This window comes from Methylomonas sp. AM2-LC (genome assembly GCF_039904985.1).
Lineage (GTDB): Bacteria > Pseudomonadota > Gammaproteobacteria > Methylococcales > Methylomonadaceae > Methylomonas.
In genome coordinates, this window is record NZ_CP157006.1 from 1 (window position 1) to 115,343 (window position 115,343).

A 115,343-nucleotide genomic window follows, 5' to 3' on the forward strand; every position below is an offset into this window, starting at 1 on the left:
ATGATTAATACAAAATGGTACGTAACTCAATTAGGTTTTTTTTTAATTCTTATAATTAACGCGATTAGTTGCACAGAGATTCCAAAAAAAGACGTAATAAAATCTTTGACGATAGATGAGTGTGTCCATCAAAAAAAAATTGAATCTGCTTCTGCGATACAAAAAAGTGAAATCGAGTTGAGAATTGACTGTGACAAAGAACTCGCTGTTAATTCTGATTATCAGCGATCAAGGTCAGGTCAATTTAAGAAGATTGAAACAATTACTTATGATGTTGATCAAGAATATTATGATCAGTCAACATGGGATCAACTTATTGAAAAATTAAGACAAAAGTACTATCCCTCATTAGGTACACCAACACAAGAAATCGCAAAATCTATTGAATTGAGACGTATCCAAGAAGGTGTTGAAGATAAATCAGCTGATAGGTTGTATACGCCCAAAATACTACCTGCTAGCCCTTATCTGATGTCGTACGTGGAATTAAAAAAAGCAGAGGAGGTAGTGTGGATGATGTATTGGGAAAAACCTAAAGATTCTGATGAAAGAGGAAGTATTATGGTTATAAAAAACATAATTGAGAGCGAAATATTTAAAAAGGAAGCTAGAAGAAGATAAAAAATAGGTACCGTTCAAGGGGTCCTGGGTGAGTAGACCTGCCAAGTCGCCTCAGCAGGCCCCCTATGCGCAGCGAAAGGAAGCATCATTTGCATTATACCAATTAATGCATTAAAAATTGTTGACAGGCATCTTTTTTGGCGCTATCTTTGTGCAGCAAAACAAAAGACGCAAAAAAAATGAGCATAAAACACATCGTTTCTTTGATGGCCGGACATCCATTTCGCGGGAGTATTGAAAACACTCCAGATGGCGAAGTGGCTGTTGTGCAAATGAAAGATGTTGATCCGGAAGGCGGCCTTAATGTCACCAATCTCTATCGAGTTCATTTAACAGGCCGCAAAAAGCCGGATTATTTGAAGTGCGGCGATATTTTATTTATTGGTCGTGGCTACCGGATTTTTGCCGTTTTGGTTGATCAAGACTTGGAAAGTACCGTTGCCGGTTCTCACTTCTTTATTTTGCGGATAAAACCCAATGGACAGCTTGTAAGACCAGATTATTTGACCTGGTATATCAACCATAAATTAGCACAACGCTATTTTTCTCAGCATATCGCTGGTACAGCATTGCCTCACGTCAATCGTACGGTGTTAGAAAATCTACCAGTTGTTGTGCCTCCCATAGATGTACAAGAAGGCATCGTTAAAACGCACCGTTGCAGGCTCAAGGAAAAAGCCTTGCTAGAACAACTTATCGAAAAGAAAAAACAGTTTTTAGACCAGTTACTAGATCAAACATTGGAACAGTACCAAGAGGACGACGCATGAGCACCAAAATCAACCAGGACGAAATCAACAGCATACTCTGGAAGGCTTGCGACACCTTTAGGGGGGTGGTGGATGCGTCAGAATATAAAAACTATATTTTGGTAATGCTCTTCGTCAAATATATCTCCGATGTTTGGCAGGAACACTATGAAAGTCTCAAGGATAAATTCGGCGATGATGAAGAGATGATCTTGCGCCGGATGCAGCGCGAACGCTTCGTGTTGCCCAAGGGTTGTAGCTTCTCTGACCTTTACAGTCAACGTAACGAAGCCAATATTGGCGAAATCATTAACATTGCCCTTGAGCATGTTGAAGAAAACAATAAGCAAAAGCTCTCCGGCGTATTCCGGAATATTGATTTCAATTCCGAGGCCAACCTTGGCCAAACCAAAGACCGCAACGCCCGCTTAAAACATCTGCTAGAAGATTTTCACGATACACGACTGGATTTACGTCCTTCGCGCGTTGGCAATCTGGATGTCATCGGTAATGCCTATGAATACCTGATTGCTAAATTCGCCGCTGGTGCGGGCAAGAAAGCCGGCGAATTCTATACGCCTGCCGAGGTGTCCGAATTGATTGCAGAGTTGGTTAATCCGCAAGCCGGTGAACGGATTGCCGATCCCGCCTGTGGCTCTGGTTCTTTATTGATTAAATGCGGTAATCAGCTTTTGAAAAATGGCGTCAAAGACTTTGCTCTGTATGGTCAGGAGATCACTGGCGCAACATGGGCATTGGCGAAAATGAACATGTTCCTGCATGGCATGGACAATGCCCGTATTGAATGGGGCGATACCATTCGCAGCCCTAAACTCATTGAAGACGATACCACCATGAAGTTTGAAGTAGTGGTCGCCAATCCTCCGTTTTCGCTGGATAAATGGGGCCATGACGAAGCGGGTAACGATCCTTACAAACGGTTCCATCGTGGCTTGCCACCGCAATCCAAAGGGGATTACGCGTTTATCTCGCACATGATAGAAACCACGACACAAGACTCCGGTCGTGTCGGCGTGGTGGTGCCGCATGGTGTGTTATTCAGAAGTTCCAGTGAAGGCAAAATCCGCCAGCAACTGATTGAAGAAAACCTGTTGGATGCGGTGATAGGCTTACCAGCCAACCTGTTCTATGGTACCGGCATCCCGGCGGCGGTATTGGTGTTCAAACGCAACAAGGCTGATAACAACGTCTTGTTCATTGATGCCAGTCGTGAGTATCAAAATGACAAAAACCAGAACCGCTTGCGGCAAGAGGACATCGACAAGATTGTTGCCACCTATCAAGCTAGAGAAACCGTTGATAAATATGCTTATCTCGCCAGCTTTGATGAAATCAAGGAAAACGACTTTAACCTGAATATTCCGCGTTATGTGGATACTTTTGAGGAAGAATCCGAGATTGATATTGAGGCGGCGCAGGCTGAAATCAGCCAGTTGGAAACCGAATTGGAAAACGTGAAGTTGGAGATGGCGGGGTATTTGAAGGAGTTGGGATATGTTGCCTAGTGGATGGGAAAAGCAAGCGATAGGCAAACTCTGCCAATCAATTGTACCTGGTCGCAATAAACCGAAGTCTTTTGACGGACACATTCCGTGGATAACAACACCTGAGATTCAGGGGCGATATATCCCATCAGAAGTGCAGAAAAATTATGTGAGCTTAGATGCAATCAAAGAATCTGGAGCCAAAATAGTTCCAGTAGGTAGCGTCATTATTTCTGCTGTCGGTGAATTGGGTCTCACTGCAATTGCAAAGGAAGAAATTGTTCTAAATCAACAATTACACGCTTTTGTCTGTCCAGATTATATTTGCAATGAATATCTTGCTTATTGGCTAAGCACCCAAAAAGCTTATATGGATAGTGTTGCGTCAAAAACGACAATCCCATATATGAACAAAGCAAATTGCGAAAGCATACCAGTTGCTTATCCACCTTTACCCGAACAACAAAAAATCGCCCAAATCCTCTCCACTTGGGACAAAGCCATTCAAAAATTGGAAGCCCTGATTGCCTCCAAGCAAAAGCGCAAAAAAGCCCTGATGCAGCAGCTTTTGACGGGGAATAAGCGGTTTGCTGGGTTTGAGGGGGAGTGGCGACCAACATTTCTTGGAAAGGTTGCCGACATCGTTATGGGATCGTCACCAAAATCAGAGGCCTACAATGAAATCGGTGAAGGGTTACCGTTACTTCAGGGTAATACCGATATAAAAAATCGGCTATCAGCTCCTCGAATTTATACAACTGAAATTACGAAAGAATGTAGCCCAGGAGATATTTTGTTGAGTGTGCGGGCTCCAGTTGGTGCGATTGCTCTTTCATTGCACACTGCATGCATAGGACGAGGAATAGCTGGATTAAAAGCGAAACATGGGTTTTGTCAGGGTTTTCTCTACCAATGGTTGATATTCTTTGAGCCAAAATGGGATCGATTATCTCAAGGTAGTACGTTTGAATCAGTAAATAGTGCTGATATTAAAAATCTCCACGTATTTCTTCCCGTAGATATAAAAGAACAACACAAAATTGCATCCGTCTTCACAACTGCCGACACCGAAATCCAAACCCACCAAAAACAACTTTTCGCTCTTAAAGAACAAAAAAAAGGCCTGATGCAACAGCTTTTGACTGGAAAAATAAGAGTTAAATTAGATAAGGAGAGCTAATTTGTCAGTCTCAGACATGTTCAAAGATTTTTTAGACAATCTAAAAATTGATAATTCAGAGCAGATCAGTCTTAGGTATGGAGAAATCACGGCTTGTCTAAATAAAAAATTCAGAGATACCGAATCCAAAACTGCCAATAGCTTACAGGTAGGCTCTTATGGCCGATGGACTGGTATTAAGAATATCTCTGACTTGGATATGCTTTACATCATGCCAGCCAGCAAATGGAATGACTACAAGAATGTTGGGCAATCTAAATTATTGACGGAAACCAAAGATGCTATTAAAGCCCGCTATCCAAGCACAACAGTTTATGTAGATCGGCTTGTTGTAAGAGTTTTGTATGCCAATTTTCATGTTGAAGTCCAGCCTGTTTTTAATTATGAAAACGACAGCTTTATATACCCAGATACCTATAACGGAGGTAGCTGGAAGGTAACTAAACCTCGATACGAAATTAAAGCCATGTCGGAGTTTGTAATCCAGAAAAACAAAAATCTTCGGCGACTTTGCAAAATGGCTAGGGCTTGGAAAAACAAGCACGGTGTTGGCATGGGCGGCTTATTGATTGATACATTAGCCTACAACTTTCTGAAATCAACTAATGGTTATGATGATAAAAGCTTTTCTAGTTACGATTTTTTGAGCCGAGATTTTTTCAAGTATCTATCAGATCAGCCCAATCAAGATTATTACGCAGCATTAGGAAGTGGCCAAAGAGTTAAAGTTAAACAGAAATTTCAGAAAAAAGCCAAGAAAGCGTACGACCTATGTTTGAAAGCCATTGAGGCTGAAAAAACTGATAGTGTTAATGATAAATGGAAAAAGGTATACGGACGACCATTCCCTGCCAGACTAGCCGAAACAAAAGATTCGTCCGCCAAAGCCGCACAAACATGGGAAAATACCGAACAATTTATCGAAGATAAATACCCAATTGACATTCGATATGGACTAAAAATTGATTGTGAGGTCTCTCAAAATGGATTTCGTGAGCATTTTTTAACAGAAATGTTAGCAAAAAGAATACCGCTATTAGCCAAGAAAAAGCTGTTATTTACCATAAGCGAAATCAATGTACCAGAGCCTTATTCAATTGAGTGGAAAGTGCTTAACCGGGGCGAAGAAGCTAAAAAGAGAAATTGTATTCGGGGGCAAATAGTAGCTGATGACGGGCAGAATAAAAGAAAGGAATCAACCACCTTTAAAGGAGATCACATTGTAGAGTGTTTTGTTATTAAGGATGGCATAGTCGTCGCTAAAGATAGAATTGATGTTCCAATCAGATGGGAGTAGACCTTGGAAAAAAATGATCTTCTAAAACATATTGCCGAAACTGGTTATAACGTCGGTTTTGGGGCGAAGCTACATTTTGCTACTTATGACATCGTAGACAAAGCACCTGGCCTTATTGGCTTTATATCTACGGCAGTTGGTATTTTTTCCTTGTTTGTAAACGCTTTGACAAACAACTATTTATCGGCAACTTTTATTGTTATTGGTATCTCTGGGCTCTATATATCATTTTATGATGCCGCAAAAATGGAATATGAATCCGCAGGGAAGGAAATTACTAAAATATTTAACAATCTAAAGCGTCTATATTACAGGACGAAGTCGGCTCAACCCGATGAATTAAGGGGTATAGAAGCTGAATTGTGTGCTATGGAAGATAACTACTATCAGTTAGCTATTAGCAAACAGATCCTATTTAGCGACTGGTATGCCCACTATAAATTCTTTTGGCAACACCAAATCGATTGGATTGATGAACAAAGGAAATTTAGTTTTTTTAGGGATAAAGTGCCTTTGTCCTTATATTTTTTCCTATTGGTATTGATATTATTGCCAGTTGTATTTTGCACTGATTTTATCGATAAAATATGCTGGTTATGCTTGAAAAATTAGTGAGTCTTGGAGATATTATTTAGTGGCGTACGATAAACCATGGAAAAGCTATGAAAATCAACTGGATCAATTGATTCAGCGTGGCATGATCGTTACCGATAGAGCCAAGGCGTTACATTATCTGGAACGCATAGGTTATTACCGATTGAGTGGGTATTGGTATCCATTTAGAGAACGCAGTGGTATTTATTGCCCTTTAGCGGCGACAAATGGAAAAAAATTTAAGCTCGGTAGTACCAATCGTTTAGTGCTGGATGATTTTAAAACGGGGGCCAGTTTTCAGAATGCGGTCGAGCTCTACGTATTCGATAAAAAATTGCGATTGTTGGTATTGGATGCTCTGGAGCGTATCGAAATTGGTATGCGCGTTGATATTTCCCACTCACTTGGTAAAAAAGACCCCTTTGCTTACCTCAAGCCGGAATTGTTGTTTGAAGACTTTTCGGCGAAGCTCGATGAAAAAACAGGCCTAAGCGATCATCACCAGTGGTTGAGCAAGCAATCCACCTTGGTTTCCCGCTCAAAAGAAGAATTCATTAAGCACAACAAAGCCAAATATGGGTTTCCTTTGCCTATTTGGGTTATCTGTGAAATTTGGGACTTTGGAACACTATCCACGTTATTTGCAGGCATGAAAGAAGCTGACCAAGATGCGATTGCAAGTAAATATGGTGTTAGTAACGGTCGAATCTTTGCATCCTGGCTACGCAGCTTGAATTACTTGCGCAATGTCTGTGCCCATCATAGCCGTCTCTGGAATCGTAATATTATTGATCAGCCTAAACTACCAAAAGTCGGCGAAGTGTCTTGGGTTGATCCCTTTCAGGGTGAAGCACATTTGCTGGCACGGCCATTTTTACTGCTGTGTATTGCCAAGCATCTGCTGACAATTATCAATCCTAGTTCAAGTTGGGGGCAACGATTAACAGCATTGTTATTGGAGTTTCCAGACTTACAGCATGTAGGTCTTAATCTTAACGGGATGGGAGCTGTAGATGGCTGGGAGCAATGGGCGTGGTAATCAAGAACACAAAATTGTCAGGCAATAAAAAACCCCTAAGCAGCTCAACTACCGAAGTAGCTAAACCGAAAGGGGCCGTGTTGCAGGCAATTGTAGTCAAATACGAACAGTTGTCAACTTTAATTAGTGCAAAACGACTGTTGAAATTCGCAAGATCAAGACATTCGGGGATTAAAACAACAATAACGCCGAATTACAACATCTAATAGCTATAAAGGAAAGCAACAATGGCTGTACATGATTATTTGGAAGACTTGTCATCGCTACTACCTGCTGTTGTATTGCTGCAAAAGTTAGGCTTTAACTATCTAACATCTTCAGAACAATTGGTATTACGTAGTGGTAGGACTTCCAAATGCGTTTTGGAAAGTGTGCTTGCCGAGCAACTGCAAAAATTCAATAGCATTACCTTCAAAGGCAAGCAGTACCCGTTCAGCGACGGCAATATCCAAAAAGCGGTGCAGGCCCTGGCCGGTATTCCGTTCGACAGCTTGATGAATACCAGCGAGCAGGTTTACGACCTGCTGACCCTGGGCAAAAGCCTAGAACAAACCATCGACGGCTACACTAAAAGCTTTTCTCTGCACTACATCGACTGGCAGCATCCGGAAAACAACGTGTACCACATCTGTGACGAGTTCGTACTGGAACGTCGTAACAGCAAACTCACCCGCCGGCCAGATATTGTGCTATTCGTCAATGGCATCCCGTTGGCAGTGATCGAATGCAAGCGGCCTGATTTAAAGGACGCGGCAGAAGAAGGCATCAGTCAGCATTTGCGTAATCAGCGAAGTGATGAAATTCCTGAGTTGTTTACGTTTAGCCAAGTGTTGCTTTCAGTCTGCCAAAACAAGGCTCTGTACGGCACAACCGGTACACCGGCTAAGTTTTGGGCACTTTGGAAGGAAGACGACAAAGGCACCCAAGAGGAATGTCTGCATAATCTGGTTAACACCCCAGCTAGCACTGAGTTTAAAGCTAAGTTGTTCGCTGAACGGACGGAACAACAGCAGGATTACATGGAAAAACTCTGGCAATCGGGCGAGCGATTGCCATCGCCCCAGGATAAGGCTATACATAGTCTGCTGCGACCGGAGCGATTGCTAGAACTAATTTACCAATTCATCGTATTTGATAACAAAGAAAAGAAAATTGGCCGCTATCAGCAATACTTTGCGGTTAAAGCGACCTTGGATCGAGTGACCCATAGTCGTGGAGATAGTCAACGGCCAGGCGGTGTGATTTGGCATACGACTGGCTCGGGTAAATCGTTAACCATGGTAATGTTGGCTAAGGCATTGGTACTGGAACCGAGCATACACAATCAGAAAATTGTCTTGGTCACCGACCGGGTGGACCTGGATGACCAGATTTACAAAACCTTCCATGCCTGTGGTAAGCCGGTAGTACAAGCCAAAACCGGCGAGCACTTGCTGGAACTGATCGCTCACGACAAAGCCACAATTATCACTACCATTATCGATAAGTTCGAATCAGCCAGCCGGAAGCGAAAAATTCGGGACGAAAGCAGTAATATCTTTGTGTTGGTCGACGAATCGCACCGTTCGCAATACGGCGTGTCCCACGCCAAAATGCAGAACGTGTTTCCTAATGCTTGCTATATCGGCTTTACCGGTACACCCTTACTCAAAAAGGAAAAGACCACAGCCAAAAAATTCGGCGGGTTTATTCATAAATACACCATGAATCAGGCGGTTGCTGATGGTGCTGTAACGCCATTGCTTTATGAAGGCCGCATGAGTGAGTTACACGGTGACCAGGCGCAGATCGATAAATGGTTCGAACGCATCACCAAGGACCTGACCCCACAACAAAAGGCCGACCTAAAAAATAAATTTCGCCGCGAAGATGAGTTGAGCAAATCGGATCAGCGCATTGCCGAAATTGCCTACGATATCGGCCAGCACTTCAAACACAACTTCAAAGATACCGGCAAAAAGGGCCAACTGGCCGTTTCCAGTAAGGCCATGGCGTTGCGATATAAAAAATATTTTGATGAATTCGGCGACGTAAGCACGGAATTGGTGATTTCTGCACCTGATACCCGTGAAGGCAATACCAGCGTGGATGAGAATACACTGGAAGAAGTACAAGCCTTCTGGAAAACCATGATGGCCAAGTACGGAAACGATCAAAAATACCAAGACAGTATTATCAATGCTTTCAAACATTCCGATGACCCTGAAATCTTAATCGTCGTCGATAAGTTACTGACCGGCTTCGATGCACCCAGAAATACGGTGCTTTATTTGGACAAACGGCTTAAAGAACACAACATCCTACAAGCCATCGCCCGTGTAAACCGGCTATTTGAAGGCAAGGATTATGGCTTGATTATTGATTATCGAGGAATTTTTGGCGAACTGAACGACGCCATAGACACTTATGCTGCCTTGGAAAATGAAGGCTTCGACAAGGAAGACATCGAAGGCTCATTAACCGATGTGAGCGAAGAAATCCGCCTCTTGCCGCAACGCGATACCAATACGTGGGAAGTGTTCAAGGAAGTCGGCAACCAAAAAGACTTGGAAGCGATGCAGCGGCATCTGGAACCAGAAGATCGGCGGCAACGCTTTTATGAAACACTTTCTCTATTTGCCAAAACACTACAATTGGCTTTGGCCAATGCTAAGTTTCAGGATGAAACGCCGGAGGTTAAGGTTAACCGTTATAAAAACGATTTGAAATACTTCCTCAACCTACGCACTGCTGTGAAGCAACGTTATGGTGAAGCAGTGGATTATTCATCCTATGAAATACAAATCCGCAATATGGTGAATAAGTATATTGGTGCCGCTGCTGTAACCCAACTCATAGCCCCAGTGAATGTTTTCGCCATTGACGAATTCGAGAAGGAAATCGAAGCCATTGAAGGCGATGCCGGCAAAGCCGACGCCATTGCCTCGCGGATGAAAAAGACTATCACCGAAAAAATGGAAGAAGATCCGGCACTTTACAAACGGCTTTCGCAGCTGATTGACGAAGCTATTGCTGAGCACCGGGCCAAACGCCTATCGGATATGGAATATCTGAAAAAAATCCGCAAAGCACTGGATGAATTACGTGGCAAAAGAGGGTCTGAACTTCCGGACAAACTTAGAACGCGCGATGACGCAAAAGCATATTATGGCGCACTATTGGAGCCGATGACTCGGTACGATTTACAAGGTCATCCGCTAGATGAGTTTGTTGCAGATATGGCTATACGAATCGAGGATATTGTCAATAGTCATAAAATCCGCGACTGGACACGCAGTCGGGACGTGAAAAATCACATGATCAACGACATTGAGGATTACTTTTACAGTCTTAAAGGACGCTATGAGCTGGAAATTGATTTCGGCATCATTGAAGCCATGATCAATCAACTGATGGCCATCGCCGAACGCAGGGACTCGTAGCCGATGCAATCGAACGATTCACCTTCATTACAGCATTCGATTTTATATGGAGAGACGGAAATTAGCTTTTCGTTAAATTTTGCTGATCGTAAGACACTGGCTATTCATGTGTATCCAGACGGCAAAGTGGGGGTCGATGCTCCGATGTTGGCAGACATCGATAAGGTTTACGGTAAGGTCAAAAAACGGGCAGCATGGATACTCAAACAACAGCGGCAATTTGAACACTATCCGGCTCCACTGTCTGAAAGACGCTATGTTTCCGGCGAAACGCACCGCTATTTAGGTCGGCAGTACCGATTAAAAATTATTGAGGGCTCGGATGAAATCGTCAAATTGACACGCGGTAAGCTTCAGGTTGAAACCCGCTATCCGCAAGATTACTTACGTGTGCAACGGCTTTTACAAGCCTGGTACCGTTCAAAAGCGCTAATGGTATTTACTGAGCGCTATATTCAATGTGTCCAACATATCGAGCGTTTGGGCATTGTTCACGACAAAGGCTTCCATCTTCGATTTATGTCTAAACGCTGGGGAAGTTGCACCGGCAAGGGCATTATCACCCTGAATCCAGAATTAATTGCGGCACCCAAAGACTGTATTGATTACGTCATTACTCATGAGTTGTGCCATTTGAAAGAGCATAATCATGGATCGGCATTTTACCGTCTGCTGTCGGCAGTGATGAAAGATTGGGAGTTACGTAGGAAGCGATTAAATGAAATAGTGGAAGTGAGGTTTGTTTAGATAATGAATTTTGTTGACTTAAATCGTCAATTTTCTCCTTTGGATATTGACCGAAACCAAGACCAAGAACCAGATTTTGATTGGCTAGCATACTCGGATCGCAAATTAGATTGGGGCGAAATACTCAAGCATCGCCGCGTGGTACTACTTGCAGAAGCTTTAAGTGGGAAAACCCAAGAGCTACAAAATCGCGCCAAAGTGCTGAGTGAAGCCGGGTATCCAGCCTTCTTTGTCAGAATTGAAGATTTGGCTGATGATGGTTTTGAAGCTGCTCTCGATGCCGTTTCAATTCAGTCCTTTCAATGCTGGAAAACTGATCCAAGAGCAGATGCCTGGTTTTTTCTTGATTCTGTGGACGAAGCCCGCCTCAATGGTAAGCGCTTCGAAAATGCATTACGAAAGTTCGAAAATGAACTTGGTTTAAATCATCTCGTGTCAAGGTAAGGATTCGTGCGATTTTGGGCAATAGCAACCATGATAATGCGCGTAAAACCAGTTATACTTGGTTTCCGTATAACACAACATAGCGACACCGTTTTTCGTACATTATTGAGGCCGATTTTAGTGACAAAAGTGGTATTTTATTAAACCCATCGGAAAACAGTTGTTTTCCGACAGGCTAAATATGATAATTTTGCATAATAGATGCTAAAACACATGATTTTAGCCACTATTGCCCAAAATCGCGCGAATCCTTACGGTCACCCATACCACGCGGCCCGATAAACAGAAAGTGATGTTTGGGTTTCTTGTTAATCGTTTTGCGCAAAATCTCGATAACATCCTGGAATAGCGACTCCCGACCCACAGTGATACTGCGTCTATGCTCTGGACCTGTGATACCGGCGCGATACAGACCTAATTGCGAACTGGGACGCGAATCACGCATAGTATTTTCTCCACCAATCTTTGAGTAAACCGCTGGCAAAGTCGTATTGGTCTGGCGATGCCTCTACCACGTAAAAATCGTTTTCGAGATCGCGTAGCAACTGATTGAACAGACGTTTTCGCTCATGATCGGCTGGCGAAATACCTAGCGATTGAATAATACGTTCAAACTCTTGTAGCAATGTCGAACGCTCCAGATCAACTGGGCTTAGGCTTAGTTTGGCCAATAGCGCATAGGCGGCTGTGCGTTTGGGTTCGTCGTAATATTGATGGATGCGCGAGTAGTAATGTTGCAGTTTATCGCGTGCTGCGCTGCTAACGATCAAATCGCCAAATGCGATTTTGACATCGTTCAAAACCAGTGGCCGAGATTCCCGTTTACTGGTGCGATAAAGATCCTGGGTGATCATTTGCAAAAATAATGGCACTGGACGACCAATTCGTTGTGCCACTTCCCTGGGTATACCCTCATCCATGTCCACATTACGCTCTGCTAACATGCTCAACACAAACTCCTCGACCTGAGACGAGGTTAAGACAGGGAGACGTTCTTCGTGCAAAGCGTTGATCAAGTCGAGGGAATCCATTGCATCCAGGGTGCTGGAAAGATTGACTGAGCCACCCAGCAGCCAACGCACAGAATCATGCTTTGGACGCGGATTCAGGCAATGACCACGAAACCAGGCTAAAAACGGACGCACCAAATCCGGATGGTTACGCTTCATGTTCAGGATCATATCCGGAAATTCGTCTACTATGAATAGCAACGGTGTTTTCGATTGCCTAACCACGGCGAAGAAATCATCATCCCCCAAGGCCTTCCATTCATCGTGCAAATTGGGAATTTGCTGACGCAGTGCCACTTTGAATCCGGCAATCTCGACTTTTTCCACTTGACCAAGTAGCTTTCCAATACATTCAGAACCGGTTTGAAATATGTTGCGAAACAACTGCGGGTGCTTTGCTTCGAAAGCATCCAAAAGTGTCAATAGAAATTCGGCGGGATGATCAATATCTTGCACAAATATTGAAATTGCAGAATACCCGGCCTGTGGATATGCAGCCAAATGATCCATAACGCTGGTTTTGCCGGTTCGACGTGGTGCCGTCAACAAAACGTGTTCGGTTCGTAAAGTTTCCCATAACAGATCTATGAAATCATCCCGAAACCAGAGATCCTCTGGCTCCAGTGGCGATTCTGTATAAAAATCGGACATAAATTATTCCTAGACAATTTTGTTGTATAACTATGTTGTTAATTAATTATATACATAACAAAATTGTTGTACAACAAAAAACATTCTAAGCGGATTGGGTTGGTACAACCCTTAAGCCAATAGCTAAGTGTGGCATAAGATGATAGTTTCGACTGTTGGGTTAGCGCTATTGAGATAACCCAACAATCGTGCGTAATTGATTAATGCAATTTTTGCAAAGTCTGCAAAAACTGCGCGGCATCCTGATAACCCACTACCCGACTACTGGTTTTTTCCTGCCCATCCGCTGCAAAAAAGATAATGCCCGGCGGACCAATTAATCCAAAGTGTTTTAATAAGGCTTTATCGTTTTGATTGTTTTCGGTAACGTCGGCACGTAAAAATACAGACTGCGCTAAGTTTTTTTGCACTTCGGCATTTTTAAACGTATAGGCTTCCATTTCCTTGCAGAAAACACACCAATCCGCGTAAAAATCCAGCATGGGGCAGTTACCACATAGCTGTAAAAACCGCCATCTTGGTTAAACTTAACCAAAAGCATCTAAAATGCAGTCTCTCATAAGTCGAAAAATATCCTATTGATAGTGATTTTAGGTATTTTGTGGCTTAGTGATAAAATACTAGTTAAAATCTTAGAAAGTCTTAATCTATTGATTATACATAATTAATACACCGATCAGGAGAAGATGAGACTTTTTACAGCTATGTGGTAACTACCCCAAGTTAGGGCTATTGTCGATACGATTGTTGAACGCCAGGAACAAGCGCTAGAGGAACAGCAGCAGCAAGCCCAAAAGGAGCAACTTTCAGAAAAATTGATGCAACGGCAAGAAAATCGACGGGGTATCAGAGTCTAGTTTTTTCATGTCATTGCCGCTTAAAAGCGGCACTCTGCAACGCCTTGCTTATTTAGAAGGCGTTTTTTTGGCATAGTTGTATTGGATCACGTTTGAAACCGGTCAGACTGACTCACCATAAAATCACAGATGCAATATAATAAAGGTACTCATCTACACCACAGGCGGGTTAATGTGGTACGTTGTGAGCAAAAATGCTGCCGTCGTCAACCTCAAAGCGGCCTTTGTAGCCAGAGGCTTTAATGGCATTGTAGGCGCGGTCTAGGCTGGTGTAGTCCTTGTTTTTCTTGTCTCGGCTAGAATTGGTCACGCAATGCCCAAAGGCGTAGACGGATGGCTTACCGTAGGCGGCGATTGTCCAAACCATTTTGCCGGATGAGTCAGCATTGCCGTAAAACCGGATAAGTTCTACATCTTCGGCTTGGATAAGGTTCTTAAGTTCGTCGATTGTCATGATAGCTCCCCTTTGAAGGTGAGCTTATTATATAACAAGGTTGAAACTTTGTTATTGCATAGTGTGTCATATGTAATAACATATTTATGATTTTGCATCGGCTTGGCAGGCTTAAATGAAACACTCGCGGCAGTCTGTCCGGATACTGATTTTCGCGAATAGCGGCTATCGGCCACTATGGATAGATATTCATAGTGGCCGCTATGCATAGAAGATAACTATGTGTAGTAACAATAAGCTTCTGTATGCAAATCCTTAATTTTTTTGACTATTTTTAAAAGTGTAGTCTTTTAGCTTGACATAGTTTTACCGTAGTTCTGAAGTGGAAACTCACTCACTTCAGGAGGTTCAAATGAACTCTGACCACCACACAAGCAATTGGCTATTTGAGAGCCAATTGGCACCTTTCGTAGATGCTTTCATGCTGCATATGTTTGATTGCCGCTATGCACCAAACACGATTAATAATTACCTTGCTGGACTGGCCCACTTTGCGCACTGGATAACCCTATGCAATATTGATGTTAAAAGCATCGATGAAAAGCTAATACACCAATTTCTTAACGATCACCTGCCTCGGTGTAACTGTAAAAAACCTGTATACCACCACCGACAAGATTTGCATGCAGCACTTGGTCATCTTCTTGTTCAGCTGCGCGCCAATGCCGTCATCGCCGATCCAGCAATAGGGCTAACGCCGGTGGATGAGGAGTTGCGCCGATTCGATGAGTATATGAACCGTGTCCGAGGACTCGCACCCATAACGCGTAAACAATCTATTGCTGTCATTCGCCGCCTGCTTTTTGGGCAGTTTGCCGATCAAGCCATTGTGGTCAGCACTTTCAGGCCCGACGATATACGCAAGTTTGTCGCCTGTCAGGGCGAGTTTTGCAAAGTTCCCGCCAGTATAAAAGGCACTATCTCGGCATTACGCGGCTATTTTCGTTACCGTACCACCCTGGGTGATAGGGTGCATCATTTAATTGGTGTCACCAGCTATCCAGCCAATTGGCAACAGGCTTCTTTACCGAAAACATTGAACACTAATGAAATTGAACGTTTATTGGCCGCCCTTGACTATGGCGGCGCAGCTTCACGCAGAACGGCAGCCATCGTGCATTGTGCGCTGGATCTTGGCTTGCGAAGCTGCGAGGTGGCCCAACTTGGGCTTGATGACATTGACTGGTCGGCTGCGACTATCACGCTGCGACACACCAAAGGCCGTCGCGACGATGTCATGCCGTTACCCGCTGCAACCGGCCAAGCCATTGCCGATTATTTGAAGTTCGAGCGGCCACAAACCACCAACCGGGCGGTGTTTGTGCGCAACGTTGCACCACGCGACCAGCCTGTCGGCCCTGATCTCATCCAAAAATCGATACGGCAGGCTTATGCCCATGCCGGATTGCCCTACACGCGTTCACATCTTCTGCGGCACACTATGGCCAGCCGACTATTGGCGGGCGGCAGTTCGATTAAAGAGGTGGCCGATGTCTTGCGGCACCGCTCACTGAATACCACCCTAGTTTACGCTAAACTCGACAGCAAAAATCTTGCAGCGGTGGCCTTGCCTTGGCCAGGGAGTGTGTCATGAATGCATACATCACCCTGCAAACACATGCCGAAAATTACCTGGGTGAGCGTCGTCGGCTGGGTTTTGGCTTGCGCAGTTCGGGCTATTCGGTGATGAGTTTTGCCCGCTACGCCGACTCCCTTAATAGCCAAGAACCCTTGACCGTTGAGATCATGGCCGATTGGGCACGGCAAGACCAGGGCAAGAGTGATAAACCATCCACTTGGGCGCGACGACTGAAAAAGTTACGTCCGTTTTGCTGTTACCTACAACAATTTGAACCCCGTACCGAGGTGCCAGACGATAGTATCTTTGGTCGAATTGGCCAGCGCTTGGCACCGCACATTTATAGCGAGCAGGAAATTATCGATTTGTTGGCAGCAGCCCGTAATCTGGGTTCATTCATTCCAGGGTTGCGTGGTGCCACCTACGAAACGCTGTTCGGCTTAATAGCATCCAGTGGGCTTCGTGTTTCTGAAGCGGTGCATCTGCTAGATACGGATGTCGATCTAAAATCAGGTATGCTGACCATACGGCAAACCAAATTTGCCAAGTCACGCCATGTTCCGCTCCATCCAAGTACTGTAGAGGCACTGAAACACTATCGGTCACAGCGAAATTTGTCTATTGAAGTGGTGAATGATACGCCATTTTTCGTCGGCACACGGGGTCGGCATCTCGGGCATAGCCTGGATCTTCGGCAAGTTCATCGTGTCTTCATCAATTTACGTGACCAATTAGGTTGGCTCAATCGCGGTGCGCACAACGGCCCACGAATCCATGATTTGAGGCACACCTTTGTCGTACGCCGCGTGCTGCTTTGGCAGTCACAAGGTTTGGATGTCGACCAGCATATGTTGGCCTTGTCCACGTATCTGGGCCATACCAATGTGACCAACACATATTGGTATCTGACCGGCATCCCCCAGCTCATGGCGGTGGCGGCAGAAAAGTTTGAAAGCTTCACGCAAATGCCGGAGGTGTACCATGACTGAAATAACAGCGCCTCGGCCGGTTTCATTTGCTGCTTTAGTCCAGCAATTTTTTACGGAATATCTGGTGACCCAGCGCGCATTAAGTCCTCGCACGATTGCTTCCTACCGGGATGCCATGCTGTTGTTCCTGGACTTTGCACGTCATCGCCTGGGTAAAATGCCGACTTAAACGACATCGTACCGGAGTTGATACTGGCGTTTCTGGATCACTTGGAACAAGAACGACAAAATTCGGTGCGCAGCCGCAACCTGAGACTGACGGCGTTGCGTGCGTTTCTTAAGTTTGCAGCACGGCGTGACGTAACATCTTTCTTTGTCATTGAACAAGCGTTGGGCGTACCCATGAAGCGTTTTGAGCGTCCAGTGTTGGGCTTCTTGAACCGTGATGAAATGTTGGCGGTGATTGGGCAGCCCGGGGATACTTGGACTTCGCAACGTGACCATCTATTATTCGCCATGCTTTATAACACAGGCGCTCGTGTCTCAGAAATCATTGGTGTTAAGGTGGGCGATGTGGTGTTGGGTGAATCCGCATGCGTACATTTACGTGGCAAGGGTCGCAAACAGCGATCAACACCTTTATGGAAAAGCACAGTTCAGGAAATCGGACTCTGGTTACGACGTAACCCAACACTGGGAACAGACACCGCGTTGTTGCCCAATCGGGATGGTAATACGATGACACGGTGTAATGTCACGCAACGCCTAAACATTGCGGTAGCTCGTGCAGCTAAGGTGTATAGCAGCCTCTCCAAACGAAAAATATCGCCGCATATCATAAGGCATACGACCGCCATGCATCTGTTACAGTCGGGTGTTGCTTTCAGTGTAATCGCTTTGTGGTTGGGTCATGAAAGCACAACCACCACACATCGATATGTTGAGGCCGATTTGGCGATGAAGGAAAAGGCTCTTGCCAGGCTCCAAGAGCCAGACACCATCCTTTGTCGTTACCATCCGGCTGATGATGAATTGATGCAGTTCCTTAAAGAACTATAACTATGTATAGCGCACTACCAGGCTTTACTGGTAGTGCGTGGGTTTCTGAGCAAAATAAAACGCTACTATACATAGTTGTCATCTATGCATAGCGGCCATAAAGAGACAGTCAAAAATTTAAACGAACGACAGGACTGATTTATATAGCTGCCATTCATTGAAAATGAATTAATAGGCATGAACTTCTGAATCAAGATCCACTGGATAGCCAGATTTAGAATGTTCTGGCTATCCAACTGTAGAATTATGCTGTAGCGATTTGCATTGCAGATTGTTTACGACGAACGACCCAGCCTACTAATGGCAAGCCTAATAACATCATTGCCCATTCTCCAGCTTCTGGAACTGCGGAGGTAATATTTGTTGCAGATAAATTAATTTGACTACCATTAAAACCAGCAATTAATATACCTTGTGATGTGGTGCTGCTAAAATCGCTAAGAGTAATGTATCCATATGCATTTTCACCAATTCCAATGAATTTACCATTTGAGTAGATAGGGGTATCAGAATAAAAAGCATACTGTGGGCCTAAATATATATTATTTTGTCCACCTATATAAAATACACCCGCGCCACTTGAATTAGTTGTAAGAAGATTGTAAGCAGACATATCTTGACCATAAGTTGCATAATTGGTAGTAAGCTGAAATGTACCACCGCTTGCTAATGTACTTACAGAAATACTTTTAATATCAGTAAAACTATATGACTGGGACATATTGGTTGTGTTGCCATTATTGACTGTAATATCAATAATTGCGCTGGTACCAAACTCAGGGATGAATACTGGTTCATAGCCGGATACAGCGTAGTTAACGTCAATTTGGTATGTAAAATCGTTAGCTTGAACCGCCATACTTGAAGACAAAAGTAGACAGGAAGAAAAAAATTTTAAAGCAGAAGTAATAAAGTGCTTATTTTTGCTAAAATCCAGAAATGAACTGGCTATACTCGAGTTGAGTTGAGTTGAGTTGAGTTGAGTGCATTATGTTTCCTTGAATTGGTTATTACAATAAATTTTCACCTAATTTAACCGATCAAAGAGGCAATCCAGCAATCCTCGCAACAAGAACCCTAAGACTTTCCGCTTCTACCATTTGATAGAATTGGCCTTTACTCTTTGTTAAATATTTTTTAACTATGCTGAAGCAATTTGCATAGCCGTTTGTTTACGACGAACAACCCAGCCTAATAATGGCAAACCTAATAACATCATTGCCCATTCGCCAGCTTCGGGAACTGCTGTGACAGTCCAACTATTGTTTGGTAATGAATTACCTATACCATCAGACACAGATTTACCACCTACAAAAGTAGCTGCCACAAAATTAGTGGGATTGTTAGAAATACAACCACCGTGATTTGAGGATATACAAAAAGTAATAGGGGTGGTTTCACTTAAAAAATAATTAGTGCCAACACTTGTTCTTGGGGACGTCGTGTCCACAAAATAGAAATTATTTTGTAAACCGTTGAATGAAGCTACAGCACCTGTAAAGTAGGGGCCAAAATTAAAGCCATCATAACTCCAAGCAAAAGCACTCAGACTGCCATTACCATTAAAAGTAACACCATCCAAGGAAACACTTATATCTGTCAGATTTGTAATTAAGTTTCCGTTAGGATTACCCATGAAAGAACCTGTAACAACATCACCTGAATTGAATTTGTAACTGAAATCGTACAATGTATCTGCTTTAGCTTGAATAGTAGGAGCAATTGTCAGAAGTCCACCCAATAAAGCAGAAGTAATAAACTGTTTATTTTTACTAAAATTCAGAAATGAACTGGCTATACTTGAGTTGAGTTGAGTTGAGTTGAGTTGAGTGCATTATGTTTCCTTGAATTGGTTATTACAATAAATTTTCACCTAATTTAACCGATCAAAGAGGCAATCCAGCAATCCTCGCAACAAGAACCCTAAGACTTTCCGCTTCCACCATTTGGTAGAATTGGCCTTTACTCTTGTTGATGTTTTAACACATAAAACTGGTATTTTCAATTGTACCTAACATATTTTTCTATTCTCCTCACCACTATAATCTATAAGTAGCCTCAAACCCAGAAAAGCGATCGAATTCAACAAGAAAAAATCAAGTCTATCGTTTTTCTATATCATATTTAAAAAAACAGTTGTAACTAATTGAAATATATAAACATTATTGATAGGTCCTATAATAGCTCAGTAGGATTGTAAGTACATGGACATCCCTCCAATCCCTTTCCCTCGATCGCCAGATTGCAGAGCCTAATAAAATCTATCCAAAAAATTTCATACTCCTTAATTGTTAATGCTTAACTGACCGACAGCTTTGTATACATCAAGAGACATTTAAAAATTAGGCCGAATGGCAGCTTGGGGTCGATTGTGACAGTTCGCCACTTCCAGAAGCCGTTACAACTACCGGCGTAATCGTCTCGGAACGCCTTACAGCATCGGCGGTTTTATTTTGCCCGATAACACGGCTATTGCCAGTTCCACTTCATCCATTGCCAGGATTTGATCAATCGTTTCATGTTTGATGCTGTTCGCGATCTGTAGAATTTCTTCGTTGACTGCCTTTAATGTTGCCGATTGTTTAATCAGACGATTAACTTCCTTGGTTTGTGCAGCGCTTAGTCGATCCTGTTGCCATCGGGAAAACTGTTCCAGGAAATACCTTTGGTCGTCCAATTGCTTGTCATATAGATCAAAAACCCGATTCAGGGTGGCATCGTCCAATACATAAGGTTTGGCTATTGCCTGACGTAGGTTGTCCAACTGAACCATGGATTCCTCCAGCATGCCGTCCACCATAAAGGTGAAGGTAGGCAACATACTAATGGGGTGCCACTGAATTTGTTGATCCTCCGGCGCCTGGTCCTGTGTAGTTTCATCACCCGTTTTACAGTGACGTGCCAATAATTCATCCAGTTCCTCATCAAATTCATTGGCCGTCTTTAGCTGAATGGGCTCACGGTTCGGCCATATTTTCAATACTCTGGTTTTGGTATCGAAGCCTGGTGTTCCCAGTGGTTCGCCGATGACCCAAGTCGGCACATTGATTTCACTATATTGGTGGACCATGGTTTGAGCGCAAACTTCAAGTACGTTTTCATCGGCACTATCGTCGGCAAAGATCAATTGCGCCGCCCACTCCCCGCAGTGATCGCAGGGAATGAGGCTACTTTCAAAGAGGTCTTCGGGTGGTGAGTACTTGGGTGTGTCGGGTTGGGCGACAGGATTCAGTTCTAGCCGATGCTGGGAGAGGTCAAGATAATCGGTGTTATCGCGGCAAACCCAATTGAGCATTTGCCCTGACGGGTTTGGATTTCGCTCGAACATGGCTACCGTTTTCCTGTATTGGGCGTCGGTGGTCTTTGCATTTTGAATGAGCGGCAGGTTGCTTTTCAGCTCGATTAAATCATCCTGCCCCAATTCCGACCGGAAAGCGGTGACGCTCCCTTTGGGATCGACTGCGAAAATAAAGTAATTCCCGGTTTCGAGCATTTTATTTAAGACAGTCTGCACGACCGGGTTGTTCGGGTTCACCAGTAGATTGAATGTGGCGTAATGGTAGAAGTGGAAGCCAAAGTGAACCACGACGCAGTCGGCATTACCGTACAACGAATGCCCGAAACTAAAACCGGTGCGGGTGTACTCCTCAGGAATAACCATTTCGGGCCGAAGTGCCAAAACGCCGAAGGTTTGTTTCCGTTCCTCAACGAGGCCCAACGCACAGCAGGGTGCTTCGGCGGTCAGAAAATCATCGATAAACTGACTATTGACGGTAAGTCGTGGAAGTAGGGGATAGACGTTGCTCATGTGACATCACTTGGTTAGGCAGGGGTGGCTTGAGGATGATAAATCATACCCGGATATAGCGTGATCACTAAATCCGGTATACGGTGTGATGCTTGCTTGAAGGATGGTGTTGAAACTGCGATCATCAACGCCACAATTCCATAGTGTGCAATGATCGCTTGTGTGTTGATTAGATCTTAGACGCCGACGTTTTCGCCGGCTAGTTTTTTTACATCCCATCTTTTGAGGAAACCATGCATAAATCCGAACTCATTGACGCTATTGCCAGCCATGCGAATCTCAGTAAAGCCGATGCCGGGCGGGGCTTGGATGGCATCCTCAGTGCCATTCAAAATACCTTGAAAAACGGCGATTCGGTATCGTTAGTGGGGTTTGGCACTTTCGAAGTCAAGGACCGTGCTGAGCGTCAGGGCCGCAATCCGCAAACCGGCGCTGAACTGACAATTGCTGCGGCAAAACTACCAGGCTTTAAAGCCGGAAAGGCTTTAAAAGACGCCGTTAACGGTTAAATTCTCTTGAGAGATAGAGGGCGTTGAGTGGCTCGAAGTCCTCGTGAAACTGCGCTATGATTCGGCGATTAACTCACTGTCGAACATTCGACATTTCAGATGACAAAATCGGAACTGATCGGGGCGCTGGCCGCCAAGCAAGCGCACCTGCTGCAAAAAGACGTAGAGCTCGCTGTCAACACTATCATTGATGTTTTGACTACCGCTGTCGCCACTGGCGATAGAATTGAAATTCGCGGATTTGGTGGTTTTTCAACGATTCCCCGCAAAGCCCGTATCGGTAGGAATCCAAAGACTGGGGAGCCTGTCAGTCTACCTAGTCGGCACACTGTTCACTTTAAACCGGGACTGGATTTGCGCAACCGGGTCAATGCTTCGAAACAGGCGTTCCCCACCATTAAAGACCTGTAACCCCGTCCTGGGTGCCTGATACCCATCCCCGGCACAGCGTTTGACTGCGGCGGCGTCCTGTCCATCCCAGCTGCTCGACGCTCAGTCTCGGGTCTCGCCGCGATGGAACATCACTACGGCGCAATCCCTACAGACTGCCAAAGAAATTCATAGGAAACCGGAGGGCGGTGTTGCGCTTTGGCTTGCTGAGCTTCGCCATGTTCGTAGGTGTGCAGCAAGAATTTGACTTGCTCCAGTCCTTCCGGCGTTCTGATGGCCTCGCGCGGCGTTTGATCGTTCAATATCGGTATTGGCTTGTCAGCCCAGTCAGCGTAAAGCTGCCTAATTCTCTTCTCTATGAGCTCGGTTATTATCTCGGGTGGCAGTGGTATCGGTTCCGATCTTTCCTGGGTGTCATTAGGCTGCATATTAGCCAGTATGCCTTTGGGGGCGGCTAGTTCCCGGCTGATAAAGGCCACAGCAGTGCCTGAAACCGCTTCGAACCAAGGTTTGCCTTCGTCCGCATACTGTTGAGTATGATAGGACACTTTGATTCGATCCGGGCGTTTGCCTGGATTAATACTGAGACTTCGCCGTGTCAGCCCATCTTCGCCTACAAACATGCGGCTCCAACCCGCATCACGATTGCCTTCGATATCCGCTTCACCGGACAACGCCTGGTCCAATGCGTCCCAATCCAGAACCCGGTAATGATCGGTCACGAACAGGAGCGATTCACCCGTTACACGATCAACCACTGGCGGCATTTCAAAGGCCCTGACAAATAACTGGAGCCAGTGATACGGAATGACGGCACTGGTGATTTCCTTGGCGAGAGGAGAATCCGGCTCGACGCCCTCTAATTCGTCTTTGAGTTCTTCCAGCAAATCCCAGCTTCGCTGGCGGGGGAAAGAGTAGGCGGCGCCGGACAGTTCAAAATGAGCGTCAATAGGCACGATGCGTGCCGCGATCAGGTCGTAGCGGTTGGCTTGTTGTGAGCCCGATTTTTCCTGGACGAGGACGGGCGGACGTTCGGGCAGCATAACATCCCGTAAGGTCATGCATTTGCCGGGCACCACCTCCACAATTTCGTAAAGTCTGAGGGGCAGGGCCGTTAAACGCTCAATCCATTGCCGCTGTTCAGCAGATAATAGCGGACCACCTTTTCCAAGTAACAATGCCGCAACACGACAGTCCTGGTCATTGAGAGTCACCATGCCATCCGCCAACAGCCATTCCATGGCGTTGATCATAATGCCGGCATACGAGTCCTCGGGCAGGTCCTGAAGCCCTGCATATTCAGCGTCGTCGAGCCCACCAAAAAAACCTTCATCGAGCGCGGCATGGGCCGGCTGCTCATACTTCGTGAAGAGCCACTGTATGGCTTTCGGGACGGCTTCAGAACGATCATTCGTAATCTGGGCGTCTGCGGTCTTCAAGCAGCACTGCTTATATTTTTTACCGCTGCCACAGGGGCAGGGATCGTTTCGGCCCAGTTTTTTCATATCAGGGTGACTTTAAACCAACACAGAATTATTTCAGAGACGTTTTGCAGCATCATAATGGATGCAAGGCCCGGTCGACCATGGGTTTTCGCAAAGTCGGGGCAGTTACCACATAGCTGTAAAAACCGCCATCTTGGTTAAACTTAACCAAAAGCATCTAAAATGCAGTCTCTCATAAGTCGAAAAATATCCTATTGATAGTGATTTTAGGTATTTTGTGGCTTAGTGATAAAATACTAGTTAAAATCTTAGAAAGTCTTAATCTATTGATTATACATAATTAATACACCGATCAGGAGAAGATGAGACTTTTTACAGCTATCAAGCGAGTCGCTATTTTTGCGAAAGCTTGTTTAGGGGCATCCCAGCCCCAACAAGCGGCAAAAACTACGCGACCATTTAATGCCTCCGGCGGCCCCGATTCGCCCTCGTCGCCTGCTCTTGCGCCTAAACGGCTTAAGAGCTAGGCTCCAAATGGCTTGACGGCGTTTCGCGATGCCTTGCAGGTTTTCTTCGCTTCGCTGCGATAACCCGCCCGGCGCTACGCCTATCGGGGACTAAAAATCTTCACTTCGCTTGCGCTCCGTTTCCACGATTTTCAGCGGTGGTAACTACCCCAGTTTAGGCTTACACCCTCAAGATTGGGTGCTTAAGTCGTGATTGATCCACGCGTTCCCGCATATCCAATCCAGGCTTGAAATGGATGACATGTCGGGTTGGAATACTGACGGACTCACCAGTTTTGGGGTTACGGCCTATACGTGCTTCGCGTGGTATGGTTGAAAAAGTTCCAAAACCACGAATTTCAACATGAATTCCAGCGGCGAGAGCACCAGTTAATGACTGGATAATAGAATTGACTGCTTCATCCGCATCATTATGAGACAAGTGCAGTTGCTTGTTAGCAAGCGCTGCAATCAGTTGGGATTTTGTCATCTGTAATTCTGGCCAAAAATGATATTTTATAATGGCGTGACGTTTTCTGCTTGTGGACCTTTTGTGCTAGTAACCACTTGCATAGTCACTCGCTGACCTTCTTTCAAGGTTTTTCGACCACTACCCTGGATGGTGCTAAAATGTACAAATACATCCTTCCCACCATTTTGCTCAATGAAGCCAAAGCCTTTATCATCGTTGAACCACTTAACCGTTCCTTCTATTAGTGCTGCCATAACTGTCTCTAAGTTCTAGGTTGTAAAAGTTTGCTGATTGGATTTTGGCAGTTATTAACTGCGAGAACTTATGGTTATTATATTCCATTGTGAATCAATATTGTAGGGCATAGCTCTATTGGCTAACATCAAAAACGAAATTTTCAGGCAATTTGGCGTGCCTGAGTATAAATTCTCGGTCAATACACTAAACAGCAAAGACAATCGGTTTTCTTAAACGATTTTTGACCCTATTTTGTGATAAGAAAATCCGATTTGGAACTCCCCTGATCAATCATTTCCTGCATCCATTTCGGAATAAGTCCGCGTCCTGTCCACATCTGTAAAGGGTTGTTAGGATTTTGATATTTTGCGACTACTTTAGTCAATTTTTTGTCAGAATTTCGTTCTGTAATTTCAACATAAACATTAATTGATAGTGCTAATTCTCTAATTTTGGCAATAATAGAGTTTTTTTTCTCATGTCGTTTTATCTCTAATGTAGCTTGGGCCTTTTCGATAATTTCTAGAAGTTCCGGTATTGTTTTGTTATCGATATTATTCATAGACTTATTGGAAAATGTGAACTAGTTTTTAAATTGTGGGCGGATTCAAAAGTGAAGTGCAACACCTCGCAATTAATGAATCAGGGTTGAGTGTTGCGAGCTGTTTATAAGCAGTTCTCTGTATACAGCTAGAGGGCATCGTACTCCGAGCCCCTTTCTGGGTCTAGCGTTAATTTGATCGGCAATGGCATCGAGTTGTTCCTGAGTATAACCGCACATATTTTGGAAAATCGTCTGAAAATCTCACGAATAAATAACAGCAATCACTAAAGTTTTTCGAATGGGGCTTTTTTTTGGCACCTTTCGCCCAAACAGAAATTTAAATTACACAATAGAATGGCAACAAAGAGCAAGATCGGATTTAGATGCGATCTTGAATTCAATAATCATTATTTTATGAAAGCATGCATGTAGAAATCGGTAGAGACGATTACCAGTTGAACAAAAACAAAAGAGATGTTCCTGTTATCTTGGATTACACATCATTGGTAAATGCCCACATGCTTGTTCTTGGAAAATCAGGCACGGGGAAAACAACATTTCTTAAAAGTTTGATAAATAAATTTTTGTCTCGGCCTAACGCACCAAGAATTCACATCATGGATGTGCATGGAGATATAGAGATAAACGGATGCTCTTCTGTAAAATTTTCTGAATCAACTGAGTACGGGTTAAACCCATTTGTCGTGTCGTCTGATGAACATTTTGGAGGAGTGCGAAAAAGGATTCAAGATTTTATAGCGGTAGTTAATGGGACAAATAAATTGGGTCCGCGTCAGATAGCAGTTATGCGGAACATTCTTACAGATTTATACGCGGCCAATGGATTCTTTGCAGACAACCCTAAATCATGGCTACTAAATGACGGCTTCGAAAGAAAAAGGGCAAAAAAATACCCCAATATGGACGATGCTTGCAGATTTTCTTTTGGGAAGCTTAAACAATTAATGGTTGGTGGAGACTCAAAATCGTTTGTAAAGTTAGAAGAGTTAAATAAAACCACCTCAAGAATATACCGTAATACAAAAAATTTACATAAACGTGGCCAGCAAGATGAAAAGCTACTAAAGGAATCCCTGGAATTACGAACGGAAGCTATATCGCTGTATAAGTCATATATTGAAAACTTAGAAACGGGTAAAGAACTATCTGATTTTATTAAATATGAATCTAAGGACTTGCTCAAGTCTGTATTTGATCGATTTGAAAACCTTAAAGAGATAGGTATTTTTAAATGCAAAACACCTCCTTTTGATGGAACGACTCCTGTCTGGCGATATGATCTATGCGCACTTAGAGAAGATGAAAAACGGATGTTTGTCGAATTTCGATTACAAGAAATTTTTGCAAGCGCAATGGAGCGTGGTCACATAGGTGGTGGCGCCATTAGAGAAATTATTGTTATCGATGAAGCCCATTTATTTTTCAGGGACGATGAGAACAACATTATTAATACGATAGCAAAGGAAGGGCGTAAATTTGGATTAGGCTTAATTTGTGCCAGTCAATCACCAACGCATTTTTCAGATGATTTTTTTTCGAATGTTGCATCGAAAGTGGTTTTAGGTGTCGATCAAATGTATTGGGATAATTTAGTAAAAAAAATGAGGCTAGATTTAAAGCTTTTACAGTTTCTTAAGCCATTTAATGTCCTTGCGTTACAAACAAGCGTTAAAGAAGAAATTTCAGCAAGATTTACACTTGTTAAAATCGAAAACAGCAGGTCAAATATATTATGAGTCCGAAGGCATACAGTATTATAGATAATTCTTTTTCAAGCTACGATGACGCAACAGAATTTGCAGTTGTTTTGTCTCGTGAAACTAAAAATATATACCAGGTAATGCCAGACGGAATGTTTGGATTTACTGCCTCTAAAACTATAACTAATACTGGAAACAAAATTACTCATGCTAATGAAAGACATGATGAACTTTTAATATCAGGCGAATATAAACAATCATTTCTTGGATTTATTGAAAACTATCTCGAAATTATGGTTGGTGTCTTCATGATATTAAAGCCAGTCAGTACGATATATTTAGCTTTTAGACTAGTAGCAATACAAGATTTTCCTGAGTGGATTAACAGAGCAGGTTTAATTGGATTTACGAAAGCTCTTGGCGTGTTTTGGTTTGCGTATGGTTTGAGATTCATATATTCGTACTTTTCAAACAGGATATATTTTGAGGATGACGGTGTCATTTTAAGAAAAGGATTGATTGCGTTAAGCCAGGTTCAAATAAGATATTTGGATATAAAAACAGTTCAAGTGTCGCAAAGCATAACTGAACGTATGTTAGGTATAGGAACTCTTCGAATGGATTCAGCGGGTCGTAACGGGATGGATGATATTAAATTTAAAAACATAAGAAATCCTATATATATACGTCGCCTTATCCAAAAGAAAATTGATTCAGTAAATAAAAACAATTTTAGAGATTCGATACGAGATCATATCTGATGAAATTTTTAGATCTACAAAGCCTATTTCCTTTTCTTGAAAGAAAAAGAAAAGGTGGTATCCAAATAACACCTGTATTTAATGATGGTAATAATGAAGGGATTAAATCTATAAATAAAAGTGGGTATCTTGGCAGGCTTCCGGCTTTTCCAGAAGGTATAAAAGGGGATGATTCTTCTAATCTGATTAAAAGTAGCGCTGAAATGATTCACGTTATTAAGCATGCTAGGGGATTTAATGGAGAAAGTAATCGAGAAAAATTTGAAACACTGGTTATGAGTCCGATCATTCATCTGGCGAATATGGTTCATTATTTACCGGCATCCGAAAAAGAACACTTTGTTGAAATAGGTGGCTTATTTAAGATGTCGTTAGAAATGGGTTTGATTTCAATAAGAACCGCAGAATCTCGAATACTCACACGATCTGACATGGAGGTTCGGCGTGAAAATGCATTTCTTTGGGTTCATGCGTGTTTTCTTAACGGCCTTTTTAATGAGGCAGTTAAAACACTATCGAGGATAGATATTCACGACACAAAAAAAGATCAAGCCTTATGGACACCAGGAAAGCTACCACTTAGTGAGTGGATTGTAAAAAATGAAGTCAGTGAATATCAAATAAAATGGAATAAGGATGTTGATAGGCCATTTATGCATCGTTATGCTGTTATGGCAATTGATGATCATCAAATGAGAATACTAAATCATGGTGAGAGATCAATACTGCAAACTCTACTGATGTCTTTACACGAAGAATGTCAACGGGAATACGAAAATGAAGATGAATCGGGGCGTTTTGGTGCTAACCCTCTTACCAAAATTAATTCAAAAATCAAAATAAAGGTAATTGAGAGGGATATAAATACGCGCGGTGATAATTACGGTCTCCCAGTGGCAGGTATGCATTTAGAGCCATGGATCATCGATGCGATGAAAGAGTTGTTAAAAAAACTAGTTTGGAAAACAAACGAAGAAAATGGGCGTGTATGGCATGGACCTGATGGAATTTTTATAATTTGGCCACAAGGTGGCGACGATCTAAAAAAGCAACTAAAGGACAGTGAATGTCCATATGTGCCGCAAAACATGGAAGGCTTAGCTGACTTACTATTAAATGCAGAAATCATTAGTCCAAACAGAGAGAATGGTTCAATGTTTGAAATTGAAATACCTGTGTTCGGGAGTCAAGAAAAAGAATTGCGCGATGCTATAAAAATGGCTAGGTTTGAGACATTGTACGGAAAGATTGATGAAAAAGATCTTTTGGTGACGAGTTATCCATTGATAGTAAGATCAGGAGTTTTCGATGATTCGCCTGCGGATCAGGTAAATAAATCCGAAAAAATACAAAATACATTAATAGACGCTGGTAATCAGCAGCAAGATAATACGTACGAAGAATATCAACATAATGAAGATATATCACTTGATGGATTAATGGGACGTATTGTTGAAAATGTAGATTCTACACCTAAATCTATCCTGATTAACACTAATAAAGAAACTGAAATTAAAGCTATAATTTCTGAAAGCACTGATTTAGTTAATTCAAAGGATATCGGTAATCAGAGAGTGAGCTACGACGATGAAATATTTAAAGAAGCAGACAACTTATATACTACATATCCAGACGATTATGAAGATATAGTTGAGTCATGTAATGGTAATAATCAAATAAATAAACACATTAACCAAGAAAGTATAAGAAAATTCACGACGGAATCATATACCGAGATAAATGAAATACAAGTAAAAGAAAATTCAAATAATAATGTTGTTGAGTTAATAACTGAAGTCGATAATACTTATCATAATGATGAAAATTTTATTGAACCAAAAACTATAATTTTATTTGATAATGTTACTGGGGAAATTTTCAGCGAATATCATAACGAAACCAATGTCACGGAATTAAATGAAATACCTGAAAATGCTATTAACGTAAACACAGATATTTGTGGCTTATTTGGGGGAGTAAGCGAAAAGTCAAAAGGCAGGAAGGTTGTTAATAATTTAAAAATTACCCCGCATGTCAATTCGAATAATTCAGAGGATCGTGCGAGATTAATTGTTAAACGATTACAAAAAATAACTGATGGAAGCTGGATATATTTGGGAAACAACCGAACAAAGGTTTTTACAGAGGTATTCAAACGTTATAAGTTAGAGTTAAATGATTGTGTCAAAGCACTTAGATCTGCCGATCTATTGGAGATGATAAACGGATTGGATACAGCTTTTGAGGATAACGGACGACCAGATTCAAGATATATTATTTTGAAAATAGATATTAAAAACTACAAATAGAGCCAAAAATGTCATCAAATGGTTACGATCATTATGTAAGAAAACCTTACGAATTGTACATTGCAATAGGATGGCTAGTAGCTTGTCTATCAGTATTGGCTGGGTATTTTGTATTACCCGGTGGTCAAATCATGATCATGCCAATTCTGATTTATTTATATCTTAGTGCACGGTCGGGACTTAAAAGCATAAAGCTAATCGGCAGAGGACCAAATCCTGGCAAAAAAAAGATGATGGCATTTATGCCCATTGATATATTAATGGAAAAAATTAATCAAAAAAACATGTGGTTTGGGTGGGGGTTTGACTGGCAACCAAAACATACACAGAGAGCCGTTGATTACATGCAATCAGGCAATATAGTAACCGACAAAGAGTTACCTGGTAGTCCATGGATACATGGACTTAATCAAGGAAAAGAAGAAGATATAGAAATACCACTCAAGTCATTGGAGGGGCATACAATTTTTTTTGGGACTACAGGTTCTGGGAAAACAAGAGCTTTTGAAGTTATGGTTACAGAAGCTATACATCGCGGCGATACTGTAATCATGATTGATCCAAAAGGAGATAAGGAACTCCGTGATCGAATGGAATTGGAATGTAATCGGTCAGGTAGATCAGATAGCTTTCTCTATTTTCACCCTGCATTCCCTAATGAAAGTATTAGGTTAGACACTATGCGAAATTTTACGAGAACAACGGAGATTGCTTCAAGAATTGCAGCTCTTTTGCCATCTCAGAGTGGTGGTTCAGATACTTTTACAGCGTTTGCATTTAGAGCTCTAAATTTAGTGGCTCAGGGTTTGATTGAGACCAATAAAAAGCCTAACTTACGATCTCTTAGATATTACATTGAAGGTGGTTCAGAATCATTGCTTGTTAACGCCATAAAAACACATGCCGGAAGAGTAGATAGTGGATGGGAAATAAGCTGTGAAAAATACATAGAAAAAGCCAAAAACGGAAAAGGAAGAAAGATGGAGTCCATAACAAATCCTGAATGGCTTGGCGTAATAGAGTGGTATCGTTCCGAATTAAGTAATACATCTAAAGGTAATGAAGGTATTGATGGTTTGATTTCGCTTATAGAACACAACAGACTTCATTTTTCCAAAATGATAGCATCACTTATACCTGTTTTGAATATGCTTACATCCGGTGAGTTAGGGGAGCTTTTGTCACCTGAAGATGAGAATGATAAAAGACAAATTTACGATACGGGAAAAATTGTTGAGGGGAAATATGTCTTTTATGTAGGGCTCGATTCGTTATCAGACTCAATTGTATCTTCGGCTATAGGCTCAATTTTGTTATCTGATCTTGCATCTGTTGCCGGCCATATTTACAACAGTGGGAAACGCAATGGACGTATATCCATGTTTGTCGACGAAGCAGCTGAGGTGGTTAACGCACCTTTTATTCAAATTTTAAACAAAGGGCGTGGTGCAGGGTTTCAAGTTGTTATGGCGACACAAACACTTCCAGATATCGTTGCTAGACTTGGAGATGAGGCAAAAGCAAGACAGGTTATAGGTAACTGTAATAACCTGATTTCGTTAAGAATTAAAGACGGTGAAACCCAAAAGTTTGTTTGTGAAACATTTGGTAAAACGTATATTCATACTATTCAACAAAGTATATCAAGCGCTGTAAATACTTCGGAGAACATCGTAAATTATGCAGGTAACAGAGGACAATCTTTGACCTATGCAGAGCATGACTTGTTTCCTCAGCATTTACTAGGACAGTTACCAAATTTTCACTATATCGCATCAATTGCAGGCGGAAGAATAATAAAGGGCAGATTGCCAATAATTGATAATTAGGTTTAAAAACTTAAAAGAGATTGTTCGAGAAAAACTATAAAAAGGGGGGCTCAGTAGTTTTATTTTCTGGGAAAAACCAACCTTATATGTTTAATTCTAAAATTATAAAAACGAACCAGAATATAACTGGTCATAAAATGCAAAGGGGAAATAAAATTGAAATCAACCCTGAAGATAGTAAATTGGAGAGCGAGCAAGGCCGTCGATAAACGGAGCTATCCCAGTGGGAATTCCCACGTCTCGCGAAAACTGAATGGCACAAGAAGAAGTAATTTTTAAAGTTAAAAACCCCAACGAGAAAGATTGCCTTGAGACGCCATCTATAGAATTAAAAAAGGCATGTAAGGCGGCTGGTATATATTCTCAGGCACAAGAGCTTTTTGCAAGATGGCCAAACCTTAGAGAGTCCAGTCAAAGACTGACCTCGCTTTTAACAAAACACTGGCCCGATCCTTTATCAAAAGAAAAGAGTTTGTTGGTTGAGTGTCTTGCAAAAGGTTTTAATTCGGCAAAAAAATTTGAAGATGATGATGGAATGGAAGAACAGATTATATTTATTAGAGCTATTGTCTCAGAGCTTGAAAAATGCATGAAGACTACTTTAATGATTGAAAATGGTGGATATTGGGTAAAACATGAGACATGCGCCCACGATTATCTGGATGGAGTAATAAAGAGAGCGAATATTGAAGTATTAATGTGGATTAGAAATCCCCAGGAAGATGTAGTGACTGATGGAATTAAGCTGATTTATGCATCGCGCGTATTTACAACGAATGAACTAAAGCTCGCAGGGTATTTATAAATGGGTAAACATTTTTTAATATGGATAATGGTCTTAATATTCACACCTTTATCCATTGCTTTCTTTATGAAACCACCAACAATATTGAAGTATATAAAAAATGACTATGCATCAGCGACTACTATGTTAGGAGGTCAAGATGAAATAAATAGTGACCTTAATATTTTTTATTCAGAAAACCTATCTCTAGTTGCCAATTTTGTTAACGAATTTGAAGATAGAAAGGGGGATGCGCATTCATTTAGGGAAAAAGGTGGTGCAAGCGAATTGATGGCAGACATATCTAGTAACTGGTCTTCGTCTGTAAGGCTTCAGCTCTACAGTATGGCTCTACGTCTGTCGATTATAAAGCGTTGGGGTGTTTGGTTGATAATTCCATTTATGATTGGATGCGTGGTAGGTGCGTTAGAGCGGAAGTTGAAAACAGAAACTTTTGGTGGGCCTGTGCCACCAATATATAATACATCATCGCACATGTTGTTAGCATTGACATCAATAACTATACTATGGGTGATCTGCCCAATACCTATACCCGTATCTGTATTCCCTACAATGGGGGTCTTATTTAGTGTATTTGTCGGTTTAGCGGTAGCCAATTACCCAAACTATTAAAGCGAGTGCGGGACTCTTACTGTAAAGATATTAGACCTTCCTGATGGTACGTTTAAAGAACTCGGCAAAGTCTTCGGGCCATGTTGGGGTTATTTAACTGTTGTGACATAGCAATGCTATAAACTAAAAGATTGAAATCAAGTGAAGGTAATAGTTGGCAAGGAGCCTGTTATCGAGATTTGCCGGAATAACTGTGCAAGTCGATGATTTAGCGGCTTTGAATCCAATAGCCAGCCATGAACTCACTTCTTAATTTTAGGTAATTCCGTCATGATATAAGACATATTAGGAAACGGTGTATCCAATGACGTTACTCGACACCTAGCGGTCTGTGGCAATACCGAAAGTTCTCCGACTGGTTTTGCCTGGTTAACTGACACTGATCTTCAGCAACATCAAAAATTATATAGTGAAGTGGCTAATTGTTTCTATTGATGAAGAGCCGTAACCAGAACGATTTAACATTATGAATTCTGGAATACCCGCACGTAAATAAGCAATTAGATATTGTACTTTTGTAAAATTTGTGAACTGCTTCATAAAATAGTATGATTCTGTCAAACTTTATTGTCTCTAAAATTAGCCACTTGCATTTCTACAGTTGTTATGAGGCATTCAGGTCTGCAACTTTGAATTTAACCTTTAACTGTCGTACTTCGGAGTACAGAAGTAAGGCCAAACCTTAGACCTGAGACGAACTATGAATAAACTAACTCGCATTGTTAGATTTACCCTCTGTGCTAGCGCAATTTCTCTTTCAACGTCAGCCCAAGCAACCGATCTGGTTTTTACCGCAGATACTTCATCAATTAAAGGCGAGACAGGCACCTTTTATTTGGATTTTATCAGTGGCGGCAATTCAACCAGTAACTTCGCTACGATTTCGTCTTTCAGCACAGATGGTACGCTAGGCGTAATTACACCATTGGGCGAAGTCAGTGGAAGCCTTCCGTCAACAGTCGATTTCGGAACTGACACAACTCTATTTAATGAATATGCGCAAAACATCACTTTTGGAAATCAAATTTCCTTTCACCTGAATTTGACGGAAAACGCCCCAGACCCATTAGGCACACCCGATTCGTTTTCGGCATTTGTTGCTTATAGCGGCAGTAATTTCACGCAAACCACTGATCCAACCGGCAGTAATGCCTTATTCCTGTTCAATATAGATGGTACTGCAAGTGGCAACTTGAATGTTTATACCCTAAGTAATGGTAACAGTCCTTGGCAAGTATCTAACATTTCAGCAGTACCTGAACTCTCCGAAGCATGGTTGTTGATGTTTGGATTGATGGGATTGGGATTAAAGGCAAAAAGACAGCAACGCGTTTAAACACCCTAGCAGAATCGTATTAGATAATTCGTGAATTCAATGTTCACTAATCCCCAATTGATCAAAAAAATGGAGCAAAGAGATGAAGGGTACTGTGATAGTGTTTTTGATAGGTTTATTGAGTTGGTCAGGACTGAGTTTAGCCACCACTGGAGTAACAACGATTCCAGCAGATGTTACCGGACAGATTGAAGTCATAAAATCGGGTTTGGTTTACAACCGTACAACTAAAACTTTCAATTCCCTCTTAACCTTAACCAATAGCTCGAAAACCCCGATTTACGGCTCGATATCCATCGCCGTAAACATTAGCGATCCCACAAAAATTACCTTGGCTAATTCAGCCGGAATTTCAAGCAATGGTGGTAGTTATCCTGTCATCAAGGTAGCCCTACCAAAAGGAATATTGCCACCTGGTTCTTCAGTGGATAATGTTTTGCTGGAATTCTCCAATCCTACTCAGGAAAAGTTTACATTTACTTTGGAAGTTTTTGCGGCTATTGATCCATCAACTCAGGGTTCGGCGACAATTAACAATATTTCTCCCAATGCTGCGCCGTCCGGCGCCATTATTACTTTAAACGGCACCGGTTTTACCAGCACTTCCCAAATCTCGTTTGGGAGCATAAAAATAGCCAGCTTCGACTTTATATCCTCCCAACAAATCAGTTTTATGGTGCCTGTCAGCACTAATAATTCAGGTCAATTGATTCCGCTGACACAAGGTATCTATCCAGTTCAGGTGGACAACAGTATTACTTACAACTTTTCGGTTACTGCATTGCCGAACAACCCAAATCCGGCAGGGGCAACAATCAACACATTTGTAACGGGTATCCAGCAGTCATACACCAATATGCTGCCGCAATTTCAAACATCCATTGCCAAAGCCAGTAGCTTGTATACCGATCCTAATTCACAGCAAATATTCACACAAATCAGTAATTTTATCAGTTCAACATCCACTTTAGTCAGTAATGATTTATCCAATGCGATAGCTGAATTAGATTCGGTGTCACTCGACACTTTGGAAAGGGTTTTATTGTTGAATCAACTGGACGTGCAAGCAGCGCAACTGGCATCCAATACAAAAAATTGGAATTTAAACAGCTTAGCCGCTAAGCATAATAAGAATACTTTGCCTGATGATTTAAATGCCTCTTTAAATCTTACCAAAAAATTAATGCAAATTTTGACCAGTGCAATTGTGGGAAAATCTGCCCAGGCAGCCACAACGCCCTCATATCCCCCGATTACAGCAGCAAACATTAATCAGTGGTTTTCCGATAGACAAGGTGTTGCTGTTATTTCTCAATGGGTGGATAAGGTTGATACAGTTGCAAACGGTTGTTTTATATCCTTAGTTCCTGGCGTATTAACGGGGCCAGGGGAGATTATAATTGCATCAGTTTGTGCTGATTTAAAATCCTTTTCAACTGCAATGAGTTTGGGTTTAACATTTGCCTATGCGGAATTTGGACAAATAGCAGATTTCACCATCAAATCGACGGGACCGACTGGCGGTCGAAAATGTACGTTGCCGATTACCGGTTCTTCTGGACAGTGTCTTGCCTATTATTATGAATATGTTGGTCTTAATGTATCTAACGTAGATGTCCCTTTTAATAATTTTAACACCCCACAAGTTTTGATAACCCATAAAATAAATTTGCTGGCTTCCGCCTCTAAGGCGGCAGGATTCCTAAAAGGTGTGGGGCAAAAACTTCAATCCATCCCCCCAGACACATTATCTAAACTATCAAACAATCTCAAGCAGTTGATAAGCCGATCAATTTCTAGCAGTAATACTTTAAACAATTATATTAATAATTTAGCTAATTTTGGTAACGGATCGCTCTATCCAGATGAACAGCCTGTAACAGTTGGCTTTGACATGCTTAATTTTGTTCCTGAATGTCAAGCGACATATAGCATATTTGGTATTAATTTTCCTCTCACGAAAAATTATTCTAACTTCTTTACGATTGACACAAGCTTATCTCCAGGTCTAGCCCAGATTGAAGTACCGTACAATCTTTCATCCAAAAATAATAATCCGTTACAATTAGTCTGCAGCATTAAGCTTAATTCGAATTATACCCTCGCGGCTGAAAACTCATTAAAAATTGAAGCGGATTATACTGTCACAAAATACATAAAAACGGTTTTAACCAAAAGTGGAACTGGCGACGGATTGGTGACCAGTGCCGTTAACCCAAATTCAGGCAACACTAATAATTCAGATATAAATTGCGCCACTGGTTGTGCCAGTGGAAACGCAAAATATCTTTATGATCCCAGTTCATCGCAAACCGTGGTTTTAACCGCCACCCCAAACAGCTCATCGACTTTCACAGGATGGTCAGTCCAAGATTTAACAGGCCAAGCATTTAATTGTCAAGAAGGCACAAATAGTCAAACTACCTGTACTTTGAATTTAGTGGGTAATCCGATCAATATAACGGCGCAATTTAACAACAACAGTTGCCAAATTGGTAGTCCAGGTCCAGCAGGCGGCATCATCTTTTATGTCAATCCTGGCTCAACAGATTCATCCTGTCACGGTTTAGAAGCCGCACCAGAGGATCAAACCCCATCTACTTGGGGTTGCTGGGGTTGGGACGCCTCTCAAATAAATACCGCACCCTGGTACGGATTTACATGGACTACCATAGGCAGCACCGGTACCGCAATCGGCACAGGCGCGGCAAACACCGCCGCCATTATTGCCGCCTGTGGCACCGGTGGCGGCGCAGGTAACGGCAACCCATATTATGAAGGCACGGCAACCAATGCCGCGGCAACCGCTTCTGCATATACCTTAAATGGCTATTCTGACTGGTATCTTCCGTCACAGGATGAATTGAATCAACTGTATTTAAATCAAGGCGTTGTGGGTGGTTTTGCTAACGACTTCTATTGGAGCTCTTCGGAGAGCGGCAGCTACTACGCGTGGAACCAGCACTTCACCAATGGCTACCAGTACACCCCCATCACTAAGCTCAATCCGCTTGGCGTGCGTGCGGTTCGGGCTTTTTAACTTTAACCCTTTAACTACCGCTGTTTGGCCAGGAAGGTACTCGGTAGCGAGCGGTGGTCAAATAGCACCTGGAAGCCTAATGTGTCTATTTGTCGCTCGCTGGCTCGTTATCGAGATTCTCACTGGAGAAATGTCTGTGGGATTTTAAAGACTAATTTTTACAAACAGGGCAAGCATGAAATGGTTCAGAAACTATATAAATTTTAGAGCTTTTGCAATATTGACACTTTACTAAAAAAAGTGATTTCTCGATATTAAAAGTGGCAATTTGCCAGGCTTCGGAGATATTTATTTTCGTAATTGTAGAAGAATTAGATTGGTTAAATATCGAGACAAATTTTTTATATCGATCATAAGCGTTGATAACATTTTTGGAAAATCCGTCATCAGGAAAATTTTTAAATTCTAGACGAAAGAAGAATAGAAACATAGTTGCTTCTTTTAGTTTTTTTGAGCTTTTTAAAATAAACGACGGGGATGTTCTTAATGGTCCTCGTTGAACATCTCCGCCGTGTGTGTTTTCATAAACCCAATCAATCATCGATTTTGGTAATGTCGATGTTTTTTTAATTATGGATTGCCTGGCTTTTCTTTTGATGAGTTCCATTGTAATGATGTGATCATCAACACATTCAGAACCTGTCTTGGGGGATTTCTTTACTTTATTAAGACTGTTCATAGAGCCCCTGCATATCAATATGTGCAGATAGATTTAAAAATACGTCTATTTCAGAAGAATTCAATGCGGATATTCTAGATAAGTATTCGTCTGTAAATGTCGGTTTAAAACAAATAATTCCCGCTGAAGAAATACGTTTAATGGTATCTATATCCATTAACTGATAAGTCGATAACATTTCATCACTTATACCAAACATAGCTAGAGCCATTATTGGATCGCGACGGGAAACCTCTCGGCATTTGATTAAATGTTCGAAGGTTATGTCAGAAATGTCACCGCAATTGGGTGATGCTAAATTTTTACGTCTTTCAAAATAAGAATCAATGTTTTGCATACCAAACCGATACTCATTATCAAGCTCATCTGTAAGATTTATAAATTTTAATCGTTGAGAAATAACATTCCCGCCAAACTCAGCAATAAGAGGCAGGACTATATCCTGAAACCATTCGTATTTAACTTTAGTACCGGCAAGATCTACTAAGCAGTCAGAATCATAATTAATCAAATGAGAAACAATGGCAGAAAGTATGGAATTTGTAGGACTGTGGCCTGTTTGTTTTTTTAGAAACTTATGAACTTCTATCACTTTGAGTTCCCTATAAATAAGCCCCACAAAAAGTTATGTAGATTATCCTGTTTTGGACGGCTTAGTTGCTAGATTATTCCAGCGGAATCGTCCTTTTGCGTCCTGACGACTGTCACAAACAGGGCAAAAACGAAACATGGGTGGGTATCCATGCAACGTAACATAAAACCTATCACATTTTGCACAAGATACAGACACAATTTCACCGGATCGAATTAGGGTAGTTATCAGGTAAGCACGATTAATGTTTAAGTGCGGTTTAGAACCTGTCAGATTATAACCAGTAATATTTTTGTACATATTGTACGCAGACAAGTAAGCAAGAGGGCGAAAAGCTTTGAAACTTGAAGAATTAAAATCATCTTCATGCCCTTTATAACTGTCAATTATGGTTTTATATATGCGGAAATAAGCAGAGGCATGCAGGCAATTAGTTGGAGATTTAATTATCCAGTCATTATCGGTCGGGAGTTGACCTGCAATTGGGCTCTTACCTGTCAATTGCTTGATTAACTGGATACAGGATGATTTAGATATTCCACAGGTAGCTCGAACAATAGTTGATCGCGCGTCATCGCGTATTAAAAATATGCTTATTTTTACACGTAATGCAATTCCAACAATATCATTTTCCTTAGGAGTTAAACGGAGATGAGCTTCTGTTTTTGATGGATCGATTTTCTTAGGTGATAAACGGAGGTGAGCTTCTGTTGATGTCATGTTAACCCCTTTTTAGCAAGCCTCTAATGAAGCCAGTAATCCGGACGGAAAATCCGAAACCTTTTCTATTAGATCTATTTTTATAAGGGATCGACCAGATTCGGATGCAAAGATAATTTCTTCTACCGACATCGATGAAATCTTTTTTAACTGTTCAGAGTTTAATCCGAAAATGTAAGCTGATTCCATCGGAAAATGTGAAATAGTTTCCCTGGCGAACATTAAAAATTTCAAATTGAGAGTTTTTAAATCATTTGCAACTCTGTCGCTGGTACATTCGTTCATTTTAAAGTTTCCATGTTGTAAATTGTTTGCTATTGAGTCTGCTGGGTTACATGTAATTCAGATTTCCCTCCTAACGTTGATTTTAAAGTTTTAATTTTGCAGACTTTTTCTATGATCAATATTCTATCTATTATTAAAAATTCACAAAGTCGGGTTTAGGCTTTATAGAGGCGTAAACCTGCGCACACCTTGATCTATCTAGCGTTAAGATTTCTTAAAAAATTACATTTTTTTTGTACAAAAAATAGACGGTAATTTTCTTTATTAGTTATCAACAACCTACAGCATTAGCTTGTCCTGAAAAAAATAATTTATTTTTAACGAAATTTTTGTGTTTTTTACAAAAAAAATTGAATTAGGCTTTTTTTTGGCACCTTTCGATGTGATGTATTTCTGTGTTGGTGACTTAACATAGAAGAAAATTTGTGGGGAAAAAAATGCGATATTTCTTATTACCGAATCTCCTGTCCTTTATAGGTGTATGTGTAATTTGGTGGTTTTATGGTTGGAATGGAGCGATTAAGACTGTTTTATTGATTTTGATAGAAGGAATCTTAAGCGTAGACAATAGTGTGGTGAACGTTACCACTCTCAAGACAATGCCACCAAAATATCAACGAGCCTTTATGACCTGGGGCTGGCTTATTGCAGTGGTTGGAATGCGATTTATATTCCCAGTGGGAATTGTTTCTGCAACCACTGAAATGAATTTTGTTGAAACTATTCAGTTAGCATTTAACCATGGTGAAGAATATAAGGATCACGTAGAAGGAGCGAAAACGGTTATTTCATCGTTTGGAGCCATATTTATGATACTCATCGGTATTAAGTTTTTGTTGGCAGACAAAGAAGTGTACTGGTTCGAGGCGATTGAAAAAAAGTTTCAAGGCGGTGGTGGTATTGAGGCAGTTGAGGTGTTAGTTGCATCAATTATTTCTTTTGTCGTATGGGTTGGTTTAGATGGGCAATCTGCCAGGGATACGCAAATAGGATGCGAAACGGGAATATTGGTGTTTTTAATAGTAACTAACTGTATCGGATCACTTGTTAATGCTTTTTGTAAAAAAGCAGGGCTTTTAGCGGCCAGCGGATTATCTGGTTTCATATATCTTGAATTTCAAGATGCTTCGTTTTCGTTTGATGGAACGATTGGCGCTTTCGCAGTAACGCCATTAATAACAATTATGCTGGTAGGTTTAGGTTGTGGTGCAGGTTACGTTAGGGCAATGACTCTTTATTTATTAAAGGAGGGTGTCATTGATCAGTATCGATATCTTGAGCACGGAGCTCATTACGCAGTGTTGTCTTTGGGAATTATGATGTTAATTGGCATTAAATTTCCAGTTCATGAAGTAGTAACCTCGGGAGTTGGGCTTGGAATAATTGCTCTATCCGTTTACTCATCTATTCGATTTAACAGAAAAAAAGCTTTATAGCGGGAGAAAAGTAGTGGCAATTATCATAAAAAAAGGCGGAAGTACCTCACTTGATGTTCTCGGTGAAAACCTGAGGAACTTAAGTTTAGTATTAAGTTGGACCGAAAGAAAGTCCTCGGATGAAGAATTTGATTTGGATTTGTCAGTGATTATGGCCGGTGCAGGTACCAATGAGTATCCAGAAGGCAAGTCTTTCGAGGATCGAGATGTAATTTATTACAATGGATTTAATAGATCTATATGTAATTCCATTCATCATCACGGTGACGAAAAAAAGGGGGGTGAAGAGCGGATTGATATTAATCTAGAAACCATTCCAGACAGGTACATCAAGCTGGTTGCCGTGGCGACAATTTATGAGGCGGAAGAGCGGAAGCAGAATTTTGGACAGGTTTTAAATGGGTGTATTCGTTTAATTAATCGTGATAATAACAAAGAAATACAGTTCGACCTAAGTGAGGACTCAAACACTGCAACAAAAAACACACTTGTTTTTTCTGAGATATACAAATATCAAGATCAATGGAAATACAAATCAGTTGGCAGAGGCATTAACGGAGGTCTGAAAGAATTTGTTACGTGTTTTGGATTGAAATCAAGATAAGAAAAAGAATAGGTTTCCTGAAATTAGGAATAGGGCCTTATAAAAACGAGTAGATCAAAAATGTCCTTTCGGGGCGAAATTTAAATAAGGTAGCAATTAAATTGGAGACGCAAAATCGGCCGTGCAGCGGGGCTACACCGACATTGTTACTTTTAACAATGTTTTTGCATTAATAAATGAAAGAAATTTTAAAAGCGACAGCACTTTTCGCATTTTGCACGGGAGGCGGAGTAATTGGTGGTTACTGGGGCGGGGGGATGACACCTGTTCAGGGGCAAATTGCAATTATTGATGTCCAAGCAATTGTTAAGTCGTCTATGGATAAAAACCCAAAGCAATCTGAAGAAGATACTAAGGCATTAACAGAAAAAATCAAAGATATGACCGAATCCCTGGTTGCAGAAGGGATGGTTGTTTTGGATTCAACGGCAGTATTGAGCGCTCCGGAGGAAGCATATGTCACTCTCGATCAAGATCAGGAATAAAAATTTTACGCCTGAAATATTTTTGCAAGAAGCAAAGATATTTTGGCCTAAATTAAGGCTCCATTTTAGGCTGAACTGGCTTGTATGGATTTTAATAGCGTCTTTATATTTTGTTGTTCACTTAAATTACCGATTGGTATTCAACGAAACACCAAGCTTGCCATACACGTTATTTTTGGTTCGATACGGCGAAAATGTGAAAACTGGTCAAGTTATTGCCTTCAATTGGCACGGCGGAAAACAATATCCTGACGGGATTATGTTTGCCAAACGATTGGTTGCAAGTCAGGGTGAAGTTGTTGTTCGGCATGGTCGAGATTTCAGTATTGGCGACCTCACTCTTGTGGGTAAAGAACATGGTATTTATACCAGAGATCTCTATCCAAATAATCAGTTGCAGGAAGGGTCTAATGTTATTCCGATAGGCAAGTACTTTGTAGCCGGCGATCATGAATACAGTCTTGATTCACGTTACAGTTTGCTTGGTTTAGTTGATGAAAAGGACGTGGTGGGTCGTGCGTATCCAATTTGGTAAAGTAATAATTAGTGGGTTAATGCTTCAGGCCGTCCTTTCAGTGTCTTTTGCCAGTGATGACGATTTCTTCTTAAAGCAATTGCGCCAAAAAAATATCGAAACACAAAAACAACTGGAGCAGACAAAACAGATTCCTGATTGGATAAAAGCCAAACCGATGAAAGTCGATAGCAGTTTTGAAAAAGTTCTGAATAAGGACAAGCATGACATGCTGGTTAGTGCCGGTCTTGAAGAAGGAGGAAACCCAGAGCAGAAAAAAGAACGAATAGTAGGACGATGGATTTTTATATCGTTGGGTATGCCTGCGGAAGAGGTTCGTCAGGCTGCAATAAGTGCGTCTGATGACAAGGCTATGTTGGTCCTTCGAGGAGTTGAGCCTGGAAGTAGCGCTGATAAAACAGGACTTAAATTACTGAGCATGATAAATGATGTGAAGCCAACACCTGTTGCAGTAATTGATCCGACGCTTTTCTCAAAGTTCAAAATTCATTCAGTACCAACAATGGTAGAGAATAACAAAAAAAATGAAATCAGGATAGCAAGAGGCTTGCCAGGATTTAAGTGGATGGATCATCAAGAACCCGGTGACTTGGGTGTTAAAGGTCAAGTATTCGGAATTCTTGAGGAGGATATGATTTTAGAGCTCAAAAATCGAATGGCAAAATATGATTGGGAAAAAGAGAAAGCACGAGCAATTCAAGATATCTGGAAAAACCAAGATATGTTTGATCTTCCGGTTGCGAGCAAAGATTCAAAAAGGATGGTCAATCTAACAATTAAGTCGACACAAGACATTGTTGGTGCAAACGGTGAGCTTTTATTAAAAAAGGGATCATTAATTAATCCTCAGACGATTATGCCGATGAAACATGTGTATATCGTATTTGATGCAACCGATAAAAATCAGATCGAAATCGCGAGAAAATTTGGCGAAGAAAAACAAAGAAACAACAAACCTGTCGTCTATATGTTCTCAAAGCTAAACAAAGAGGATGGCTGGAAAAGTTACAACGAGGTTGGTGACGCTTTAAGCGCACCTGTATTTAAACTAAGCAAAACCATTATCGATCGATTTCAGATTCAATCCCTGCCTTGTATTATTGAAGGAGAGGGGGATCATTTGCTCGTGACAGAAATCGATGTCGTAACTAAAAAGACTAACTAATTTCATTACATGAACAAGTCAATTTCATCGAAAATATTTAAATTGTTTATATTGTTTTTCGTAAGTATTAATTCTTATGCTGATACAACAACAAGTACAAACAATATAACCCCATCGAATTTGCTATGTCCAAACGCTGATATTTGGGGGGAGTCCATGATTACTAGTGTTTGTTGGACTTGTTTGTTCCCTGTCAGATTATTTGGAACGTTAACTCTATTCGGTGATTCCATGGATGTCCCTGATGGTGCAGCTGATGAAGTTGTATGTTCCTGCGAAGGCAAAGGTCTGTTACCCGATATAGGTATCACGGCGGGGGCATGGTTACCAGCAAAACTGATTGAGGTCGTTAGAAAGCCCTATTGCTCACCAGCCCTTGGTGGTATTAGTTTTAATAACAGTGTACGTTTATGGGGTGGACACAAGGAAACTCATGGAACGGGTAAAGATAAAACATACTACAACTATCATTATTGGGCATTTCCTCTTTATGTAATGATGGATCTTTTAGTGCAAACAAACTGTGAGCCAGACGGAATGCGAACTATGGATATGATGTATATGTCGGAAGTCGATCCAACATGGAATTACGATGAACTCGCATTTTTTATTAATCCAGAAGCTATTGTATTTGCGAATCCACTGGCGATGGCATCTTGCGTAGTGGATTGTGCTCAATCAGCAATCAAAAAACCTAATACGTCTTTGTGGTGGTGTGCGGGTTGCTGGGGAAATTTATACCCATTTACGGGAAATATTGCATCCGATTCATCGGCACCACGTGATACAAGTCTTTTGTCAGCAAGAGCCCTGGCTGGTTTGCATAGGAAAGGATTGGCCAAGAAAACATATGGTAACGATGCTCTTTGTCGTGGAGTTATTGCGCCAATGATTCCAAAGCAGCAATACAAGTTTAGTATGTTATTTCCCGTAGCAGAGGCAAACTCAACTATTGAAAAATTTAACGTTACCAATACGAATGGAACCCCAGTTCTAAATGCGGACGGGACTCAAAAAACGGAAACAACGTATACCCCGGCAACAAACTGCTGTCATTACATAGGCGTGTCACCGTTTCTTTGGGGTGAGTGGCGAACAATACCTGGTTCAGGTGAAGATTATGTGTATATGCTTTGGCGATACACAGATTGCTGTTTGGGTGCCCACAATTAACGTATGGACCTTGGCTGAATTGGGTTGGTTTAAGTCTTGGTGTTGTCGCACTATTGTTGTTGGATACCGTCGCTAATTATTTCTACGCGAGACAGTTATTTTTGTTAGTGGTTATTGTTGAAAGCGTGTTTTCAACACGTTTTTAAGCACGCACTTTTTTAAATATTAGCTAGGTAAAGCATTTATATTCCAAATATCTTATGAAGAAAATTATTTCAGGCATTGTTGCTTTCTGTTTGCTTCACAATTCAATTGCGGCGTTCTATATTAGTGCGAGATGGCTGCCTTTAATGTCGATGACGCCTATTTCGGCCATAGCTGACGTAATTACTAGCAATGCTGCTGAAGGACAATCAACTGCAGCAACGCTTTTGAAGTCTTACCAACAGCCTACCGCTAATACCACAACAGGAACAATAACCCTAAAAAACGGGCAAGCTTCAGGTCAAACACTGCAACAAAATCAATTATTCCAAAATATAAAACCTGGGGCCATGAATAGTGCTTTGAATGCATACGGAAGTAGCTCGGCACAAGGAACTGTTGTTAATAACACGTTATCATCTGTTCAAAGCGGAAGCGACCCAACAAGTTTGGGATATCAAACAATTGCACAGTCTTTCACTCCTACACCCGATATGAGCGGTGATGCAATTTGGAAACAATCGGATAGCGTTTTATCACAAAAATCACCATTGATTAACGACCTATTCAACGGATGCTCTCAGCAAAACACATATACATCCACTAATTGCACTACGCATGTGCCTAAATACCAAACTTGTTTAACAACATTACCAGGTCAAAATTGTACAGTTAGCAGATCTGATACATTCGCCCCTGTAATAACAATGAAAAACGGAAATGGAAGCGTTTCCAATTGCGGAGTAGGCTGTACAAGGCTGTGGATCGGATATGGAGGTACGCTTGGTAACCAGTGTGGAGGTTGCTGTCAATACAATTATAATTTTGCGGCAACTTTTAATGTCTTACGGCCCGGCGCAATAACGTCTGCAGTAATTACAAATGCATCGTATGACGATTTTATACAAGTCTTTGTTAACGGACAACATGTTTATACGGGATCGGATGGTTGGAATACAACTTGTGATACAGGGAGGGGTCACAACGATTCTCCAAACAAAGATATAACCAAGTATTTCACAAATACAGCACCGGGTGGAACGATTACTATTGATCTGAATGCATTGGTTGGAAACTTGGGTAACGGAAACATGTGGATCAATGTTTATGCGGCGCCAGACATAACTGATACTTTAGTTGATTACCCTCCTGGATGCCGTGCAAGATTGAATGCATCTTGGCCACCTCCTGGTAATGCGCCGGGAATGCTAAGCACAGGAAATGCAACAAATGACGTAGCATCTACGAGTTGGTGGACTTGTAATAATGCAGTTAAGAACTATACCGTAGGGCCATATTCTGGACCTGGTTTGTATCCATACATGCAGCCTCTATTACCTGGCGCACCAAATCCTCCACCGGTATGCTTAAATGCTTCAATGAATCAGCAGTCGGTAATCAATGGGCCTTGTTATACGGATTACCAGGGTTATCAACAATGCCCAAAGTACAGTAGTTCACAATTACAAGCAGGAGGGACAACATGTAGTTCATTAGGAAACAATCCATCGTGTAAGTGGATAAGCAACAAATGCATCAGTGATGCTAATGGAAATCCATTAATCGATGCAACTACAGGTACATGTCTACAATTTGTAGAAACCTACGATTGTGGTGATGACGTAGCAACTGCATGTAATACCACCAATAGTCAAACAACAATTTGCGATAGTAAGATTAGATGCATTGGCGGGGAATGCGTTGATCCCGCTACAGAAGCAAATAATGGATTTGTACAAGCAGCTACTGCACTACAAATACTTAATCAAGCCCAGCGTTTACATCAGAACTGTACATCAGCATCCAGCTGTATCTTGTTTAACGGACAAGCGTATGAGTGCCAAATGGCAAATTTGTCGGTATTGGGTAGCGTTGATTGTTGCAATATGCCCATCCAAGGTAGTTGGATTAATTATTTACAGATGGCAAGTTACGCATGGGAACTAACTGATACATCTGTTGATTTATATGCAATGTCGGAATACGGAAAAAATGCAGTAGACATGCTGGGTGCGTGGAAAACAGCAACCTACGGATCAACATTTGACACCACATTAACAAGTGCTCAAAACGCGTTTTCTGAAATGACTCAGCCATTCACGTCAATGATGGATAGTGTGACATCCTCAATTGGACTGGATTCAACTACATCAGCTGTAGAAAGCACCGTTTCTTCAGCAATAACAGGACTTGAACAATCTGCAATGCAAGGTGTTGCTGATTGGGTCGGAAATACATTTGGCGCACAAGCTGCTCAGGCTTTATTCTCCTACTCAACATCACCAACAACAGACGCCACCGGAAAAGTGTTAACAGAGGGGACTGTTAGTGGAATATCTGAAACGTTGGCTAGTATCATTGATGTTGTGGGAATAATTTATGCGATATACCAAATTGCTCAGCTTGTTGTGCAGTTAATATTTGCATGTACTAAAGATGAACTACAGCTCAACATGCTTAGGAATCAAAAAATGTGTACTAGCGAAGGAGAAATTGGAACTTACTGTTCCGATCAAACAATATTCGGATGTATCGCTGTAAAAGAAGCTTTTTGCTGCTATTCAAGTCCATTTGCTCGTATATTTGAAGAGCAAGCAAGACCGCAACTTGGTTTGAACTTTGGAACACCAAAAGCTCCTATTTGCAGTGGATTATCTGTTCAGCAAATTAGTCAATTAGATTTCAGTAAAATGGATTTCAGCGAGTGGATCGGAATGATTTCTCAAGCCAATTTGCTGGCATTAAACAAGGCTCAAGCTAGCGGCTTGTATAACATGAATGCACTAACTAGTAGTAATTTACCCAGTACAACTGGGCCTAATGCTCAAACATCGTTGCAAAATCAAACGTCTGGGACTAATGTTGACGTAATTCGACAGTATTTGTTAAATAATTTGCAATAATAAAGGATCGTGTATATTTAGTCAGAATGATTACAGAACTAAATATGCACAGGTTTTACCAATTGATGATTGGTCATTGATAAGGGAATGGGAAGAATTGGGCTTCCTGGTGCAGTTAAAATACGGTGATTTAATACAAAAGCAGCGCTTAAAAAAATTCTTAATAAGAATCTAAAAAAGGGTATGAGTTTTTTAATGACGATTCAGAAAAGAATCCTAATTTTCGGTTGATTAAATAAAATGAAAGCAATTAAAAAAACAGCATTTTTAATTATATTATTGACACTATCCACGGGTTGTTCTTCTGGGATGATGATAAAGTACTATGCTCAAAACAAATTCAATCCAACCGGAAAGATTAAAGACAAAGGTAATTCTGGGGTATACATAAATAATGGTGCCGAATATGCGGTTGTCGCTTCAAATGCAGCGTCACCTCCGCCTTTGAGCGGAGTAGGCTTTGGATTATCGGCGATTAAAATTCTTAGGAATCTTCCTCCCCCGCCAGATATTGGCGTAGATACAAATCTACTAATTCTAAATATGCCAGCATCACTTGCAAAAGACAAAGATGATGCCCAGATATTGGCTGGCAGTATGGTAGAAAGTGCCATTCAAAAATCGCTTCCCGAAGGATATGAGTCAAGGATCGAAGAATACGAAGATAAATTTCCGCTGGTATTTAGTTCATATAGACCGAGATGGTTTAGAGTTAATGGTAATAAATGCGAAAATTGGTCATGCCAAATTGTTGTTCCAATTCCAACTAAGAATGCATTGCAGTGGTCAGGAAAGATAAAAAAAGGTCAACAGGATACTGGTGAAGAAGTGTATTTGTATGACGATCCTCTGCTTGAAAATCGAATTGGCTTTGTAAAGATTGAAAAGGAATATACGGAAAACGATCGAAAAATCGTTATAGGTTCAACAGTAAAGGATTTTGATTACGGTGACTTTTACAAAAAAGTATCTAATAATCTTCCTGATTGGATATTAATCTACATAAGCGAAAAAAATAACGATCGATTTTACTTGAAAAGTGGTTTGAAATTAGAAAAAAAAATTTAGGTTTAAATTATGCATTCAGAATCTATTGAAACTAATCTAGATTAATAGTAAGTGATCTTGGTTTTATCTGATCATTGGTTATCTATTGGATGGTTTAAACCAAAATCCCTAACGGATACTTAGGCATTAAAACCAAGTAACAATAAGTTGACCAATGGTCAATCGAAAGTAAATATAAAAATTTATTTTTTAAGTATTCTTAAATTGACCTTCTTCGCTATCACTGATAGCGAAGGCTTTTCCAATCAGGCACTTCACATGGGAATAATTTACACTTTTAGACAGTCTACAAACTTATTAATCAGTGCCGTGACACTTACTTTTCTTTTTGCATCTGGGTGCGCAACAACGCATATTGGAAGGGTTGACACTAATCTTCAAACGATTTCGCCAGGAATGATTGTATCACCAGTGCCTATTGGGTTAGGTTATTACGCTGAGGTAGAAAAATTGGGCGGGAAATGGCATATCGTTGGCGATTTATCCAAAAAAATAATCTATCGATCATCAGCTGATCATGAGGTCTTGTTTGTTAGCCGAAGTTTAAAAAGTGTTGCCCCAGTGTTTCAAGAAAAAGACATGATTAACGAATTGACGATATGCACGCCCTTTATACAGGATGAAAAAAAATATAGATACGGCTTGTGTAATAGCAAATTCTCTACCGTTTTACCAGCAATCAGTACTGCTAGGACGTTCGCATCTTGCCTGTTAACTCTTTGTTTTGGCTACAACACAACGGTATTTCTCGATCATGACAAAGTTATAGAAGCCGCGCTCGAATCAGGGTTGATAGTTGACGTACTCTCTCTTCAATGAAAGCGAGTGCCGGATACCGACCGTAAAGATTTTTAAGCCATCCTTGGATGAAAAATTTCTAGACTGGTAATGTTTGACGCCTGCGACACCCTGTCAATCAGCATCATTTGAAGATGTCACTTCTCGTTCTCGTATTAATCTAGGTGCTATTCGGAGGCCGTGCAGGGTTCAAAATAAACCAGCACGACACATGTGAGTTTCCATGGATAGTGAATCGGCAAAAGCAAAATTACCATTGAAAAATAGAAAGACCTTTAATGGTGAAAAAATAATCTCATCTCAATTGCTTTGTATGAAAATCAGCCAAATCAACTTAAGCTCATGTTAATAGTGAACTTTCTCCTACAAAAGTAGACATTTACACTTACTTATCCACAAATTCTGTGGATAAGTTAAAGCAAAATATTTCAAATTAGGCTTTTTTTTGGCACCTTTCAGTGTGATGTATTTCCATGTTAGTAACTTAATATGTGGATATGAAAAAACTAATTCTTTTGTTTTTATTTTTGTCACCTACAAGAGCATTTTGCGATCAGCAATTAAAAAATAGCTTATGGGGTATTGCCGCAGATAGGGCAGGTATCAATGTTGCCACTCTCTACAGTATGGCGGTTCAAGAAAGTGGCATGCGATGGGAAGATGGTACGTATAGACCTTGGCCATGGACGCTTAATATTAATGATGGAAAAAATATAGTCAAAAAAGGCCCAAGACGATATCAAACCCGAGAAGAAATGATCATAGCTCTAAACCAATTTACAACGAACGGGGTACGTAATATCGATATCGGGTTAATGCAGGTAAATTTAATTTGGCACGGTGACAAGGTTAGAAATGCGATAGATCTTGTTGATCCTGCCACAAATATTGCTGTAGCTGCTGAGTATATTAAAGGAATGAAACAAAAGGATGTATCTCGTAAAGTGTCTGATTACCACTCGCCTACGAATCGTGAAAGGGGTATGAGGTATGTAAATAAGGTTAAGCGTTTTGAGGATTATTTTAGTGAATAATAAAAAAATACTTTTTTTGATGGCATTGTCGATTTTGGTCAATGGATGCTCACTTTTTGATACTAAGAAGGATGAAGAAAATCCATGTTTAGTAATTATAAAAGTTTACTTGCCGCCAGTTGTATCTGATCTTGATTATAAAAAGGTTAAAGGGAATAAAGATCAAGTTATTGTTCCCAGTGAGTTTCAACATGTATTGTCGATAAAAGGCTCTACTGATGACACTTCAAACAATATCAATCCACAGATCAATATTGGATCATCGACTAACTTGAGTGTTAATTTAAAAGATAAAGACACAGAAGTAATTTATTTTGATTTCAATAAATCTTCTATGAATCCAGCAGAGCAAATAAAAATAAACGCTCTTATTGATCGTATAGGATCAAAAAATCTCATCCATGTTGATGTTGAAGGCTATACGGACTCCGTTGGAACTAATCGATATAACCAAAAACTTTCCGTATTACGTGCAGAAACGGTAAAAAAATACTTAATTAGTATTGGTGTTGAAGGAAGCAATATCACAGCACGAGGCTTTGGTGAAAACGATCCCGTTGAGCTGAATGATTCGCCTGAAAATCGAAGCAAAAACAGACGTTCAGTCATAACACCATTTCTAAAATATTAAGGAAGTAATTTATGAGAAAAATCCCTAATTATCTAGACGATCAGCAACAAATACTATTCTGGGAGTTTGATGAATTTATTCTGCTTTCTCTGGCATTCGGTATTGGGATTATGTTGCATTATCTTGGCACCTTCATAGTAATAGGTTTGCTGGCCGGTCGTTTTTATCGGCGAATGAAAGATCGTCGTGCCAATGGTTTTTTAATTCATGCGCTGTATTGGATAACTGGAATGCGCTCAGTTGAAAAATACCCAACATCAAGACCACTCCCCTTTATTAAGCGTTTTTTCTAGCAGGAGGATTTAATGGATTTCAAAAAGTACGCAACAACCTGGATGGGTATACACGCCTCTAACCAGTTTATGAAAACCATCATTATGTTTTTGCTGATTAGCAATTTATTAATGATGATTGGCTTATTAAAAAAAGATGCCACGACAATTCTGATCCCACCTGATTTATCGGAAAGGGCTGAAATTACGAGAAACCAAGCCTCATCTGGATATAAAAAGGCGTGGGCTGTGTATGTTGCCGAAATGATCGGAAACGTATCTCCGGAAAATGCAGATTTTGTGCGTGAAACGTTTTCGGAAATGCTGTCGGGTGAAATAAGGAATTCAGTGATGGAGCAAATTGCTGAAGAACTTGAAGGATTGAAGCAGGAAGGCGTTAACTCGGTATTCGAAATAAAAAGCATTGCTTATGAACCCGAAACTGACAAAGTATTTGTAACGGGGCAGAATCGAATGAGCGGCCCCGGCGGCACCTCTGAATACACACCACAAACCTTTGAGTTTGTTATTGAAGTCAAAGGGTACGCACCCATCATTAAGCGCATGTCTACTTACAGTGAATCTCCAAGAACTCAAGATAAGATTACCAGAGAAGAAGAGCAGCAAAAAGCTATAGACGATGCCGCTAAAAAAGACGGTACAACTAACTGATTATTTTATCTTTGACAGGTAACGACAAAAATGAAGAAACTTAAAATCGAAATATTAGGAGCAACATTAATGATTGTTGCTGGATTTGCTCAAGCGCAGAGCGTTACGCCAATATTGCCATTTATTAGCGAGAACGGAAATCCATTGATTCCTCAAGTACCGCAAAAATCAAATTCACCCGCCATCCAGTTGCCAAATGATCTAAATCAACCGGATATTACTCATGAAGAAAACCAATTTCCATCTAACCAGCAGGGGGCTGCGGCGTTTGAAACAGAAAATCAAAATCCAGCTCAATATCAGCAACATTCTATGTCCTTGCAGCAACCAACACAATCGTCATTCCAAGATGTAGAGATTAATGATGTACAAGGAAGATCTAGCGTTGCACGAAATATTTCTTCTGAAAAAAAAACATCCCAAAAACGTCCAAACGTACTGAATGCACCTGTTGCCGAAAAACAAATCTCTGAAAATGATATTAAGGATAAAAAAACAAGTAACGCAATTGTTATTAAAGCAAAGCCCGGTATCACAGAAAGTGTGATTATTGCCAGATACAAATTAAATCGCATTAGCACTCCCTATTCTGATCCAAAAGTTTTAACTGTTGATGCGATTGAAACCAAGATCGATGGTAGCGATTTGTATATAGCAACTGAATCAGAGGTGCCTGTCAGTTTGTTTATTACCAGCGAATCAGGAAGTGGTGAAGCAATATCGCTACAGCTTTCTCCTAAAGATAGCGTTTCTCCAGTAGAAATAAAAATTGAAAGCGGATCTAGACGCGAAAGGCCTGGTGTTGATAGTGATTCAGCTGGTTCTAGATGGAACAAATCATCGACACCCTATGTTCACGATATAAAGACAGTCATGCAGTCTATGGCAAAACAACAAATTCCTCAAGGATATGCTCTTGAAGAGGTTACAGAAGAATTGGTTGCCATACCTTTTTGCCATGACCCCGAGCTAACATTTAGAACTGGACAGGTGCTAGGAGGGCATGATTCAAAAGTGATTGTGCTAATCGCTCAAAATAACACATCAAGAACCATTCAGTTCGAAGAGTACAACTGTGCGAATGAAAGCACGCTGGCAGTTTCGGCATGGCCAAGAGTGCTGTTGAACCCAGGCGAAAAAACGGAAGTGTACATTCTTACTCGCCTGTATGACGGTATGAAGCAAGAAGAAACTAGACCGGCATTAATTCAATAAGGGGACCCTATGCTTGACTTTGATAAAAACAAATCCATTAAGGGTGCAGCATTTCAATGGTATGAAATGCTTGAACCCTCTAAAAAGAAGATGTACACGTTAATAGGTATAGCCTGCGGGATACTAATTGTTTCCTATCTATTTATATACGCATCTGAAAGTAATAACGGCCCTAAAAAGTTTACGCCAAAAAGAAAAGTTGAGTATTCAATTTTTAATGGCAAAAACCCTAGAAATCTATCCGTTGAGGCAATGTCTGGACAGCTAAAAAGATTATCCAATGATTTTTCAGACATGAAGAGAGTGTTTCAGCACCAGGAAGAAGAAAATAAAGCTGTGACTGAATTAGTTAAAGCACAATCTGAAGCGATGAATAAACGAACCGAAAGCCTATCTAAGCTATCAGTTGAATTGCAAGGTCAAATTAACGATGCAAAAGAATCGTTCAAAAACTCTGTTGTACTACCTGAAGTGCCTATAGATGGCGGAAATAGACAGGGAGCAAAAGATGTTACGTTGACAAAAAACCCCCTAAAAAACGACGTTACGTTACAAGGGTCTAAAATTGGTGAGCAGTCACCTACTCTTGTTCAAAATAGCGCAAGTTCCGACCAACAAACAGGTCCCAGAATCCGTGTTGTAACAAGTGGAGGAGAAGAGGGAAAAAAGGGACAGGGCGGTAATCAACCGGCTGACCCAAAAAAAACAGGCGAGAAAAGAATTGTCGAATTTGTAAATGTTAAAAGTTCTTCTTCAAAAGGTGGGGCTCCAGATATGTTTTTGCCTGCGGGCAGTATCTTAAGTGGCACATTGATTACAGGTTTGGATGCACCAACATCTAATCAAGCGAGAAAAGATCCTTTTCCAGCATTATTAAGAATTAAGAACGAAGCTATTTTACCAAATCATTACCGAATGGATATCAGGGAATGTTTCTTAATTGCCAGCGGCTATGGGGATTTAAGTTCAGAACGAGCTTATATGAGGGCAGAACGTATTTCGTGCATTAAAAACGATGGTGTTGTAATTGAAACCAGTATGGATGCGTATTCTGTTGGCGAAGACGGTAAAGCAGGTATTCGCGGTAGATTAATATCCAAAAATGGGCAAATTATCGGTAATGCGCTTTTGTCTGGATTTGTAGCTGGTATTACACATGCATTTGCACCTCAGCAAGTTACAGCGGTAAATACCAACTCAACATCAGGTGGACAGCAACCCTTTCTTTATCCTTCACCTGGCATGTTGGCTGGACAGGGTGCCATGGGTGGTATTCAGGGCGCTTCACAACAAATTGCTGGTTACTATCTAGCGATGGCCAGAAACATATTTCCAATTATTGAAGTTGATGCCGGACGAAAAATTGATTTCATTATGGTTCGAGGCTTGTCATTAAATCCAAAACCGAAACAGTCTGAAAATGGACATCAACAATCTGGACAGCAACAGCAATCAGGTACATACAGGATGGCAATGCCTGGGGGTAGCATAACTGGTGACACAATGCAAATGCCAACTAGTAATCTAAATGCAATCGGACCGATTGGGAATGGGGGTGTGAACAGTTATAGCTCTATGTTTGGAGGCTCTAGTGGTTCTTATGGTTACAACGGTGGTGGCACTAACTACAGTGGCGGTGGCGGTTATTTTTCAAACAATAATAGTCTTGGCGGCAATATGGATGGTAACCAGTAATATTAAATCGCAGGTATTCATTTAATCAGTAAATGAAAAACAACATTCATTTACTGAGCAATTTCAATCAAACATAGCTATATAGTGGAAACGAGAATATTTATGATAAAAATTCGTTTAATAATTTTAATGCTGATCGCGGCTGGTAACTGCGTGGCTGGTAACACCCAAACTGCAGGACCAACAGTTTTTCCTGATAAAAAATACGCGAGCAGTCCTTCAAGTTGGTCAGGAACAGATGAGATGACTGCTGATGTCAAAAGGGAAATGGCGAGTGTTGAAGAAGTAAAAAAACTACCTGTAGGTGGACTTTCAATGCTGAGGGCAGGTGACAAAATATTCATGATTACAGATAACGGACATTTTGTAATTGCCGGCAACTTTAAAATGGTTGATATGTGGCAAGGAAAAGTAATTGGCACCATGGAAGATCTTAAAGGAATTGACAAGATTGATCTTCGAAAAATTGGGTTAAGCCCTGATGAAATGGGTGCTTTCACCCTTGGCTCTGGAAAGAAAGAGGTCACTATTTTTGTTGATCCTCAGTGTGGATATTGCAACGGCCTACTGAAGCAGATTAAAGAAATTAAGGACGGATACACATTTAAAATCGTATTAGTACCCGTTCTTGGATCAGAATCCGCCGATATCAGTAAAAAGTTATTATGTGAAAAAGACAAAAATAAAGCACTTGATATTTTGATTTCAAAAGATTTCTCAAAACTCCCAGCTTTGGCCGCAAAAGGTGGAAAGGATGTGTGTGATCTAAAACCGCTTCAGAAATCAGTTGTAGCTACAAAGTTACTTGACATAAAAGGCGTTCCGTTCTCATTTTTGCCTTCTAAAAACACATTTAGGGGTGGTGCAGAATCATTTAAAACCGTATTAGAAAAGGATCTAGAGGATGAAGTTCATGGTCGTTAAGTCATTATTAATTCTCTTTTTAACAATTACTATATCTGGTTGTTCATGGATGGGGATTGGTGCTTCTGAATTTAGCTGTCCAGGGGGAGTTGATGGTGTTCGATGTTTATCTGCGAGACAGGTTTATCAAGCAACGGAATCGTCAGATTACGTTAAAATGAACGCCGATCCTGATAATAGTGATTCTAAAAAGTCTAATCCATCAATAGTTAGTGGTCAGCAATTACAAAGCAATAGTCAAGTAGCTGTTCCTACTATTGAGCAACCTATTCCCATTAGAACACAGGCAAAAGTAATGCGGATTTGGGTTGCGCCATGGGAAGATGATGTAGGCGACTTACATGCAGATGGTTTCATGTATACTGAAATTGAAAGTAGACGATGGAACTTAGGTGACAGGTTTAAATCCCCGTCCGCTGCATTATCGCCACTCTCAGAAAGAACACCATCTGAGCAAGTATATAGCGAAACATCTTCGCGAAATAGATAATTAAATGCAAAAGGAAAGATACGCGAGTATTTAATTATAGTGTGTCTAGATAGACTTTATAAAATCCCCATTGTTGGCAACGACAATGGGGATTTTTAATTTTAAAGACAAGGCAATTCATCTTTCACCATCTAACCACAGTAAACTTTGAAGTCAAATTTTTTCACCTTCCAAATGAAAGGTGGCCTAAAAGTGCATCAATTCGCTTCTGCGAGTAAAAGGCACTCCGAAAACCGATTCTTTCTAGATTAACAAAAGCGATTGATTTCTTCAGAATAGATTTGTCCTTTTTGGACAACAAACAACATTAAATCAAGCAAATCCTTTTGGAGTATTCAATATGAAAGTTAACAAAAAAGCTGTTATTGCCGCATCTCTACTGTCTCTGGCACTGGCAACAGATGCTATGGCCGGAACCGACACGACTTTTTCAAGCATCTATACCAAACTGACACTCTGGACTCAAGGCACTTTAGGTCAAGTAATTTCTTTAGCGGCTTTCTTGGTCGGTTTAGGCGCTGGTGTTGTCAATCAATCTATCATAGCAGTGGTAATCGGCATTTCAATAGCGTTAGCTTTGAATTATGCGCCTACTATTATCGGCGGCATCGTTACCGGTTTGGCTTAATATTGCCAACATCCCGCTACTCACCTAGTGGGATGCAAAAGAGAAGCCGCGCCTTAGTGCGCGGTTTTTTTTTGTTAAAAATCGGTTTAAGCGCGCGGTACATGAGCGCTTTCATATGTGATATAGCCTCATCTTCCTTTCAGATAGATCCTGGCCAAACTGTATATATTTTTCAAACTAGGCTTTTTTTTGGCACCTTTCGGTGTGACGTATTTTTTAATAACACAATAGAATTGGATTATCAAAAATAAAATTAAAGGGGCTGTCCATTGTCAACAAACGGCGCAAGTATTTATGAAAAACAACTTAATCGGCATACGCTGAAGCAGCTAATACCAGTCGTTACATACGATCCTGATAACCATCTATTTTTGATGGAAGATGGTTACATAGGCTTTGCGTTTGTGTCAAAACCAATACCGGGTAGCGACGAGTCAACAAGTCAGCGTTTGAATGTATTGTTTTCACTTGATTACCCAAAAGATACGTTTATCCAAATAATGCTATCTGCATCTCAGGATATCGATAACATTCTTTATCGAATTCAAAAGATGAGAAGAACGAATGATGAAGCGTTAAAAGAATCTTTAAAAGCTCGTATTAATCTACTGACACAATGTACAAACAAATCAGTAAGTTTACAGGCACAGTCGTATGTGCGTGAATTCAAAGTGATATTCAGTGTAAAAATTCCACTTGAAAAACCAGGCCACCCACCTACTATTCATGAGATCAATGCTGCACGAGACATACGTTTATCTTTTGAGCAAACGATCAAGTCGGCTGGATTTAACCCAAATACTGTAAATGGGGAGACGTACCTTCGTCTGGTCGGACAAATCCTACATTGGCAATCTACAGCGAATTGGCGTCAACCACATCATTATTACGATGAAGGATCGCCAATTAATGAGCAAGTTAGTGAATTTGACGACATGATGCAAATAGATTCTAACGGCATATGGCTCGGTGAAAAACGTCTGCGAATTTTATCACCGATCCGTCTGCCGGCATATGCAGATCTCGGAAATATGCGACGAATGATTGGTGATCCATTAACTGGTGCCAGGGGAATTCACGGGAATTTTTTTATCAATGTAAATATTTACATCCCCGATAACGCAAAAGAAAGAGCAATTGCTGATAAAGAGCGAAATACAGTTAATTACCAAGCATTTGGCCCCATGCTTAAATTTAATCCAAAGTTGGCTTTTAAAAAAGAAAGCTCTGATCTTTTATTTGAATCGATCAATGAAGGTGATCGTATTGTAATGATGAATATTTGTGTTGGACTTTTCACAGATTCTTTGGATCAAAGCCAACAAAGATTAACGGAGGCACAAACGTATTTCAGTGAAATCGGCTGGATCATGAAAGAAGATAAGTACATTACGTTACCAATGTTAATTAATTCGCTTCCATTTTGCGCAGACCAGAAAGCTTTAACATTTTTACAACGTTACAAACGTCTTGGTGCAAAAGATGCTGTGGAGTTTTTGCCTATTATATCGGACTGGAGTGGTACAGGCACACCGATGCTTACTTTTGTCTCGCGAGGCGGGCAGATTATGAATATGGATATGTTTGATAGTAATACTAACTCGAATACTTGTATCGTTGCTGCGTCTGGCTCGGGAAAATCCTTTCTAACTAATGACATTATCACTTCTTATTCTTCCGCTGGCGCAAAGATATGGGTAATCGACATCGGTAGATCATATGAAAAATTAGTTAATACTCTAGATGGAGACTTTGTTGAATTCGGAGAAAGTAGCGGCATTTGTCTTAATCCTTTTCCTCTCGTCGAAAACTACAATGAGGAAGCCGACATGCTTGTCGGGATCATTATTTCAATGGCAGCCATGGAGGATAAGTTATCTGATCTTCAACAAGCCAGATTAAGATCAATTTTGAAAGACATTTGGGATGAACACAAACAGGGGATGAATGTGGACATGGTTGCCGAAAAATGCCTGGAGGATGAAGATCGCCGTGTTATAGATATGGGGCATCAGTTATTCGTGTTTACAACAAAAGGTGAGTACGGAAGATTTTTTAACGGCCCCAATAATATCAACTTTGATAATAAATTGACTTGCTTAGAGCTAGAAGAGCTTAAAGGCAGAAGCCATTTGCAACAAGTGGTGTTATTGATCCTGATCTATCAGATCCAACAAAAAATGTATCTTGGTGATCGAAGTCAGCGAAAAATATTGATTATTGACGAAGCATGGGATCTATTGGCCAAAGGAAATGTTGCAAAATTCATTGAAACTGGATACCGCCGATTCCGAAAGTACAACGGTGCTGCTATCACTATTACACAGTCACTCAATGATCTCTATGGCTCACCCTCCGGTGAGGCAATTGCAGAAAATTCTGCAAACCTTTATATGCTGTATCAAAAAGCAGAAACTATCGAACGCATAAAAAAAGAAAACCGATTAATGATCGGCGAGGCTGGATTTACCTATTTAAAATCCGTACATACCGTCAAAGGACAGTATTCGGAAATATTTTTTAATACTAGTTACGGAGTAGGTATAGGTCGATTAATTGTCGATAAATATACACAACTTCTTTACTCGACCAATCCCGATGATATCAATGCTATTAGCGCTCGTACAAATTCAGGTATGACCATGGCGCAAGCAATTGAAGATATTTTATTAAACGAGCAGCAATAGGAGTACAAGATGGAAGAATTAATCGATGATAATAAACTGATAGCCTCAGAAAGTATCGGCACAAACAACCCAGCCCAACCAAATAGAACGCGAACTCAATCGGGTCCAGTTAACCTCATAGAGCGTCATCGCGGATTTATCGCTAGAACAGAAATCGAGTTATCACCGAGAATGGCATCTTATTACACTAGCTTTTTTAATCGAAGCCAGTTCTACGCATCGACCATGCGCCGAAACTTAATAATCATTAACAAGCCGGACATTGAATTAGAAATTTTGAAAAGGATCGATGAAGTAATTCAAGAAGTTAATGATGTCATTGATGGCAAGTATACAGTTGCCGAAAAATTGCTCAAACAAAATCGAGTTAAATTAGCTACCCAACAATTGGCTACGCGCGAACCCAATATCATTGATCCAATAGGGTGGAAATATATTGGTACTTTTCGCAAGGCTGTTCGATTCGAGCAAGCGCTGACCACATTATGGCTAACCTGTATTATTGACGACAAGGCGTTTCATGCAGCAATGGATGATATTCGTGGAAATCTCAGATCTGTCCGGAACACCATTAACACTTTCTCTCTGGAATTAAGGAAAGAAGCCATGGGTCGACGTGATGAATGGTCTAGACGAAGAGAAATTCGTAACGGAAACGCAGTAGATCAAGCACCATCTGTCGATAATAATGAAGAAAATTCAAGTCCAAGCGTAAACACAAACCAAAACACTGAACAATTTGATGAAAGTGAAAAAACTTCTGTTGACGAAGCTGCTTAAAACTGTTCAATGGGTGACGGTCATACTTGTCGGCACAGTATTGTATTCAAGCCCCTCGCTATCCGAATCCTTCTTTGGGATTTCGGATAGCCGTGGTCGATTTTCTACTGATGATAGACCGTATTATGACGACAAGGAACGCGGCTGGTTTTTTTATGAGGAAGATCCTCCTCCGGAAATTGTTGAAGAAAGTCGTCCTCCTCGTATAGAACCAGTGATATCAAAGCCATCCACGCCTGCAAAACCAAAGGCACAAAAGGAAAAACCTTTGTCATCGGAGTGGTTTAGGAAGCATATGGTTGAATACAGAGATGCTGCAGTCGACAATCCAACCAAGGAAAATGTAGCTAGATACATGTATCTACAGCGAGTAATGCTTGATAAGGCCGAGTTATTCACCGAGGCAACCAAACTAACTGTTATGAATGACCCCGTTCTTGATGAGAATTCAAGAAGGCCAATTGCCACTTTTGGGGCGAATGCTATGGATGAAAATGCGAAAAAAGGGGTTGATTTCGCAGCAAGAAAACTAGCGGATGTTGCTGGCCTTTGGTTTTTTTATTCTAGCACTTGTAATTTTTGTGACAAAGAAGCATCGGTTCTTAATGGTTTATCACATGCTTACGGATTCAAAGTAATGGCGATATCGCTAGATGGTGGACCTTTACCGAATGGATTATTTCCTGACTTTAGACTCGACCAAGGGCAGGGCGCAAAATTAGATGTACACGTTACGCCTACCATGTTTCTTGTAAATCCTAAACAAAAAGAGGGAATTATTAAGCTTGGGGAGGGATTAATTGCCGGTGATGAATTGATTAAACGCTCAATTGAGCTTGGCAATGAACGTGGATGGCTAGAAGTAAATGAATACAGAAATACGCTCAAAGCTAATCCTATCACTGTAAGCCAGGATGCAATTAATAGTATCGATGAAAAAACCATCAACGATCCTAATAAACTCGTAAATTTAATACGCAATAATTTGAAAGGGCAGTTGAAATGAATAGGGACCCTGAAGAAAAAGCTATAAAAACTGAAGAAATAAATAGTTTTATCAATTGTTTTAATAATCTATCGAAAGGACTATCTTTTTGGCGTTCTTTCGATAGTGCAATTTATTGCTTATTTCCGTAGGATTTCTAAACAGTAAAATTGAAGAAAATTATAAATATGGATAACAAACTTTTATTACCAAAATATACTCCCCGATTTGACTTATCAAGCATGAAAGTAATCGGATTACAAGTCAATATGATGCACGTGTCTCACAAGTTGACTGTTATGGAGGTAGCGGATTTTATGCTGTCTAAAAAAGGTGATGAATGGATTAGTGAACTAAAAAGAAATATTTTGAAGTGGTCGTCTTTAATACAAAAAGACATTAATGTTATTTTTGAAATAAGTGGGTTAATTAGATCTGAAAGGGCGATAAATCTAGCTGAAAAATTTAGATCATCATTTCCCAATGAAATTGAAATAATGATTAATTCTGATAATTTGAGTTACGAATCATTACTGGAGTTTATTAATGAATTTTCAAAAGAAATTCCCAGAAAAATAAAAATCGGTTTATCAACAAAAGATCCATTTCAATTTGATGCGAAAACCATTCCTTCACTTGTCAGTGTTTTTGAGTTTAAAAGCGGACAGATTGCCAAAGCAAAGGAAGATATTATGCTTTCCGCAAAAACTAGAGAATTTATTTCAGAATTAAAATTAAAAGAAGTATCAATAGTTGTAAACGACTTAAATTCAAGAGGTGATGTGTCTTGCGCAATTCTTGCAGGTGGTGATTATGGACAAGGGTATTTTCTTTCAAGAGAAAGTGTTAGCCGAACAAAATCGACCAACGAAATATTTGATCCTTTATTGTATTTTCAATTTAGAGATAAGCCCGATCGAAGCATCGGACAATTCATTACAGTTTAGCTACATTGGATGATTACTGTGAAAAAAAAACAATTTCTTTTATTCATAACACTCATTGGCATCATTAACACGGTAAGTGCCAATCTAAATGAGGAAATGGCAGGCGTATTTGGGGACTTAATTAACGTAACTCCTGCGGGTTCATACAATACACAACGTCGCGGTGTGATTGCGGGCGGCAGTATATCCATGAGAACTCAAACAATGAACCCTAATTTGATTTCTTTTACGCCACCAAGTATCAACGCAGGATGTGGCGGTATCGATCTGTATGGGGGATCTTTCAGCTGGATCAATGGCGCACAATTTACACAAATGTTACGTAATATTGCGCAAGCTTCTGGGGGTTATGCATTTCATTTGGCTATTGAAGGAATGTGCCCAACCTGTGCACAGGTTATGGATAAACTGCAAGATGATGTTAATAAAATTAACGCCATGATGAAAAACTCATGCACCGCTGCAAAACAGATAGACGACATGATAGGTGTATCAACCGCAGCAACGGGGATAGATACCTATGTTCAGAATAAAACTGCTTGGCTGCTTGGAAAGCAAGGTATTGTAAGTGACTGGCTAAAACCTCTAGACCCTTCCAACGCAACAACTGCGACACAAACAGCTGCTCAAAATGGAGTGACTAATCAAATTACAGGAAATGTAATATGGGCAGCTCTAACACAAAGTAATGTTCAAAACTGGTTCTCTAAAAACTCAACCAATCCAACGCAAATGAACCAAGCGCTTATGAGTCTAACTGGTGCCCCTATATTAGGAAATAATGGTGATGGTACCGACGTTCTTCAGTACGTTGCTCCAAGTATTCTTAATGTAGCTGATTTTGTCGAAGGTGGAGATGTCAAAATTTACCAGTGTGAAAGCGCTGCTTGCTTGCTTCCCGGTGGAATTAAAAACACAAAAGTAATTACTTTAATAGGAATGCGCACAAGAGTAAAAGATATTTTGTATGGTGGAGGTACAAATCCAGGCGGCTCTGGATTATTGAATGCGTATTATCAAAGAAAAGCAAGTGGAATTGTATTTAGCGCATCAGAGAAAGCATTCATTGAAGCGGCAAATCCTGGCGCATTGGCTTTAATAAGGTCGGTGGGAACAGAAACTGGGACAGTGGGCGTAATAGGCGAACAATTGGCCGATGTATTATCCAGAACCATGGTTAAAAACTTGATCGAAGATATGTATACAGCGGTATCGAGAAGTGTTGCTTTGGCTGATTCACCCATGTTAGGCAAAGCAATGGACACAATGAAGGATGTTAGAGTTCAAATGGATTCTGAAATGAAGATTGCTGCAGATTCAACTGAAGCCATCAATGTAATTATTAGTGTACATCACAACATTAAAGAATCACTCAAGAATAGATTACAAAACCAAACTAAATAAAAATTATGAGCTTCAATATAATCAGTATCGGCGATGCAGAGATGTTATACCGCGCTTTTAATGGTGTGGCAATGATATTTAATGGCAATATCATGGACAAACTGATTGCATCAGGGTTTATTCTGGGGACAATAATTACGGCAACTTCGTATGTTACTACGTTTCAGTTGTCACTAAATAGTATGCTTGCAGGGATAGTCATGTATATGACTCTGTTTATACCGCACGATGCTGTAACGATAGAAGATGCTTATACTGGACAGGTATATGTAGTTTCAAACATACCCATAGGGGTTGCTGCGCCACTTTCAATTGTATCGCAAATGGGCGTTACAATGACAACCTACTTTGAAACCGCATTCTCTTTGCCTGGACAGGCTCAATTATTAGCGAATGGATACCTAAATTCACTGAATGTTTTACTTCAGTTAAGAAAGATTGGTACCAATGGAACAGCAAGATCAGACCAAAGCGGGCTTGGTGATTTAGGCGCGACATTAAATGAATACGTTGACACATGTGTTGGTTTCGATCTTGAGCAAACAATTGCTCCGCCCGAAGTAACGCGCGAAAAGATAAACAAAGCGGATGATCTTTGGGCCGCACTCGCGACAACGTTAATCAATATGGATATAAATGTAAATCTACCTGGCGCTACTTCGTCTTCACAGAAGAACTGTAATGATGCGTATGTAGCGATATCTGATTATTTTAAGACTGATGCAGGAGCCGCATTTTTGGATAATCAAGTTGCTGCAACCATGGGCATTGCTAATGGTGAAGATACGGCAGCAAATCAAATAGGAAACGCAGCCAGTGCTCTATCTTTGAATGGCATTAATGCCCAAACTTGGATGCAAAATGCATTACTAGCAAGTTATCTAAGAGATGGCCCCGTTGCTTATATAAAAAGACCTGCTATTGAAAATATGAATTTGCAGTGGGCAAGTGAACAAAGCATGTTTAATCAAATAGAGCGTCCATTACTCGCTTTTATTGAAATGTTTACAGTTGCAATTTCACCTATTGTTGCATTTTTAGTGGTTTTAGGTGCTGCTGGAATTGGAATGATCACTCGATATATCCAGTTGATGTTATGGATTTCTTTATGGGGTCCATTGCTGGCAGTATGTAATTTATATATCACAGTAGTGGTTACTCGGTTAATGAAAGCATTAGCATCTCAAGCAGAAGCAAATGGTGGCACTATACAGGCCATGGCTATTCATGATGATTTTTATGTTAATTTGGAAACATGGCTATCTGCAGGTGGCATGCTGGCTTCAAGCGTCCCGGCTCTTTCATTAATGATCGTCTATGGTGGGGCTGTAGCAGCAACAAACCTTTCCTCTCGAATGACTTCTGCCGCGAGTAGTAGCGCAAATGTGGGTAGCATGGCCCCCCCTCCATTGACCGTTGATTCTCCTATGAAAGTTGATAGCAAAGGAAACTTTAATGCCAACACAGCCGGAACAAAAACCGGTATGGCATCAACCATGATCAGTACTGCTCAAGATATGTCCAGTGCAGTCTCAAGTAAACGTGAAGCAGCGAGTTCAGCAGGCAAAAACTTTACGCAAGCAACGGCAAATATGAATCAAATTTCATCTAAAACAGGTACAAGTACAGCCGTAGGAAAAAAGGTAGCAGAGAGCGTTGGGTCACAAGTAAGTGCTGCTAATAGTACGAGTGTCGGTTCTGGCGGATCAACCAGTACAATGTCAAGTTTAAGCGACAAGGAATCTGCATCAATACAGAACACAGCTGGTGCAGCGGCAAAGGCAGGTACGCCTGCCAGAATGATTGGAGCGGCTGTATCATTGGGACTTCAAGCCAGTGCCGGTACATCTAAAGAAAGAGCGGATATACTTGGAAATATGGCCCAAGCAACATATGGATCACAATCTACCGCACAAGATGTGCAATCAGCATCATTCCAATCTGAACAGTCCGAACAAACAATGAGCACTAGCGAGAAGGCGAAGATGCAAGCTACTTCAGAAGCATTCAATAGTGCATTGACGACAGGCATAGCAGCAAGTGAAGCATACACCCAAGCAGCTTCTGAACAAACAAGTATGGGTGCAGGATACACAGGCTCATTCCAACAAGTGGCTAGTAAATTGGCCAGTTCACAATCAAGCATACGTGCATTAAATTTAGCAGATCAAGAAATGCTGTCAAGTATGGGTAGTGCCGATTATGCTGATCTAAAGGGTCAATCTGCAAAAGCAATTAATGCTTCAAGTGCTATTTTAAGTGGTCAGCAATCTGATGCATTAAATAAATTTTTAACGCTTAGAGCTCACGATCCTGCTGCAGCCGCACAGATACTTAATGACGCAGTTATGCCGCCAAATAGCAATGGTGGTGGAAGTGGCGTTAGTTTTGGTGCACATGAATTTCAAGGAGGAAAAGGGATTGGGGATATTGTTAGCCCCGAACAAACTGCCAACATGGAAGCTAGATCTCGATTTAACGGTTCAGGTGGTCATGGTATTGAACACGAAGTTGATGGAGATGGTTCACCTGGTTCACCTGGTTCACATGGTTCACATGGTTCATCTAAAAAGATTGGTAGTACGGGCAATCACAATTCTGGATACGAACACGGTGGTTCGTCAAAAGGTAATCACCCTTCAGGATCGAATTCTGGTGGTGCGACTAAATCATCAACTAATGTAAGTGGCGGTGGAACTGGAAATTTAACATTTGAATCTGTTCAAGCAAGTGCTAAAGCAATTAAAGATCAGAGTGAAAATGCTAAGGCCTATGCTTCTGCAAATCCATTAAAAACAGGCGTAGATGGTTTGGATACAAGTAATACATATGAGCACGGAAAAATTGCTGCCGGAAACCTTGCAAAAGGAGGCGCCGATGTTGCAGTTGGTATTGGCAATGATGTCTTATCAGCGGGTCAAAAATTCACAGACGGAGCAAAACAAGTGCTGCACGCAGGAGCTGTCACCGGCAATACTGGTGTGGCAGTGGTTCAAGATGCGATAACCCATCTAGTGACTGGTGATAACCCCGCTCCTGCACATAGATCTGTCAGTAATACCGATGTACCAGTAATTGAAAAACCAGATAGTAATTCAAATAAATAACCGGCAAATAGCCAGAATATCAACCTAAAAAGAGGAAATTAGTATGAGTTTCGGAAAAAAGAAACCTAGCAGTGACATTAAATTGAATAGAAAGGACTATGAAAAAAACCAAAAAAAAATTGGTAATGAATTTGAAAGGCTAATGGCAAGCTATAAACAAGATTTTGATAGCAGAGAATTTAAACAATCCATTGATTCTGATCGTATTTCTGTCGTACTGACTGGAAATAGACAAGTAAAATCAATTCATGTTGATCAAGAACTTTTGTCGACAAATTGGGAAAATGTTGAAGAAAATCTGGTTACAGCAATCAATCAATGTATTAGCGATATTCACATTGCTGATGTGGAGTTAATGAAATTAGTTCAGGATGAACTTGCTGACAACCTGGAAAATATTCTAAAAAAATCGGCCTAAATGAGAAATCTAGTTTACTAGTTTTAAATTCATACAAATAAAAACAGAAATTACTCAGGTGCTTGGTCGGCTAACTGAATGGTGGTCTCATTGGTCCGTTGCTGGGTATGCATTCATTGCATACTCTACGGGTGACCAGGCTAATTGTACTAGAGCATTACCCATAAAAATTTATAGAACGTTTTAATTTATCTAGATAACTATTTAAGTTTTATCTATAAATTGAAATACAAACTGCTTTAAACAAGGAGTACGAAATGGCACAAAAAAACACTTTTACACATTATCTGTTGGCTCTAATCTGTAGTCAATTTATGTTAATGTCCGCACATGCCAACGATATATTATCATCTAGCAATAACCAGCCTGTGACACCAGCAAACGAAATTTTCACGACAATCTTTACCAAGCCTTTAAACGGAACAAATGCAGAATTAGTGTTTGATTTTAACGCTGGCAATGGACACCTACCCAACTCGGTCACTATTACCAACTTTATGACTGACGGCATTCAGTCGCAGGTTAATTCCACTGTAATAGGTGATGTAACCGGGAATCTCTCTTCCACAGTTACCCTTAATAACACACAGCATCATAATGAGGTTATCCAACCTATTACCTTGGGTAACACCATAGGCTTTAGTTTCGAAACAACGAATAATAATGACCCCACTGCGACTATAGCCGATGCATTTTCAGTTTATTTACTCGATGCTAATGGTCAAAGTCTGTTTACCACGACAGATAAAAGCGGGGCTAATTCGTTGCTAACCTATACTTTTGATGGCGGATTCACTATGAATCACGCCACAGCCGATATTAGTAATCCTGTCACTTGGGCAATAGCTATGTCTGGGCCAGTGCTTGCTACGCCGCTACCGGGTGCTTTGTGGTTATTTGCTACAGCATTCATCGGTTTTTGTTTAAGACAAAGTCGTCGTTGTTGAGTTCCGGGCATAGCCCACACCTTCAGTCATCAGTGGCAGAAAGCGTGGGCTTCAACATTATCCATAGAAGTATCGTTGTTAAGACTCAACCAGCTCTCTTTCAAATAATTGTCAATCATCGAGCATGGGGAACAACAGCCATATCGTCAGCAATAGCCTCTCCAACATGATGAATAGCACTACTCAATTGGGTAAACATTTGTTGTTCAGCTAATCGTGAATTGGCATCCGGCATAATGACAGCCTTAGTTCCGTAGCGCATAACCGAAGAAACCCTTGCTGATAATACGCCTGGTACACTGGCAGCAAAATTATCAAAGTCATTCGCAGCCAACTCCAAATTTGGATTGGTATTGTAGTGATCCAATGTATCAGGAATCGAATGATTGGGTGAAAAAGCAACAATGGGTTTAGTTTCGTCAACACCAGGAATATTGGCCGCGCCATAAATTAGTGCGCCTGAAACAAGAACGCTTTTTACAAGGGTTAACATGAGCTGTCTCCTGATATTAGGTGAGACAGGGAAGAGGGAGTTTATCGTGGAGGGCTGGAGGCTACTGCTTTCAGTCTCGCGACTCTGGTAATCCCGCTGCCCCTGACATTTTTTATCATGGGTCGGTAACTTTGCGTCCCAGCCTCACGACTGGTTTGCCATTTTCTGTCACACAACTTTTTAAGTTGATTACATTATAGTGAACAAAACTGTAATAACCATGATGTGTTTCACAATTCTAAACTATTGTTTTGGTGCTTTTAAATGTGAAATTTTGTTTTCAATATGCGGTTTAAACGTACGCAATTCATCGGGATCTTTGCAAAACATGGTTACAAGCACACGACAATTATTACGAATAGAGAACACATAATGCAAAGTATCATCTGGGTGTTTCCATATTTCAGGGGCTTTACCGTACTTATTCAATTTATGACTCATTACGTTTGAAGGCATTGGGACGATCTGAATGCGATCTTTAAGTCGTCTGAGTATATTACGCCAGGCGTTTTGCGTATTAATAGTTCCGCAATATTCAGCATATCTTTCAAGAGCGTGCTTGGTAATAGCAACTTCACCCAATCCTTCAATTTGATATTTCTCAATACCACAATAATCGGTACTATCAACAACAGGAATTGATTCAAGCTCACTATCGTCCGGAAACCATGATGTATCTTTGGAAACTTCAATGACCGCGTCGGCATATCTGGTTAGAATTGGATATGCATATTCGATCAATTCATGCTTGTCGCAAGACTTTTTTGAAATTTTTTTTATGGCACCCTTTGACACAACAATTTTAAGATTAATGCCTGACCTATTTTGGGAATAGACACGACCATTATCGTCACCCAGAAGGTAACGAATTGCGATCAATTCTGCAGAAGACCTCGCATCAGAACAAGAAATGGGCAATGTCACATCAAGCCCCTTGCGACGATTTTTACCGGTTGACCAATAGACTCTAACAGTTACATGACTGGAAGAGTTTGATTCTGAAGCTGCAAATACAGTTAATACATCCATCGAAAGCGAAAAATTTAAAAGGTGATTGTAGGAGAATAATAAAGTTTCATACTGAAACAGCTCGGAAGCCGCATTCTATTGTTAAAAAAGCGGTAAGAAGGAAAAATAAAGTTGCATACTGACTTGCCTTGATACCTCCACTATCAATCCATAATCGAAAAATAAAGTGTCATACTAAAAGATGTAAAACTTGAGATCACAATTAAATTCAATAGATTAATATTTTGTCGTTGATAGCGGAACGACTTTCCAGTATGCAACTTTATTATTCAGTATGATACTTTTTTACTTGGTATGAATTTTTATTACTCTCCCACAGTGATGCATTTTGCCTACAAAACTAAAAAAATGCCAACCAATTAATGGGAGGTAGAAAAATCTGAGTAAACAGAATAATCACTAAAACAATCAGTATCTCTGATGAAGAACCTGATTTATAAACGTTAAATGTTACTCTTCTTCCAAATGGATTTAACAAAGGAATTCCGGCTGGAGTCAAAATATCTAAGGCCAAATGCAACCAGCATGCAATAACAAACCCAATCATAGACAAAATGATTGATCGAATAAGTAATCCGTCAAAGCTTAAGAAAATTGTTATGACAAGTATTGAAATTGCAAACCAAAAAAAAGGCCAATGGGTTAATGTTCTGTGAGGGATCAGTGATCGACGTTCTTTAGTTTTTGGATTAAAGGAAGGTATTTCAAGTCGATCTGGACCTCTTGATCCAGCCACAATACCCAATGCAATCATTAGAAGGGCTCCAGAAGAATGAAGTTCCAAACTGTATCCTGAGAAGATTTCTGATATAGCCGTATTTAGTGACCATTCGTTTGATCTTAGAAGCGCGATAGAGACGGAGGATGCAGTTACATAATGACCAAAAGGAGACATACCGATTCACTAGTTAGAAAGATAGTTATTTAGATGCGTTATGGCCACGATATCGAAGACAGTAAACATATGCATTTTTAAATCCATTGTTGTCTGAAAGAAAAAATTTCTCGACCAACACCCCAGCGGCTCCGGCTGCAGCACCAATGCTTGCACCAATTCCTGGATCTTGTAGAAAGCCACCTAAAACAGCTCCAAAGGTGGTACCGATAACTGTTCCATAAGCCGTATCACTTAACATCAAGCGAGTCGCTATTTTTGCGAAAGCTTGTTTAGGGGCATCCCAGCCCCAACAAGCGGCAAAAACTACGCGACCATTTAATGCCTCCGGCGGCCCCGATTCGCCCTCGTCGCCTGCTCTTGCGCCTAAACGGCTTAAGAGCTAGGCTCCAAATGGCTTGACGGCGTTTCGCGATGCCTTGCAGGTTTTCTTCGCTTCGCTGCGATAACCCGCCCGGCGCTACGCCTATCGGGGACTAAAAATCTTCACTTCGCTTGCGCTCCGTTTCCACGATTTTCAGCGGGTTGGCGTTTTGATCTTTAACGGCTTGTTTAGCCAGAATTTTGCAATCATGCAAATCCCTGTCAATACTATAGACATTCAATTCCCTATCCATATTAATAGTCGGACTCCATTTTTCACTGGTTGTAGCGCAACCTGTACTGAAAATAATCAGGGTAATAACGATTCTACAAAAAATTAGCTCCACAAAGGAGTTATTGGAAGAATGACGATCCGGCAGCGGTTTGCGAACCTGATTTTTTCCCTCCGTAATTAAGTAGGGGGAAATCAGTGGCAAAGCAGGAACACCAGCATATTTTATTTCTTGACAGGCGGTTTTTTTAGGATGCGTAAGCATAACCATCCTCTTTGTATCCTTGAATAGGTGCAAAAATGTAAAATTTAATTAATCGTATTAACGCACAAAATTCAAAAAAACGTCCCTGTGAAAGGTGGCGAAAATTACAGCTCTTTCAATTTGTTTTTAATGGCCAAAAAAAAACCGAACACTGGAAAATCCAGGTTCGGTTAATGGGGGTGCAAAAATCAAGCATAATGATTCACACCTTTTTATTTATCGCATCTAAAATTTCAACAAGCACCTTTGTATAAGGCCCCTGAAATGTTTGATGACGACGCTGTTGATAATGTTTGGCTGCAATACCAAGACGTTGCCGAACAAAACAGTCCACACGATACCTGGAACGCAACCAATGAAGATAATCATCAAAATTCCCCGACCAATCAATAGGCGGGGAAAACGGAGATGAATTTCCTGGAGTAGTATCAACGATACTTATGTCAATAACATAGGAAGTCATAGATTACCTCTTATATCAAATGCATTTTGACCATCACTTACCAACACGTCACACCAATCAATATTAGTAACTTGATCAGTTAATGTGCCCGGCGGCATAAGTATTAAAGGTTCAACGTTTTGTTTTAGGGCATTTTCAGCAAGTTTCTCAGCAGCAATAAGACCTGCATTGTTTCTGTCTAGATCAGCCCAAATTAACAATTTTTCAACACCATCAGGTATTGAAAATCCAGGCATATAGCTTGTAGATAATAACGGCCAAACATACATCCCCGTTGCTTCGGTAACCGCTAAAGCATTTTCGATACCTTCAGCAACAGATAAAATGCGACACGGCGTACCAAGCTTAACAGCGCTCCCGATAATGTTTCTGTCAGTTGCAACTGGCATCATGCGCTTCGACGGTTTAAAAGGAAATTTCTGACCGTTTTCCATCAAATAAGTACGATGAATAGTTACTTTACGACCTTTTGCATCCTGAAGTAACGCAAGCATTGCTGGAAAATAACCTCTAAAAATTCCGTCTTCATCTTTATAGTGCACAGATGGATGAAAACGTAAATTATAAGTATTTGGCAGCTCATCATCCAATCCACGCGACCTTAAATAAAGACGTAACGGTTCAGCATCAGGATGGGTAATAGGTAACGATTTATCCCATGTATCACGAAGCAATTGTTTAATCCAAGGATCTTTTGATCGATCCACAACAGGTTCAATTGTCTTTTTAACAGCATTTGGCGGTTTATAACCTTTATCTTCGGAAATACCAAGAGTACCTGCAACAGCAGATATGGCATCTGGAAAAGCCCAGCCTTTTAACCACATTAATAGATTAAATCCATCGTTTTTAGCGCCGCATGTATTACAAATGCCGCCACCAGAAATGTCAGCATCGCGAAACAAGCGAAAACCATCTTTACCGCCATGAATAGGGCATGGAATATGCTTTCTTCCTGGATTATTAATTGCACCATCAATTTCCGGTGCAAGTGAGCCCAAAATATAAAGCCATGAACCTCTTGCTTCGGACTTAACTAGATCGGATTGGAAATAAGCAGTCATAAAGACACCTCGTTAACCAACACAACGCACTTTTGAAAAAAAACTGCATTTAAGTAAGATACCACACCGTTATCCCAATGGATAGTGACATAAAAATCTACCATTGAACGCCCTGATTTTTTGAGTTGAACAACTTTACCCAAAGAATCATCGGTTATATTTTCAATAGCGTTTTTGACTGGACGTACTGTTTGCCCAATTTTTAATTGTGTATTAAACATAGTTTTACTCCTAGGAAATGTCCCAAAAACCGAGACTTCCTAGATAACCCTGTCATGGACGGGAATATCAAGGAAGTCCCGGTTGACAGGATGAAAAACACCCGAAGAAAAACAAATCCCATTGGGAGATTTGTTTTCTCCCAGGTGGGTTAAATTATATTAATCAACAAGCAACATAAAGCCGGCAGATGCCATTACAGTTTTAACTGATTCATCAATAGTATTATGAGTAGTTGCGTAATACTGGAGTATTAAATCCAATACACGACCTGTAGCAGTAACGCCAAATAGCGACTTAGATAAAGTCTTAGCGCGTTGCAAAGATTTTTGGTCTTCAATTGTATCTGCTAAAAGCTGATCGAAAAAAGAAGCAGCAGCATGAAGATCATCATGTGATACATCACTGTTTTCCAAAGCGCTACTTTGATAATAAAGTTCGGCTTCTTGAAGTGCAGCTTCTGGAGAATTCTCGGTATTAACAACAAGACCAACGGCACCAAAAAGTTGAATTGCTTGCCAGTTATTGTCAGCAGTTTTTCGAATAATGTACTTACCAAATTCTCCCGTCGCATCGCATTGCAATTGATTATTAGGATTAAGATAAGGTGCGGAAATTTGCATTGGTATTCCTCATAGAAATAACCAGGAAACGCAAATCACCATGAATGGGAATAAGTATTTCCCAGTCGGATTAGAAATTAAATAGATTAATTATTTAACAGCAAGTTGTTCAATGACTTCTGATACATTGCCTTGATTGCCAATCTTTATAACAAATGACTTTCCAAAAACAGATGGGCATCCAGAAAAAGATGGCATCAGTGCTTTCAATGCGTCCTGTGGATTATCAAATTTGTTAGCAGCAACAAATTGTCTAAAAGACTCGCAATCGTCATTGTAAGAAGACTCTTGGAATGTATAATTTGTCATATATGTCGAAAACTGACTTATTACTTGGCCAGATTTTTCACGGTTTGGAATAATGAATTCTGATCCTGTATACATGGCATTATCGTGAAATGTCGCAACATCACCAAGAATGGTAATTGAATATGAGTCGCAAAATCTGACTCTTTCAGATGCGTAATTGCCGTTGAAATAAACAGTGCTTTTTAAACCTTGAATTTCAATATCAGGCGATAAAGAGTCAAGATCAATTAGAAACTGATTGATCCAATGTTTCTTGCTAACTTTGTTTTTATTGCAGCATAGGTATTCTTTGTTGAACAAAAACATTTTGAAAGCGTTTGAACCCTCGTCATGAAAATATTCGTCGAACGAAAAAATTTTTCTGCCAGACAAAAATTCTTCTTTGGAAATATGTGACCCAGGACATGATTCATATTGACCAAAATTATCAGGCTCAGAATTCGGATAATCATCATAAATTGTGACAGCCTGTTTAGGCAGCCATTCATAATCATCCAAAACCTCTAGAATATTCCAGCGGGACATAATCTCGTAGTAACTGAGAAACTGTTCCATAGGTAGCGAGAGCTTTTCTAGGTTGAGCGTGGTTAAGAATTGTTTCTTAACTGCAGCCATTACCTGTTCGATAACCTCTTTCTCATCAATCAATTTATCACGATCTGGAAGACGCGCAAAAAACATTGATGAATCAAGATGAATAATATTACCTTCATTCGAGTTTCTTGATTTATAAATAGGCAAGCCTTGTAAATAAAAAACAAAATTACGACAATAATAAGCGCTGTCCCCTTTATTTAAGCCATACAAGCAGATGCTTCCGATTTCCGTTTTAACAAAGTCACGAAGAGAATCAATTGCATGAGGCCTTAAAAGTTCGTTTCCATTTAACAATACCGGAATTGAAAAACCAATAGACAATCGTTCTAATTCCTTTTCTGAAAAATCAACACCAATCATTAGAATAGATGTAATACCATCCCAATCATCAATAGGGTAAACGGTGACAGGTTGAAAATTGAGAACCTTATCCGTATCAACAGAAAAACGTCCGCCTTTACTAACTAATGTCATATTTTTGCAAGCAAAAAGCGCAGACAGAAATCCAATACCAAATGGATGTTCGTTAGCAATCACATCTGCTTCCCAGCCAGATTCAGCAACTGTGAGCAATGTTTCAATTGAATCGATACCACAGCCGTCATCAGTTACTTTAAGAATTTTGGTATCTGGAAAATAATTGAAAGAGACGTACGTTGATCCAGCACGACGTGAGTTCTGCATGATTTCACCGATAAAAGTATATTTATTGGTGAAGGATAACTTCAATGATTTAACCAGATTTGTTTGGTTAACTTTCATTGAAACTTGTTTAACATTAGCGGTAGTCATATTTTGTCTCCAACATAGTTTAAAAATACCGGAAACAAAACAATCCCAAAGGGAAAGATAATGTTCCCAGTGGGTAAAATTAAAAGTAAGCCTAAATAAGCTTAAGCAGATAAAGAGTTTCGAGCTTCTAATTCAAGCTTGATTTCTTTAATTAACCAGTTTGCATCCGCAATAGCAGCTTCAGTTTTTAATACTGGTTGAGTAGTTATAAGCTTTATAAGCTTTATCTCAAGTTCTGAATCTGAAGCAGAATCGAAGTAACGAAGCATTGATTTAATATCTTGTTTACACATTGTGTCCTCCAAATGGAAAAGAGGAAAAACACAGTGCGCCCAGTTGGGGAAAGTGTTTTTCCCGTAGGGTTCAAAAAATTAAAAATCAGACCAGCTTAATCTTTGGTGTTAAAAACTCTGTGTTCTCAGAGATTAAAAATACCTTCGAAATGGTAATTTTTACGCAAACTCGTAATGGATCATTTCCATTTCGAATTTTTCCTCAAGCTCACTCCCTGACGGAATAGCTCTTATCCGATAAGAACTATAACCATCAATCCTTAGTTTCGCATACGACTGTAACAGGCTCTCCATTCATGAAAAAAGGAATTCCTTCCATTGAAGGAGCGAAAATCCATTCACCATGACTGGTTCCCAGTATGCAGTAGTAGGTGTCGCAATAGCCATGCGAAAGTTCTTTTATGTTCCATTTGAGTGGAATCCATTGTTTACTTAAATCATCATTATTAATCTCAGGAAAGAAGCAAGTAAGTTCCTTACCTTCCAAGGATCGTGCAAGGTATGCTTGTACTGATTTTTTGGAAAAGAAATTTCTTAAGAATTGAATTGGAAAATTGTCATGGTGTACTCCTTGAAAAGTCAAGAGATACACCAATCCCACAGGGAATGATGTATTCCCTTGTGGGTTAATTGGCCGGTGGCCTAGAAAAGTAGTCGCATCAAAGATGCATTCATAAAATTATTCGTTCTTTTAAGTGCTGAACTGGCACTGATTTTGAGCTCTCATAGAACTACAAAAAATTCCGTCTTTCCGGAGCACACTCTATCAAATGCGCTTTGGGAAGACGGTAGATGCAATTATGCATGATTACCGTCTGGGTGTTAAGTTTAAAAGAGTTAAAAAGCAGGAGACCTTTTAAACGAAAACAAGAAAGACACCTAGAAAAAGCGTGCCTTTTTGTTGTACTTCTTAAGCTACTAAATCATAATAATTTAAACGATGCTGCCGGAGATCTTCCTGAACAAGCTTTAGATGGTTCTTTAAGTCGAGCTTTTGGGCCAATGTTAGCGTTGGGTTCTTTAAATTTTTTGAAATTTGCTTGATTTTTGATTGAAGCAATTTCTCCTTTTCGTTCCATTTTCCTTCATTTGGACTTAGAGCTTTAGGTCGTAGAGCGAAACACTGGATGCAATGGTTTTCAAACAAAGAAGTAACCTTTGCAGAGCATGTAATGCATTCGTAGTAAGGTTTATCTTTAGTAAAATCGAGATAGTCCCAATGGAATTGAACGGAAAGTGAATTTGCCAATTCGCGAAGTTCTGATAATTTATCAAACGGAGCATCAGCGCAAACAATACATGTGTGATCATGCTCTCTGACATAGATAGAAAAAAACTCTGGCTTTACATCATCGATAAAGCAAGATTTTCCATCATCTACAAATTTAACGCCATGCACTTCAAGAGCAATATAGATAGCACTATTTGCTTCGACAGAATCTGTATAGCGCTTAAGATTTTTAGGAAGTTGGTTTTTTAACATAGGTATTCTCAAAAAATGGGAATACTACTTTCCTTGTAAAAGGAAAAGTAAAGTATTCCCTATACAAGGTAAACGCCAATAAAAAGTAATGGCGGAAAGTATTCAAATAGCCTTAATTATTAATCGATACCCAGATAGATGAAATAATATCTTCAGATTGATTAATGCAGTTGGCATCATCAAAAACTTGATGGACTTTACGACATTTTTCAACAAGACATTTCATTAGTTCAGATGACTTATCAAGCAACGACTCATATTTATCAGCACGATTTTTAACACGTTGTAATTCGGCTTCCATCAATTGTAAACGCTCAGTTCCCTCAATTAATGAAGGATTATCAACTAAATTCAACAATGCTTTCGAGTTAATTTCAAGCAACACATCAAGACTTTCGGCATGAGATTTAAGTTTAAAGTATTCTGCTTCAATGCTCTGTAAACGCGCAATTTCCTCAATTAATGCAGGAAAAATGTTGTGAATTTTAGCTGAAAACGCAAGATTTTCGACGCAATTTTCTTCGGAGATGCCTTCATTTACAGAAGCTACCCCTTCAAGAATAATTGGGCAATACTCATTTACGGTGCTTACAAGAGAGTACGGCGCATCTTGTAATGCCCATTGACCTTTTGTTGTAAATTCGTAAACTTTTTTAATGTCTTCTAATTCAGTAAGTACATTGTTAGAAGAGCATTTTTTACAAACAAATCCAGACTTGTAGTCTGTACATGAATTACAGACCCAGGAACCACACTTGATACAGGAATTGCCTTCAGGACTTGTTTCTAAGCCGGCGAAGTTGCCGCAATGATCACAAGTTTCATTAGGGACATCATCGCGATCATGAAAAGCAGTATCGACTACAGGCTTATAACCAATAAAAAACACACCCGAGTCAATTAGTTTGCTGGTTTCAAAGTAGTCAAACTCAAATTCTGGCAGATTGATATTGGTCATGTAAAGAGTAACAATCCCATTGTCATCAGTCACTGCTTTACCTTGTCTATACCGTCCGTTATTTAGACAATAAAAAGGTTTATAAGCATTAGTACCTGAATATGATTGGTATGTACTTTTGTACTCGCCTTTAATAATAAAATGAGTCACAGTGAATGGATCTACTTCTGGTATGTCGCCATCTACGGATAGATTTATAGCGGATAGCCAAGCCAGTAACGCAGCTTTTGTTCTAAAGGCAGTATGCGCAGCTCCTTTATCTGTAACAATATACCAATATCCGCACGTTCTTAGGTGAACGATTTTGTTGATAGATGTTAAGACAAGGTTATTGTGAATTTGAATCATGTGTACTCCTTAAAATACAAGAGATACACCAATCCCACAGGGAATGATGTATTCCCTTGTGGGTTAAATGGCCGGTGGCCTAGAAAAGTAGTCGCATCAAAGATGCATTCATAAAATTATTCGTTCTTTTAAGTGCTGAACTGGCACTGCTTCTGAGTTCTCGTAGAGAACAACAAAAATCCGTCTTTCCGGAGCACACTCTATCAAATGCGCTTTGGGAAGACGGTATAGGCATTATGCCTAATTACCGTCTAAATGTTAAGTCCAAAAAACGCAAAAATACCGCGTAGGAGCTGATTATAAAATTAATCTGGCAGATTTTGTTTTTGCTGCCGGAATTCACGCATATCGTCATTATCGACGCGGTCATAAATTTCTTCAACCGCTAACGATAGGCCAATAGACTCAAAGGTGACTGTGTCGCCCAAATAAAAATACTCGGACAGCCAGTTGTTGGTTTTACGTAGCACATGAACACAAACTGAGTCTTGCTCAATCAACACATATTCTTGTAAAGATTCCATGTTGATATAACGCATGAGTTTTATGGTTGTGTCATTCTTACGCGTGGATTTAGACAAAACCTCAATAATTAATATCGGAGACGTAGTAAATTGACCGATGCGTTCCAAAGAAGCGCAATCCACCATGACATCTGGATAGAAGTAGTCATTACCTGAGCGGACTTTCATATCAGCCATGTATGTTTCGCAAGGCATGCCTTTAAGATGACGCTGAAATTCACTCGAAATATTGACAGAAATTCTATTGTGATTAGGTCCCGCTCCTGCCATGGCATAAACACGACCGTCGATATACTCCCGCTTAACATGCGATAAAACTTCAGATTGAAGATATTCTTCATCAGTCATTGTTTTGGGGTGTTCATCAGCTAACATATCAACCTTATGCCTAATACAGCGTACATTAAATACGTTCATTGTAACCTCTGGAAAATATAAAAGAAAACAGAGGGGAGACAAGTCCCACAAGTGGGGAATTGATCCCCTGTGGGTTAAAAGCAAAATACTTTGTGAATTATTTAGATGAATGGGGGCCCATCAAAATAGCATGCGTGAAAATATAAAAAATCAAGCAAGCAGTTCGATCACTTTTACAACAGGCAATAGAAAATCCTAGCGAAATAGTATTTGGCCACGATCTTCTGAAAGAAAAATATCTACGCATAAAAATACCTTTCTAATAGCCATATTTAAGAAAAAGACGACGAGAAAATGATTCATCAATGTAATGATTAGCGTTTTTTAAAAAATCATCAACACAATTTGATACTTCATTAGCAGTTGAGTTTTCTTTGATAAATACATTGCATGTACTTAATACGTTTGTAGCTTGACTTTGATATTCGCCATGGATAGCAACAATATTTTCTTTGAATAAATCAAGTAAATATACAGTTGCTAATTTTGTACCGGTAGCTGTTTCAAAAGATTTTTGAGCAATAGAAGCAAGAGGTGTCTCGCCAAGATATAAATCTTTTAAAATTCCCCAACCATGTTCAAAAAGTTTATCTTTAACAATAACTTTGGTGTCTTCATAAAATTTACTTGTCATGTAAAAACCCCTTAAGAAAGTGATATGTCAATCAATTTAAGTAAATCATCACATCCACTATGATTTTCCCAAGCTTTAGGCAAAGCATTACGTGCTTCTATTAAAAGCGCCTTAAGTTGGGATCTTGATGTTTTTATTGATGCCAGAGCATTGTCGATTTCAACAATTAAACTTCTGTCAACACCGTTAGCTTCAGCAAAACTTTGATCTGGCAAAGCGGCTCTGGATTGCTCAAGTGCTTCAATAAATGACCATTTACCACGAACATACTTATCAAAGGCCATGGATTCAATTTTTGAATACATAACATCTTCATTCGAATGTTTTTTATCAGCATGAGTGCTCAAATAAAGAACAAGAGCACCACTAGCATTGGTATAGCGTTTTCTTGCCAATGCCATAATTTTCAAATAGCGGTTTCTGTTAATACTCATAATTGCCTCGATCAGAAAATCTGAATAAAAGAGGAGCAAACAGAACCATAGGGAACTGAATTGCTCCCATGTGGGTTAAAATTTCTCGCTTAGAATTGAGAGTAAACGAGAGTCAATATGCCTGTATCCATAATGGAATCTGGAAAAGCGAAAAAAGGTTCAAGTGATAAGATCACTTTAACTCCTAGCTCCAAATCCGTATGAGAAGCGTGTGTGAAATTAATCGGTAAACCAATTAACGTCGTGTAATACGCATATCGAGGCTTCTGACTGTTAAGATCATTATCGATAGACCGATAATCAACTCCATCAAAAACATCACCGAAGAATTCAAAAAGAAAAGGATTATCGCAACGCGATATCACATTCGTTAAGACTTCAGAGGTAACCGATACGTATTTTGAAATTTCAGTCAAACCGAATTGCTCGTAAAAGCGAGACAATTCGAAAAGATTGTTACGAACGACATCTGATGGAAAGTTATTATTTCCGTTTGAGAAATCTAATAAATGCATCCATCCTGAATCATCCAAGCCCCATTGAAGCGGATCAGAATATTCATAGCCGGTGGCAATCAAATATGAAATGGCCAGATTAATTCTGGACAGATTAGATTCAATTACTTTGGAATAAACTTGTCGTTGGTCTTTGGGTACGGTATCAATACTGAGCACCGTCGGATAAAACGGGGTCACAATCAAATCACGACTTGAATCATAAAAGCCGGGACAAATACCAGACTTACCTTGCAGTAAATCATAAATACTGATTTCCGACTTGGAAGCTTTTTTGCAAACGGTATCACCGATTCGCATGACTTGCCCCATTGAACCTTTGCCTATAATTTCTGCATGAGCATTCATTTTAGACTCCGTAATCGCTAGGGTTGAGAAGATCTTCCTTGGTCAATAAAGCTGAATTAGCATCAATAATTAACTGACTAGCCTCTTTGCAAATAAAGAAATCACCCTCATTATCCTCATTAATTACAGAAAGCAAAGACTGAAGAGCGGACTCAACTTTTTCAAGACGATCCAATCGGTCTTTAATTTCCGGAAACAAGTTATGAGCCGTGCGGGCAAATCTTAAATTAGCAATGGCTTTGGCTTCCGGAACAGAATCAAATGATTGAAAAAGATCAAACAGGTGAGGACCGTCAATGGATACGATAGTGAAATGAGTTGAAAAGGCCCAGTTTTTCATTGATTCCATGTAAGAACTATAAAGTTCCTGCATCGCTTCAGTGAATTGTGGGTTAGTAATATTTGGTAACATGTGTTTTCTCCTTAATAAACAAAAAAGGGAACACAAAAAACCCAAAGATGAGAAATGTAGTGTTCCCAGTGGGTGATTAAAATAAGAACGGAGTCTTAATTTGTTGCTTAGACAGTGCTTCAAATACAGATAAATCTGGATTCGAAAGCTGTTCGAAAGAAACGATCTCAAACTTGAACAGATAAGCCATGATTGATTCTAGCGATATGTAAAAGTTTTTACTCGCCTTAGCAACAGGATTGCCGTACTCGTTTCTTTCAACCCAAACTACAATGCCGTTAGGGACAAAACGTAAACCATTTACGAAATACGAACCTGGATATCTCAGGCTGGTTCGTATGGAAATTGGATTTTCGGAAGAAGATCTGTTTTTCTTGCCATGTATCTGGTCTGAAAAACTTCCTGATGCGAAATCGGATACACTGAGTAATTTGCCTTTTTTAAAGGCAGAAAAAGCAGTACTTTGTGACATGGTGTTTACTCCTTAAAAAACAGGAACACCAAAAGCCCAAATGGGAAATGATGTTCCCAATGGGTTAATAAATTAATTAAACTTACAAAGTGTTACAGCTTGTTAATGCGCTAGTCACTTTAAGGATTTCTCCTGCAGAGACCGCTTGCAACATTTGAGATCGTCCGTGGTTAATGTAATCATTAACAGACATGCTTCGCCAATTAGGATGAGGTCTATCACTACACAAAATCCAATTATCTTGATGACTGTTACGTCGATGCACATAAACATCTATAGACCGCGCGAGACCAAGACCAAAGCACAATTGCGCAACGATTTTGACTTCTGAACCATCTTCTCGCTGAATAATTTGCGAAAGTTTAGTAGGTTTAGAAGCAGATCGTGATCTATCTTTAAAAGGTTTAAGCATTAATATCCCCAGAAGACAAGTTATGTAAATTTTCAGACATATAACGAACCTGAAGGGCGTCAAGTGCGGGACCAATAATTTCATCCCATAATCCGTCTTGATTTTCAAGTAACCACTGAAACATTACTCGTGGATTATCAGGAAATTTTCGCTCATTAATCAGAACATCAGAAACATGTCCCATTAATGCATTGCCTTCACGACTAAAGGTGTCGACAAGTTCTTCAGTTGAAACAGTATTACTCGTAAGATTATCGAGGGTATCTATGATTTCATGTGTCATGGCTTAATTCCTTAATAAAATAAAAGGGAAACGCCTTGCCCAAATGGGAAGTTGTTTCCCAAAGGGCTGTAGATAATTAGATCTTAATGATGAGATGCATTTGAGAAATTTACTTTAGATTGCTCATAAATTTCAGGCCAAAATTCTTCGGCAATTTGATATGCCTCAGATCTTTGTTGATTGGTAAATATTTCGTAGCCAGATTTGGTAACTTTTCCAGTAGCATCAAGCAGAGCCATCGCGTAATGATCAGCATTTACGCCGATAAAACCGCCATCTTGAACATGTTCAATGACACGTTGAGCTGCAATTGCGCTCATTAAATGAAATCCACGATTTCGTGTAATTTTATTTAGTTGAGAAATTAAGCTGGGCTTATCGGAATGTCCGGGAATATTAGCCTTTTGATACTGAAAAGGCTCATTAGAAAGAACTTCGTTTACTTGACTAATTTGGTCAAAAAAACGAATTTCTTGAGAAAGACTTGATTTTGTCATGGTGTACTCCTTGAAAAATCAAGAGATACACCAATCCCTCGGGGAATGATGTATTCCCTTGAGGGTTAAATGGCCTAGGGCCGAAAGATAGTCGCGTAAAACGCATTAAAAATTATTCGTTCTTTTAAGTGCTGAACTGGCACTGATTTTGAGCTCTCATAGAACTACAAAAAATTCCGTCTTTCCGGAGCACACTTATTAAATGCACTTTGGGAAGACGGTAAATGCAATTATGCATGATTACCGTCAGGTTGTTAAGTTTGAAAGACATGGATTTTAGAGCGCCTTTCAATCTGGATTAAACTTGTTAGTTTTTAATTGAATCTGTAAAGCAGATGTTTTTTATAACAAGTTTTTGACATGGTTCGGGAAGCGCATCAAAATCGATACAATTACCTAAATGTTTACCTGGTCTGGCTGTGCAATGTTGTCCATATCCTTGTGGATGACAAGGATTGGACGACATGGCTAATGCAACATAAAAACCATTCTTTTCTGGCTCAAGCATAAAAACAATCGTATAACGATCAAAAGTTTTACCGTTGTTATCAAAAATCCTTACTGTCCTCAAAAGGTGAAGCAGGTATGGATTAGATGATTTAACCTGAGTAATAATGGTTGATTTGTTCATGGTGTACTCCTTGGAATAACAAGAGATACTGATCTTGCCCCGATCTAGCGGACACTCGGCTAAGAGAGTAATCTCTAACTACGAGGAAAACAATGAAAACCAAAAAAGATTTGAATACTGCTGTAGTCCGCAACAAATATACAGCTCAGTTTAAAGAGCAAGTATTGGAGCGTGCGGATAAGGATGGCATAGCCAAGGTCGCCAAAGATTTAGGGCTTGCCGAGTCGATGCTGTACAACTGGCGAGCCAAACGAAGCCAAACGGGACAGCCCTTTGAAGATCAAAAGCTGCAACAAGCTGAAATGGCGCGGCTTAAACGAGAAAACGCCCGCCTTGAAGAGGAAGTAGCCTTTTTAAAAAAGGCGGCGGTGAACTTTGCCAAACAGCCCAAGTGAAGTACGCCATGATTAAAGCCAATGCCAATCAATTCGCTGTGGGCATGATGACTCGAATAATGGGTGTTTCACGCAGTGGCTATTACAGCTGGAAACATAGGCCACTTTCCGATAGAACCCAAGCCAATCAATTGCTCGCCTGTGAAATTAAGCGTATTTTTGATGATGAAAAAGGTCGGCCTGGTTCGCCCAGGATTACTCAGCGACTGCATGATGAAGGGAAGTCCGCTGGTCGGCACCGGGTAGCCAAAATCATGCGTAGCCATGGTTTGAGAGCAAAAGCGGCCAAGAAATACAAAGCCACTACTAACAGCAATCACTCTTTGCCTGTCGCGCCTAATCTGTTGGAGCAAAATTTCACAGCAGATGCACCCGATCAAAAATGGGTGTCCGATATAACGTATATTTGGACTGAGGAAGGCTGGCTGTACTTAGCTGTTGTGCTTGAGCTTTATTCGCGCAGAGTGATCGGTTGGGCCATTAACGAACGAATGACGGCAACATTGGTCTGTGATGCGCTGATTATGGCTTTATGGCGTCACCGTATGCCTAAAGGTGTCATTGTTCATTCGGATCGTGGCAGCCAGTATTGCTCTGCCGCCTACCAGAAGCTTTTCACTAAACACCAATTGATTTGTAGTATGAGCAAGAAAGGCGACTGCTACGATAACGCTGCTATGGAAAGCTGGAACCACAGCTTTAAAGTCGAAGCGATTCATGGTGAACGCTTTTTAACCCGATCTGTAGCCAAGTATCAAGTGTTCGAATATATCGAAGTATATTACAATCGCAAACGGCTTCATTCCAAATTAGGCTATGTTAGTCCGGAAACTTTTGAAGCTAAAAAAGTCGCTTAGTGGAGTGTCCGTGAAATCCGGGCAAGATCACATAACCTGATGTAGCGTGAAAGAGAAAATAGCCGTGTGATGAAGAAACACGCACTTTATTTTGTAACAATTCAGTAGACATAAAAATTCTCCTTGAGAATAAAAAAAGGGAGTTAACTGGCTTTCAAAAGGAAAGTAGTTAATTCCCCGCGTGGATTAAAGAAAATTAGGAAGTAACAGGGTGTGACAGCAATCGAATGTTTTCAATTAAATAATCACGGACCTTGTCAATGTTTTCATTTTCTGTGTGAGAAATGTCGTCATGGTGATAAGCGTCAACAGGCGAAATCTCAGCTAGCTTGTCATTAAGTTGCCGCAATAATGCAATACGGCCACTACGATAACAAAGTAACTTTTGCTCAGCTGCAGAAGCCACAAACCGTGGGTTAGTATAAAAACCTAAATTTGGCCTTTCTGGTAGTCTGACAATAGGTGTCGATGTATGAATAACAGGATTCAAAATAACAGCATCCTTAAGAAGAAGAACAGAAACGTCGTAAGTATCTCTGGCGTTGATTCGAACTGGAAAATCATCGCTTTTAAACTTAACTTCCAGAGCACCACCACCATTCTTTACCGAATGCAGAATAGCGATACCTTCACGAACTAGGCCAGAAACAGCATGTTTCGCAATCTTGGCAGTCAAACATATTTCTGTACCAAACCAACGAGCTTCGTCATTAACATTAGCGTTATTCCAAGGTAAAGCATTCATTGAATACCTCCAACAGAAGCATCGATATAAAATACCTGCATACTGTCTTCTTCATACATCGTCCCGCGTTTTGTCATTGCGAAAAACTCTAAAGGTTGATAAAGCTTTTTGAATTCTCGAATAGCAGATTCAGGACTACAACGCTTAGTTGATACCCAAACTGACTTTATGCCAGTTTGATTGCAAAAAGCATTAATACTGTTCTGAATTTCAATTTTCTTTGGAAAACCTGCCCCATTATTGTTCCAAAAAACAACAGCGTCTTTTGGTTTTGGAATGGATTTTAGGTTATGAAACATGATTGTTTTTATTGACATAGGATTCCTCCATTAACAGAATAATAACGAGGAAATACAAAGTCCCTGTAGAGAAAATGTATTCCTCGTAAAGGGATAAATGATTAAGACCAGTCAGAGTATTCGATATTATTCTCTTTGAGAATGTTTTCGATAACTTCTACAAACGACCGGCAGTTAATTTGGTAAAGATCGTGCAATAGCAGACCTATTTCATTGGGGCCAATTTCATTGGGTAAAACAGTCTCTAACTTAAGGTTTTTGTCAGAAGCAATTTCAATTAACCAATCAATATTATCGTGTTCGGAGTTATAAGCCTGGCTGTAAGCAGACAAATAATCCAGACCGAGTTTTGAAAAGATATGGATACCAATAAGATGAATATTGGCGTCAGTTGTCCCGTCACACCCAAAACCTTGAACGTAAGGCCTAACAGAATACTGAATTACTCCTAGAGAACATTCAGGATATCGCTTTGCGTCATCCCACAGAATTTTCTTGATATACCCATTGGCCAAAGCTGAGGCTTTTTTAGCACAATCAAAAAAGTGGTGAATAAACTCCAGATCGACAGAAGAAACCATTGAATCGATATTGGCTAATTCAAACAAAAAATCAGAAGCGTCTGGGTTAGGACTAATAATAAAGTCTGACATAGTAATTTCCTCGCTTAATGAAAAACCAGGAAAATACAAAACTCCAAGGGAGAAATGAATTTCCCTGGATGGGTTGAAAAGTAAACAGATTAAATCGATTACGTTAAATTAAATCTATCAATATATTTTTGAAACGTAGTAGAAAATAAATCATGTTGACTACAAGCATTACTAACGATATCGTTATCAGGATAAATATCGAGCAAACAATTCGTATGCATACGCAATTCAGTCATGACAGATAAAGCTTCAAGTAGATAGGAATTTAATTCCTTATGAAAACCCTCAATTGATTTAAGTCGCTTAATTTCATCCGATAGCGCAGGAAATGCATTATGAGAAGCTGCGACAAAATGCAAAACCGCATCTCCTTCATTTGTTGTAAATGCAGATCCCTTATTCATAATTTGAACAACTTCGTTCAAATTAACATCGGACTGATCGATAACAAAATGACCATGAGGTTCTACAGTCCAAGTCCCTTGAGGGGTATCTTGGAAAGCAGTTGTCAAGTCTTGAATAACAACGTCAATTGGTGACGGTTCTTTTATATCATCAACTGGTTTTTTATCTAGGTCATGACCTTTTTGATCTTGAATAAGATAGGCAATTGATCGCAACCATGGCTGATTAGAATTAATATTAACGCCTTTGTCACCGTAATATCCATTTTCTGTCCAGTCATATCCAACATTCATGTCTTTTATTATGGACGGATATTTTTCAAGAGATGATTGGTCCAAATGAATCAAAACATCAACTGCATTCTTCATTACGTCATCAAGAATTATATAATCCGAATCCAATCTTGCCAAAAGCATATTTTTCAGACAAGCAACCAAAACTTGGCAATTATGAGTAAGGTTTTCAATTTGTGCGTTTTGTGAGTCCATAGAATCTCCTAAATAATAAAAATGCCAAACAAAGAGAAGTACCTTAATAAAAAGGTGACAATCTCAATGTTCAGACTTTGAAAGTTAAGCTGCGACTAATAAATCACGGCCAATTTTGAATAGTTCTGCACAAAGATCATTAACATCATTGATCATAAAGCTCGTCTTAAATAAATGACTCACATCATGACAAATACCAATGCCAACAAACTCAATACCGGAACTTTCACACCGTTGAATAACAGAACTCGCTAAGAATTTATCATCGGGCTCACCATCTGTTAAAACGATAATAACCTTACGCTCTTCATGAGTTGAGTAAACACTTGATGCGGCATACCAGATAGCAGAATGCAAAGGTGTGCCTCCTGAAGCTAAGGGTATAAAAGCACCCATATTCGAACGAACTTTCTGACCATGAGGCAATAATTCAACAACATCGTCAGTATTTTCATGTGGGAAGCGAGTTATCGCCGGATTAACACCAGAAACTCCTTCAAGTGCCATAGCTAAAGCTATAGATGCTTCAGTAGCAATATGAATGAATTCTCGATTTATACTTCCGGGTATTTTATAACCCATAGATGTTGAACCATCTAATAGTATATGAAGAGCTGTATTCGGTGCCTTACGACTTATTCTACGATCAAAAACACGAGAATCACCTTGAGCAATTCTAAACAACTTCTTGCCATTAATTCGATTTCCGATACGTTTAGTTGAAGTGCGATCGAATTTGCTAGACTGAATTAAACCTTGCAGTGAAGCGCGGATTTTTACAGACCAAGATGCAACGTTATCCACTGATGTAGAACCAACCAATTCATTCAGAACTGGCTTATGTACGGCAGGAATGTAAACAGTTGAATCATAGGTAGTCATTGTTTGATTGGAAAGTAGTTGACGCGCCATATCGTTGATATTTTGCGGCATATCATTATCAGAAGCATTTAGTGCATCCAACAGCGATTGAGCAAAAAGCTCACTATCATTTTCATCAGAACCATGATTGTTACCACTATTTTCCTGTCCTTTTCCTGGATCTTCGTTAGTTTCATCATCTGAACTTTGATCCAAAGAATCATTGCTCAAACCTGAATCGTCAGTTGAACCAGCATCGTCAGTTGAACCAGCATCGGTACCCGAGTCATCTTCGGATGATCCAGATTGATTACCTTGTTCACTCTGATTACTCTGTTGAGAACCATGTGATTGCGCAAGTTGTCGCTGACGTTCCTGCTCATTCACATATTCTTCATTGATCATTGTAATAATTTGATCAGATAACTTAATCACATCATGAGTTGAAATTAGCCCATGAATGGTAGAAAGAAGAGCAAACAGTCGTGTCACTGCGCCACATGGAAATACTTCTTCAAGAACCTTTTCAACTTTTTCTGCAACAGATATTAAGGATTTAAAGCCTAAAATATCCACTGCACAATGAAGAAATATAAACTGATTCAAAATGGCGGCAGGATGACTATCTTTATCAGAGATATAAAATTCAGGTAAATTTACAATGTAAAGATCCATTGCTTCTATTGAATCTTTAGCACCAGGGTACTCATCCATAATGCCACGTTCGATACGAACGTCCTCTAGTAAATTTATCAACTCACGACGTAAAGGCGAAGTTGCTGAAGATGTAAAAGCTGTAAAATCAGTATAACGTATGTGAGACGCCTCGTGAATAAGATAGCCCCAAGCAACCTCAATTAACTCAGCATTCACATCAATATTCAGCGCCGGTAATTGAATACGATCACCATTGGTATAAGCCTTATCACCTCCAATAGAAATCTTAACACCGAATTTGGCACCAAGTTGAGAAGCTACAATTGGAAATGCTCTGTTTAAATGGCCTTGTTTCATGTTTACCTCCAAAAAAATAACTAGGGCAAACAATGAGCCCATAGGGATCAAAAGTTTGCCCCCGTGGGTTTAAATAGGCATTACGCGGTATATAAGCAGTTGAAAAAACTGCCATATAGTCAAACGCATACCAGGTAGTTGAACTTTAGAAGTTCGTTTTTGAATTTGATCAATTCGCCAAACATTTCCCAATGAAGCTGGAAATGATTTAAGGAACTTGCCTTGATCAATTTCATGATTGCCAGTTGTACTGGTAAAAAGCATGGTTGAGCCTTCGATGAAAGCTAATTTCATGCCCTTAAGAAAAGTCTTGTTAACTGACAAAGACATTTCAACATTAAATTCCTCAACAAGATCGATTAGCTGCATAGAATTAATGCAGTAAGTATCGGGGTCCTGTTGAAAATATGGCAATGCTTCACGAGCAAAAACAGTGGCTTCATAAACTTTACCGGAAAGCAATAGCTCGCAAGATTTCATAGCCGCTGCAGCATAACCTTCGTTATCGTTATTAGCTTCGACAGGTGTTTTTCGTGAGCTAGTAGAATCGGGGTACTGTTCTGATGATTGAGAAGAGTTTTCTTGGTTTTGCATGGTGTACTCCTTGAAAAGTCAAGAGATACACCCATCCCAAAGAGAATGATGTATTCCCTTGTGGGTTAAATGGCCGGTGGCCTAGAAAAGTAGTCGCATCAAAGATGCATTCATAAAATTATTCGTTCTTTTAAGTGCTGAACTGGCACTGCTTCTGAGTTCTCGTAGAGAACAACAAAAATCCGTCTTTCCGGAGCGCACTCTATCAAATGTGCTTTGGGAATACGGTAGATGCAATTATGCATGATTACCGTCAATTTGTTAAGTGCCAAAAAACATAATAATTTGTGCGTTTTGGATTAGTAATTTCAAAATTGAATTAATTTTGATTTAACTAGACAGGTTGTTCTTGATGAACAAAAAGTCTAATATAAGGCTCTTTAAATGTATAGCTCATGATTTACCTCAAAGGTTAAAATTAATTAGCGAATCGACTGGTGATTTACAATATAGTCATGAATCAAATTAAGCGCATTGCGTTGCCGAATGCAGTCTTGAACCAAAACATCATCTAAATTAGGATCTTCAGGATCAAGTTCATTATCAGCACAATTAGCAGAAGCCAATTGATAAAGAATATCAAGAGCATCTAAAAAAGCAGACTCTTGTCGCATTTCCGAAAACATGCGCTGAGTTCCACTTGATTGAATTAATTCCGGAGTTATACGCGCAACCCATCCACCGAACTCGCCTGGTCGCATCTTGTCAGAATAATACGCGCCTTCAATAACGATTTCCGCTTGCCCTGATTTAGCCATAATGCCTTGAAACAAGGTTGGCCAAGAATAGTTAATTTGAATAACGTGGAAAAGAGCATCATGAACATTATCAATTTCAATGTTACGTCCATCACCAAAACATTTCTCGGTGATCGGGTAAATCGTGTCGTCAAAATATTTTTTAAGATGCAAGGCAATTGGAGAAGTATTATCTGATTCAACCAACAATTTGACTTCATCAAAATCAAAAACATTTTCCCAAACAACATCAATTTCATCATTGACGCCCGAATGCGAAAAAAAGTAGATCTTATTAATACCATTCTCTTCAATGTTTTGATGCTCAAATCCGTAGAAGGATAAAAACAATTTCTCTAATTTCGTGACTGAGTCAGATGGAAAGTTTGGTTGAACGGTTGATTTATCATAATTTTTAGACATGTGAACTCCAAAATATTCATATTTTTATAAAAAGTAGGCAGGTCATAAAATCCAAAATCGGATTTATATGAAACCCGCCCGGATTAAAAAAGCGCTTAATAAACTATTAAAGCGCTAATAATGAGACAATTATTTTGATTGAGCTAAACGCCAAATCTCTTCTTTGTCATAGAGCCTATCTAAATGATCTATACCTTCTGCAGCCAATCGCATTGAACGTTCTAGTTTTGAGATAAAAACGTGCATACAATTTCCTGGATAAGGCAAAAGAGTTATCTGTCGAGGATATTGTTGAGAAGAATGAGGTAACCATGAAAAGAAAGCAGGATAAACATTGTTTTCTTTGTCATAGTAAAAATAAAGACGTCTGTCGCCATTTTCGCAACTGATGCCTAAATAACTACCGTGCTCGTACATCTCAAAATTATTTTTTGCGCACCAATCGGATAACAATTGACGGCTTTGATCGAAATTGATGGGGGTTACTTGTGACATGATTTTCTCCAAAAAAATGAGGAAACCACAAACCCAAAAGGTAAGTGGTTACCTCTGGGGTTAATAAAAATAATTAAATATTACGCAACTTGTAAGCGGTTAAATACGCTATTCAAATACTCAGTAAAAGACTTTCCAAAAATGCCTGGACGAGCTTTATTTGAGATACGTGTAATGCGTATTGAGCTTTTTCAAGTTTTCGACTATAAATAAACTTAGATCGCTTGGATCGAAATCGACGCAAAAGTCTTGAGTAGAAAAATAACGATGAAGATTTATTTATTTGAATCAATTCCAAAATAACTGAAATTTGATCTTCAGTAAGTTCTGGTCCGTCAATATAAATAACCGGCATAGAAACACCATCCAAGCCAAGGTTTATATAGTTTGGCGAAATAATTGAATAATGCTTAGAACTCAGTGAGATTTCACCAAGAAACTAGTGAGCAATAAGCAATAGCTTGTTCAGCAATTAAATTTTTATGCATGATTAATCTCAAAAAAAGAGGCAAACACATGCACCAAAAAAGTGAAATGTTCACCTTAAGGGTTAAAAGTATTTACAAGGTAGCGACAGCGACTTGATACATTTCATCAAAGAAATTGCGTTCTTCAAATTCAGCAACTTTTTGATACCCGAACGGAGTCGGAGCCACCAAATAAAATAGCCCATCTTGCTCTTGAAATGTCCAGGGGCCAGGCGTATTGGCCTTGGTTAAAGAAACGTCGTCATGGTTCAAAATGCCAAGCATAAAATTGCCGTTGTTCTTGGCAGCATCAGCTTTTCTAATTCTAGACCAAACGTTACTGAAGATGTTGGCAACAACATTGCCGTTATCATTAACTAATTGGGTGTTATCAATTATATCGTACATAAAATTCCTCAAAATTAATAAGAGAAATTCAAAACCCCTAAGGAAATTGAATTTCCCAAGTGGGTAAAGTAGCGAGGCAAATAAATCCAAAAGGATTTAATTTGCACTCGCAAAGCATTAATTAGAACCAGGAACTATCGTTAGATAGTTCAAAAAGTTCAACGGGCATAGGAACAATTATTTCAGAGACAGGTACTTCATCCGCAGCGGAAACAGTAGGATTAATAACGACTGGAGCCGGTACAAAAAGATCAGATTCCAATGTTTCTACAGCAGCAGTGTTAATAACGACTGGAGCAGCTTCTTCAGTAAAACCAGACATGTATTCCTCATATCCAATAGTTTCATCATATTCCAAAAGTTCATCTGTGGATTGAGTATCAACGGGTGACGGCGCAGAGGTAACAACGATCGATTGAGATTCATCTTCAATTTCTTCATCCGTATCCGTAAATGATCCAGACAAATGTCCTTCACCATAACGTTTGACTTTATCGGCATCTGACAATAAATGGGCCAGATTACATAAAGTTTGATATGCAATACCATTGTAAGGCGGGCTAGAAGGTAACGCATCAAGTACTGCGTCGATTCTATTAACCACAGGCATAACTCTGTGATCAAGAAATCCGAGACTATCCAGCTTGTCACGCATTTTGCGAAATGCGTTCAATGTTCTTGCAGTGACATACTCTCTCTTGTCATAGAAAGAGTTTTCCAGAACCCGAGAAGCTTCCACAGATATTTCATGGAATAATTGCTCAGACAATGAAATTGTCCGTCTAACTAATGATTGATCAACAATAACATTCGCTGGATCGTTATTAGGTACTGAACTTGGCATCGATACACGATAAACCACATAATCAAAGCGAAGTTTTGCTTTAACTGATGAAGCGGGCTCAACAGCATTTCGAATTGCGATTGCAAACTCAGGATGCTTTTTTACCCAATCATCAATATACGAATCATAATTCGCAATAAATTCATCACGAGCAACAGCAAAATCTTTTGCAAGATCATCAAGTTTTTTGGTTATATCAGGAATTTGAACTATTGGATTAGCAAAACCACCCAAAAACCTTGTGCCTGTTTCCAAACAAATGCTTTCTGCCTTTTTCTTAATAGTGGAAAAAATTTTCACTACCTCACGATCACAGGTACGTTTTGTACCTAAATAAGCCAATTCGTCAGGTGGTAACTTTGATCCATCTCCAAGCACAAGATCATTCTCTCTAAGTTTTTTTGCTCCTGTCCATAACACAATGTCAAGTTTAACGACATGGACTTGATTTAAAATAATTTCAGCTTCATGTGACATAAACACCTCCAAAAGGAAAAAAATAGAGGCATAAAATCACCCCAGAGGCGAAATTGATGCCCCTATGGGAAAGTTAAAAGTTAAAAGTAGCAGTCTTCAATAACTGAGGATTGAAAAGAAGAAATATCAATCCGTTTATTAACAAGACCAACAGATTCAGCAAGTAAGCGTACAGATTCAAAATCAGTACCAAACATTTCTAGCGCCTTAAATTCAATCTTAATTTGATCCGAGATATCAGTTCCATCATCATGAGCAATTGAAACGCGGATATTATTAGGTGCGAATTTTTTCATCACCATGAACAATATCAAACTAATGACACCATCATAACAATGAAGAAAACCAGATTCAGATTGAATAAACGCAATATCAGAATAACGACTATAAATAGCGTTAACTGGTGCATTTTCAGGATATAAAGACAACAACGTCGAACAATAACCTCGTGTCAGCCCTTGAAAAAAAACAAGCTCAGTATTCGTTGCCGAAGATTGAACTTTAACTCTCCAAGAGATTTTGTTTAGCAATTGCTGAGGCTCTGCAACAGCGGAAGCTGCAGCAGTGGACGAAAGTTGGATGGTGCTAGCATCAATCAGTTTTCCATTATCATCAATATTAAACAATCCAATATAACGGTAACCTTTTGAAGTCTTACCAGAAATATCTTTTGAATATTGATTATTAGTATCTTGAAATACACGGGATTGAAGTTTCGTACCAGTTTTCCCCCAGCGTTTAGTATAAGTTGTACCATCAGGATTTCGAGAAATTGCCCAATCTTTCGTTGATCCATCACTATTCCTATAACGATACAATTCAAAAGCATTTGAATTACTCATGGTTTTTTAACTTCCCAATCGTCACCAAATACAAGTTTAGCTATCTTTTCAATAGCGGCTCGCTGTCCAGCGTCAACACGAAAAGACAAAGTACGCTCAAATGAATATTTAATAACATTTTGACCGCCTTTAAAAGCAATCATCAGGCTGATCCAACGCAAAAGAGTCCTAGTTGACATCGTCACAGAGAGAGTCCCTGTGCTATCTGAGTTACCAGAAAACTGTTTACGAATGTTATTAGCTACTTCAATCATCTTATCAGTGATTTGTTTTTGAGGAGCATCAAAGACAGTACCGATTGATGCATAGTACGACTTGACAATAGCTTCCTCTTCTTCAACAGTTGGATATTCAATTTCGCAAAGACGAAATCTATCCATAAAAGCTATGTTTTGCTGCAATACACCTTGGTAAAGACCTGATTGATCTCCTTGTCCAGCGGAGTTACCTGTAGCAACCAATCTGAAAAATGGATGAGGCATAATAACTTCCCCAGAATTTTGAGGTATCACCAAAGGTTGCCCTTCAATAATATCGTTTAATCCGGACAGTTCAGATGGGTCAATAAGATCAATTTCGTTTAAAACCAAAATATGGCCATCGCGAACAGCTTGTGCCAAAGGACCGTGCATAAATTGCATAGATCCATTAGATAACATGAATTGACCAATCAAATCATTTATCTCCATGCGACCATGACAAGTAACCTGATGAACGGGCCAATTGAGTCGGGCAGCGACTTGAGATATCAAAGACGTTTTTCCAGAACCTGTCGGTCCTTTCAAATACAGTCCGTCGCCAAGTGGATTATTCAGAAACGCATTGACATCACGCAAAGATTCTCTACGGAATCTATACTCTTTTTTACGAGGAATTAATGGATGATTATTATCCTCAAAACCTACGACCTGAACGGTAAGAGGAACCCCAGTAAAACCAAAAGTTGGGCCAATAGGGAATTTTTTAGGTATTAAATTAGACATAGTGTACTCCTTGAAAAATCAAGAGATACACCAATCCCTCGGGGAATGATGTATTCCCTTGAGGGTTAAATGGCCTGGGCCTAGAAAAATGATAGCGTAAAACGCATTAAAAATTATTCGTTCTTTTAAGTGCTGAACTGGCACTGCTTCTGAGTTCTCGTAGAGAACAACAAAAATCCGTCTTTCCAGAGCACACTCAGTGAATGCGCTTTGGGAAGACGGTAGGTGTAATAATACACACTATCCGTCTAAATGTTAAGTTTGAAAGAATCGAAAAATAGGATGCCTTTCAGAAAACTAAAGTCTTGAGATCACCTATTATCCAAAAAAAACCATGGTTTAAAATTAATATTCTGAGGGCAACATCAGTACATTATTGGTTAGATAAAAATTCCAAACGCCTTTTGGTAAAAGCTTCTGAAAATTTATAACTTGAAATGCAATGATTTGTCCATTACCATCCGTTAGTTGAATCCTGCTAATTTCACCATCATCAGAAGACGATCCGTAAATATTGAATAACAAAAAATTATAAGACGAAAGCAATTGAAAATACTCTTCCGCAATTAAATTAAACAACCAAAAACTATCTGTTTGTTCAAAAAAGAATTTTACGCCATCAGTAATTAATAAATCGGTTTTAACAGGATGCTTGTAATAATGTTCTGTTCCAATAAAGTCTTTAAGAAGAAATAAAAGCATTTCCGAACTCAGATTTGTCAACATAAAATATGACTCCTTATTAAGCAGATTTCTTGCTACTACAAACAAAAAAATCGTGGGCGTAGCTTGCATCAAAAGGACCATCAACAACAATTAAGCGACCACTTTTTTGAAGCTTGTTTTGAATACTTGACTCAAAGAATAGGAAAGCATCCTGAATAGATATTAAAGGTCTTAGAACAGTGTATTGCTCATCTTGATTGTCAATTGATGACCATGAGTAACGACTCAAAAAGTCAGCAGAAATAACATTATCACCACGAAACACCTTAACAAATTCAGACTTAAAAATTTGAACTTGAAATGACAGATACTTGGCAACATCATCAGTTGAGTATGGAGTTTCAGCCAGATTACGAACTCGACGAATATACGACTCAGGCAATGTATCTTTCTGACCATATAACCTTAGCATACCCCCTTCACAGTCTGCAGAAACACTAACAACATGAGACATCATTTGCCATTTTTGACCTCCGGCTAACACATACCAACTGCGTTTAACCACTTCTCGGCCGTGACGGGGGTGAGTCGTAGTTAAATTGTTATCGCCAGCCTGATAAAACAGCAAATATTGGTCGTTGTGAAAACCCAAAAAAAGGTTAGCTTCAGGTAACACGCTGTTCAATTCTAAGCGATTAAATTTAACAACAGTTTGATTAAAAATGATAGTGTGAGACATATTGAAAACTCCTATTAGGAATATAAGAAAAACCTTTATATTTTAAAATTCAACGATTTTCCTAAGATGTAATTAAAAGGCACAGAAATCCTAAAAGGAAAACGTGCCTAATCAAAATTTAAAATAGGGTATGAAAATTCACACCCTTAATTGATATATTTAATGTAGTGTTACTCATCTAACAAAGAAATTAGACGATAAATTGAATCATTTTGAACGGATATACGATTAAGAACGGTATCCCCTGTATTGGCGTCCAAAATTAAAGCTATTTTATAGCGAGAACCTTGATATTCAATTCCGCCATCATCAGATTTAAGTTGTATCACAATATCGGTTTTCCCAATTCTGTCAGAAAACAGACTTGGAGTTCTTTGGACACGGTAAGGGTCGTCAAAAACAATTTTTAGATTTAAAAAGGACATAGAATTTCTCCTGAAAATGGAAAATTCTTACCCACAAAGGAAAAGAATTTTCCCGGTGGGTTGTAAAAAATGAATCTAATCGGTTTTAGAATCGTTATTGGGAAATAGACTACCAGCTAAAAGGACCGCTAAATCCAGTTCACCTTCCGCTAATGCTTTGCAAGCATCAAACGCTGTTTTTCGACGACTAATTTCAATCGCTGAAGGTTCAGGATCAGGAAACGACTCTACAAGATGAGCAGAAAATCTCAACTTTGATTTATCTGTTTTCTCGTAATCATCAAACAACAAAGGCATTTCTGGCGTATTGCCCCGAAGAGTACCCTCTTCAAAGGCTTTTAGCGCCAATTCAATTGCTAGGCCTCCATTTGGGGCAGAAATACCAACCATTACTCGGTGCTTGCAATCCAACTTGCATTCAATGGCATAGTTATTTAAGACGGGGTTACTCATGGTGGTGCTCTCCTAAAAAATTAAAGGGGAAACACCACACACGAAAATTTCGGGTGTAAATATTTCCCCGAATATCGGATTTAATGTTAAAAGTTAATGAACAATTTTTATAATCGAAAGTGTACGTTCTCGAACTTCTTCAAAATCATACTCTAATAATCCACAACAGTTTCTAAAGCTAAACGGATGTGTATCATCGTCTGAAATCAGCCAATTATAGGAAGATCGACGACTTTCAAGACCGCAACGTGCATCATTAAGAGTACGCAAGGTATCCTGTAAAATAACTTCTGCAGCCGCGTAAATATCTTCATCCGTCCATTCGTCTTCTTCGTTATTACAAATGCCAGAAAGAAGATTCTTATCGAGATGTGAAAAATCATCGAAAACCCAGTCAAAATTCCGTGGGAAATCTTTACAACGAACAACAATGCGTACGCGATTAATGCCAATAGTGTAAGAATTCATGCATCCTCCAAAAGAATAAAATATGGGGAATACAATAACCCGCAGGGTATGTATATTCCCCTAGGGTTGAAAATCAAACGATTAATGGTTAAAACCAAGCATCGTTGTTAGTGGGTGTAGATTCAATAATTTCGTCCATGGAATAAGGTACAGAAGCCGAATTTTCATCCTTAACAGTTACTCTCGTATGCTCAGTAGATGGAGTTCTATATCGGTTCAAATCTTCTGGAGAAACGCTTGGAGCAAATTCGTGTAAAACACCTTTGTAATCAACGCGTCCTAAACGTAAATAACGACTAATTTTAAGGCCAGCACATTCTGCATGCATAAAATCACCCATTAATTCAATCAAGCCTTCTTCAACTTGAGCCTGCTCTTTTTCAAGGTCAGCAATTTGAGCCTTGAGGTTAACAATCAAACGTTCAGATTGGTGATAGCGCAGCGCAAATTGTTTCCACTTTTCCTGTTCATTGCCTTCTTCTGGAATAAAAATATCCCTTTGAAGATCACGTTCAGGAGGTGAATTGTTAATTAGACAGTTATAGAATCGTTGAGATTCCAAAATCAACTCGTTAATTAACGCATCATCTCTTGGAACTGGAATATCGATATATTCATTATCATTTAAGTATAGAAAAAGCCAACCCATATTGGAGCCGGCGATAAAAATCTGTTGTTGAATCTGCGGATAATATCGCTGATACAACTTAGATCTATTTCTATTCTGGATAACATCAAAATAATCATCTGGTGTTAAATAATATTCTTCACCAAAAATATTTTCAGCATCACGGAAATTAACAACTGAAGGCGCTTTGATTTCAACAGGAATACCATTGTCATCTATGCCATCAAACGATGCTCGCATAAATGGATATTGATCCGATTGAGCACAAACGGGCAAAAGTAGGGTGTTTTGACGATCCTCAAAATTAGAACGTGCTTTGGGCTCTAGACGAATTCCGCGTCGAACATGTGGATTGGAATCCAAATTATCCGGCAGAATTAAGCCTTTTTTCTCAGCCCAAAGACGATAACGCGTTTTGTAAGGACTACGACCTAAAACAATATCTGCTTCAGACGCCGTAACACCAGCATTTCTCCAGTCGAACCAATCTTGGGATCGTTGAGAAATGTCGATAATTTTCATGCTACATTCCGATCCTTATCTCCTGAATCAGAACGAAGATAATTACGATTGCCTGTCATGGATTTCCATAAGTTGCTCAAAAATTTATCACCATGCTTTCTGACACAGGCAGGTGAATCACTAAAACGTAGATTCACAAGAAAACCTGTACGAGAATTAGTGTGCGATGGATTTTCGGTCATGGATACACGAATGCTTTCTAAAAAAACCGCGCCATGTTTACGTACGCATGCAGGAGTGTTTAATTCACTGTGGATTGTAGTTTGTAAATCACTTAATTTTCTTCTCATAACGTCCTCCTAAAATAAAAAAAGGGCGTAACAAGATCCCAAAGGGCATCAAGTACGCCCAAAGGGTGTTAATTTAGACGTTTTCTCGCTTCATCTAAATTAGTTTTTCGAACAGAATCAGTACCTTTGTCCTTTTCGTCACCAGACGTTTGGTTTGATACTAGTGTTGATTGAGATTGAGATTGAGTTTGTGTTGCATTAGGAGCAATCAATTTTCCTTTTTCAAAATCATTTTTATTTTTGTTTAAAGCGTCGACCATAACATTTGCAAGCTCAGGATTGCGATTTGAGTTAATCCAGTCAATTGCACCTTGCCAAGAATTTTCGGTTATGCATCGTGTAGTTAATCTATCTAAAGTTTTGATATCTGTATTAGATAATTTAACAGGCTCTGAATTAATCACTTCCGCTTGAACATCGATAACAGAATTATCATTATCTTCCAATATTCGAAGTGCCTCATCTTCATCATATAAACCCGCAAATCCAAAAGCATATCTAGCGCATTGGATCAGTGACTTATGACGCATTATTCGCTTGGTATGAGTTTGCCATGGGCCATTTACTAGATAAGTCTGACCATTATTTTGATTTTTCTTTTCAAACGGTGCTCTATAAACCTCGTCCAAATACTCTTTAATACGGACGGGGTGATTCCTATCCTTTCTATAAAGAATACATTCCATCCATTCCGGAGAAGTTTTTCCGTTATCTGGTGTTAGCCAATTATTTGAATTTTCAAAATTCATACCATCCATCATTGGATGCTGATTAATAATCCGCAACCAACCGTCGATTGACACAACGGGAACAATACCATTGTTCTTATCAGGATAAGCAAAAATTTCCTTTGTAAATGGATTCAAACCATATTGGTCAGAAACAATGAGTAATGCTTGCATTTGCTCATCAGTCACCTCACCATCTTTGACTTTGAAAGCCGTGGATTTTAGAATTGAAAGCAATTTTTCTTCGCTTTCAATAGAAAATCGACTGCAAAACTTCGCAGCTAAAGTTTCTTTTAATTTTTCAGACTTTTTACCCGCAGCAGTTTCTGATGAATCTGCAGAAGGTTTTGTGGTGTTGGTTGTCATAAATTTTCTCCTTGAAGAAATATAATCAAGGAACATCATATGCCACAAGGGACAAAATAATGCCCTTGAAAAGGTGGATTAAATTAAATATAGAAAACGTTATCCTGTTTAGAAATCTTCATCTGGATTGAAATCATCGTAACTTGATGTAGCAGTCGTAGATGAGTTTGAATTCGATGGATTTTCAGCAGGTGAACTGTTATCTCTTTTGTGGAGTCTAACAATTTCAGCATGAATTTCAGTAGTATATCGATCACCACCATCATTATGCGTCCATTTTCGTGTGCGGGAAGGACCTTCGCAAAGAACCAGTTGGCCCTTTTTGACATAATCACGAACATAGTCGGCCGTTTTCCCAAATACAACAACATTGTGCCATTCGGTACGTTCGGTCCACTCGCCTGTATGTTTATCTTTATAGTGGTCAGTAGTTGCAACACTAAAATTTGCTACAGTCTTGCCACTAACAGGCAATACGCGAATATCAGGTTCTCTACCGATACGTCCAACAATTAGATGTTTGTTAAAGTACATATATCTCCAAACTAAAAGTAAAATCAGGAGATCATGATTTCCCAAGGGAAAAAGATCTCCCTTATGGGTAAAATGAAGCCTAAGCTTCGGTTAAATTGAATAATGTAGAAACTAAATTATTCAAATTCTAAGCGCAAAAAAGCATCAGAAAACTGAAACATTTTTGCAATAAGCTATCGCATCAAAAATGCATTCAAAAATTATTCGTTCTTTTAAGTGCTGAACTGGCACTGATTTTGAGCTCTCATAGAGAACCACAAAAAACTGGAATCGAAAAAATGTCTCAATCGCATTGATTGATATTATGCACATAGTTTAAACACAATGTTAAGATCGAAAGCATCTGTTTTCAGGATGCCTTTCATCTGGAATAAAAATATTTCCGCTCTTTAAAAAAGATGGGTTTAGTGTACTAACACACTTTCTAACATCAACTTCCGGATTTCGACTACCAGGAATAGCATTGTGTTTTTGGTGATGGAGGCATAATATCTAATTTATTTTCCCGAGAATATTCAGGAATTGATGGAAAAGGATCAATGCCAAATTTTTCTGATGCATCCTTAACGCTTATGACGGAATATATCTGGTCGCTAGTGTTAGGCGTCATGTAAACGGACGCCTTGTGAGTTGACGCATCAAAAATAGCTTTAAATAAACCAGATGGCACGATGACACGATTATTTATTTGTTGAATCTGATTACCATCAAAAAATGGTCCACTGACAACAAAAACATCATGGCCCAATAGCGCAAGATTTCGAGCTGCATTCCCCAATTTCAACCATACACCGATATTATTGGCATGATCCTGCGGCACCACATTAACCAATGAAGATACATCGGCCTGATCTTCAATTGAAGCCGCGTCTAGTGACGAAACTAAATGACCAAAATCGAATCCGGATTTCAAATAATCCGCAACTTCACTTCGTGCTTCAGGGGCTAGATTAGGATCAGGATGGGGATCGTCACGTTGTTTTAATTGACACGCGATGGATATACGATCCTTGGTCAAATGATTTGCCGACCATAAAGGAGTCCTTGTTAAGCCTGAAAAATATGACGCGTAATTTGGATAACAAACGTGCTGGGATAATTCTTTTAATCGTGGAGTTAAAATCTTAGGCATGCTGCCTTCAAAATAGTTTTGATTACAAAATTCGTCACCTGCTCTATTCTGTATGACGTCTTGAATCACTACATCTTGATCAGTTAAGGAATGACTGCTTGCTCCATCTAGCGCGTTCTGTCTAATACGATCAGTGAATTTTTCTGCAGATGCAGAGATTGCCAATGAATAGACAAAAAACCATAATGCCAAAATTAAAAATAATTTTTTACTCATAAAAGTTAAATGAATCCCGTTAAAAAATTTACAAACAAAACTTACATCATCAATAATCGAAATTAGATTAATAGATTCATTTTTTCTTTATATTTTGCATAGTTTTTAATTGAATTATTTGGGCAACTACCCACATAAATACAGTAATCAACAAAACCCAAGAGGACATATCATATAAAAAAATAGATGAATCAATCGTTCCTTTTATTCTCAAAATCATTCCTAATCCAAGAAATACCAAAAAAAATCGGTAAAACTTTTTTTGCGGCCCATATATCGATCTTTTTATTGACAATATAATGAAAATCAAAAAAGAGAATACAGCTAAAAAACCCATTAAATTCCCCGAAAAATGACTAAAGAACTGGAATCGATCAACGATTAGGCCGCAATTAATCGTGAAAAAAACGAACACTTCTCCATTTGTTCGAGACTTGTTACATTACATTTTTCAAGACCGGGGTTAGCCACAATAATGGCCAATGCTTTTGCCCTTGATATAGCAACATTTAATCGATTTATATCAAACAAGAAACTAAGTCCTCTACTTGATTCTTCTACATCTGAAACAGCCATTGAAATTATAACAACGGCACTTTCTTGGCCCTGAAATTTGTCAATAGTTCCAATTGAGAATCCTGGTAAATGTTCTTTTAACAGGTTAACTTGCATATTGAATGGCGAAATAATTAAAATATTATCATTGGTTATGGCATGTGACGCGCCATGCTTATCAACATACATACCAGTTTTTAGCTCATCTATCAGCAATTTAATTACCAATACTTCTTCTTGACTAGACTGACGATTTCCAATGTGCTCAGCATCCACTACTAAAATGCCGTTGCTAATGGATATCTTGTTTGGATTGGGAATGGCGATAATTTGTTTTTCATTGCCTTCCGCAGCCCGAAGTTTTCCTTCGTAAACTACTTCAGATAATGGTTCGCATACAGAAGGATTCATTCTGTATGTTTTATCCAAGAATATACCCTTGTCTTCTGGTATAACTGAGTGACCTGCCAGCATGTGCTCCAATGCAGACAATCCTGAATTACCAGGATGTGTGCCTTGAGTAGGACTCCCAAGTTGCATCTGATCACCCATTAATACAATTGATTTAGCCGCACCTGCCACAGCCAGTATATGTGCCAAAGCCGTTTGGCTAGATTCATCAACAAAAAGCACGTCTAATGGATGATCAAAAGCAATATCTGAAGCAAAAGTAAAGGCTGTGCCGCCTACCAAAGCAAATGAATGATAAGGATCTCTCTTGGTGAACATCATAGAAGATCGATAGATAAAATTAGGATAGTTTTCTTCTGGATACTTCTTGCGAAAATCATCCTGTTTACTTCCAAACCCACCAACCTTAGCAATAGATAGGTTGGGGCGTATTTTCAGAACAGAATCTAATAGATTCATGATTGCAGCATGACTATTGGACATTACACCTACACGCTTTCCAGACTCAACAAGGGCAGTAATAACATGGCTGGAAAAAAATGTTTTACCAGCGCCAGGGGGGCCTTGTATACACATTACGCTTTGATTTAGCGATTGTATAGATCGAATAACTGCGCTTAAATACTCATTATCCGTAATAAATCGCTCGTGATTGATAGGTAATATTGGAGATTGATCATTATTGTCCAGCACATTAAATGTAGGTTTATCTTGATTAAGAATCGTACTCACAACATCCGATTCATACATATCCAAAACCGCCTCCGCAACTTCGCACAAACGTGTTTCCATTTTTTCTGTATTGAGAAAGGGTTCGTCGGCGAACGCATGTAATTTACCACCAGGTACAGACTTCAATGCATCAACAGACTCCACAGAAAACTCAATCATATTGTTTTCAGAACATGGCAAAAAAACCGCAGCCTTAAATTTAACATCAGTGCCTTTAATTGTTCCTGTTGAGAATTTATCTTTTCGAATGGGTTGTCTAGGATCAAATTCGCACGTAACAGAAAACGTGGAATCAACCACTTGCTGAATATTTTTGATTACCAAACCGTTAATACATGTGTCATCATCAAATAAAGCTTCATCGGTTTTTTCTTGCCGCTCAAAAAATGCCCATATTTTAGGTTTATTTTCACGATTAAAATATCCAAGGACATCCATTGCCAATTGCACATGAGCTTGTGATTGCAAATACTCATCAGAAGAAAAACGTTTAAACAATTGCTCGTGCCATTCTTTTATATTTTTCTTTTTTTCTGCAGATTGAATTTGACGGACAGTTTTTTCCGTATCGGATTCTAGCTTATTTAATGGAGCGTAAGAAATACCCTCTTTTGTCTGTATATCACGCAACCAAGCACAGCAATCCAAGGTACTTTCACAGTCATCTATATTGTATTCTCGGATATCGTTTAATTCAGGCCACTTTTTCCAGTCAAAATTTTCTTGTAATTTTTCCCATTCAGCATATCCCTCGCTGCACCAACGATCAACACCACCCGATTGCCTCCACATTTCGTAAAAAACCACGGAATCGCCTCCATTGGCAACTTGAGTAGTACGCTTATCCCGATAAATATGCTCAAGGTTCTTTATAGAGTACTTGGGCTCACCTACAATTAAACTATTTGAAACGATTCTAAAAAGATCAACAAAAACACCGTTAGCTAAAAGCTCTGCGGTTTCTCTAATCCGTGTTTCATACTTAGTCGATAATCGACGCATAACCGATACTTCATAAGCCGCATAATGATAAATGTGCATTGTTTGATTACGCTGCCAACGGCTATAAGCCCAATCAACAAATTTCTCAAATGCAGCTTTTTCTTGGTCTGGCGTGTGGGCCCAGAAATCTTTAAATGCATACTTTTTACCTTTTTTTGTAACAGGACATTTGAATGTCACGCCCCATAAATATTCAAGGCCACGGTCATACAAAGGATGTCCTTCAACATCGAAATAGAGGTCGTGCGCAGATTCAGGGGGTAGGGTAGACAATCCTTTACCATTATCTATCGACAATACTTTAAATAATGGCTTTTTTAAACCTCGTGATGCAAACTGTATTTCAGCTTGCGCCTTCAGTTTTGACAATGACGCTGTCTGAAACCCTTTGATAGTAAAAGTATCTTCCAAGTTCGCTAGTTCAGTCAGGGTATTTACAGAAGCATCTCGCAATTTTTTAATTTGGCTTTTCCGAATTCCCGCCACCAAACCAAGGCTATCTGTTCGTTCCATCCATTCATTTGCAAATCCAGTCCAAGTCCCATTTTCACTGAAAAATGCAGGATCAGGCATTTGAGAAAAGTCAGGTATAAAGGTGATTTGCGCACCCAAAAATTCAGTTTTTAGGTTATTGAAAAAATTATAATATCTGGCAACTGAAAAGCGATCTTCCGTAAAATCACCCAGCATGATCACCGCATCCATAGGTCGCTTTTGCTGTATTTCTTCAAGCATCCAGCTATAACAGCAAAGCTGAATCAGGAAATAGGCTTGTGTAGTCTGAGATAGCTTACAATCCCAGGGTTCATATTGATAATCACCGAAACAAGAAGACCCCTGTTTTTTTACCAAAAAATCGGCACTACCTGAAAAACAATCACGAGCAAGCGCCGCTTGATAAATAAACGGAAAACCAGATTCCATAAACGCAATTGTTTGACGAATGCGTTCGGATTGATCATCCGCTTTAACAATAGCTACTGAGTCTACACCGTGGGTATCAACCAAGTGCCTCAAAAAATTATTTTCATGCAGATTACCTTTGTTTGCTAACAGGTTCATTAGTGGATCAACAGTTCTTTCAATTCCCGCAATCATTTCAGGGTGTTCAATGGAAAGTCGATCCATCCATGAAGCAAAGTTTGACCTCATAAATACAACAAGGTCTGATGGTGAGTAAATAATATTATTGGTTCTTTTGTACATGTCGTAAGAAATTTTCGCTTGATTGATGGGACCCATTAAAACATATTTACTTGAAAGCGTCAAACTATGATTGACTTACTGCAAAAACATCTTCGATTTTCAGTCAATCGCTGTTTGTCTATGAAAACTACGTAGGGGAGAATACGAGAGTGAGAAGTTCCATCCATGGATGGCTGACAGGCGTTCAATCTGCTAAGACATATAACAGGCACTCTTAGCCATTATTTTTAACAAAAAAAACCGCGCACTAAGGCGCGGCTTCTCTTTTGCATCCCACTAGGTGAGTAGCGGGATGTTGGCAATATTAAGCCAAACCGGTAACGATGCCGCCGATAATAGTAGGCGCATAATTCAAAGCTAACGCTATTGAAATGCCGATTACCACTGCTATGATAGATTGATTGACAACACCAGCGCCTAAACCGACCAAGAAAGCCGCTAAAGAAATTACTTGACCTAAAGTGCCTTGAGTCCAGTGTGTCAGTTTGGTATAGATGCTTGAAAAAGTCGTGTCGGTTCCGGCCATAGCATCTGTTGCCAGTGCCAGAGACAGTAGAGATGCGGCAATAACAGCTTTTTTGTTAAATTTCATATTGAATGCTCCAAAAGGATTTGCTTGATTTAATGTTGTTTGTTGCCCAATAAGGACATTTCTATTCTGAACAGGTAAATCGCTTTTGTTAATCTAGAAAGAATCGGTTTTCGTGGTGCCTTTTACTCGGAGAAGTGAATTGATGCATTTTTAGGCCACCTTTCGTTTTGATGAGTAAGTAAGTTTTAGATCAGTTATTTCAAAAATTATTAGTAGTGACATCCAAACCAAATTCTAAGCTAATAATTTTTAAAAAACGTCTGACTCTTTCAAGTATTAATGTTATACTGCATGTAAATTCAATTTGTGGAATTGTTTGTGAATCTAGTAAAAATAATTAGCGATGAATTCAAAGGGCCAAAAGCCTATAAAGCTGTTTATGCAGACGGATCAATTTCAATGAGCAAGTTTGAAGCGGAACATCTGGGTATAAAAATTGTTGCTCAATTTAATCAAAATACTTAAAGGTATGCTTATGCCAATTACTCAAGAATCAGTTGTTATTAACCATGATGAAATTAAAAGTTTTAAAGGTAGAGATGCAAAAATTAAGAGAGAAGCAGCGAGATTAGAAGCTGATCAGCGTTCGGTTGCAAAACGTTTACTGAAAATTCTTTATGATTTTGTAAAAGAAAATCCTGAACTTTATGAAATTTTTAAAGTTGAAACACATCCTGATGAAAAAGTTAAAGTTTCATATTCAAATGCAAAACAAGCTTATCGTGTTCAATTTGTAAAATGGTTTGGTGGCGATGCTAGCGAATATGTTTACATGATTCCAAAACTGTTATTGGATGACAAAGAGGCTTATAAGGTCTACAGAGAACAATATCTGAAAGAAGTTAGAGTAAAAGAAAAAGAGAAGCATGATAACTATTTAGCTTTGCGTTCAGCTAAAGAACTTTTTAATCTGTATGGCAGTAATGAAGCGCTTATAGCAAATGGATTTCAGGGTGTTGTAGATATTTTTGAGAAAAACAAGTCTGTAACATTAAATTTCTAACAAAGAAATCTTTGATAATTATCAAAAAGTAGACTTCTCCATGTCAAAACCTTTATTTATACCGCTTAGAAGCGAATATTATGAACAGTTTGCATCTGGAACGAAACGTGAAGAATTGCGGCGTTATGGGCCTCGCTGGAATGAAAAGACATGTGCAGTAGGAAGAGCGGTTGTTCTAAGCAAAGGCTATGGCAAGCAAAGCAGAATGTCTGGAAAAATATGGCAATTTAAAAAGCAGCGCGGTGACTTGTTTGGAAGCACTTATCGTAAAGCTATTTTAAATGTATTTGGGACATTGAACATCGAAATTGCCTGCATTTCTATAAATATACTAGACGAGGCACCGTCTTGATGATTAAGAAAATTCCTAGTCGATCTCCAAACAAAAAACTTTTTTCAGCAAAGAATTATTGAATCTTATGAAAAATTATTGTTGGCAGGAAAATATAAAGGAATTAAACATGTTAACCAAACAAGCAATCGATCTTGATTTGGACGGAGAGATTCAATCTGAATTTCTACCAATATCAATTAAAAGTATAAGCCTTGGTACTTCTTTAGAAAATAATAGCAATTCGTGCATTGATTTGCTGAATGTTGAATGTAACCTTTTTAGTCAAGCATTAATACTAGCAAAAGGAAATCGAGCGCGCGCAGCCCGAATGCTAGGAGTTTCAAGGAATAGAATGTCCGAATTTCAAAAACACATTTAACATTCTCAACAAGGAATGACTCCTAATTCGCTCAGATGCCAAGCGGGTTTTCTCGGAAATCTGAAAGGCCTCACGATAGGGCGTCGCCTACATGGATGTATGCGCTTGACCAGTAAACATTATTTTTTAACAAAAAACCGCGCACTAAGGCGCGGCTTCTCTTTTGCATCCCACTAGGTGAGTGGCGGGATGTTGGCAATATTAAGCCAAACCGGTAACGATGCCGCCGATAATAGTAGGCGCATAATTCAAAGCTAACGCTATTGAAATGCCGATTACCACTGCTACGATAGATTGATTGACAACACCAGCGCCTAAACCGACCAAGAAAGCCGCTAAAGAAATTACTTGACCTAAAGTGCCTTGAGTCCAGAGTGTCAGTTTGGTATAGATGCTTGAAAAAGTCGTGTCGGTTCCGGCCATAGCATCTGTTGCCAGTGCCAGAGACAGTAGAGATGCAGCAATAACAGCTTTTTTGTTAACTTTCATATTGAATACTCCAAAAGGATTTGCTTGATTTAATGTTGTTTGTTGTCCAAAAAGGACAAATCTATTCTGAAGAAATCAATCGCTTTTGTTAATCTAGAAAGAATCGGTTTTCGGAGTGCCTTTTACTCGCAGAAGCGAATTGATGCACTTTTAGGCCACCTTTCATTTGGAAGGTGAAAATAATTCAGGAATTTCTGGGGAATCTATCGAAGTTTGGCACTCGCTGAAGATATAGCTTGCTTTTAATCAAATTAAGGCTATTTGCATTCTAGGATTGGAAACTTTATCGTTAAAAGTGGGGTTAAACAGGTAAAGCCCATCCTTTCTTAGATCATTAAAGATCGCAATTATTTCAAACGAGGCATTTTTTTGGCACCTTTCGGTCGTTACTATTTCAAAAAATTGACATAGGATATTGCAATTACTTAGATCGAACTCACAATATGCATATTTCCAATCATTTATCACGGCGTCCTGGCGGACAATCAGACTCATATTGCGATAATTCTGTTTACGGGCACGGGCAGCAAATTGACATGTTCCAAAAATTTCTTGTGAATACAAGAGATCAGGAAATACCTCTTTCAAACACAATTGAATTATGGGATGTTCTGCCTATTTACTCTGTAACACTTCTAGAACAGAACAAAAGAAGAACTAAAGAAGGTCTTCTACCACTATTAGAACTAAACATATCGTTCTTAGGCAGCGAATATATTGTTAGTATAAAACCTGCACAAATTTCCATGGAAAATGGAAAGGCTTATTATCCTTCCGCAAACGAAGAGCTTATCGAGTCTGCATTGAGGAAAATAGCTGCTATGCAGAACTGCGGCTTCTATAATGCAGAAAATGCAAATTGCGGTGTGCACTTTACGCTCTACCAACTAAAGCGAGAACTTAGGAATCAAGGTCATACTCGGTCCAGCACGCAAATCATTAAATCCCTTCACATCCTTGGCGGGGCTGGCATTGAGATTCGCTCAAAGAATCGACAAGCAATTAGCATTGGTTCATACATGACGATAAGTGGCTTCTCTAAGGACTCTCGATTAGATAATCCTAATTCGAGATGGGTAGCTATTTTTCATCCGCTTGTTTACAAAGCAATGTCAAATTTGGCCTATCGTCAATTTAATTATCAAATTATGATGGGGCTGAAGCCTCAGTTAGCGCGATGGTTATTTAAGAGGGCTGCACATTATTACACTAACGCAAGTCTTTTAAATCCACTGTGTATCAATTTATCTACCATTATCGCTGAATCCGGCTTGCTCAACAGAGAGCGTGCTGGAAATAGCTTGATTGAGCTTGAAGGATGTTTTAATGCTCTTGTTGAAGCAAATGTATTTAGCCGATTCGAAAGGGCAGAAGATATTCGTGTTGGTCGAAACCGTATACATGACATAAGGTATAAGCTGATTCCTCACGCTGACTTCATCAAGTCTGTTAAAGCTGCAAACAAGAGACAATCTGATGACAGGGAAAGTTTACCCAAACCGTCAAAACGGGCATCCACTAAAATCAATTAGAACTAGGCTTTTGGGCACATTTCGCTAGCATTAAATTTGTACAAATTGGATATCATAAATATCACAGGTGAAGATTTATTTTGGAAATAAAACCTTATAAACCAACAGAGTTGGGACGTCTTTTTTGGTTGGCCGCAAAACACAGAGCGTGTGCTAATACAGAGTTTACCTATGAGCAAAACGCTCACTTTGTTTTAGCGCTGTATTCCGGTAGCCATGTCTCCAATATTCGATCGCATGAAGTACTGGATATGTTAGCCAAAACAATATACCACTACATTAAAAATGCTGGATGCTCAGAGTTTGAATTTATGGAGCTGTTCAGACCGCTTAGAACAGATCACGCATTTCTCACACGACAAGAATGGAATCATAGTACCGCGACTAGCATAATAATTTCATCGTTCATGAGCCGATTGGCTATCACTCAAGTATTTGATGAGGATAAAGAGGTAATTGATTTGAGTGGTCCAGAAATATCCTACCATGAGGTGTTTGAAAGACTTAGTCGTGATCGAACCTATTCTGAAGAATGCGACATTCAGAAAGGGCATATCCAATGCGCTAAAAGTTATGATACGTGTGTATTTCGGTTTTACAAAGAATGGCTTTTTGATGTCCCAGAAGAAGAGAAGCACAAAAAATGCAAGGGAATATGCTTGTGTTCTCAAATAATAAAAGGCTCAAATACTTAGATTAAAGGCGAATTAAGTTGGATTCAGATCATAAAGATTTAAGCAATCCTTGGCCTAAAATCGATCTACATCGGCATCAAGGAAATGAACAATAATTCGAACCTTTTGTTACTTATGTTTATGCAAAATTACTAACCCTGTTTTAACTATCCTATTTAATGAAAATATGATTAATTTAAATGACAAATCTGACAAAGAACTAGCGGAAATACTTAATTCCGCAAAAAATCAATTAGAAGAAAATCGTCGAGCAAAAACGAAGAATGTTGTAGCTAAAATTGAAACGCTCGCAATTTCGATTGGTGTCACCGTAAAAATTTATTCGCCAGGCGATGTTAATGAATCACCGTCAAAAAAAGTGGCAGCCCGCTTTCGGAATCCTAGTACAAATCAAACGTGGACTGGTCGTGGATTAGCCCCAAAATGGCTAAGAGCCCTTGAAGAATCAGGGCGAAATCGAGAAGAATTTATTATCAAAAAATAAATACCCAATAATTTGTTAAAAAGGATAATTCATGTTCAAAAACGCTACAGTCTACACATTAGAAAAAACATTAGATTTACTGGAAAATCCGGACACTCTTGTATCCAAAGTATTTGTTCCATGCCCCGACCAAGCAGCTTATTCTGCAGGATGGGTTAAGCCTACTGATTTTTTGCCGGACAGTCAACTTGTTCATCGCATTGGTCGCTATGATGTTATCGGTTATAAAATAGAATCGAAAATACTGCCAAGCGCAGCCATTAATAAAGTCCTTAATCAACGAATATCAGAAATCGAAGAAAGAGAAAGCCGTCGAGTACGTGCAAAGGAACGAGCTAGTATCAAAGATGAAGTTATTTTTGAGTTGATTCCAAGAGCGTTAAGCAGAGAATCGACTGTTTTGGCTTACATTGATCGCATAAGTAATTTGATTGTAGTTAATACAGCTTCTGCATCAGTTGCAGAAAATGTACTGAGCTTATTACGCAAGACACTTGGCTCACTGTGGGCGACACCGATCAAAACCAATCTAGAAACAACAAATCAGCTAACGCAATGGTTGATAAATCAAGTCCCAAAAAGGCTAGAGCTCGGGCGTTCAGCATTAATTCACAAGGAAGATGAGGGTGTCGTTCGTATTAAAAATATTGAATTATTATCTAGTGAAGTACGTGGTCACTTGGATCAAGGTGGTCTAATTAATCAGCTATCTCTCACATGGGATTCCAAAATCTCATTTGATATAGATAAAAATTTTGCACTAAAAAAAATACGATTATTGGACTTGCTAATGACAAGCAATAACATAGACAATGATTCGCCATCTGCCTTATTTGAAGCGGATATCTTGTTATTTGCTGACTCATTTTCGGAGTTATTCGACTAT

At 39.6% G+C, this 115,343-nt stretch carries 121 protein-coding genes, 1 pseudogene and 1 riboswitch (1 of these 123 running past the window's edge); of the genes and pseudogenes, 59 read left to right on the forward strand and 63 right to left on the reverse strand.

Annotation, left to right across the window (positions count from 1 at the left end; genetic code table 11):
- The 10 genes from ABH008_RS22375 to ABH008_RS22420 all read left to right on the forward strand — a co-directional run bounded on the left by ABH008_RS22375 (position 1) and on the right by ABH008_RS22420 (position 11,598).
- Positions 1-621, forward strand: coding sequence for a hypothetical protein (locus ABH008_RS22375; RefSeq protein ID WP_347990161.1), 621 nt, complete (start codon positions 1-3; stop codon positions 619-621).
- A 137-nt stretch (positions 622-758) separates the two neighbouring features.
- A complete protein-coding gene (locus tag ABH008_RS22380) occupies positions 759-1,391 on the forward strand; it encodes a restriction endonuclease subunit S (RefSeq protein ID WP_347990162.1) in 633 nt (210 codons plus the stop codon).
- On the forward strand, positions 1,388-2,896 hold the full coding sequence (locus ABH008_RS22385) for a type I restriction-modification system subunit M (protein ID WP_347990163.1): 1,509 nt from the start codon (positions 1,388-1,390) through the stop codon (positions 2,894-2,896). Before ABH008_RS22380 ends, ABH008_RS22385 begins: the two co-directional genes overlap by 4 nt.
- Positions 2,886-4,055, forward strand: a complete 1,170-nt coding sequence (locus ABH008_RS22390; RefSeq protein WP_347990164.1) for a restriction endonuclease subunit S — start codon at positions 2,886-2,888, stop codon at positions 4,053-4,055. Before ABH008_RS22385 ends, ABH008_RS22390 begins: the two co-directional genes overlap by 11 nt.
- A gap of 1 nt (position 4,056) precedes the next feature.
- The gene (locus ABH008_RS22395; protein ID WP_347990165.1) at positions 4,057-5,352 is read left to right on the forward strand and encodes a hypothetical protein; all 1,296 of its coding nucleotides are present in this window, start codon (positions 4,057-4,059) and stop codon (positions 5,350-5,352) included.
- A gap of 3 nt (positions 5,353-5,355) precedes the next feature.
- Entirely contained in the window at positions 5,356-5,964 is a 609-nt protein-coding gene (locus ABH008_RS22400) for an SLATT domain-containing protein (RefSeq protein WP_347990166.1), read from the forward strand.
- A gap of 22 nt (positions 5,965-5,986) precedes the next feature.
- Complete coding sequence (locus ABH008_RS22405) at positions 5,987-6,985, forward strand: Abi family protein (protein ID WP_347990167.1); 999 nt, start codon at positions 5,987-5,989, stop codon at positions 6,983-6,985.
- A 227-nt stretch (positions 6,986-7,212) separates the two neighbouring features.
- The gene (locus tag ABH008_RS22410; protein WP_347990168.1) at positions 7,213-10,407 is read left to right on the forward strand and encodes an HsdR family type I site-specific deoxyribonuclease; all 3,195 of its coding nucleotides are present in this window, start codon (positions 7,213-7,215) and stop codon (positions 10,405-10,407) included.
- A gap of 3 nt (positions 10,408-10,410) precedes the next feature.
- Positions 10,411-11,154 (forward strand): SprT family zinc-dependent metalloprotease, encoded by a 744-nt coding sequence (locus tag ABH008_RS22415; RefSeq protein ID WP_347990169.1) that lies wholly within the window; start codon positions 10,411-10,413, stop codon positions 11,152-11,154.
- 3 nt (positions 11,155-11,157) lie between these two features.
- A complete protein-coding gene (locus tag ABH008_RS22420) occupies positions 11,158-11,598 on the forward strand; it encodes a hypothetical protein (RefSeq protein ID WP_347990170.1) in 441 nt (146 codons plus the stop codon).
- A 226-nt stretch (positions 11,599-11,824) separates the two neighbouring features.
- On the opposite strand, the gene ABH008_RS22425 is transcribed toward ABH008_RS22420, so the two are convergent.
- The 4 genes from ABH008_RS22425 to ABH008_RS22440 form a co-directional block, all read right to left on the reverse strand.
- Positions 11,825-12,043: a hypothetical protein gene (locus tag ABH008_RS22425; RefSeq protein ID WP_347990171.1), complete on the reverse strand. Its 219-nt coding sequence runs from the start codon at positions 12,041-12,043 to the stop codon at positions 11,825-11,827.
- Positions 12,036-13,259: a hypothetical protein gene (locus ABH008_RS22430; RefSeq protein WP_347990172.1), complete on the reverse strand. Its 1,224-nt coding sequence runs from the start codon at positions 13,257-13,259 to the stop codon at positions 12,036-12,038. Before ABH008_RS22430 ends, ABH008_RS22425 begins: the two co-directional genes overlap by 8 nt.
- Positions 13,260-13,459: 200 nt before the next feature.
- On the reverse strand, positions 13,460-13,741 hold the full coding sequence (locus ABH008_RS22435) for a thioredoxin fold domain-containing protein (RefSeq protein WP_347990173.1): 282 nt from the start codon (positions 13,739-13,741) through the stop codon (positions 13,460-13,462).
- A 544-nt stretch (positions 13,742-14,285) separates the two neighbouring features.
- A complete protein-coding gene (locus ABH008_RS22440; RefSeq protein ID WP_347990174.1) occupies positions 14,286-14,570 on the reverse strand; it encodes a hypothetical protein in 285 nt (94 codons plus the stop codon).
- Positions 14,571-14,922: 352 nt separating this feature from the next.
- Between ABH008_RS22440 and ABH008_RS22445 the strand changes: the two genes are divergently transcribed.
- From ABH008_RS22445 to ABH008_RS22455, 3 genes and pseudogenes are all read left to right on the forward strand, one after another.
- Positions 14,923-16,164 carry a site-specific integrase gene (locus tag ABH008_RS22445; protein WP_347990175.1) on the forward strand — a complete coding sequence of 414 codons (1,242 nt, stop codon included), beginning with the start codon at positions 14,923-14,925 and terminating at the stop codon, positions 16,162-16,164.
- Positions 16,161-17,138: a tyrosine-type recombinase/integrase gene (locus tag ABH008_RS22450; RefSeq protein ID WP_347990315.1), complete on the forward strand. Its 978-nt coding sequence runs from the start codon at positions 16,161-16,163 to the stop codon at positions 17,136-17,138. Before ABH008_RS22445 ends, ABH008_RS22450 begins: the two co-directional genes overlap by 4 nt.
- Positions 17,131-18,137 (forward strand): annotated as a pseudogene (locus ABH008_RS22455) (tyrosine-type recombinase/integrase). Before ABH008_RS22450 ends, ABH008_RS22455 begins: the two are co-directional and overlap by 8 nt.
- Positions 18,138-18,381: 244 nt before the next feature.
- Here the strand turns inward: ABH008_RS22455 and ABH008_RS22460 are convergent.
- From ABH008_RS22460 to ABH008_RS22470, 3 genes are all read right to left on the reverse strand, one after another.
- Positions 18,382-18,996 (reverse strand): hypothetical protein, encoded by a 615-nt coding sequence (locus ABH008_RS22460; protein ID WP_347990176.1) that lies wholly within the window; start codon positions 18,994-18,996, stop codon positions 18,382-18,384.
- A 282-nt stretch (positions 18,997-19,278) separates the two neighbouring features.
- Positions 19,279-19,827, reverse strand: coding sequence for a hypothetical protein (locus tag ABH008_RS22465; protein ID WP_347990177.1), 549 nt, complete (start codon positions 19,825-19,827; stop codon positions 19,279-19,281).
- 741 nt (positions 19,828-20,568) lie between these two features.
- Positions 20,569-21,945 (reverse strand): hypothetical protein, encoded by a 1,377-nt coding sequence (locus ABH008_RS22470; protein WP_347990178.1) that lies wholly within the window; start codon positions 21,943-21,945, stop codon positions 20,569-20,571.
- Between the two features lie 233 nt (positions 21,946-22,178).
- Here ABH008_RS22470 and ABH008_RS22475 point away from each other — a divergent pair, with 233 nt between their 5' ends.
- Together ABH008_RS22475 and ABH008_RS22480 are read left to right on the forward strand one after the other, a co-directional pair.
- Positions 22,179-22,454 (forward strand): HU family DNA-binding protein, encoded by a 276-nt coding sequence (locus ABH008_RS22475; RefSeq protein ID WP_347990179.1) that lies wholly within the window; start codon positions 22,179-22,181, stop codon positions 22,452-22,454.
- A gap of 99 nt (positions 22,455-22,553) precedes the next feature.
- Complete coding sequence (locus tag ABH008_RS22480; protein WP_347990180.1) at positions 22,554-22,865, forward strand: integration host factor subunit beta; 312 nt, start codon at positions 22,554-22,556, stop codon at positions 22,863-22,865.
- Positions 22,866-22,978: 113 nt separating this feature from the next.
- Here ABH008_RS22480 and ABH008_RS22485 read toward each other — a convergent pair whose 3' ends face one another.
- From ABH008_RS22485 to ABH008_RS22500, 4 genes are all read right to left on the reverse strand, one after another.
- Complete coding sequence (locus tag ABH008_RS22485) at positions 22,979-24,349, reverse strand: SEC-C metal-binding domain-containing protein (RefSeq protein WP_347990181.1); 1,371 nt, start codon at positions 24,347-24,349, stop codon at positions 22,979-22,981.
- 627 nt (positions 24,350-24,976) lie between these two features.
- Complete coding sequence (locus ABH008_RS22490) at positions 24,977-25,285, reverse strand: integration host factor subunit beta (protein WP_347990182.1); 309 nt, start codon at positions 25,283-25,285, stop codon at positions 24,977-24,979.
- A gap of 26 nt (positions 25,286-25,311) precedes the next feature.
- Positions 25,312-25,521, reverse strand: a complete 210-nt coding sequence (locus ABH008_RS22495) for a cold-shock protein (protein ID WP_347990183.1) — start codon at positions 25,519-25,521, stop codon at positions 25,312-25,314.
- A gap of 230 nt (positions 25,522-25,751) precedes the next feature.
- Entirely contained in the window at positions 25,752-26,066 is a 315-nt protein-coding gene (locus tag ABH008_RS22500) for an H-NS histone family protein (protein ID WP_347990184.1), read from the reverse strand.
- 404 nt (positions 26,067-26,470) lie between these two features.
- Between ABH008_RS22500 and ABH008_RS22505 the strand changes: the two genes are divergently transcribed.
- The 8 genes from ABH008_RS22505 to ABH008_RS22540 all read left to right on the forward strand — a co-directional run bounded on the left by ABH008_RS22505 (position 26,471) and on the right by ABH008_RS22540 (position 38,461).
- On the forward strand, positions 26,471-27,805 hold the full coding sequence (locus tag ABH008_RS22505; RefSeq protein WP_347990185.1) for an ATP-binding protein: 1,335 nt from the start codon (positions 26,471-26,473) through the stop codon (positions 27,803-27,805).
- Positions 27,802-28,530: a PH domain-containing protein gene (locus ABH008_RS22510; RefSeq protein ID WP_347990186.1), complete on the forward strand. Its 729-nt coding sequence runs from the start codon at positions 27,802-27,804 to the stop codon at positions 28,528-28,530. Before ABH008_RS22505 ends, ABH008_RS22510 begins: the two co-directional genes overlap by 4 nt.
- Positions 28,530-30,839, forward strand: a complete 2,310-nt coding sequence (gene mobH / locus ABH008_RS22515) for a MobH family relaxase (protein WP_347990187.1) — start codon at positions 28,530-28,532, stop codon at positions 30,837-30,839. The genes ABH008_RS22510 and mobH overlap by 1 nt, the downstream gene beginning before the upstream one ends.
- A gap of 8 nt (positions 30,840-30,847) precedes the next feature.
- Positions 30,848-32,668, forward strand: a complete 1,821-nt coding sequence (traD, locus tag ABH008_RS22520) for a conjugative transfer system coupling protein TraD (protein WP_347990188.1) — start codon at positions 30,848-30,850, stop codon at positions 32,666-32,668.
- Positions 32,669-32,921: 253 nt separating this feature from the next.
- On the forward strand, positions 32,922-33,473 hold the full coding sequence (locus tag ABH008_RS22525; RefSeq protein WP_347990189.1) for a hypothetical protein: 552 nt from the start codon (positions 32,922-32,924) through the stop codon (positions 33,471-33,473).
- The gene (locus tag ABH008_RS22530) at positions 33,474-34,085 is read left to right on the forward strand and encodes a DUF4400 domain-containing protein (RefSeq protein WP_347990190.1); all 612 of its coding nucleotides are present in this window, start codon (positions 33,474-33,476) and stop codon (positions 34,083-34,085) included. It begins immediately after the preceding gene.
- Positions 34,086-34,785: 700 nt separating this feature from the next.
- Positions 34,786-35,421 carry an NF038129 family PEP-CTERM protein gene (locus tag ABH008_RS22535; RefSeq protein ID WP_347990191.1) on the forward strand — a complete coding sequence of 212 codons (636 nt, stop codon included), beginning with the start codon at positions 34,786-34,788 and terminating at the stop codon, positions 35,419-35,421.
- 82 nt (positions 35,422-35,503) lie between these two features.
- The gene (locus ABH008_RS22540; RefSeq protein WP_347990192.1) at positions 35,504-38,461 is read left to right on the forward strand and encodes a DUF1566 domain-containing protein; all 2,958 of its coding nucleotides are present in this window, start codon (positions 35,504-35,506) and stop codon (positions 38,459-38,461) included.
- Positions 38,462-38,612: 151 nt separating this feature from the next.
- Here ABH008_RS22540 and ABH008_RS22545 read toward each other — a convergent pair whose 3' ends face one another.
- The 4 genes from ABH008_RS22545 to ABH008_RS22560 are packed head-to-tail and all read right to left on the reverse strand — an operon-like array spanning position 38,613 to position 40,737.
- Positions 38,613-39,140, reverse strand: a complete 528-nt coding sequence (locus ABH008_RS22545; RefSeq protein WP_347990193.1) for a FlhC family transcriptional regulator — start codon at positions 39,138-39,140, stop codon at positions 38,613-38,615.
- Positions 39,127-39,732 (reverse strand): hypothetical protein, encoded by a 606-nt coding sequence (locus tag ABH008_RS22550; protein ID WP_347990194.1) that lies wholly within the window; start codon positions 39,730-39,732, stop codon positions 39,127-39,129. The genes ABH008_RS22545 and ABH008_RS22550 overlap by 14 nt, the downstream gene beginning before the upstream one ends.
- Positions 39,733-39,774: 42 nt before the next feature.
- Positions 39,775-40,452, reverse strand: coding sequence for a FlhC family transcriptional regulator (locus ABH008_RS22555; protein ID WP_347990195.1), 678 nt, complete (start codon positions 40,450-40,452; stop codon positions 39,775-39,777).
- A gap of 12 nt (positions 40,453-40,464) precedes the next feature.
- A complete protein-coding gene (locus tag ABH008_RS22560; RefSeq protein WP_347990196.1) occupies positions 40,465-40,737 on the reverse strand; it encodes a hypothetical protein in 273 nt (90 codons plus the stop codon).
- A 437-nt stretch (positions 40,738-41,174) separates the two neighbouring features.
- On the opposite strand from ABH008_RS22560, the gene ABH008_RS22565 reads away from it, so the two are divergent.
- The 26 genes from ABH008_RS22565 (at position 41,175) to ABH008_RS22690 (ending at position 69,884) form a co-directional block, all read left to right on the forward strand.
- A complete protein-coding gene (locus ABH008_RS22565) occupies positions 41,175-42,173 on the forward strand; it encodes a DUF475 domain-containing protein (protein ID WP_347990197.1) in 999 nt (332 codons plus the stop codon).
- 13 nt (positions 42,174-42,186) lie between these two features.
- Positions 42,187-42,777 carry a TerD family protein gene (locus tag ABH008_RS22570; RefSeq protein WP_347990198.1) on the forward strand — a complete coding sequence of 197 codons (591 nt, stop codon included), beginning with the start codon at positions 42,187-42,189 and terminating at the stop codon, positions 42,775-42,777.
- A gap of 176 nt (positions 42,778-42,953) precedes the next feature.
- Positions 42,954-43,262: a hypothetical protein gene (locus tag ABH008_RS22575; protein ID WP_347990199.1), complete on the forward strand. Its 309-nt coding sequence runs from the start codon at positions 42,954-42,956 to the stop codon at positions 43,260-43,262.
- Positions 43,234-43,797 (forward strand): S26 family signal peptidase, encoded by a 564-nt coding sequence (locus tag ABH008_RS22580; RefSeq protein ID WP_347990200.1) that lies wholly within the window; start codon positions 43,234-43,236, stop codon positions 43,795-43,797. The genes ABH008_RS22575 and ABH008_RS22580 overlap by 29 nt, the downstream gene beginning before the upstream one ends.
- Positions 43,778-44,962, forward strand: coding sequence for a TrbC family F-type conjugative pilus assembly protein (locus ABH008_RS22585; protein ID WP_347990201.1), 1,185 nt, complete (start codon positions 43,778-43,780; stop codon positions 44,960-44,962). The genes ABH008_RS22580 and ABH008_RS22585 overlap by 20 nt, the downstream gene beginning before the upstream one ends.
- Positions 44,963-45,118: 156 nt before the next feature.
- Positions 45,119-46,135 (forward strand): TraU family protein, encoded by a 1,017-nt coding sequence (locus ABH008_RS22590; protein WP_347990202.1) that lies wholly within the window; start codon positions 45,119-45,121, stop codon positions 46,133-46,135.
- 200 nt (positions 46,136-46,335) lie between these two features.
- Positions 46,336-49,182, forward strand: a complete 2,847-nt coding sequence (gene traN / locus ABH008_RS22595) for a conjugal transfer protein TraN (RefSeq protein WP_347990203.1) — start codon at positions 46,336-46,338, stop codon at positions 49,180-49,182.
- Between the two features lie 240 nt (positions 49,183-49,422).
- The gene (locus tag ABH008_RS22600; protein WP_347990204.1) at positions 49,423-50,250 is read left to right on the forward strand and encodes a hypothetical protein; all 828 of its coding nucleotides are present in this window, start codon (positions 49,423-49,425) and stop codon (positions 50,248-50,250) included.
- Positions 50,251-50,397: 147 nt separating this feature from the next.
- Positions 50,398-51,069: a hypothetical protein gene (locus ABH008_RS22605; RefSeq protein ID WP_347990205.1), complete on the forward strand. Its 672-nt coding sequence runs from the start codon at positions 50,398-50,400 to the stop codon at positions 51,067-51,069.
- 476 nt (positions 51,070-51,545) lie between these two features.
- Entirely contained in the window at positions 51,546-52,082 is a 537-nt protein-coding gene (locus ABH008_RS22610; protein WP_347990206.1) for a hypothetical protein, read from the forward strand.
- Positions 52,075-52,713, forward strand: a complete 639-nt coding sequence (locus ABH008_RS22615; protein ID WP_347990207.1) for an OmpA family protein — start codon at positions 52,075-52,077, stop codon at positions 52,711-52,713. Before ABH008_RS22610 ends, ABH008_RS22615 begins: the two co-directional genes overlap by 8 nt.
- 11 nt (positions 52,714-52,724) lie before the next feature.
- On the forward strand, positions 52,725-53,006 hold the full coding sequence (gene traL / locus ABH008_RS22620; protein ID WP_347990208.1) for a type IV conjugative transfer system protein TraL: 282 nt from the start codon (positions 52,725-52,727) through the stop codon (positions 53,004-53,006).
- 12 nt (positions 53,007-53,018) lie between these two features.
- Positions 53,019-53,657 carry a TraE/TraK family type IV conjugative transfer system protein gene (locus ABH008_RS22625; RefSeq protein WP_347990209.1) on the forward strand — a complete coding sequence of 213 codons (639 nt, stop codon included), beginning with the start codon at positions 53,019-53,021 and terminating at the stop codon, positions 53,655-53,657.
- Between the two features lie 30 nt (positions 53,658-53,687).
- Complete coding sequence (locus ABH008_RS22630) at positions 53,688-54,872, forward strand: type-F conjugative transfer system secretin TraK (protein ID WP_347990210.1); 1,185 nt, start codon at positions 53,688-53,690, stop codon at positions 54,870-54,872.
- A 9-nt stretch (positions 54,873-54,881) separates the two neighbouring features.
- Entirely contained in the window at positions 54,882-56,567 is a 1,686-nt protein-coding gene (locus ABH008_RS22635) for a TraB/VirB10 family protein (protein ID WP_347990211.1), read from the forward strand.
- 102 nt (positions 56,568-56,669) lie between these two features.
- Positions 56,670-57,491, forward strand: coding sequence for a DsbC family protein (locus tag ABH008_RS22640; protein ID WP_347990212.1), 822 nt, complete (start codon positions 56,670-56,672; stop codon positions 57,489-57,491).
- Entirely contained in the window at positions 57,481-57,981 is a 501-nt protein-coding gene (gene traV / locus ABH008_RS22645) for a type IV conjugative transfer system lipoprotein TraV (protein ID WP_347990213.1), read from the forward strand. The genes ABH008_RS22640 and traV overlap by 11 nt, the downstream gene beginning before the upstream one ends.
- A 340-nt stretch (positions 57,982-58,321) precedes the next feature.
- Positions 58,322-58,609, forward strand: coding sequence for a TraA family conjugative transfer protein (traA, locus tag ABH008_RS22650; RefSeq protein WP_347990214.1), 288 nt, complete (start codon positions 58,322-58,324; stop codon positions 58,607-58,609).
- A gap of 269 nt (positions 58,610-58,878) precedes the next feature.
- Complete coding sequence (gene traC / locus ABH008_RS22655; RefSeq protein WP_347990215.1) at positions 58,879-61,296, forward strand: type IV secretion system protein TraC; 2,418 nt, start codon at positions 58,879-58,881, stop codon at positions 61,294-61,296.
- Between the two features lie 9 nt (positions 61,297-61,305).
- Complete coding sequence (locus ABH008_RS22660) at positions 61,306-62,076, forward strand: hypothetical protein (protein WP_347990216.1); 771 nt, start codon at positions 61,306-61,308, stop codon at positions 62,074-62,076.
- Complete coding sequence (gene traF, locus ABH008_RS22665; RefSeq protein WP_347990217.1) at positions 62,039-63,082, forward strand: conjugal transfer protein TraF; 1,044 nt, start codon at positions 62,039-62,041, stop codon at positions 63,080-63,082. The genes ABH008_RS22660 and traF overlap by 38 nt, the downstream gene beginning before the upstream one ends.
- Positions 63,083-63,249: 167 nt before the next feature.
- Entirely contained in the window at positions 63,250-64,008 is a 759-nt protein-coding gene (locus tag ABH008_RS22670; protein WP_347990218.1) for a hypothetical protein, read from the forward strand.
- A gap of 18 nt (positions 64,009-64,026) precedes the next feature.
- Positions 64,027-65,412 (forward strand): conjugal transfer protein TraH, encoded by a 1,386-nt coding sequence (locus tag ABH008_RS22675; RefSeq protein ID WP_347990219.1) that lies wholly within the window; start codon positions 64,027-64,029, stop codon positions 65,410-65,412.
- Between the two features lie 5 nt (positions 65,413-65,417).
- Positions 65,418-68,519, forward strand: a complete 3,102-nt coding sequence (locus ABH008_RS22680) for a conjugal transfer protein TraG N-terminal domain-containing protein (protein WP_347990220.1) — start codon at positions 65,418-65,420, stop codon at positions 68,517-68,519.
- Positions 68,520-68,562: 43 nt separating this feature from the next.
- On the forward strand, positions 68,563-68,937 hold the full coding sequence (locus ABH008_RS22685; RefSeq protein WP_347990221.1) for a YbaB/EbfC family nucleoid-associated protein: 375 nt from the start codon (positions 68,563-68,565) through the stop codon (positions 68,935-68,937).
- 257 nt (positions 68,938-69,194) lie between these two features.
- A complete protein-coding gene (locus ABH008_RS22690; protein WP_347990222.1) occupies positions 69,195-69,884 on the forward strand; it encodes an NF038129 family PEP-CTERM protein in 690 nt (229 codons plus the stop codon).
- A 115-nt stretch (positions 69,885-69,999) separates the two neighbouring features.
- Here the strand turns inward: ABH008_RS22690 and ABH008_RS22695 are convergent, their stop codons facing one another.
- The 5 genes from ABH008_RS22695 to ABH008_RS22715 form a co-directional block, all read right to left on the reverse strand.
- Positions 70,000-70,377 (reverse strand): hypothetical protein, encoded by a 378-nt coding sequence (locus ABH008_RS22695; RefSeq protein WP_347990223.1) that lies wholly within the window; start codon positions 70,375-70,377, stop codon positions 70,000-70,002.
- Between the two features lie 83 nt (positions 70,378-70,460).
- Positions 70,461-70,547, reverse strand: a riboswitch (cyclic di-GMP riboswitch).
- Between the two features lie 73 nt (positions 70,548-70,620).
- Positions 70,621-71,406 carry a hypothetical protein gene (locus tag ABH008_RS22700; protein ID WP_347990224.1) on the reverse strand — a complete coding sequence of 262 codons (786 nt, stop codon included), beginning with the start codon at positions 71,404-71,406 and terminating at the stop codon, positions 70,621-70,623.
- 340 nt (positions 71,407-71,746) lie between these two features.
- Complete coding sequence (locus ABH008_RS22705; protein WP_347990225.1) at positions 71,747-72,301, reverse strand: metal-dependent hydrolase; 555 nt, start codon at positions 72,299-72,301, stop codon at positions 71,747-71,749.
- Positions 72,302-72,326: 25 nt separating this feature from the next.
- Complete coding sequence (locus ABH008_RS22710) at positions 72,327-72,542, reverse strand: glycine zipper family protein (protein WP_347990316.1); 216 nt, start codon at positions 72,540-72,542, stop codon at positions 72,327-72,329.
- 235 nt (positions 72,543-72,777) lie between these two features.
- Complete coding sequence (locus tag ABH008_RS22715) at positions 72,778-73,161, reverse strand: hypothetical protein (RefSeq protein WP_347990226.1); 384 nt, start codon at positions 73,159-73,161, stop codon at positions 72,778-72,780.
- A gap of 264 nt (positions 73,162-73,425) precedes the next feature.
- Between ABH008_RS22715 and ABH008_RS22720 the strand changes: the two genes are divergently transcribed.
- Positions 73,426-73,554 (forward strand): hypothetical protein, encoded by a 129-nt coding sequence (locus tag ABH008_RS22720; protein WP_347990227.1) that lies wholly within the window; start codon positions 73,426-73,428, stop codon positions 73,552-73,554.
- A 66-nt stretch (positions 73,555-73,620) separates the two neighbouring features.
- On the opposite strand, the gene ABH008_RS22725 is transcribed toward ABH008_RS22720, so the two are convergent.
- The 18 genes from ABH008_RS22725 to ABH008_RS22810 all read right to left on the reverse strand — a co-directional run bounded on the left by ABH008_RS22725 (position 73,621) and on the right by ABH008_RS22810 (position 85,889).
- The gene (locus ABH008_RS22725) at positions 73,621-74,688 is read right to left on the reverse strand and encodes a primase-helicase zinc-binding domain-containing protein (protein WP_347990228.1); all 1,068 of its coding nucleotides are present in this window, start codon (positions 74,686-74,688) and stop codon (positions 73,621-73,623) included.
- Positions 74,685-74,909 (reverse strand): hypothetical protein, encoded by a 225-nt coding sequence (locus ABH008_RS22730; protein ID WP_347990229.1) that lies wholly within the window; start codon positions 74,907-74,909, stop codon positions 74,685-74,687. Before ABH008_RS22730 ends, ABH008_RS22725 begins: the two co-directional genes overlap by 4 nt.
- A gap of 159 nt (positions 74,910-75,068) precedes the next feature.
- Positions 75,069-75,530, reverse strand: a complete 462-nt coding sequence (locus ABH008_RS22735; protein ID WP_347990230.1) for a hypothetical protein — start codon at positions 75,528-75,530, stop codon at positions 75,069-75,071.
- Positions 75,531-75,620: 90 nt separating this feature from the next.
- Positions 75,621-77,228: a hypothetical protein gene (locus ABH008_RS22740; protein WP_347990231.1), complete on the reverse strand. Its 1,608-nt coding sequence runs from the start codon at positions 77,226-77,228 to the stop codon at positions 75,621-75,623.
- A gap of 101 nt (positions 77,229-77,329) precedes the next feature.
- The gene (locus tag ABH008_RS22745) at positions 77,330-77,521 is read right to left on the reverse strand and encodes a hypothetical protein (protein ID WP_347990232.1); all 192 of its coding nucleotides are present in this window, start codon (positions 77,519-77,521) and stop codon (positions 77,330-77,332) included.
- A gap of 253 nt (positions 77,522-77,774) precedes the next feature.
- On the reverse strand, positions 77,775-78,104 hold the full coding sequence (locus ABH008_RS22750) for a hypothetical protein (protein ID WP_347990233.1): 330 nt from the start codon (positions 78,102-78,104) through the stop codon (positions 77,775-77,777).
- A 327-nt stretch (positions 78,105-78,431) separates the two neighbouring features.
- Positions 78,432-79,004: a hypothetical protein gene (locus ABH008_RS22755; RefSeq protein WP_347990234.1), complete on the reverse strand. Its 573-nt coding sequence runs from the start codon at positions 79,002-79,004 to the stop codon at positions 78,432-78,434.
- A 112-nt stretch (positions 79,005-79,116) separates the two neighbouring features.
- Positions 79,117-80,310: a hypothetical protein gene (locus ABH008_RS22760; RefSeq protein WP_347990235.1), complete on the reverse strand. Its 1,194-nt coding sequence runs from the start codon at positions 80,308-80,310 to the stop codon at positions 79,117-79,119.
- A gap of 305 nt (positions 80,311-80,615) precedes the next feature.
- Positions 80,616-81,251 (reverse strand): Uma2 family endonuclease, encoded by a 636-nt coding sequence (locus tag ABH008_RS22765; protein ID WP_347990236.1) that lies wholly within the window; start codon positions 81,249-81,251, stop codon positions 80,616-80,618.
- 259 nt (positions 81,252-81,510) lie between these two features.
- Positions 81,511-81,885 (reverse strand): hypothetical protein, encoded by a 375-nt coding sequence (locus tag ABH008_RS22770; protein WP_347990237.1) that lies wholly within the window; start codon positions 81,883-81,885, stop codon positions 81,511-81,513.
- Between the two features lie 11 nt (positions 81,886-81,896).
- On the reverse strand, positions 81,897-82,319 hold the full coding sequence (locus ABH008_RS22775; protein WP_347990238.1) for a hypothetical protein: 423 nt from the start codon (positions 82,317-82,319) through the stop codon (positions 81,897-81,899).
- Between the two features lie 89 nt (positions 82,320-82,408).
- Positions 82,409-83,182, reverse strand: coding sequence for a hypothetical protein (locus tag ABH008_RS22780; protein ID WP_347990239.1), 774 nt, complete (start codon positions 83,180-83,182; stop codon positions 82,409-82,411).
- 1 nt (position 83,183) lies between these two features.
- A complete protein-coding gene (locus ABH008_RS22785; protein ID WP_347990240.1) occupies positions 83,184-83,594 on the reverse strand; it encodes a hypothetical protein in 411 nt (136 codons plus the stop codon).
- A 76-nt stretch (positions 83,595-83,670) separates the two neighbouring features.
- The gene (locus tag ABH008_RS22790) at positions 83,671-84,066 is read right to left on the reverse strand and encodes a hypothetical protein (RefSeq protein WP_347990241.1); all 396 of its coding nucleotides are present in this window, start codon (positions 84,064-84,066) and stop codon (positions 83,671-83,673) included.
- Positions 84,067-84,148: 82 nt separating this feature from the next.
- Entirely contained in the window at positions 84,149-84,478 is a 330-nt protein-coding gene (locus ABH008_RS22795; protein WP_347990242.1) for a hypothetical protein, read from the reverse strand.
- On the reverse strand, positions 84,471-84,761 hold the full coding sequence (locus tag ABH008_RS22800; protein ID WP_347990243.1) for a hypothetical protein: 291 nt from the start codon (positions 84,759-84,761) through the stop codon (positions 84,471-84,473). Before ABH008_RS22800 ends, ABH008_RS22795 begins: the two co-directional genes overlap by 8 nt.
- Positions 84,762-84,844: 83 nt before the next feature.
- Complete coding sequence (locus ABH008_RS22805) at positions 84,845-85,258, reverse strand: hypothetical protein (protein ID WP_347990244.1); 414 nt, start codon at positions 85,256-85,258, stop codon at positions 84,845-84,847.
- Positions 85,259-85,565: 307 nt separating this feature from the next.
- Positions 85,566-85,889 carry a hypothetical protein gene (locus ABH008_RS22810; RefSeq protein WP_347990245.1) on the reverse strand — a complete coding sequence of 108 codons (324 nt, stop codon included), beginning with the start codon at positions 85,887-85,889 and terminating at the stop codon, positions 85,566-85,568.
- Positions 85,890-85,981: 92 nt separating this feature from the next.
- Between ABH008_RS22810 and ABH008_RS22815 the strand changes: the two genes are divergently transcribed.
- Positions 85,982-87,141, forward strand: a protein-coding gene (locus ABH008_RS22815; RefSeq protein ID WP_347990246.1) for an IS3 family transposase whose coding sequence is annotated in 2 segments (ribosomal slippage) — positions 85,982-86,243 and positions 86,243-87,141 — 1,161 coding nt in all. Because the reading frame shifts where the segments join, the coding sequence is not laid out codon by codon here.
- 196 nt (positions 87,142-87,337) lie between these two features.
- Here ABH008_RS22815 and ABH008_RS22820 read toward each other — a convergent pair.
- The 24 genes from ABH008_RS22820 to traA (ABH008_RS22935) form a co-directional block, all read right to left on the reverse strand.
- Positions 87,338-87,886 (reverse strand): hypothetical protein, encoded by a 549-nt coding sequence (locus ABH008_RS22820; protein WP_347990247.1) that lies wholly within the window; start codon positions 87,884-87,886, stop codon positions 87,338-87,340.
- A complete protein-coding gene (locus ABH008_RS22825; RefSeq protein ID WP_347990248.1) occupies positions 87,883-88,203 on the reverse strand; it encodes a hypothetical protein in 321 nt (106 codons plus the stop codon). Before ABH008_RS22825 ends, ABH008_RS22820 begins: the two co-directional genes overlap by 4 nt.
- An 83-nt stretch (positions 88,204-88,286) precedes the next feature.
- Positions 88,287-88,838, reverse strand: a complete 552-nt coding sequence (locus tag ABH008_RS22830; protein ID WP_347990249.1) for a hypothetical protein — start codon at positions 88,836-88,838, stop codon at positions 88,287-88,289.
- A 98-nt stretch (positions 88,839-88,936) separates the two neighbouring features.
- Positions 88,937-89,731, reverse strand: coding sequence for a hypothetical protein (locus ABH008_RS22835; RefSeq protein ID WP_347990250.1), 795 nt, complete (start codon positions 89,729-89,731; stop codon positions 88,937-88,939).
- Positions 89,732-89,815: 84 nt separating this feature from the next.
- Positions 89,816-91,606, reverse strand: a complete 1,791-nt coding sequence (locus ABH008_RS22840; RefSeq protein ID WP_347990251.1) for a VWA domain-containing protein — start codon at positions 91,604-91,606, stop codon at positions 89,816-89,818.
- Between the two features lie 69 nt (positions 91,607-91,675).
- Positions 91,676-92,200 (reverse strand): hypothetical protein, encoded by a 525-nt coding sequence (locus tag ABH008_RS22845; protein ID WP_347990252.1) that lies wholly within the window; start codon positions 92,198-92,200, stop codon positions 91,676-91,678.
- Positions 92,201-92,622: 422 nt separating this feature from the next.
- Positions 92,623-93,360 (reverse strand): hypothetical protein, encoded by a 738-nt coding sequence (locus ABH008_RS22850; protein ID WP_347990253.1) that lies wholly within the window; start codon positions 93,358-93,360, stop codon positions 92,623-92,625.
- Positions 93,361-93,489: 129 nt separating this feature from the next.
- Entirely contained in the window at positions 93,490-93,855 is a 366-nt protein-coding gene (locus ABH008_RS22855; protein WP_347990254.1) for a hypothetical protein, read from the reverse strand.
- A gap of 560 nt (positions 93,856-94,415) precedes the next feature.
- Positions 94,416-94,730 carry a hypothetical protein gene (locus ABH008_RS22860; RefSeq protein ID WP_347990255.1) on the reverse strand — a complete coding sequence of 105 codons (315 nt, stop codon included), beginning with the start codon at positions 94,728-94,730 and terminating at the stop codon, positions 94,416-94,418.
- 121 nt (positions 94,731-94,851) lie between these two features.
- Positions 94,852-96,051: a DUF3150 domain-containing protein gene (locus tag ABH008_RS22865; RefSeq protein ID WP_347990256.1), complete on the reverse strand. Its 1,200-nt coding sequence runs from the start codon at positions 96,049-96,051 to the stop codon at positions 94,852-94,854.
- 80 nt (positions 96,052-96,131) lie between these two features.
- Complete coding sequence (locus ABH008_RS22870; RefSeq protein ID WP_347990257.1) at positions 96,132-96,893, reverse strand: hypothetical protein; 762 nt, start codon at positions 96,891-96,893, stop codon at positions 96,132-96,134.
- The gene (locus ABH008_RS22875; RefSeq protein WP_347990258.1) at positions 96,890-97,876 is read right to left on the reverse strand and encodes an AAA family ATPase; all 987 of its coding nucleotides are present in this window, start codon (positions 97,874-97,876) and stop codon (positions 96,890-96,892) included. Before ABH008_RS22875 ends, ABH008_RS22870 begins: the two co-directional genes overlap by 4 nt.
- A gap of 345 nt (positions 97,877-98,221) precedes the next feature.
- Positions 98,222-98,602, reverse strand: a complete 381-nt coding sequence (locus tag ABH008_RS22880) for a DUF6876 family protein (RefSeq protein WP_347990259.1) — start codon at positions 98,600-98,602, stop codon at positions 98,222-98,224.
- 16 nt (positions 98,603-98,618) lie between these two features.
- Positions 98,619-99,281, reverse strand: coding sequence for a hypothetical protein (locus ABH008_RS22885; RefSeq protein WP_347990260.1), 663 nt, complete (start codon positions 99,279-99,281; stop codon positions 98,619-98,621).
- A 170-nt stretch (positions 99,282-99,451) separates the two neighbouring features.
- Complete coding sequence (locus ABH008_RS22890; RefSeq protein ID WP_347990261.1) at positions 99,452-99,706, reverse strand: hypothetical protein; 255 nt, start codon at positions 99,704-99,706, stop codon at positions 99,452-99,454.
- Positions 99,707-99,781: 75 nt separating this feature from the next.
- The gene (locus tag ABH008_RS22895; RefSeq protein ID WP_347990262.1) at positions 99,782-100,159 is read right to left on the reverse strand and encodes a hypothetical protein; all 378 of its coding nucleotides are present in this window, start codon (positions 100,157-100,159) and stop codon (positions 99,782-99,784) included.
- A gap of 93 nt (positions 100,160-100,252) precedes the next feature.
- Positions 100,253-100,627, reverse strand: a complete 375-nt coding sequence (locus ABH008_RS22900; RefSeq protein ID WP_347990263.1) for a hypothetical protein — start codon at positions 100,625-100,627, stop codon at positions 100,253-100,255.
- A gap of 88 nt (positions 100,628-100,715) precedes the next feature.
- Positions 100,716-101,777 carry a lambda-exonuclease family protein gene (locus ABH008_RS22905; protein ID WP_347990264.1) on the reverse strand — a complete coding sequence of 354 codons (1,062 nt, stop codon included), beginning with the start codon at positions 101,775-101,777 and terminating at the stop codon, positions 100,716-100,718.
- Positions 101,774-102,067: a hypothetical protein gene (locus ABH008_RS22910; RefSeq protein ID WP_347990265.1), complete on the reverse strand. Its 294-nt coding sequence runs from the start codon at positions 102,065-102,067 to the stop codon at positions 101,774-101,776. Before ABH008_RS22910 ends, ABH008_RS22905 begins: the two co-directional genes overlap by 4 nt.
- A 68-nt stretch (positions 102,068-102,135) precedes the next feature.
- Positions 102,136-103,161: a phage recombination protein Bet gene (gene bet / locus ABH008_RS22915; RefSeq protein WP_347990266.1), complete on the reverse strand. Its 1,026-nt coding sequence runs from the start codon at positions 103,159-103,161 to the stop codon at positions 102,136-102,138.
- A gap of 108 nt (positions 103,162-103,269) precedes the next feature.
- Positions 103,270-103,695, reverse strand: a complete 426-nt coding sequence (gene ssb, locus ABH008_RS22920) for a single-stranded DNA-binding protein (protein WP_347990267.1) — start codon at positions 103,693-103,695, stop codon at positions 103,270-103,272.
- A 448-nt stretch (positions 103,696-104,143) separates the two neighbouring features.
- On the reverse strand, positions 104,144-105,043 hold the full coding sequence (locus tag ABH008_RS22925) for a DNA/RNA non-specific endonuclease (protein WP_347990268.1): 900 nt from the start codon (positions 105,041-105,043) through the stop codon (positions 104,144-104,146).
- A 381-nt stretch (positions 105,044-105,424) separates the two neighbouring features.
- Positions 105,425-108,985, reverse strand: a complete 3,561-nt coding sequence (locus ABH008_RS22930) for a TM0106 family RecB-like putative nuclease (protein WP_347990269.1) — start codon at positions 108,983-108,985, stop codon at positions 105,425-105,427.
- Between the two features lie 268 nt (positions 108,986-109,253).
- Complete coding sequence (gene traA, locus ABH008_RS22935) at positions 109,254-109,541, reverse strand: TraA family conjugative transfer protein (RefSeq protein WP_347990270.1); 288 nt, start codon at positions 109,539-109,541, stop codon at positions 109,254-109,256.
- Positions 109,542-109,859: 318 nt separating this feature from the next.
- On the opposite strand from traA (ABH008_RS22935), the gene ABH008_RS22940 reads away from it, so the two are divergent.
- The 4 genes from ABH008_RS22940 to ABH008_RS22955 all read left to right on the forward strand — a co-directional run bounded on the left by ABH008_RS22940 (position 109,860) and on the right by ABH008_RS22955 (position 111,257).
- Entirely contained in the window at positions 109,860-110,006 is a 147-nt protein-coding gene (locus ABH008_RS22940) for a hypothetical protein (RefSeq protein WP_347990271.1), read from the forward strand.
- A gap of 10 nt (positions 110,007-110,016) precedes the next feature.
- On the forward strand, positions 110,017-110,544 hold the full coding sequence (locus ABH008_RS22945; RefSeq protein ID WP_347990272.1) for a hypothetical protein: 528 nt from the start codon (positions 110,017-110,019) through the stop codon (positions 110,542-110,544).
- A gap of 40 nt (positions 110,545-110,584) precedes the next feature.
- On the forward strand, positions 110,585-110,896 hold the full coding sequence (locus ABH008_RS22950) for a hypothetical protein (RefSeq protein ID WP_347990273.1): 312 nt from the start codon (positions 110,585-110,587) through the stop codon (positions 110,894-110,896).
- A gap of 109 nt (positions 110,897-111,005) precedes the next feature.
- Positions 111,006-111,257: a helix-turn-helix domain-containing protein gene (locus tag ABH008_RS22955; RefSeq protein WP_347990274.1), complete on the forward strand. Its 252-nt coding sequence runs from the start codon at positions 111,006-111,008 to the stop codon at positions 111,255-111,257.
- Positions 111,258-111,458: 201 nt separating this feature from the next.
- On the opposite strand, the gene traA (ABH008_RS22960) is transcribed toward ABH008_RS22955, so the two are convergent.
- The gene (traA, locus tag ABH008_RS22960; protein ID WP_347990275.1) at positions 111,459-111,746 is read right to left on the reverse strand and encodes a TraA family conjugative transfer protein; all 288 of its coding nucleotides are present in this window, start codon (positions 111,744-111,746) and stop codon (positions 111,459-111,461) included.
- A gap of 536 nt (positions 111,747-112,282) precedes the next feature.
- On the opposite strand from traA (ABH008_RS22960), the gene ABH008_RS22965 reads away from it, so the two are divergent.
- The 4 genes from ABH008_RS22965 to ABH008_RS22980 all read left to right on the forward strand — a co-directional run.
- The gene (locus ABH008_RS22965; RefSeq protein WP_347990276.1) at positions 112,283-113,278 is read left to right on the forward strand and encodes a hypothetical protein; all 996 of its coding nucleotides are present in this window, start codon (positions 112,283-112,285) and stop codon (positions 113,276-113,278) included.
- Between the two features lie 80 nt (positions 113,279-113,358).
- Positions 113,359-113,973 (forward strand): hypothetical protein, encoded by a 615-nt coding sequence (locus ABH008_RS22970; protein ID WP_347990277.1) that lies wholly within the window; start codon positions 113,359-113,361, stop codon positions 113,971-113,973.
- A gap of 166 nt (positions 113,974-114,139) precedes the next feature.
- Positions 114,140-114,457, forward strand: coding sequence for an H-NS histone family protein (locus ABH008_RS22975; RefSeq protein WP_347990278.1), 318 nt, complete (start codon positions 114,140-114,142; stop codon positions 114,455-114,457).
- 31 nt (positions 114,458-114,488) lie between these two features.
- Positions 114,489-115,343, forward strand: partial view of a recombination-associated protein RdgC gene (locus tag ABH008_RS22980; protein ID WP_347990279.1) — the 5' portion only. Its footprint extends 60 nt past the window's final position; the window shows 855 of its 915 coding nt (coding positions 1-855); the start codon lies at positions 114,489-114,491; the stop codon falls past the right edge of the window.

What these genes read in the sequence shown, in the direction of transcription:
- ABH008_RS22375 (WP_347990161.1), top strand. Translation starts at nt 1, where the DNA reads ATGATTAATACAAAATGGTACGTAACTCAATTAGGTTTTTTTTTAATT.
- ABH008_RS22385 (WP_347990163.1), top strand. Translation starts at nt 1,388, where the DNA reads ATGAGCACCAAAATCAACCAGGACGAAATCAACAGCATACTCTGGAAG.
- ABH008_RS22390 (WP_347990164.1), top strand. Translation starts at nt 2,886, where the DNA reads ATGTTGCCTAGTGGATGGGAAAAGCAAGCGATAGGCAAACTCTGCCAA.
- ABH008_RS22410 (WP_347990168.1), top strand. Translation starts at nt 7,213, where the DNA reads ATGGCTGTACATGATTATTTGGAAGACTTGTCATCGCTACTACCTGCT.
- ABH008_RS22415 (WP_347990169.1), top strand. Translation starts at nt 10,411, where the DNA reads ATGCAATCGAACGATTCACCTTCATTACAGCATTCGATTTTATATGGA.
- ABH008_RS22420 (WP_347990170.1), top strand. Translation starts at nt 11,158, where the DNA reads ATGAATTTTGTTGACTTAAATCGTCAATTTTCTCCTTTGGATATTGAC.
- ABH008_RS22425 (WP_347990171.1), bottom strand. Translation starts at nt 12,043, where the DNA reads ATGCGTGATTCGCGTCCCAGTTCGCAATTAGGTCTGTATCGCGCCGGT.
- ABH008_RS22430 (WP_347990172.1), bottom strand. Translation starts at nt 13,259, where the DNA reads ATGTCCGATTTTTATACAGAATCGCCACTGGAGCCAGAGGATCTCTGG.
- ABH008_RS22435 (WP_347990173.1), bottom strand. Translation starts at nt 13,741, where the DNA reads ATGCTGGATTTTTACGCGGATTGGTGTGTTTTCTGCAAGGAAATGGAA.
- ABH008_RS22440 (WP_347990174.1), bottom strand. Translation starts at nt 14,570, where the DNA reads ATGACAATCGACGAACTTAAGAACCTTATCCAAGCCGAAGATGTAGAA.
- ABH008_RS22445 (WP_347990175.1), top strand. Translation starts at nt 14,923, where the DNA reads ATGAACTCTGACCACCACACAAGCAATTGGCTATTTGAGAGCCAATTG.
- ABH008_RS22450 (WP_347990315.1), top strand. Translation starts at nt 16,161, where the DNA reads ATGAATGCATACATCACCCTGCAAACACATGCCGAAAATTACCTGGGT.
- ABH008_RS22460 (WP_347990176.1), bottom strand. Translation starts at nt 18,996, where the DNA reads ATGGCGGTTCAAGCTAACGATTTTACATACCAAATTGACGTTAACTAC.
- ABH008_RS22470 (WP_347990178.1), bottom strand. Translation starts at nt 21,945, where the DNA reads ATGAGCAACGTCTATCCCCTACTTCCACGACTTACCGTCAATAGTCAG.
- ABH008_RS22475 (WP_347990179.1), top strand. Translation starts at nt 22,179, where the DNA reads ATGCATAAATCCGAACTCATTGACGCTATTGCCAGCCATGCGAATCTC.
- ABH008_RS22480 (WP_347990180.1), top strand. Translation starts at nt 22,554, where the DNA reads ATGACAAAATCGGAACTGATCGGGGCGCTGGCCGCCAAGCAAGCGCAC.
- ABH008_RS22485 (WP_347990181.1), bottom strand. Translation starts at nt 24,349, where the DNA reads ATGAAAAAACTGGGCCGAAACGATCCCTGCCCCTGTGGCAGCGGTAAA.
- ABH008_RS22490 (WP_347990182.1), bottom strand. Translation starts at nt 25,285, where the DNA reads ATGACAAAATCCCAACTGATTGCAGCGCTTGCTAACAAGCAACTGCAC.
- ABH008_RS22495 (WP_347990183.1), bottom strand. Translation starts at nt 25,521, where the DNA reads ATGGCAGCACTAATAGAAGGAACGGTTAAGTGGTTCAACGATGATAAA.
- ABH008_RS22500 (WP_347990184.1), bottom strand. Translation starts at nt 26,066, where the DNA reads ATGAATAATATCGATAACAAAACAATACCGGAACTTCTAGAAATTATC.
- ABH008_RS22505 (WP_347990185.1), top strand. Translation starts at nt 26,471, where the DNA reads ATGCATGTAGAAATCGGTAGAGACGATTACCAGTTGAACAAAAACAAA.
- ABH008_RS22510 (WP_347990186.1), top strand. Translation starts at nt 27,802, where the DNA reads ATGAGTCCGAAGGCATACAGTATTATAGATAATTCTTTTTCAAGCTAC.
- mobH (WP_347990187.1), top strand. Translation starts at nt 28,530, where the DNA reads ATGAAATTTTTAGATCTACAAAGCCTATTTCCTTTTCTTGAAAGAAAA.
- traD (WP_347990188.1), top strand. Translation starts at nt 30,848, where the DNA reads ATGTCATCAAATGGTTACGATCATTATGTAAGAAAACCTTACGAATTG.
- ABH008_RS22525 (WP_347990189.1), top strand. Translation starts at nt 32,922, where the DNA reads ATGGCACAAGAAGAAGTAATTTTTAAAGTTAAAAACCCCAACGAGAAA.
- ABH008_RS22530 (WP_347990190.1), top strand. Translation starts at nt 33,474, where the DNA reads ATGGGTAAACATTTTTTAATATGGATAATGGTCTTAATATTCACACCT.
- ABH008_RS22535 (WP_347990191.1), top strand. Translation starts at nt 34,786, where the DNA reads ATGAATAAACTAACTCGCATTGTTAGATTTACCCTCTGTGCTAGCGCA.
- ABH008_RS22540 (WP_347990192.1), top strand. Translation starts at nt 35,504, where the DNA reads ATGAAGGGTACTGTGATAGTGTTTTTGATAGGTTTATTGAGTTGGTCA.
- ABH008_RS22545 (WP_347990193.1), bottom strand. Translation starts at nt 39,140, where the DNA reads ATGAACAGTCTTAATAAAGTAAAGAAATCCCCCAAGACAGGTTCTGAA.
- ABH008_RS22555 (WP_347990195.1), bottom strand. Translation starts at nt 40,452, where the DNA reads ATGACATCAACAGAAGCTCACCTCCGTTTATCACCTAAGAAAATCGAT.
- ABH008_RS22560 (WP_347990196.1), bottom strand. Translation starts at nt 40,737, where the DNA reads ATGAACGAATGTACCAGCGACAGAGTTGCAAATGATTTAAAAACTCTC.
- ABH008_RS22565 (WP_347990197.1), top strand. Translation starts at nt 41,175, where the DNA reads ATGCGATATTTCTTATTACCGAATCTCCTGTCCTTTATAGGTGTATGT.
- ABH008_RS22575 (WP_347990199.1), top strand. Translation starts at nt 42,954, where the DNA reads ATGAAAGAAATTTTAAAAGCGACAGCACTTTTCGCATTTTGCACGGGA.
- ABH008_RS22580 (WP_347990200.1), top strand. Translation starts at nt 43,234, where the DNA reads ATGTCACTCTCGATCAAGATCAGGAATAAAAATTTTACGCCTGAAATA.
- ABH008_RS22590 (WP_347990202.1), top strand. Translation starts at nt 45,119, where the DNA reads ATGATTACTAGTGTTTGTTGGACTTGTTTGTTCCCTGTCAGATTATTT.
- traN (WP_347990203.1), top strand. Translation starts at nt 46,336, where the DNA reads ATGAAGAAAATTATTTCAGGCATTGTTGCTTTCTGTTTGCTTCACAAT.
- ABH008_RS22600 (WP_347990204.1), top strand. Translation starts at nt 49,423, where the DNA reads ATGAAAGCAATTAAAAAAACAGCATTTTTAATTATATTATTGACACTA.
- ABH008_RS22610 (WP_347990206.1), top strand. Translation starts at nt 51,546, where the DNA reads ATGAAAAAACTAATTCTTTTGTTTTTATTTTTGTCACCTACAAGAGCA.
- traL (WP_347990208.1), top strand. Translation starts at nt 52,725, where the DNA reads ATGAGAAAAATCCCTAATTATCTAGACGATCAGCAACAAATACTATTC.
- ABH008_RS22625 (WP_347990209.1), top strand. Translation starts at nt 53,019, where the DNA reads ATGGATTTCAAAAAGTACGCAACAACCTGGATGGGTATACACGCCTCT.
- ABH008_RS22630 (WP_347990210.1), top strand. Translation starts at nt 53,688, where the DNA reads ATGAAGAAACTTAAAATCGAAATATTAGGAGCAACATTAATGATTGTT.
- ABH008_RS22635 (WP_347990211.1), top strand. Translation starts at nt 54,882, where the DNA reads ATGCTTGACTTTGATAAAAACAAATCCATTAAGGGTGCAGCATTTCAA.
- ABH008_RS22640 (WP_347990212.1), top strand. Translation starts at nt 56,670, where the DNA reads ATGATAAAAATTCGTTTAATAATTTTAATGCTGATCGCGGCTGGTAAC.
- traV (WP_347990213.1), top strand. Translation starts at nt 57,481, where the DNA reads ATGGTCGTTAAGTCATTATTAATTCTCTTTTTAACAATTACTATATCT.
- traA (WP_347990214.1), top strand. Translation starts at nt 58,322, where the DNA reads ATGAAAGTTAACAAAAAAGCTGTTATTGCCGCATCTCTACTGTCTCTG.
- ABH008_RS22660 (WP_347990216.1), top strand. Translation starts at nt 61,306, where the DNA reads ATGGAAGAATTAATCGATGATAATAAACTGATAGCCTCAGAAAGTATC.
- traF (WP_347990217.1), top strand. Translation starts at nt 62,039, where the DNA reads ATGAAAGTGAAAAAACTTCTGTTGACGAAGCTGCTTAAAACTGTTCAA.
- ABH008_RS22670 (WP_347990218.1), top strand. Translation starts at nt 63,250, where the DNA reads ATGGATAACAAACTTTTATTACCAAAATATACTCCCCGATTTGACTTA.
- ABH008_RS22680 (WP_347990220.1), top strand. Translation starts at nt 65,418, where the DNA reads ATGAGCTTCAATATAATCAGTATCGGCGATGCAGAGATGTTATACCGC.
- ABH008_RS22685 (WP_347990221.1), top strand. Translation starts at nt 68,563, where the DNA reads ATGAGTTTCGGAAAAAAGAAACCTAGCAGTGACATTAAATTGAATAGA.
- ABH008_RS22690 (WP_347990222.1), top strand. Translation starts at nt 69,195, where the DNA reads ATGGCACAAAAAAACACTTTTACACATTATCTGTTGGCTCTAATCTGT.
- ABH008_RS22695 (WP_347990223.1), bottom strand. Translation starts at nt 70,377, where the DNA reads ATGTTAACCCTTGTAAAAAGCGTTCTTGTTTCAGGCGCACTAATTTAT.
- ABH008_RS22700 (WP_347990224.1), bottom strand. Translation starts at nt 71,406, where the DNA reads ATGGATGTATTAACTGTATTTGCAGCTTCAGAATCAAACTCTTCCAGT.
- ABH008_RS22705 (WP_347990225.1), bottom strand. Translation starts at nt 72,301, where the DNA reads ATGTCTCCTTTTGGTCATTATGTAACTGCATCCTCCGTCTCTATCGCG.
- ABH008_RS22710 (WP_347990316.1), bottom strand. Translation starts at nt 72,542, where the DNA reads ATGTTAAGTGATACGGCTTATGGAACAGTTATCGGTACCACCTTTGGA.
- ABH008_RS22715 (WP_347990226.1), bottom strand. Translation starts at nt 73,161, where the DNA reads ATGCTTACGCATCCTAAAAAAACCGCCTGTCAAGAAATAAAATATGCT.
- ABH008_RS22720 (WP_347990227.1), top strand. Translation starts at nt 73,426, where the DNA reads ATGTTTGATGACGACGCTGTTGATAATGTTTGGCTGCAATACCAAGAC.
- ABH008_RS22725 (WP_347990228.1), bottom strand. Translation starts at nt 74,688, where the DNA reads ATGACTGCTTATTTCCAATCCGATCTAGTTAAGTCCGAAGCAAGAGGT.
- ABH008_RS22730 (WP_347990229.1), bottom strand. Translation starts at nt 74,909, where the DNA reads ATGTTTAATACACAATTAAAAATTGGGCAAACAGTACGTCCAGTCAAA.
- ABH008_RS22735 (WP_347990230.1), bottom strand. Translation starts at nt 75,530, where the DNA reads ATGCAAATTTCCGCACCTTATCTTAATCCTAATAATCAATTGCAATGC.
- ABH008_RS22740 (WP_347990231.1), bottom strand. Translation starts at nt 77,228, where the DNA reads ATGACTACCGCTAATGTTAAACAAGTTTCAATGAAAGTTAACCAAACA.
- ABH008_RS22745 (WP_347990232.1), bottom strand. Translation starts at nt 77,521, where the DNA reads ATGTGTAAACAAGATATTAAATCAATGCTTCGTTACTTCGATTCTGCT.
- ABH008_RS22755 (WP_347990234.1), bottom strand. Translation starts at nt 79,004, where the DNA reads ATGTTAAAAAACCAACTTCCTAAAAATCTTAAGCGCTATACAGATTCT.
- ABH008_RS22760 (WP_347990235.1), bottom strand. Translation starts at nt 80,310, where the DNA reads ATGATTCAAATTCACAATAACCTTGTCTTAACATCTATCAACAAAATC.
- ABH008_RS22765 (WP_347990236.1), bottom strand. Translation starts at nt 81,251, where the DNA reads ATGAACGTATTTAATGTACGCTGTATTAGGCATAAGGTTGATATGTTA.
- ABH008_RS22770 (WP_347990237.1), bottom strand. Translation starts at nt 81,885, where the DNA reads ATGACAAGTAAATTTTATGAAGACACCAAAGTTATTGTTAAAGATAAA.
- ABH008_RS22775 (WP_347990238.1), bottom strand. Translation starts at nt 82,319, where the DNA reads ATGAGTATTAACAGAAACCGCTATTTGAAAATTATGGCATTGGCAAGA.
- ABH008_RS22780 (WP_347990239.1), bottom strand. Translation starts at nt 83,182, where the DNA reads ATGAATGCTCATGCAGAAATTATAGGCAAAGGTTCAATGGGGCAAGTC.
- ABH008_RS22785 (WP_347990240.1), bottom strand. Translation starts at nt 83,594, where the DNA reads ATGTTACCAAATATTACTAACCCACAATTCACTGAAGCGATGCAGGAA.
- ABH008_RS22790 (WP_347990241.1), bottom strand. Translation starts at nt 84,066, where the DNA reads ATGTCACAAAGTACTGCTTTTTCTGCCTTTAAAAAAGGCAAATTACTC.
- ABH008_RS22795 (WP_347990242.1), bottom strand. Translation starts at nt 84,478, where the DNA reads ATGCTTAAACCTTTTAAAGATAGATCACGATCTGCTTCTAAACCTACT.
- ABH008_RS22800 (WP_347990243.1), bottom strand. Translation starts at nt 84,761, where the DNA reads ATGACACATGAAATCATAGATACCCTCGATAATCTTACGAGTAATACT.
- ABH008_RS22805 (WP_347990244.1), bottom strand. Translation starts at nt 85,258, where the DNA reads ATGACAAAATCAAGTCTTTCTCAAGAAATTCGTTTTTTTGACCAAATT.
- ABH008_RS22810 (WP_347990245.1), bottom strand. Translation starts at nt 85,889, where the DNA reads ATGAACAAATCAACCATTATTACTCAGGTTAAATCATCTAATCCATAC.
- ABH008_RS22820 (WP_347990247.1), bottom strand. Translation starts at nt 87,886, where the DNA reads ATGAATGCTTTACCTTGGAATAACGCTAATGTTAATGACGAAGCTCGT.
- ABH008_RS22825 (WP_347990248.1), bottom strand. Translation starts at nt 88,203, where the DNA reads ATGTCAATAAAAACAATCATGTTTCATAACCTAAAATCCATTCCAAAA.
- ABH008_RS22830 (WP_347990249.1), bottom strand. Translation starts at nt 88,838, where the DNA reads ATGTCAGACTTTATTATTAGTCCTAACCCAGACGCTTCTGATTTTTTG.
- ABH008_RS22835 (WP_347990250.1), bottom strand. Translation starts at nt 89,731, where the DNA reads ATGGACTCACAAAACGCACAAATTGAAAACCTTACTCATAATTGCCAA.
- ABH008_RS22840 (WP_347990251.1), bottom strand. Translation starts at nt 91,606, where the DNA reads ATGAAACAAGGCCATTTAAACAGAGCATTTCCAATTGTAGCTTCTCAA.
- ABH008_RS22845 (WP_347990252.1), bottom strand. Translation starts at nt 92,200, where the DNA reads ATGCAAAACCAAGAAAACTCTTCTCAATCATCAGAACAGTACCCCGAT.
- ABH008_RS22850 (WP_347990253.1), bottom strand. Translation starts at nt 93,360, where the DNA reads ATGTCTAAAAATTATGATAAATCAACCGTTCAACCAAACTTTCCATCT.
- ABH008_RS22855 (WP_347990254.1), bottom strand. Translation starts at nt 93,855, where the DNA reads ATGTCACAAGTAACCCCCATCAATTTCGATCAAAGCCGTCAATTGTTA.
- ABH008_RS22860 (WP_347990255.1), bottom strand. Translation starts at nt 94,730, where the DNA reads ATGTACGATATAATTGATAACACCCAATTAGTTAATGATAACGGCAAT.
- ABH008_RS22865 (WP_347990256.1), bottom strand. Translation starts at nt 96,051, where the DNA reads ATGTCACATGAAGCTGAAATTATTTTAAATCAAGTCCATGTCGTTAAA.
- ABH008_RS22870 (WP_347990257.1), bottom strand. Translation starts at nt 96,893, where the DNA reads ATGAGTAATTCAAATGCTTTTGAATTGTATCGTTATAGGAATAGTGAT.
- ABH008_RS22875 (WP_347990258.1), bottom strand. Translation starts at nt 97,876, where the DNA reads ATGTCTAATTTAATACCTAAAAAATTCCCTATTGGCCCAACTTTTGGT.
- ABH008_RS22880 (WP_347990259.1), bottom strand. Translation starts at nt 98,602, where the DNA reads ATGTTGACAAATCTGAGTTCGGAAATGCTTTTATTTCTTCTTAAAGAC.
- ABH008_RS22885 (WP_347990260.1), bottom strand. Translation starts at nt 99,281, where the DNA reads ATGTCTCACACTATCATTTTTAATCAAACTGTTGTTAAATTTAATCGC.
- ABH008_RS22890 (WP_347990261.1), bottom strand. Translation starts at nt 99,706, where the DNA reads ATGTCCTTTTTAAATCTAAAAATTGTTTTTGACGACCCTTACCGTGTC.
- ABH008_RS22895 (WP_347990262.1), bottom strand. Translation starts at nt 100,159, where the DNA reads ATGAGTAACCCCGTCTTAAATAACTATGCCATTGAATGCAAGTTGGAT.
- ABH008_RS22900 (WP_347990263.1), bottom strand. Translation starts at nt 100,627, where the DNA reads ATGAATTCTTACACTATTGGCATTAATCGCGTACGCATTGTTGTTCGT.
- ABH008_RS22905 (WP_347990264.1), bottom strand. Translation starts at nt 101,777, where the DNA reads ATGAAAATTATCGACATTTCTCAACGATCCCAAGATTGGTTCGACTGG.
- ABH008_RS22910 (WP_347990265.1), bottom strand. Translation starts at nt 102,067, where the DNA reads ATGAGAAGAAAATTAAGTGATTTACAAACTACAATCCACAGTGAATTA.
- bet (WP_347990266.1), bottom strand. Translation starts at nt 103,161, where the DNA reads ATGACAACCAACACCACAAAACCTTCTGCAGATTCATCAGAAACTGCT.
- ssb (WP_347990267.1), bottom strand. Translation starts at nt 103,695, where the DNA reads ATGTACTTTAACAAACATCTAATTGTTGGACGTATCGGTAGAGAACCT.
- ABH008_RS22925 (WP_347990268.1), bottom strand. Translation starts at nt 105,043, where the DNA reads ATGAGTAAAAAATTATTTTTAATTTTGGCATTATGGTTTTTTGTCTAT.
- ABH008_RS22930 (WP_347990269.1), bottom strand. Translation starts at nt 108,985, where the DNA reads ATGGGTCCCATCAATCAAGCGAAAATTTCTTACGACATGTACAAAAGA.
- traA (WP_347990270.1), bottom strand. Translation starts at nt 109,541, where the DNA reads ATGAAATTTAACAAAAAAGCTGTTATTGCCGCATCTCTACTGTCTCTG.
- ABH008_RS22945 (WP_347990272.1), top strand. Translation starts at nt 110,017, where the DNA reads ATGCCAATTACTCAAGAATCAGTTGTTATTAACCATGATGAAATTAAA.
- ABH008_RS22950 (WP_347990273.1), top strand. Translation starts at nt 110,585, where the DNA reads ATGTCAAAACCTTTATTTATACCGCTTAGAAGCGAATATTATGAACAG.
- ABH008_RS22955 (WP_347990274.1), top strand. Translation starts at nt 111,006, where the DNA reads ATGTTAACCAAACAAGCAATCGATCTTGATTTGGACGGAGAGATTCAA.
- traA (WP_347990275.1), bottom strand. Translation starts at nt 111,746, where the DNA reads ATGAAAGTTAACAAAAAAGCTGTTATTGCTGCATCTCTACTGTCTCTG.
- ABH008_RS22965 (WP_347990276.1), top strand. Translation starts at nt 112,283, where the DNA reads ATGTTCCAAAAATTTCTTGTGAATACAAGAGATCAGGAAATACCTCTT.
- ABH008_RS22975 (WP_347990278.1), top strand. Translation starts at nt 114,140, where the DNA reads ATGATTAATTTAAATGACAAATCTGACAAAGAACTAGCGGAAATACTT.